General features: G+C 68.3%; 101 protein-coding genes, 1 other RNA gene and 1 pseudogene (2 of these 103 running past the window's edge). 66 read left to right on the forward strand and 37 right to left on the reverse strand.

Going from position 1 to position 112,545, the window contains the following annotated elements; translation table 11 throughout:
* The 9 genes and pseudogenes from VHAB30_RS16490 to VHAB30_RS16530 form a co-directional block, all read left to right on the forward strand.
* Positions 1-1,195: the 3' portion of a TolC family outer membrane protein gene (locus tag VHAB30_RS16490; protein ID WP_095950017.1), read on the forward strand. It extends 167 nt beyond the left edge of the window; only the last 1,195 of its 1,362 coding nucleotides appear in the window; the start codon falls outside the window, past its left edge; its stop codon occupies positions 1,193-1,195.
* A gap of 78 nt (positions 1,196-1,273) precedes the next feature.
* The gene (locus VHAB30_RS16495; RefSeq protein WP_159277772.1) at positions 1,274-1,930 is read left to right on the forward strand and encodes a winged helix-turn-helix domain-containing protein; all 657 of its coding nucleotides are present in this window, start codon (positions 1,274-1,276) and stop codon (positions 1,928-1,930) included.
* 216 nt (positions 1,931-2,146) lie between these two features.
* Complete coding sequence (locus VHAB30_RS16500; protein ID WP_159277774.1) at positions 2,147-4,858, forward strand: NAD(P)/FAD-dependent oxidoreductase; 2,712 nt, start codon at positions 2,147-2,149, stop codon at positions 4,856-4,858.
* Between the two features lie 9 nt (positions 4,859-4,867).
* A pseudogene (locus tag VHAB30_RS16505) lies at positions 4,868-5,032 on the forward strand (acyl-CoA dehydrogenase family protein); the annotation flags it as partial.
* Between the two features lie 244 nt (positions 5,033-5,276).
* Positions 5,277-6,260: a Bug family tripartite tricarboxylate transporter substrate binding protein gene (locus VHAB30_RS16510; RefSeq protein ID WP_235926696.1), complete on the forward strand. Its 984-nt coding sequence runs from the start codon at positions 5,277-5,279 to the stop codon at positions 6,258-6,260.
* 54 nt (positions 6,261-6,314) lie between these two features.
* Positions 6,315-8,675 (forward strand): arylsulfatase, encoded by a 2,361-nt coding sequence (locus tag VHAB30_RS16515; RefSeq protein WP_159277778.1) that lies wholly within the window; start codon positions 6,315-6,317, stop codon positions 8,673-8,675.
* Positions 8,672-10,003: a DUF1254 domain-containing protein gene (locus VHAB30_RS16520; RefSeq protein ID WP_235926698.1), complete on the forward strand. Its 1,332-nt coding sequence runs from the start codon at positions 8,672-8,674 to the stop codon at positions 10,001-10,003. The genes VHAB30_RS16515 and VHAB30_RS16520 overlap by 4 nt, the downstream gene beginning before the upstream one ends.
* A 43-nt stretch (positions 10,004-10,046) precedes the next feature.
* A complete protein-coding gene (locus tag VHAB30_RS16525; protein WP_159277780.1) occupies positions 10,047-11,042 on the forward strand; it encodes a Bug family tripartite tricarboxylate transporter substrate binding protein in 996 nt (331 codons plus the stop codon).
* Positions 11,043-11,063: 21 nt separating this feature from the next.
* Positions 11,064-12,110 carry an AraC family transcriptional regulator gene (locus VHAB30_RS16530; RefSeq protein ID WP_159277783.1) on the forward strand — a complete coding sequence of 349 codons (1,047 nt, stop codon included), beginning with the start codon at positions 11,064-11,066 and terminating at the stop codon, positions 12,108-12,110.
* A 13-nt stretch (positions 12,111-12,123) separates the two neighbouring features.
* Here the strand turns inward: VHAB30_RS16530 and VHAB30_RS16535 are convergent, their stop codons facing one another.
* Positions 12,124-12,852 carry a Crp/Fnr family transcriptional regulator gene (locus VHAB30_RS16535; protein ID WP_159277784.1) on the reverse strand — a complete coding sequence of 243 codons (729 nt, stop codon included), beginning with the start codon at positions 12,850-12,852 and terminating at the stop codon, positions 12,124-12,126.
* Positions 12,853-13,275: 423 nt separating this feature from the next.
* Here VHAB30_RS16535 and VHAB30_RS16540 point away from each other — a divergent pair, with 423 nt between their 5' ends.
* From VHAB30_RS16540 to VHAB30_RS16555, 4 genes are all read left to right on the forward strand, one after another.
* On the forward strand, positions 13,276-14,604 hold the full coding sequence (locus VHAB30_RS16540) for a porin (RefSeq protein ID WP_159277787.1): 1,329 nt from the start codon (positions 13,276-13,278) through the stop codon (positions 14,602-14,604).
* A 22-nt stretch (positions 14,605-14,626) separates the two neighbouring features.
* Positions 14,627-15,475 (forward strand): acid phosphatase, encoded by an 849-nt coding sequence (locus VHAB30_RS16545; RefSeq protein WP_159277789.1) that lies wholly within the window; start codon positions 14,627-14,629, stop codon positions 15,473-15,475.
* Between the two features lie 123 nt (positions 15,476-15,598).
* Positions 15,599-16,282, forward strand: coding sequence for a hypothetical protein (locus VHAB30_RS16550; RefSeq protein ID WP_159277791.1), 684 nt, complete (start codon positions 15,599-15,601; stop codon positions 16,280-16,282).
* Between the two features lie 85 nt (positions 16,283-16,367).
* Complete coding sequence (locus tag VHAB30_RS16555; protein ID WP_159277793.1) at positions 16,368-17,390, forward strand: Bug family tripartite tricarboxylate transporter substrate binding protein; 1,023 nt, start codon at positions 16,368-16,370, stop codon at positions 17,388-17,390.
* Between the two features lie 21 nt (positions 17,391-17,411).
* On the opposite strand, the gene VHAB30_RS16560 is transcribed toward VHAB30_RS16555, so the two are convergent.
* Positions 17,412-18,287, reverse strand: coding sequence for a LysR family transcriptional regulator (locus tag VHAB30_RS16560; protein WP_370869953.1), 876 nt, complete (start codon positions 18,285-18,287; stop codon positions 17,412-17,414).
* Positions 18,288-18,503: 216 nt separating this feature from the next.
* Between VHAB30_RS16560 and VHAB30_RS16565 the strand changes: the two genes are divergently transcribed.
* Both VHAB30_RS16565 and VHAB30_RS16570 read left to right on the forward strand, forming a co-directional pair.
* Positions 18,504-19,508, forward strand: a complete 1,005-nt coding sequence (locus VHAB30_RS16565; protein WP_159277797.1) for a Bug family tripartite tricarboxylate transporter substrate binding protein — start codon at positions 18,504-18,506, stop codon at positions 19,506-19,508.
* A gap of 21 nt (positions 19,509-19,529) precedes the next feature.
* Positions 19,530-21,071: an amidase gene (locus VHAB30_RS16570; protein WP_159277799.1), complete on the forward strand. Its 1,542-nt coding sequence runs from the start codon at positions 19,530-19,532 to the stop codon at positions 21,069-21,071.
* 13 nt (positions 21,072-21,084) lie between these two features.
* Here VHAB30_RS16570 and VHAB30_RS16575 read toward each other — a convergent pair whose 3' ends face one another.
* Complete coding sequence (locus tag VHAB30_RS16575; protein WP_159277801.1) at positions 21,085-22,431, reverse strand: aminotransferase-like domain-containing protein; 1,347 nt, start codon at positions 22,429-22,431, stop codon at positions 21,085-21,087.
* A 127-nt stretch (positions 22,432-22,558) separates the two neighbouring features.
* On the opposite strand from VHAB30_RS16575, the gene VHAB30_RS16580 reads away from it, so the two are divergent.
* The 3 genes from VHAB30_RS16580 to VHAB30_RS16590 all read left to right on the forward strand — a co-directional run bounded on the left by VHAB30_RS16580 (position 22,559) and on the right by VHAB30_RS16590 (position 24,996).
* Positions 22,559-23,191, forward strand: a complete 633-nt coding sequence (locus VHAB30_RS16580) for a LysE family translocator (RefSeq protein ID WP_159275095.1) — start codon at positions 22,559-22,561, stop codon at positions 23,189-23,191.
* Between the two features lie 31 nt (positions 23,192-23,222).
* On the forward strand, positions 23,223-24,071 hold the full coding sequence (locus VHAB30_RS16585) for a PhzF family phenazine biosynthesis protein (RefSeq protein ID WP_159277803.1): 849 nt from the start codon (positions 23,223-23,225) through the stop codon (positions 24,069-24,071).
* A gap of 292 nt (positions 24,072-24,363) precedes the next feature.
* A complete protein-coding gene (locus VHAB30_RS16590) occupies positions 24,364-24,996 on the forward strand; it encodes a TetR family transcriptional regulator C-terminal domain-containing protein (protein ID WP_062470962.1) in 633 nt (210 codons plus the stop codon).
* Between the two features lie 18 nt (positions 24,997-25,014).
* Here the strand turns inward: VHAB30_RS16590 and VHAB30_RS16595 are convergent, their stop codons facing one another.
* Positions 25,015-25,953, reverse strand: a complete 939-nt coding sequence (locus VHAB30_RS16595; RefSeq protein WP_159277806.1) for a LysR family transcriptional regulator — start codon at positions 25,951-25,953, stop codon at positions 25,015-25,017.
* A gap of 111 nt (positions 25,954-26,064) precedes the next feature.
* Between VHAB30_RS16595 and VHAB30_RS16600 the strand changes: the two genes are divergently transcribed.
* From VHAB30_RS16600 to VHAB30_RS16630, 7 genes are all read left to right on the forward strand, one after another.
* Entirely contained in the window at positions 26,065-27,282 is a 1,218-nt protein-coding gene (locus VHAB30_RS16600) for an MFS transporter (RefSeq protein ID WP_159277808.1), read from the forward strand.
* A gap of 178 nt (positions 27,283-27,460) precedes the next feature.
* Positions 27,461-28,729 carry an amidohydrolase family protein gene (locus VHAB30_RS16605; protein WP_159277810.1) on the forward strand — a complete coding sequence of 423 codons (1,269 nt, stop codon included), beginning with the start codon at positions 27,461-27,463 and terminating at the stop codon, positions 28,727-28,729.
* Positions 28,730-28,748: 19 nt separating this feature from the next.
* A complete protein-coding gene (locus tag VHAB30_RS16610; RefSeq protein ID WP_062468630.1) occupies positions 28,749-29,612 on the forward strand; it encodes a creatininase family protein in 864 nt (287 codons plus the stop codon).
* Between the two features lie 61 nt (positions 29,613-29,673).
* Positions 29,674-30,660 (forward strand): ABC transporter substrate-binding protein, encoded by a 987-nt coding sequence (locus VHAB30_RS16615; protein ID WP_095744428.1) that lies wholly within the window; start codon positions 29,674-29,676, stop codon positions 30,658-30,660.
* A 13-nt stretch (positions 30,661-30,673) separates the two neighbouring features.
* Complete coding sequence (locus VHAB30_RS16620) at positions 30,674-31,507, forward strand: ABC transporter ATP-binding protein (RefSeq protein WP_159277812.1); 834 nt, start codon at positions 30,674-30,676, stop codon at positions 31,505-31,507.
* Complete coding sequence (locus tag VHAB30_RS16625) at positions 31,504-32,322, forward strand: ABC transporter permease (RefSeq protein WP_159277814.1); 819 nt, start codon at positions 31,504-31,506, stop codon at positions 32,320-32,322. The genes VHAB30_RS16620 and VHAB30_RS16625 overlap by 4 nt, the downstream gene beginning before the upstream one ends.
* A gap of 8 nt (positions 32,323-32,330) precedes the next feature.
* Entirely contained in the window at positions 32,331-33,701 is a 1,371-nt protein-coding gene (locus VHAB30_RS16630) for an FAD-binding oxidoreductase (RefSeq protein ID WP_159277816.1), read from the forward strand.
* Positions 33,702-33,723: 22 nt separating this feature from the next.
* Here the strand turns inward: VHAB30_RS16630 and VHAB30_RS16635 are convergent, their stop codons facing one another.
* Complete coding sequence (locus tag VHAB30_RS16635) at positions 33,724-34,650, reverse strand: LysR family transcriptional regulator (RefSeq protein WP_159277819.1); 927 nt, start codon at positions 34,648-34,650, stop codon at positions 33,724-33,726.
* Between the two features lie 82 nt (positions 34,651-34,732).
* Between VHAB30_RS16635 and VHAB30_RS16640 the strand changes: the two genes are divergently transcribed.
* Together VHAB30_RS16640 and VHAB30_RS16645 are read left to right on the forward strand one after the other, a co-directional pair.
* Positions 34,733-36,052 (forward strand): arylsulfatase, encoded by a 1,320-nt coding sequence (locus VHAB30_RS16640; RefSeq protein WP_159277821.1) that lies wholly within the window; start codon positions 34,733-34,735, stop codon positions 36,050-36,052.
* A 58-nt stretch (positions 36,053-36,110) separates the two neighbouring features.
* Positions 36,111-37,085 (forward strand): tripartite tricarboxylate transporter substrate binding protein, encoded by a 975-nt coding sequence (locus VHAB30_RS16645; protein ID WP_159277823.1) that lies wholly within the window; start codon positions 36,111-36,113, stop codon positions 37,083-37,085.
* A gap of 114 nt (positions 37,086-37,199) precedes the next feature.
* Here the strand turns inward: VHAB30_RS16645 and ssrA are convergent.
* The 4 genes from ssrA to ompA form a co-directional block, all read right to left on the reverse strand.
* Positions 37,200-37,584, reverse strand: a transfer-messenger RNA (tmRNA) gene (gene ssrA, locus VHAB30_RS16650).
* A 12-nt stretch (positions 37,585-37,596) separates the two neighbouring features.
* Positions 37,597-38,271: an HAD family hydrolase gene (locus VHAB30_RS16655; protein ID WP_174250225.1), complete on the reverse strand. Its 675-nt coding sequence runs from the start codon at positions 38,269-38,271 to the stop codon at positions 37,597-37,599.
* Positions 38,271-38,999, reverse strand: coding sequence for a bifunctional 2-polyprenyl-6-hydroxyphenol methylase/3-demethylubiquinol 3-O-methyltransferase UbiG (ubiG, locus tag VHAB30_RS16660; protein ID WP_070064006.1), 729 nt, complete (start codon positions 38,997-38,999; stop codon positions 38,271-38,273). Before ubiG ends, VHAB30_RS16655 begins: the two co-directional genes overlap by 1 nt.
* Before the next feature lie 129 nt (positions 39,000-39,128).
* Positions 39,129-39,779: an outer membrane protein OmpA gene (gene ompA / locus VHAB30_RS16665; RefSeq protein WP_070064005.1), complete on the reverse strand. Its 651-nt coding sequence runs from the start codon at positions 39,777-39,779 to the stop codon at positions 39,129-39,131.
* 224 nt (positions 39,780-40,003) lie between these two features.
* Between ompA and gyrA the strand changes: the two genes are divergently transcribed.
* The 21 genes from gyrA (at position 40,004) to mnhG (ending at position 62,434) form a co-directional block, all read left to right on the forward strand.
* The gene (gene gyrA / locus VHAB30_RS16670; RefSeq protein WP_062468652.1) at positions 40,004-42,649 is read left to right on the forward strand and encodes a DNA gyrase subunit A; all 2,646 of its coding nucleotides are present in this window, start codon (positions 40,004-40,006) and stop codon (positions 42,647-42,649) included.
* Complete coding sequence (locus VHAB30_RS16675; protein ID WP_235926701.1) at positions 42,646-43,233, forward strand: DUF2059 domain-containing protein; 588 nt, start codon at positions 42,646-42,648, stop codon at positions 43,231-43,233. Before gyrA ends, VHAB30_RS16675 begins: the two co-directional genes overlap by 4 nt.
* 6 nt (positions 43,234-43,239) lie before the next feature.
* Entirely contained in the window at positions 43,240-44,370 is a 1,131-nt protein-coding gene (serC, locus tag VHAB30_RS16680; RefSeq protein WP_159277825.1) for a 3-phosphoserine/phosphohydroxythreonine transaminase, read from the forward strand.
* 24 nt (positions 44,371-44,394) lie between these two features.
* Positions 44,395-45,516, forward strand: coding sequence for a prephenate dehydratase (pheA, locus tag VHAB30_RS16685; protein WP_062468655.1), 1,122 nt, complete (start codon positions 44,395-44,397; stop codon positions 45,514-45,516).
* An 18-nt stretch (positions 45,517-45,534) separates the two neighbouring features.
* Complete coding sequence (locus VHAB30_RS16690) at positions 45,535-46,428, forward strand: prephenate dehydrogenase (RefSeq protein WP_159277827.1); 894 nt, start codon at positions 45,535-45,537, stop codon at positions 46,426-46,428.
* Between the two features lies 1 nt (position 46,429).
* Positions 46,430-48,448 carry a bifunctional 3-phosphoshikimate 1-carboxyvinyltransferase/cytidylate kinase gene (locus tag VHAB30_RS16695; protein ID WP_159277829.1) on the forward strand — a complete coding sequence of 673 codons (2,019 nt, stop codon included), beginning with the start codon at positions 46,430-46,432 and terminating at the stop codon, positions 48,446-48,448.
* Between the two features lie 232 nt (positions 48,449-48,680).
* Entirely contained in the window at positions 48,681-50,369 is a 1,689-nt protein-coding gene (gene rpsA, locus VHAB30_RS16700; RefSeq protein WP_062468664.1) for a 30S ribosomal protein S1, read from the forward strand.
* A gap of 80 nt (positions 50,370-50,449) precedes the next feature.
* Entirely contained in the window at positions 50,450-50,776 is a 327-nt protein-coding gene (locus tag VHAB30_RS16705) for an integration host factor subunit beta (RefSeq protein ID WP_056582668.1), read from the forward strand.
* A 46-nt stretch (positions 50,777-50,822) separates the two neighbouring features.
* Positions 50,823-51,158 (forward strand): LapA family protein, encoded by a 336-nt coding sequence (locus tag VHAB30_RS16710; protein ID WP_159277831.1) that lies wholly within the window; start codon positions 50,823-50,825, stop codon positions 51,156-51,158.
* Entirely contained in the window at positions 51,148-52,335 is a 1,188-nt protein-coding gene (gene lapB / locus VHAB30_RS16715) for a lipopolysaccharide assembly protein LapB (protein ID WP_159277833.1), read from the forward strand. Before VHAB30_RS16710 ends, lapB begins: the two co-directional genes overlap by 11 nt.
* Positions 52,336-52,472: 137 nt before the next feature.
* Positions 52,473-52,805, forward strand: coding sequence for a ComEA family DNA-binding protein (locus VHAB30_RS16720; RefSeq protein ID WP_159277835.1), 333 nt, complete (start codon positions 52,473-52,475; stop codon positions 52,803-52,805).
* A gap of 162 nt (positions 52,806-52,967) precedes the next feature.
* Complete coding sequence (locus VHAB30_RS16725; RefSeq protein ID WP_062468673.1) at positions 52,968-53,936, forward strand: TRAP transporter substrate-binding protein; 969 nt, start codon at positions 52,968-52,970, stop codon at positions 53,934-53,936.
* Between the two features lie 3 nt (positions 53,937-53,939).
* Complete coding sequence (locus tag VHAB30_RS16730; RefSeq protein WP_159277838.1) at positions 53,940-54,473, forward strand: TRAP transporter small permease; 534 nt, start codon at positions 53,940-53,942, stop codon at positions 54,471-54,473.
* A gap of 28 nt (positions 54,474-54,501) precedes the next feature.
* Positions 54,502-55,815, forward strand: coding sequence for a TRAP transporter large permease (locus VHAB30_RS16735; RefSeq protein WP_174250226.1), 1,314 nt, complete (start codon positions 54,502-54,504; stop codon positions 55,813-55,815).
* Between the two features lie 25 nt (positions 55,816-55,840).
* Positions 55,841-56,227: a fluoride efflux transporter CrcB gene (gene crcB / locus VHAB30_RS16740; RefSeq protein WP_070063999.1), complete on the forward strand. Its 387-nt coding sequence runs from the start codon at positions 55,841-55,843 to the stop codon at positions 56,225-56,227.
* 77 nt (positions 56,228-56,304) lie between these two features.
* Entirely contained in the window at positions 56,305-59,271 is a 2,967-nt protein-coding gene (locus VHAB30_RS16745; protein ID WP_159277839.1) for a monovalent cation/H+ antiporter subunit A, read from the forward strand.
* Entirely contained in the window at positions 59,271-59,621 is a 351-nt protein-coding gene (locus tag VHAB30_RS16750) for a Na+/H+ antiporter subunit C (RefSeq protein ID WP_056582686.1), read from the forward strand. Before VHAB30_RS16745 ends, VHAB30_RS16750 begins: the two co-directional genes overlap by 1 nt.
* Positions 59,618-61,324, forward strand: coding sequence for a monovalent cation/H+ antiporter subunit D (locus tag VHAB30_RS16755; RefSeq protein ID WP_159277842.1), 1,707 nt, complete (start codon positions 59,618-59,620; stop codon positions 61,322-61,324). The genes VHAB30_RS16750 and VHAB30_RS16755 overlap by 4 nt, the downstream gene beginning before the upstream one ends.
* Positions 61,321-61,812 carry a Na+/H+ antiporter subunit E gene (locus VHAB30_RS16760; RefSeq protein ID WP_062468688.1) on the forward strand — a complete coding sequence of 164 codons (492 nt, stop codon included), beginning with the start codon at positions 61,321-61,323 and terminating at the stop codon, positions 61,810-61,812. The genes VHAB30_RS16755 and VHAB30_RS16760 overlap by 4 nt, the downstream gene beginning before the upstream one ends.
* Positions 61,809-62,087, forward strand: a complete 279-nt coding sequence (locus VHAB30_RS16765; RefSeq protein WP_062468691.1) for a K+/H+ antiporter subunit F — start codon at positions 61,809-61,811, stop codon at positions 62,085-62,087. Before VHAB30_RS16760 ends, VHAB30_RS16765 begins: the two co-directional genes overlap by 4 nt.
* On the forward strand, positions 62,084-62,434 hold the full coding sequence (gene mnhG, locus VHAB30_RS16770; protein WP_062468694.1) for a monovalent cation/H(+) antiporter subunit G: 351 nt from the start codon (positions 62,084-62,086) through the stop codon (positions 62,432-62,434). The genes VHAB30_RS16765 and mnhG overlap by 4 nt, the downstream gene beginning before the upstream one ends.
* Positions 62,435-62,449: 15 nt before the next feature.
* Here mnhG and VHAB30_RS16775 read toward each other — a convergent pair whose 3' ends face one another.
* Positions 62,450-63,445 (reverse strand): ABC transporter substrate-binding protein, encoded by a 996-nt coding sequence (locus tag VHAB30_RS16775; RefSeq protein ID WP_167394993.1) that lies wholly within the window; start codon positions 63,443-63,445, stop codon positions 62,450-62,452.
* 120 nt (positions 63,446-63,565) lie between these two features.
* Between VHAB30_RS16775 and VHAB30_RS16780 the strand changes: the two genes are divergently transcribed.
* From VHAB30_RS16780 to VHAB30_RS16805, 6 genes are all read left to right on the forward strand, one after another.
* Entirely contained in the window at positions 63,566-64,255 is a 690-nt protein-coding gene (locus VHAB30_RS16780; protein ID WP_159277844.1) for a TetR family transcriptional regulator, read from the forward strand.
* Between the two features lie 80 nt (positions 64,256-64,335).
* Complete coding sequence (locus VHAB30_RS16785; RefSeq protein WP_159277846.1) at positions 64,336-65,148, forward strand: ABC transporter permease; 813 nt, start codon at positions 64,336-64,338, stop codon at positions 65,146-65,148.
* Positions 65,145-66,194 (forward strand): NAD-dependent epimerase/dehydratase family protein, encoded by a 1,050-nt coding sequence (locus tag VHAB30_RS16790; RefSeq protein WP_159277848.1) that lies wholly within the window; start codon positions 65,145-65,147, stop codon positions 66,192-66,194. Before VHAB30_RS16785 ends, VHAB30_RS16790 begins: the two co-directional genes overlap by 4 nt.
* Before the next feature lie 4 nt (positions 66,195-66,198).
* Entirely contained in the window at positions 66,199-67,035 is an 837-nt protein-coding gene (locus VHAB30_RS16795) for a GNAT family N-acetyltransferase (RefSeq protein WP_159277851.1), read from the forward strand.
* 12 nt (positions 67,036-67,047) lie between these two features.
* Entirely contained in the window at positions 67,048-68,115 is a 1,068-nt protein-coding gene (locus VHAB30_RS16800; RefSeq protein ID WP_159277853.1) for a dihydrodipicolinate synthase family protein, read from the forward strand.
* A complete protein-coding gene (locus VHAB30_RS16805; protein ID WP_159274623.1) occupies positions 68,112-68,903 on the forward strand; it encodes an ABC transporter ATP-binding protein in 792 nt (263 codons plus the stop codon). The genes VHAB30_RS16800 and VHAB30_RS16805 overlap by 4 nt, the downstream gene beginning before the upstream one ends.
* Positions 68,904-68,928: 25 nt before the next feature.
* Here VHAB30_RS16805 and VHAB30_RS16810 read toward each other — a convergent pair whose 3' ends face one another.
* From VHAB30_RS16810 to VHAB30_RS16840, 7 genes are all read right to left on the reverse strand, one after another.
* Entirely contained in the window at positions 68,929-69,951 is a 1,023-nt protein-coding gene (locus tag VHAB30_RS16810) for an XdhC family protein (RefSeq protein WP_159277855.1), read from the reverse strand.
* 16 nt (positions 69,952-69,967) lie between these two features.
* Entirely contained in the window at positions 69,968-70,630 is a 663-nt protein-coding gene (locus VHAB30_RS16815) for a CoxG family protein (protein WP_159277856.1), read from the reverse strand.
* Positions 70,631-70,664: 34 nt separating this feature from the next.
* The gene (locus VHAB30_RS16820; protein ID WP_159277857.1) at positions 70,665-71,879 is read right to left on the reverse strand and encodes a vWA domain-containing protein; all 1,215 of its coding nucleotides are present in this window, start codon (positions 71,877-71,879) and stop codon (positions 70,665-70,667) included.
* Positions 71,880-71,898: 19 nt separating this feature from the next.
* Positions 71,899-72,801: an AAA family ATPase gene (locus VHAB30_RS16825; protein WP_095744327.1), complete on the reverse strand. Its 903-nt coding sequence runs from the start codon at positions 72,799-72,801 to the stop codon at positions 71,899-71,901.
* 64 nt (positions 72,802-72,865) lie between these two features.
* Positions 72,866-73,657, reverse strand: coding sequence for an FAD binding domain-containing protein (locus VHAB30_RS16830; protein WP_159277858.1), 792 nt, complete (start codon positions 73,655-73,657; stop codon positions 72,866-72,868).
* A 34-nt stretch (positions 73,658-73,691) separates the two neighbouring features.
* Positions 73,692-76,076: a xanthine dehydrogenase family protein molybdopterin-binding subunit gene (locus VHAB30_RS16835; RefSeq protein WP_159277859.1), complete on the reverse strand. Its 2,385-nt coding sequence runs from the start codon at positions 76,074-76,076 to the stop codon at positions 73,692-73,694.
* 10 nt (positions 76,077-76,086) lie between these two features.
* A complete protein-coding gene (locus VHAB30_RS16840) occupies positions 76,087-76,593 on the reverse strand; it encodes a (2Fe-2S)-binding protein (RefSeq protein ID WP_159277860.1) in 507 nt (168 codons plus the stop codon).
* 187 nt (positions 76,594-76,780) lie between these two features.
* Here VHAB30_RS16840 and VHAB30_RS16845 point away from each other — a divergent pair, with 187 nt between their 5' ends.
* Positions 76,781-77,920 carry a helix-turn-helix domain-containing protein gene (locus tag VHAB30_RS16845; RefSeq protein WP_159278368.1) on the forward strand — a complete coding sequence of 380 codons (1,140 nt, stop codon included), beginning with the start codon at positions 76,781-76,783 and terminating at the stop codon, positions 77,918-77,920.
* Between the two features lie 10 nt (positions 77,921-77,930).
* Here VHAB30_RS16845 and VHAB30_RS16850 read toward each other — a convergent pair whose 3' ends face one another.
* The 9 genes from VHAB30_RS16850 to VHAB30_RS16890 all read right to left on the reverse strand — a co-directional run bounded on the left by VHAB30_RS16850 (position 77,931) and on the right by VHAB30_RS16890 (position 86,920).
* On the reverse strand, positions 77,931-78,308 hold the full coding sequence (locus VHAB30_RS16850; RefSeq protein WP_159277861.1) for a nuclear transport factor 2 family protein: 378 nt from the start codon (positions 78,306-78,308) through the stop codon (positions 77,931-77,933).
* Between the two features lie 91 nt (positions 78,309-78,399).
* Positions 78,400-79,893, reverse strand: a complete 1,494-nt coding sequence (locus VHAB30_RS16855) for a M81 family metallopeptidase (RefSeq protein WP_159277862.1) — start codon at positions 79,891-79,893, stop codon at positions 78,400-78,402.
* The gene (locus tag VHAB30_RS16860; protein WP_159277863.1) at positions 79,890-81,026 is read right to left on the reverse strand and encodes an ABC transporter substrate-binding protein; all 1,137 of its coding nucleotides are present in this window, start codon (positions 81,024-81,026) and stop codon (positions 79,890-79,892) included. Before VHAB30_RS16860 ends, VHAB30_RS16855 begins: the two co-directional genes overlap by 4 nt.
* Entirely contained in the window at positions 81,023-82,303 is a 1,281-nt protein-coding gene (locus VHAB30_RS16865; protein WP_159277864.1) for a Zn-dependent hydrolase, read from the reverse strand. Before VHAB30_RS16865 ends, VHAB30_RS16860 begins: the two co-directional genes overlap by 4 nt.
* 27 nt (positions 82,304-82,330) lie before the next feature.
* Positions 82,331-83,038, reverse strand: coding sequence for an ABC transporter ATP-binding protein (locus tag VHAB30_RS16870; RefSeq protein WP_159277865.1), 708 nt, complete (start codon positions 83,036-83,038; stop codon positions 82,331-82,333).
* Entirely contained in the window at positions 83,035-83,802 is a 768-nt protein-coding gene (locus VHAB30_RS16875) for an ABC transporter ATP-binding protein (RefSeq protein WP_139701858.1), read from the reverse strand. The genes VHAB30_RS16870 and VHAB30_RS16875 overlap by 4 nt, the downstream gene beginning before the upstream one ends.
* Entirely contained in the window at positions 83,799-84,758 is a 960-nt protein-coding gene (locus VHAB30_RS16880; RefSeq protein ID WP_159277866.1) for a branched-chain amino acid ABC transporter permease, read from the reverse strand. Before VHAB30_RS16880 ends, VHAB30_RS16875 begins: the two co-directional genes overlap by 4 nt.
* 7 nt (positions 84,759-84,765) lie before the next feature.
* Positions 84,766-85,626, reverse strand: a complete 861-nt coding sequence (locus tag VHAB30_RS16885; protein WP_099795893.1) for a branched-chain amino acid ABC transporter permease — start codon at positions 85,624-85,626, stop codon at positions 84,766-84,768.
* An 88-nt stretch (positions 85,627-85,714) separates the two neighbouring features.
* Entirely contained in the window at positions 85,715-86,920 is a 1,206-nt protein-coding gene (locus VHAB30_RS16890) for an ABC transporter substrate-binding protein (RefSeq protein ID WP_159274611.1), read from the reverse strand.
* A gap of 214 nt (positions 86,921-87,134) precedes the next feature.
* Here VHAB30_RS16890 and VHAB30_RS16895 point away from each other — a divergent pair, with 214 nt between their 5' ends.
* Positions 87,135-87,899: a FadR/GntR family transcriptional regulator gene (locus VHAB30_RS16895; protein ID WP_062468755.1), complete on the forward strand. Its 765-nt coding sequence runs from the start codon at positions 87,135-87,137 to the stop codon at positions 87,897-87,899.
* Between the two features lie 12 nt (positions 87,900-87,911).
* Here VHAB30_RS16895 and VHAB30_RS16900 read toward each other — a convergent pair whose 3' ends face one another.
* Positions 87,912-88,391: a GNAT family N-acetyltransferase gene (locus tag VHAB30_RS16900; protein ID WP_216850720.1), complete on the reverse strand. Its 480-nt coding sequence runs from the start codon at positions 88,389-88,391 to the stop codon at positions 87,912-87,914.
* Positions 88,391-89,374, reverse strand: coding sequence for a LysR family transcriptional regulator (locus VHAB30_RS16905; RefSeq protein ID WP_159277867.1), 984 nt, complete (start codon positions 89,372-89,374; stop codon positions 88,391-88,393). Before VHAB30_RS16905 ends, VHAB30_RS16900 begins: the two co-directional genes overlap by 1 nt.
* Positions 89,375-89,480: 106 nt before the next feature.
* Here VHAB30_RS16905 and VHAB30_RS16910 point away from each other — a divergent pair, with 106 nt between their 5' ends.
* Entirely contained in the window at positions 89,481-90,836 is a 1,356-nt protein-coding gene (locus VHAB30_RS16910; RefSeq protein WP_062468764.1) for an aspartate aminotransferase family protein, read from the forward strand.
* Positions 90,837-90,858: 22 nt separating this feature from the next.
* Entirely contained in the window at positions 90,859-92,376 is a 1,518-nt protein-coding gene (locus tag VHAB30_RS16915; protein WP_095744313.1) for a CoA-acylating methylmalonate-semialdehyde dehydrogenase, read from the forward strand.
* A gap of 15 nt (positions 92,377-92,391) precedes the next feature.
* On the opposite strand, the gene VHAB30_RS16920 is transcribed toward VHAB30_RS16915, so the two are convergent.
* Genes VHAB30_RS16920 through VHAB30_RS16940 form a run of 5 tightly spaced genes read right to left on the reverse strand, consistent with a single transcriptional unit; the run spans position 92,392 to position 97,809 of the window.
* The gene (locus VHAB30_RS16920) at positions 92,392-93,780 is read right to left on the reverse strand and encodes an FAD-dependent oxidoreductase (RefSeq protein WP_159277868.1); all 1,389 of its coding nucleotides are present in this window, start codon (positions 93,778-93,780) and stop codon (positions 92,392-92,394) included.
* Positions 93,781-93,789: 9 nt separating this feature from the next.
* A complete protein-coding gene (locus tag VHAB30_RS16925) occupies positions 93,790-94,362 on the reverse strand; it encodes a phosphonate degradation HD-domain oxygenase (RefSeq protein ID WP_062468773.1) in 573 nt (190 codons plus the stop codon).
* Between the two features lie 2 nt (positions 94,363-94,364).
* The gene (phnY, locus tag VHAB30_RS16930) at positions 94,365-95,813 is read right to left on the reverse strand and encodes a phosphonoacetaldehyde dehydrogenase (RefSeq protein ID WP_159277869.1); all 1,449 of its coding nucleotides are present in this window, start codon (positions 95,811-95,813) and stop codon (positions 94,365-94,367) included.
* Between the two features lie 21 nt (positions 95,814-95,834).
* Complete coding sequence (gene phnA / locus VHAB30_RS16935; protein ID WP_159277870.1) at positions 95,835-97,061, reverse strand: phosphonoacetate hydrolase; 1,227 nt, start codon at positions 97,059-97,061, stop codon at positions 95,835-95,837.
* Between the two features lies 1 nt (position 97,062).
* Positions 97,063-97,809: a phosphonate utilization associated transcriptional regulator gene (locus tag VHAB30_RS16940; protein WP_159277871.1), complete on the reverse strand. Its 747-nt coding sequence runs from the start codon at positions 97,807-97,809 to the stop codon at positions 97,063-97,065.
* Positions 97,810-97,969: 160 nt separating this feature from the next.
* Between VHAB30_RS16940 and VHAB30_RS16945 the strand changes: the two genes are divergently transcribed.
* The 5 genes from VHAB30_RS16945 (at position 97,970) to VHAB30_RS16965 (ending at position 104,650) form a co-directional block, all read left to right on the forward strand.
* Positions 97,970-99,007, forward strand: a complete 1,038-nt coding sequence (locus tag VHAB30_RS16945) for a putative 2-aminoethylphosphonate ABC transporter substrate-binding protein (RefSeq protein ID WP_159277872.1) — start codon at positions 97,970-97,972, stop codon at positions 99,005-99,007.
* Between the two features lie 77 nt (positions 99,008-99,084).
* Positions 99,085-100,227 carry a putative 2-aminoethylphosphonate ABC transporter ATP-binding protein gene (locus VHAB30_RS16950; protein WP_159277873.1) on the forward strand — a complete coding sequence of 381 codons (1,143 nt, stop codon included), beginning with the start codon at positions 99,085-99,087 and terminating at the stop codon, positions 100,225-100,227.
* The gene (locus VHAB30_RS16955) at positions 100,224-101,948 is read left to right on the forward strand and encodes a putative 2-aminoethylphosphonate ABC transporter permease subunit (protein ID WP_159274603.1); all 1,725 of its coding nucleotides are present in this window, start codon (positions 100,224-100,226) and stop codon (positions 101,946-101,948) included. Before VHAB30_RS16950 ends, VHAB30_RS16955 begins: the two co-directional genes overlap by 4 nt.
* 51 nt (positions 101,949-101,999) lie before the next feature.
* Entirely contained in the window at positions 102,000-103,130 is a 1,131-nt protein-coding gene (locus VHAB30_RS16960; protein WP_159277874.1) for a 2-aminoethylphosphonate--pyruvate transaminase, read from the forward strand.
* 77 nt (positions 103,131-103,207) lie between these two features.
* Positions 103,208-104,650, forward strand: coding sequence for an MFS transporter (locus VHAB30_RS16965; RefSeq protein WP_159277875.1), 1,443 nt, complete (start codon positions 103,208-103,210; stop codon positions 104,648-104,650).
* 6 nt (positions 104,651-104,656) lie between these two features.
* Here the strand turns inward: VHAB30_RS16965 and VHAB30_RS16970 are convergent, their stop codons facing one another.
* Complete coding sequence (locus VHAB30_RS16970) at positions 104,657-105,949, reverse strand: SUMF1/EgtB/PvdO family nonheme iron enzyme (RefSeq protein WP_070061824.1); 1,293 nt, start codon at positions 105,947-105,949, stop codon at positions 104,657-104,659.
* A 167-nt stretch (positions 105,950-106,116) separates the two neighbouring features.
* On the opposite strand from VHAB30_RS16970, the gene VHAB30_RS16975 reads away from it, so the two are divergent.
* From VHAB30_RS16975 to VHAB30_RS16985, 3 genes are all read left to right on the forward strand, one after another.
* Positions 106,117-106,656 carry a TRAP transporter small permease subunit gene (locus VHAB30_RS16975; protein ID WP_070061823.1) on the forward strand — a complete coding sequence of 180 codons (540 nt, stop codon included), beginning with the start codon at positions 106,117-106,119 and terminating at the stop codon, positions 106,654-106,656.
* 73 nt (positions 106,657-106,729) lie between these two features.
* The gene (locus VHAB30_RS16980; protein WP_070061822.1) at positions 106,730-108,268 is read left to right on the forward strand and encodes a TRAP transporter large permease; all 1,539 of its coding nucleotides are present in this window, start codon (positions 106,730-106,732) and stop codon (positions 108,266-108,268) included.
* Complete coding sequence (locus VHAB30_RS16985) at positions 108,265-108,786, forward strand: hypothetical protein (protein ID WP_159277876.1); 522 nt, start codon at positions 108,265-108,267, stop codon at positions 108,784-108,786. Before VHAB30_RS16980 ends, VHAB30_RS16985 begins: the two co-directional genes overlap by 4 nt.
* 74 nt (positions 108,787-108,860) lie before the next feature.
* Here VHAB30_RS16985 and VHAB30_RS16990 read toward each other — a convergent pair whose 3' ends face one another.
* The 3 genes from VHAB30_RS16990 to VHAB30_RS17000 all read right to left on the reverse strand — a co-directional run.
* Complete coding sequence (locus VHAB30_RS16990) at positions 108,861-109,940, reverse strand: TRAP transporter substrate-binding protein (RefSeq protein ID WP_062468808.1); 1,080 nt, start codon at positions 109,938-109,940, stop codon at positions 108,861-108,863.
* 130 nt (positions 109,941-110,070) lie between these two features.
* On the reverse strand, positions 110,071-111,915 hold the full coding sequence (gene dxs / locus VHAB30_RS16995; protein WP_159277877.1) for a 1-deoxy-D-xylulose-5-phosphate synthase: 1,845 nt from the start codon (positions 111,913-111,915) through the stop codon (positions 110,071-110,073).
* A gap of 22 nt (positions 111,916-111,937) precedes the next feature.
* Positions 111,938-112,545: the 3' portion of a polyprenyl synthetase family protein gene (locus VHAB30_RS17000; RefSeq protein ID WP_159277878.1), read on the reverse strand. Its footprint extends 307 nt past the window's final position; the window shows 608 of its 915 coding nt (coding positions 308-915); the start codon falls outside the window, past its right edge; it ends in the stop codon at positions 111,938-111,940.

Below are 112,545 nucleotides of genomic sequence, written 5' to 3' on the forward strand. Positions count from 1 at the left end.
CTCGGCCGGCGCCTCGCACACCCGGCAAGACCTCTCGACGGAAGGCAGCGCAACGACGCGCGGGTTCAACACCCAGAGCGTCGGCATCAACGCCACGCAGCCGCTGTACCGCCCCGCCAACTGGGCCGCCTACGAGCAGGGCCAGCGGCAGGCCGAGGTGGCGCAGATGGTGCTCACCATCGCCGAGCAGGACCTCATCGTGCGCGTGAGCCAGGCCTACTTCGACGTGCTCGCCAGCCAGGACAGCCTGGCCCTGGTGCGCGCGCAGAAGGTGGCCGTGGCCGAGCAGCTCGCATCGGCCAAGCGCAACTTCGAAGTCGGCACCACCACCATCACCGATGCGCGCGAAGCGCAGGCCCGCTACGACCTGGTGATCGCGCAGGAGATCGCCGCCGAGAACGACCTGCAGGTGAAGAAGATCGTGCTCGACCAGCTCGTCGGCAGCACCGGCAGCGTGCCCGTGCCGCTGGCGGCGCCCGTGGTGCTGCCTCCGCTCGCGCCCGCCGACATCGAGGTCTGGACCTCGCACGCGGATGCCGGGCACCCTGCGATCCAGCAGGCCCGCCTGGGCCTGGACGTGGCCGGGCTCGAGGTGCAGAAGGCGCAGGCCGGCCACCTGCCCACGCTCGATGCGACCCTGGGCTACAACGTCACGAACAACCCCCAGGGCACCAACACCACGCCGGGCCGCTCGCGGGTCAAGGCCCTCACCGTGGGCGTCTCCCTCAATCTGCCCTTGTTTGCCGGCTACGCGATCGAGAACCGCGTCAGGGAAACGCTGGCGCTCGAAGACCAGTCGCGCTCGCTGCTCGAGGCCACGCGCCGCGGCGTCGCGCAGGCCACCCGCGCCACCTACCTGGGGCTGGTGTCGGCCGCCGGCCAGGTGAAAGCGCTCGAAGCCGCCGAGGTCTCCAGCCAGATCGCGCTGGAGGCCAATCGCATGGGCTACCAGGTGGGCGTGCGCATCAACATCGACGTGCTCAACGCGCAGAGTCAGCTGTTCCAGACCAAGCGCGACCTGGCGGTGGCGCGCTATTCGGTGCTGCTCGGCAATCTCAAGCTGCGGCAGGCCAACGGCACGCTGGTGCCCGAGGACCTGAACGCCATCGATGCCGCGCTTGCAACCCACGGCCGCACCCCGGTCGACAGCGCGGCGCCCGTCTCCGTGTCCAGGAGAACGCCGGCTCGCCAATGACGAGGCATGCCATGGCACGTACCGACAGCACCAGCGACTGCTCGCGGCCATGACGGCGCTGAACATGCAGGTGACGCCATGCGACTGCTTCTGCTTCAGGATCGCGCGCGGGTCGACGACGGCCTGTTCACGCACTTGCGCAAGAACGGGTTCCTGATCGACAGCGTCGAGCGGCTCGGCGACATCGACGTGCTGGAGAACGAGTCCTACGACGTGCTGCTCGTCAGCTCGCAGTTGCCCGACGGATCGGGACTCGACTGGGTCCGGTTGTTGCGGGTGCAGCACATCACCACGCCGGTCCTGATGCTGATGGTGGGAGCGCCTGGCCCGGCCGCGCAGGCCGAGGTCCTCGACGCGGGCGCGGACGACTTCGTGGTGATGCCGTGCCGCCCCGAACTGGTGGCCGAGAGGGTGCGGGCACTGCGTTGCCGGGCCGCGGGCCTGGCGACGCCGCGCGTGCGGTGCGGCGACGTCGAGTTCGACCTGGGCAGCCGGACGACGGTCCGCTGCGGCATGCCTGTCGCGCTGACCGAGCGGGAATGGAACCTGGTGGAGGCGCTCGCGCTGCGCTTCGATCACACGGTCCCCAAGGCCCAGGTGGAATTGCTGGTGCAGGGGATTCACGGCGCCCCCACGAGCAACGCCCTGGAAGTGCACCTGTCCAACGTGCGGCGCAAGCTCGGGCGGCAGATCATCCGCACGATTCGCGGGGTCGGCTACCGCCTGAACACCTGAGCCCGTCGTCTTCAGACTCGTAAGCGTGCCGCACACAAGATAGCAACCTTAAGACGTGCGACTGGCCAGAATCGCACCACTCGCAGAGCCCCATCACTCACCGATGGCGCCACCACTGTCGCAGCGTCCCCCCGGGGCATGAATGGCGACACCTTCTCACGCAGGTACCACCGAACCATGTTCAAGCCCTCTCCCGCTCTCGTTTTCGCCAATTTCATGCAGCTGCCGACCATCGTGCCGAAAGCGGTGTGGCGCGCGCTGCGCGTGGTGAGCATCGCCTCGGCCCTGGCTCTCGCCGTCATGCTGGCGCTGCGGCCCGCCACCGCGATGCCCTTGTTCTGGGGCCTGATCGTGCCGTCGCTCCCCCTCGTGTTCATGCTGGCACCCGGGCTGTGGCGCAACGTCTGCCCGCTGGCCGCCATCAACCAGATCCCCCGCAGGCTCGGCATCACGCGCGCACTCACGAGCCGCCGCCTGTCGCAGGGCGCGGCATTTCCGATCGGCATCGGCCTGCTGATCTGCGCGGTCGTCGCGCGCAAGCTGCTGTTCAACGGCAACGGCATGGCCACCGCCGGCCTGCTGGCGGCAGCCATGGGGGCGGCGCTCATCGGCGGCCTGCTGTTCAAGGGCAAGAGCGGCTGGTGCAGCAGCATCTGCCCCCTGCTGCCGGTGCAGCGGCTGTACGGCCAGACGCCGTTCATCCGCATCGCCAACACGCACTGCGAACCGTGCGTGGGCTGCGCCAAGAACTGCTACGACCTCAACCCCGGCGCGGCCTACCTGGCCGACCAGTACGACCCGAACCCGGCCTACCGCAACTTCCGCAGCTTCTTCGCGGGCGTCTTTCCGGGCCTGATCCTCGGCTACTACCTCGTGCCTTCGCCCGCCGAGATCGGCCCGGTCTCCACGGTCATGCAGATGCTGGTCTACATGGCGGCCAGCCTGACGCTCTTCAACCTGATCGAATTGCTGGGCAGCAAGACGCGCAACCTGTCGCCGGTGCTCTTCGCGGCGGCCGCGTTCTCGCTGTACTACTGGTTCACCGCCCCGCTGGTCGTCAGCACCTTGAGCAGCCTGAGCGGCATGCCCATCGCCCCCGAAGTCGTCGCCACGCTGCGCGGCCTGACGATCATCGCGAGCCTGACGTGGATCGCGCGGTCGCTGCATGTCGAGCGCCTGTTCCTTCGCCGTGAACTGCGCAAGGGTGTCCGGGACGGTTCCCGGCTGGCACCGATCGTCATCGAGACGATGCGGCTGCACCGCGGCCCGAACGACGCCGCGCGCAAGGCGCCGGTTGCAACCCCGCCGGAGAACGAGGCCGCTGCGGCCGCGCCGGCGGATGCGTCCACGCAGCCTGCCGAACTCTGCATCGACCCCACCGGCATGAAGACCCCCATCCGCAAGGGCCAGACCCTGCTCGAGGCGCTCGAGGACTGCGGCGCCCCCATCAACGCCGGCTGTCGTTCCGGCGTGTGCGGCGCCGACCCGATCGCCGTCGTGGCGGGCGGCGAGCGGCTCGCCCCCATCGGCAGCGACGAGCGGGCGACGCTGGCCCGGCTCGGCTGCGCCGACGGCACGCGCCTGGCCTGCATGGCGCGCATCCGCAATGCCGGGCCCATCCGCATCGACCTGAAGCGGGAGGCGACCCCGGCGGCGCGCGAGACACGCAAGCCCGAAGTCGTGCCCTTCGATGCGTCGATCCGCCGCGTCGTGATCGTGGGCAACGGCGTGGCCGGCCTGACCGCGGCCGACCATGTGCGGCGCCGCCACCCCGACTGCGAGATCCATCTCATCGGCCGCGAGAACCACAACGCCTACAACCGGATGGCCATTGCCAAGCTGATCAGCATGCCGACGGGTGTCCAGGGCCTGCACCTGCTGCCCGAGCAGTGGTATGCCGAACACCGTGTCACCGCGTGGCTCAACACGCATGTGTCGGGCGTCGACACGCAGCGTCGCGAGCTCACGCTGGCGACTCGCGAGACGCTGGGCTACGACAGGCTCATCCTGTGCTCGGGCAGTTCGGCGTGGGTCCCGCCGCTCGACGGCTACGGCATCGAAGGCAGCTTTGTGCTGCGCGATGCCGACGACGCGATGGCGATCCGCGACTACATGCAGCGCTTCCACGGCACCTGCGCGGTCGTGCTGGGGGCCGGCTTGCTCGGCCTGGAAGCCGCGCAGGCGCTGGCGCAGCTCGGGGCGCAGGTCCAGGTGCTGTCGAACAGCGGCCAGATCCTCGACCGGCAGATCGACACCCCGGCCAGTGTCTTGCTGGAAGCGCACCTGGCAACCCAGGGCATCCATGTCATGACCGGTGCCGACGCCGCGCGGCTGGAGCCGGGCAGCGAGGGCCGCGTGGCGCGGCTCGTGCTGAAGGACGGACGCCAACTCCCCGCCGACGTGGTCGTGGTGTGCACCGGCGTGCGCGCCAACGTCGACATCGCGCAGTCCGCCGGCCTGGCGCTCGGCCGCGGCATCATCGTCGACGCACAGATGCGCACCAGCGCCGCCCATGTCTACGCCGCAGGCGATGTGGCCGAGTTCGAGGGCCACTCGATCCCCCTGTGGGCCGTGGCTGCCGAGCAGGGAGAAATTGCGGCCGTCAATGCGCTGGGCGGCAAGCGCGTCTATCGCGGCCATGTGCCCGTGACCGCGCTGAAGGTCTCGGGCATCGACGTCCGCTCCGCGGGCTCCGTGCACGCCGCGCGGCCCGGCGAATTCGAGTTGACGCAGTCCGAGCCTGCGCAAGGCATCTATCGCAAGCTGGTGGTCGCCGAGGGCCGGCTTGTCGGCGCGGTGCTGGTCGGATCGCCGGACGAGGCGGACGAGGTCATTCCGGCCGTGCGCGAGCACGCGCCGGTCTCCACGATGACCGCCTTGCTGGAGCGTGGGGACTGGCAGCAGCATTCGGTGGCATTGGCGGCCTAGCCCTACACGCAGCAGGGCAAGGTCCTGGATGAATGCCTGCAGCGGTTCGGCGGCTGCGGCTACATGGTCGAGTACCCGATCGCACGCATGTATGCCGACGCGCGCGTGCAGCGCATCTACGGCGGCACGAGCGAGATCATGAAGGACCTGATCGCGCGCAAGCTCGGCGCATGACAGTACCCCGTCGAGGGCGCGCGCGACCACGGAACGACAAGGCGCCCTCGCCGGTCGGCAGGCAGCCCGCCTCCGGCTGAGCCAGAGGGTATTCCCCGAGCCGGTGTCGGCGAATCTGTCGGCTGGTTGACGGAATCGATGGCCGCTGTTTCCTAGCATGGAGACGCAGTCCCTCCCCCATAGCCATGGGGGACGCGCCCAGGGGCGCGGGGACTGCGCGACCCATTCCCAAGGAGACATTTCCGTGAACAGGACATTGCTGCGGCCGGCACTCACCGCATTGGCCCTTCTCGCCCTCGCCGGCGCGGCCACGGCACAGGAAGGCGCCGCCTACCCGGGCAAGACGGTGACCATCGTCGTGCCCACGCCGCCCGCCGGCGGCACCGACCTCATCGCGCGGCTGTTCGCCGACGTGCTGGGCAAGGCCTTCAAGCAGAGCGTGATCGTCGACAACCGCGCCGGCGCCAACGGCATCCTGGGCGTCGACTTCGTCGCCAAGGGGCCGGCCGACGGCACGCGCGTGCTGTTCACCTACGCCGCCACGATGGTGATCAACCCGGCGCTCTACAAGAAGCTGCCCTACGAGCCGCTCAAGGACTTCGCGCCCGTCGCGCAGGTGGGCCGCGGCGGCAACCTGCTGCTGGTGCGCAAGGACCTGCCGCCGAACACGCTCAAGGACTTCGTCGCCTATGCCAAGGCCCACCCCGACAAGCTGAACTACTGCTCGTGGGGCAACGGCTCGGGCGGCCACCTCACGATGGAGAGCCTGAAGAAGCAGGCCGGCATCTCGCTGCTGCACGTGCCCTACAAGGGCAGCAGCCCCTGCGTGCAGGACCTCATGGGCGGCCAGGTGGACGCCGGCTTCGCCGACATCTCCTCCACCATCGAGGTGGTGAAGGCCGGCCGGGTCAAGGCCCTGGCCTACAGCGGCCCCGACCGCCTGCCGATGCTGCCCGACGTGCCCACGATGACGCAGGCCGGGTTCCCGTTCAAGAACTACACCTGGTACGGCTTCTTCGTGCCGGCCAAGACACCGCCCGCCGTCGTCAAGCGCCTGAACGAAGAGATCTACCGCGCCCTGCAGGACCCGGCTGTGACCCAGCGCCTGCGCGAACTCAACTTCACGGACCTGCCGCGCCCCACGCCGGAGCAGTTCAAGGAAGTCCTGCGCCAGGACCTGCAGGACTGGAGCGCCCTGGTCAAGTCCATCGGCGTCACGCTGGACTGACGCCCTATCCACCACGACGCCGGGGCCATGCCCCCGCGCGTCCCCGGAGACCCCATGACACAAGAAAAATCCAACCCCTCCGCCACCCTCGGCGGCTTCAACACCCTGCCCGGCCAGGGCAGCCACCTGCCCTTCGACGCACCGCCCAGCGCCAGCATCGCGGGGCGCAAGCTGTCGGAGTCCACGCACGCGCGGCGCAAGGCGGTGCCGCACCTGCGCGACGACGCACCGAACGTGCTGATCGTGATGCTCGACGACGCCGGCTTCGCGCACCCCGACACCTTCGGCGGCGAGATCCACACGCCCACGCTGACGCGGCTGGCCGGCAGCGGCATCACCTACAACGCCTTCCACAACTGCGGCGTGTGCTCGCCCACGCGCGCCTCGCTGCTGACGGGGCGCAACGCGCACCGCGTGGGCTACGGCCACATCTCCGAATACGCCACCGACTGGGACGGCTACGTGGGCGTCATCCCCAAGAGCGCCGGCACCCTGGCCGAGGTGCTCGGGGCCTGGGGCTACAACACGGCCGCGTTCGGCAAGTGGCACAACACGCCGGCCAACCTGACCACGCAGATGGGCCCCTTCGACCGCTGGCCCACCGGCCACGGCTTCAACCACTTCTACGGCTTCCTGGGCGGCGAGAGCTCGCAGTACGAGCCGCGCCTGGTCGAGAACACCACGCTCATCGAGCCGCCGCGCGACGAGGGCTACCACCTGAGCGAGGACATGGCCGACAAGGCCTGCGGCTGGCTGCGCCGCCACCGCGCCATCACGCCCGACAAGCCCTTCCTGATGTACTGGGCGCCCGGCGCGGTGCACGGCCCGCACCACGTCTTCAAGGAATGGACCGACAAGTACAAGGGCAAGTTCGACGACGGCTGGGACGCCTACCGCGAACGCGCCTTCGCGCGCCAGAAGAAGATGGGCTGGATCCCCGAGACCGCCGAGCTCACGCCAAGGCCCGAGACCCTCGCCAGCTGGGACAGCATTCCCGAGGCCGAGCGCCCGTTCCAGCGCCGGCTGATGGAGGTCTACGCCGGCTTCCTGGAGCACACCGATGCGCAGATCGGCAAGGTCGTCGACGAGCTGGAGCAGCTCGGGCTGCGCGACAACACGCTGGTGTTCTTCGTGTTCAGCGACAACGGCGGCAGCGCCGAAGGACAGAACGGCACGGTGGTCGAGCTGCTGGCGCAGAACCGCATCTCCACAAAAATCTCGCAGCACCTCGAGTTGCTGGAAGGCCTGGGCGGCCTCGACGCGCTGGGCGGACGCAAGACCGACAACATGTACCACGCGGGCTGGGCCTGGGCCGGCTCCACGCCGTTCCAGAGCACCAAGCTGATCGCCGCGCACTTCGGCGGCACGCGCACGCCGCTGGTCGTGTCGTGGCCGCGCGGCATCCAGCCCGACACCACGCCGCGCTCGCAGTTCCACCACGTCAACGACATCGCGCCCACGCTCTACGAGATCCTGGGCATCACGCCGCCGAGCGAGCTCAACGGCGTGCGGCAGGATTCGCTGGACGGCATCTCGATGGCCTACACCTTCGCCCATCCGCAGGCCGGGGGCCGCAAGGGCGTGCAGTACTTCGAGGTGGCGGGCAGCCGCATGGTGCACCACGACGGCTGGACCGCGGGCGTGTTCGGCCCGCGCATTCCCTGGGTCGCGGGCGCCGCGCCCGGGCTGGCCACCTGGGACCCGGACAACGACGTCTGGGAGCTGTATCACGTCGCGAAGGACTACGCGCAAGCGCACGACCTGGCGCAGGCGCAGCCGGCCAAGCTGGCGCAGATGAAGGAGATGTTCGCCGTGCAGGCGGGCATCAACCACGTCTATCCGCTGGGCGCGATCTACCACCTGACGCTGAAGCCGCAGCACCGCATCGCGCCCCGGCATACCTCGTGGCACTTCAGCGGCGACATCACGCGCATTCCGGAGAACTGCGCGCCCAACATCAAGACGCGCAGCCACACGGCCACCGTCGATGCCACGCTGGGCGAGCGCGCGAGCGGCGTGCTGTTCGCGCTGGGCGGCTTCAACGGCGGCATCTGCCTGTACCTGGACGACGGCCACCTGGCCTACGAATACAACATGCTCGGCATGTACCGCTTCAAGGCGCGCTCGCCCGCGCGCATCGCCGCCGGACGCCATGCGATCGACGTCGAGTTCACGATGAGCGACGGCACGGCGCCCCAGCGGCCCGCGCACGCCGTGCTGCGCGTCGATGGCGTGCAGGTGGCGACGTGCGACATCGGCGTCACCGTGACGGCCATCTTCTCGGCCTGCGAGACCTTCGACGTCGGCTGCGACCTGGGCTCGCCAGTGGCGGCGGAGTACTTCGACCGTGCGCCGTTCGGCTTCGACGGGCGCATCCACGACGTCTGGCTGCGCTATGCGGAGGCCCAGTCGTGAGCACGTTGATCACTGAAGCAGACGCCTACGCCATCGGCATCGAGGCCTACACCTATGCCTATCCGATGGTGGTGATGGAGCTGACGCGCCGCGTCGCCACCAACGTCGCGCAGCCGGACGGCGCGCGCGTGCGCGGGCCGATGAACCGCTTCGTGCACGTGCCCACCTACCCCGACGCCGGCTTCAAGGACGTGGTGCGTCCCAACGCCGACACGCTGTACTCCAACATCTGGTACGACGTCGGCGACGAGCCGCTGGTGCTGACGCTGCCGGACATGGGCGATCGCTACCACGTCATTCCGTTCTACGACCTGTGGACCGACGTGTTCGCCACGCTGGGCACGCGCACCAACGGCAACGGCGGCGGCCACTTCGCGCTCGTCGGCCCGCGCTGGCAAGGCACGCTGCCCGAGGGCGTGCGCGCCATCGTGAGCCCCACGGACGTGGGCTGGATCGTGGGGCGCATCCAGACCAACGGCGCGGCCGACTACGCCCACGTGCACACGCTGCAGGCCGGCTTCGAGGCCGTGCCGCTGTCGGCCTGGGGCAAGCCCCATGACCCACCCGCCGGCCACGTTGATGCAGCGCTGGACATGCGCCCACCCGTCGAACAGGTGGCCGCGCTCGGCGCCGGCGACTTCTTCGCGCTCTTCGCCGAACTGCTCCAGCGCAACCCGCCGCATGCCACCGACGGTGCGCTGCTGCTGCGCATGGAACGCATCGGCCTCGTTCCCGGCCGCCGCTTCTCACTGGCCGAAGCACCCGAGGCCGTGCAACGCGCCCTGACGCGTGCCGCGCCCGATGCCTACCGGCGCATGCTCGAGCGCGCACCGGCGATGCGCATGGTGCGCAACGGCTGGAGCCTCGGCAGCAATGTGGGCGTCTACGGCAACGACTACCTGGCGCGCGCCTTCGTCGCCTACGCCGGGCTGGGCGCCCTGCCGCGCGAAGAGGCGATGTACCCGCGCTCGGTCTGCGACAGCGAGGGCCAGCCGCTGTCGGGCACTGCGCGCTATGTGCTGCACTTCGACGCGCACGAGCTGCCGCCGGCCGATGCGTTCTGGTCGCTGACGCTGTACGGCCCCGACCAGTTCTTCGTCGACAACGCGCTCAACCGCTACGCCATCGGCGACCGCGACGCGCTCGCCTTCAACGCCGACGGTTCGCTGGACCTGTACATCCAGCACGCGTCGCCGGGCCCGGCCAAGGCCCCGAACTGGCTGCCCGCGCCCGCCGGCCCCTTCAGCATGAACCTGCGCCTGTACGTGCCGCAGGCGCCGGTGCTCGACGGGCGCTGGGCACCGCCTGCGCTGAAGCGCCTGCCCTGACCGAACCGACCGCATCGTCTCCCACCCGAAAGGCACTCACTTCATGACCCGTTCCCGCTTCCGCGCGCTGCGCGCGCCCGGCCTGTGCATCGTCGGGCTCCACCTGGCGGCCGGTGCCGCCCTGGCGCAGGCCGACTACCCGAGCAAGCCGATCCGCATCATCGTCCAGTACCAGGCCGGCGGCTCGGCCGACGCGCTCGCGCGGCTGGTGGGCGACGGGCTCTCCAAGCGGCTGAAGCAGCCCGTGCTGGTGGAGAACCGCAGCGGCGCAGGCGGCATCATCGGCACCGACTACGTGGCCAAGAGCGCGCCCGACGGCTACACCGTGCTGCTGTCGGTGCCGGGCCCGATCGCCGCGAACCTGGCGCTGTACAAGAAGCTGCCCTACGACCCGCGCACCGACCTGCGCCATGTGTCGGACATCGCGAGCACGCGCACGATCATGGTCGTCCACCCTTCCGTGCCGGCGCAGGATTTCAAAAGCCTCGTCGAGGCCGTGCGCAAGGCGCCCGGCAAGTACGCGATGGGCTCCTGGGGCCCCGGCGTGCAGCCGCACCAGATGCAGGTCTTCATGGACAAGACCTACGGCACCCAGACGCTGCACGCGGCCTACAAGGGCGAAAGCCCGATGGCGGTCGACCTGCTCAGCGGCGTGATCCAGATGACCGTGGGTTCCATCAGCACCTTCCAGCCCTACGTCGCGGCCGGCAAGCTGCGCGCCATCGCCGTGCCGGGCGCGCAACGCGCCAAGGCCGCCCCCACGGTGCCGACCTTCGCCGAGCAGGGCTACAAGGACGACATGTTCATGCTCATGGCGCCGACCTCGCTGCTGGTGCCCGCCAAGACGCCCGATGCCGTGGTCGAGAAGCTCAGCCGCGAAGTCGCCGCCGTGGTGAAGCAACCCGAGGTGCAGCGCCGCATCGAGGACATGGGCGCCGAGCCCATCGGCAACACGCCGGCCGAAGCCTCGGCGGCGTACAAGGCGTTCCTGCCCGTGTCGCTGAAGCTCACGCGGGCCACGGGCGTCACGCTGGACTGATTGCTCCGTTTCCCGAGAACCGTGCATCACCCGCCTCCCGATTTCGAACCCCGGGTGTACACCCCGCAGCGCATCGCCGCGATCGTCGCCACGCTGGCCTCGGACGGCATCCCCGCCGCACAGGCCCTGGCCGGCAGCGAGCTCGACGAGGCCGCGCTGCGCGATCCCGGCACGCGCGTGTCGTATGCGCAGACGGTCACCTTGCTGCGCAATGCGCTCGCGCTGGCACGCAACCCGACGGTGGCACTGCGTGCCGGCGCGCGCATGCACCTCACGGCCTACGGCATGTGGGGCTATGCGCTGCAGAGCAGCCCCACCTTCAGCGCGCTGATCGAGTTCGCCATCACCTACCGCCGCGCCATCGGGCCGCTGGCCGACATGCACCACGACCCCGTGCACGCGCCCGGCACCTGCAGCTTCGAGGTGCTGGTGTCGCCCGACCCGCGCGACCCGCTCTACCGCTTTGCGCTGGCCTTCACCTTCGCGGCCCACCTGACGCTGGCACGCGACCTGTACGGCGATGGCTTCGGCTTCACGGGCCTGCGCCTGGCCTGCCCCGCGCCCGAGCACGGCGCGGGCGTCTGGGAGGCGTGGTTCCAGTGCCCCGTGCAGTTCGGCCAGCCCGACAACGCACTGCAGTTCGACGAGGCCTGGTGCACGCGCGCGCCGCGCCTGCACGATCCGCTCACGCACGCCATGGCCAGCGAGAGCTGCCAGCAGTTCGTGGCCGGACTCGCGCATGCCGGGGGCATCGCCGCGGCGGTGCGGCGCAAGTTGGTGGAGCAGATGCCGTGGCGCTTTCCGAGCATCGAGTCGATGGCCCGCACGCTCGCGCTGGAGCCGCGCACGCTGCGGCGGCGGCTCGCCACGCACGGCACCACGTACCGGTCGATCCTCAACGAGGTGCGCCTGCGGCTGGCCATCGAGTACCTGCGCAAGACCCGCATGACCACCGAGGAGATCGCGGAGCGCCTGGGCTACAGCGAGGCCGCGAACTTCAGGCACGCCTTCGTGCGCTGGACCGGCACCAGCCCGCACGCCTACCGCCTGGCCTGCGCGCCGTGCTGAGTGAGGCCTCGGCTCAGTCTTCCGCGGCGATGCGGTGCAGTCGGGGCAGGTCGACCACGGTGACCAGGCGGTAGCCCTCGTTGCAGCCGAGCACGCCCTCGTCCTTGAACTGCGCCAGTTCCTTGCCGACGGTCTGGCGCGACACGCCCAGCATGTTCGCCAGGTCGGTCTGCGACACGCGCAGCTCGGTGTCGCACGGCGCGCCGCTCGCGTCCCCGTAGCGATACACCATGTTGAGCAGCGTGATCGCCGTGCGCCGGCGCACCGAGCCCAGCACCTGGTCCTGCAGGATCTCGGCGCTCATGCGATAGCGCCGCAGCATGGTCTGGGCGATGCTGCGCCACAGCATCGGCTCCGCATCGAGGATGCGCCGCATCGCGGCACCGGGGATGTGGATGATGTGCGAATCGGCGCGCGCATCGAAGGCGAAGATGGGCTGCATGTCGTCGATGAGATGCACCATGCGCGTGATCTGGCCGGCCCCGAGCACCGAGAGGATGTACTTGTCGCCGGCCGCGTTGGTGGCCGCGATCTCGATCGAGCCCGACACGATCACGAACACCTCCCGCTGGTGGTTGCCGCGACTCACGAGCGGCGTGCGGCGCCGGTAGTGCCTGGCGCGCGCGGCGTTCGCCAACTCGCGCAGCCGGTCTTTCGGCCAGTCGAGAAACACCGCGCACGTGCTCAGCCCGTGCTCGATCTCTTCCCTTGTGCTCTGCGATACGGGTTGCGGGTATTCCATGGGATGACTCAGCAAAAACTGTTGCCTGGTTGACGGATTCGAAGAGCAGCGATTCCTATCATAGGACTGGCCAATCAAAGAACAACGAGGAACTCCCTAAGTGAGACATGCACGTTCCCTGCCTGCACGCCTGCCGCTGTTTCGCAGCACCGCGGCGCGTTCGTTGATCCGGCTTCTTGCGTCGCCCATGCGACGCAACGCGCGAACGACGAGACCCCTGCGCGGCATGCGCGGCTTGCGCGACGCGATGCGAATGCCGTGATGCGCGGCCACACGCCCTGCGCGCGCGGCTAGAGGCCGCCCCCCTTTTTCCCGAAGTCCCCGAAGGGCATCCGCCCTTCGGAACACCCGAGCCCTGGAACGCAGCGATGCGCACCAGCGGACTCGTTCATCCCTGAAGAAGCAAGCAAAGCAAGACCTGCCATGAAACATCACTCCCTGGCCGCATTGGCTCTCCTCACCGCCGCCGGCACTGCATCGGCGCAATCGTCCGTCACGGTGTTCGGCATCGTCGACGTCGGCATCAGCCGCTACACGTCCAAGAGCACGTACCACAGCCCCAACCCCTTCGCGCTGCCACCGGCGAACGCCGCGGGCGGCAGTGCCAAGACGAGCCAGACCGCGCTGTCGAACTCGGGCTATGCGGGCAGCCGTGTCGGCTTTCGCGGCACGGAAGACCTGGGTGGCGGCCTGGCGGCGAGCTTCTGGCTGGAGTCGGGCATCACCAACGACGACGGCGCCAAGGGCATCAGCAACTTCAACCGCCGCTCGACGATGAGCCTGTCGGGCCCGTTCGGCGAACTGCGCCTGGGCCGCGACTACGCCGCGACCTTCTGGAACGACACCGTCTTCGATCCCTTCGGCACCAACGGCGTGGGCACCAACCTCATCGCCAACATCAACAGCCGCATCGCCGCCATCGCCGGCCCCGGCTCCGTGGTGGCCGCGACCGACAACTACATCCGCACCGGCAACTCGATCGGCTACTTCCTGCCGCCGAACCTGGGCGGCGTCTACGGCCAGCTGCAGTACACGCTGCACGAGAACACCCAGCGCAGCGACCAGCCCGGCACGCCATCGGCCAAGGGCCGCTACGTGGGCGGCCGCCTGGGCTATGCCAGCGGACCGCTCGACATGGCCATCGCCTACGGCCAGAGCACCGCCGCCGACAGCACCACGCTCAACGCGCTGGGCATCGCGACCGCCACGCAGGAGCGCAAGATCAACGCGCTGAACCTGGGCGCGTCGTACAACTTCGGCCCTGCCAAGCTGTTCGCCGAGGTCTCGCGCGTGCAGGACAAGAACGAGACCGGCACGCTGCAGAACCTGCCGGGCCTGGCGGTCCCGTTCATGAACACCGCCACGCGCAAGGACAAGTACAACGGCTACATGCTGGGCGTGACCGTGCCCGTGGGCCCGGGCCTCATCCGCGCGTCGTACGCCTCGGTGAAGTACAAGAACGGCGCACCGGCCGCGACCGACCTGAACAGCCTGCTGTGGGGCCTGAACGGCAACCGCGACACCACGGCCAACCAGATCTCGCTGGGCTACGTGCACAACCTGTCCAAGCGCACCGCGCTGTACGCCTCGGTGTCGCGCATCCGCATCAAGGACGGCTGGAACAACCCCGGCGTGATGGGCGCCATCACCGGCGGCTCGGCCGCCTACCTCACGGGCGGCACCGCGCAGGCTGCAGGCTGGGCGCCGCGCTCGTCGATGGGCTACGACTTCGGCATCCGCCACGCGTTCTGAGCGCATGCGAAAGGAGGTACCCATGGCTTTGAAACACCTGTCGCCGCTGCTCATCGCGGCCCTGCTCGCGGGCGGATGCGCCACGCCGCCCGCGCCGACCACCTCGCCGGCCGACGTCGGCGAAACACGCCCGGGGTCGGGCTATCTCAAGGGCTACCTGGCCTCGGCCGAGATGCCCGACAGCCTCGCGCTGCTGCCACCGCCGCCCGAGGCGAACTCGGCCGCGCTGGCGGCCGACGTCGCCGCGTTCCGCAGCCTCACCGCGCTGCAGGGTTCGCCGCGCGGCGCGCTCGCGGTGCGCGACGCCAACCTGCGCTTTCCGGAGGCGGCCTCCACCTTCTCCTGCGCGCTGGGCGTGCGCATCTCCGAGCAGCAGACGCCGCACCTGAACATGCTGCTGCGGCGCACGCTGGCCGATGCCGGCGGCGCCACCTACAAGGCCAAGGAGAAGTACCAGCGCACGCGGCCCTTCGTGGCACTGAAGGCCGCGAGCTGCACGCCGAAGGAAGAAGCGCACCTGGCCAAGGACGGCTCCTACCCCTCCGGGCACTCGGCGCTGGGCTGGGCCTGGGCGCTGGTGCTGACGGAGCTCGCGCCGGAGCGCGCGGACGCGCTGCTGCAGCGCGGCCGCGCCTTCGCGCAAAGCCGCGGCATCTGCGGCGTGCACTGGCGCAGCGACATCGAAGCGGGACGCCTGATCGGCGCGGCGACCGTGGGCCGGCTGCATGCCAACCCGGTGTTCACGGCGCAGGTGAGCGCGGCGAAGAACGAGATCGCGCAGGCACGCAGCCGCCCGGACAGCGCCCCGCCTGCGGCCGACTGCGCGGCCGAGGCGAATGCGATCGCGGGCTCCGCGGCGCTGACGCCCTGAGCGCGCGCCGCACCCCCTCGACCACCTCGCCCACGGCCAGCGTGTCTGCGGGTTGTCGAGGGGAACGCTGCGTGTGCGAAGCGGGTAGCCTCGCCAACTCCAACCACTCCAAGGAGACCTCGCATGCGCCATCGTTCCGTTCTGTCATGGGGTGCCGCGGCCTCGGCGGTCGCGCTCCTCGCTGCATGCGGCGTCATGTCTTCGGGCAAGGACGCCAACCCGATGAGCTTCTTCATCACGAGTGCCAATCCCGGCAAGGGCGGCGACCTCGGCGGCCTGGCCGGCGCCGACCGCCAGTGCCAGGCGCTGGCCGCGAGCGCCGGTGCGGGCGGCAAGACCTGGCGTGCCTACCTGAGCGCCGCCGAAGCGGGCGGCCAGCCGGCCGTCAACGCACGCGACCGCATCGGCACCGGGCCGTGGCGCAACGCCAAGGGCGTGGTCGTGGCCACCAGCGTGGCCGACCTGCACAGCGCGAACGCCAAGCTCGGCAAGGACACCTCGCTGACCGAAAAGGGCGAGGTGGTCTCGGGCTTCGGCGACCCGGTCAACCGGCACGACATCCTCACCGGCTCGCGCCCCGACGGCACGCTCGCACCGGCCGCCGCCGGCAAGGACACCACCTGCGGCAACTGGACGCGCAGCGTCGACGGCTCGGCCATCGTCGGCCACCACGACAAGAAGGGCACCAACCCCGACCCGGTCGCCAACGCCTCGTGGAACGCCTCGCACGGCACGCGGGGCTGCAGCGTCGACCAGCTCAAGCAAAGCGGCAGTGCCGGCCTGATGTACTGCTTCGCCGTGAACTGAGCCCGCAGGGCAGCGCCCCGGCCCGTGCGTCGATCCACGGGCGGGCGCGCTGCGATTTGCCACAGACGACCCATCGGAGGACTTCATGATCCAAGCCACCCAGCCCCTTCGTGCAGCGCCGCGGCGCCTGCTTCTTTGCCTGGGTGCCGCGGCACTCGGCCTGGGCGCCTTCGGGGCAAGCCCCGCGTGGGCACAGACGGCCTGGCCCAGCAAATCGATCACGCTGCTGATCGGCTTCCCGCCCGGCGGGCAGACCGACTTCGCCGGCCGCGTGTTGACGAACGGCATGCAGGGCGCGCTCGGCCAGCCCGTGGTCATCGACAACAAGGCCGGCGTGAACGGCAACATCGCGTCCGTCGAACTGATGAAGGCGCCACCGGACGGCCACAAGCTGCTGGTGGGCAACGGCTCGATGACGATCATGCCGCACGTGTACACCAAGCTCGGCATCGTCGATCCGCAAAAGATGACCCCCATCGGCATCATGCTGCAGTCGCCGCTGGTGCTGGTGGTGCCCGCCACGTCGCCGATCAAGACCTACGCGCAGTTCGCCGAAGAGGTGAAGTCGCGTGCCAAGAGCGGCAAGGGCATCGACTACGGAACGGGGGGCGCAGGCTCGCTGATCCACGTCACCATGGAACTGCTGCGCGAGCGCCTGGGCAACCCGGCGATGAACCATGTGCCCTACAAGGGCAGCAGCCCGGCGATGGTCGACCTGATGGCCGGTCGCCTCGACGCCATGTTCGACGCCACCTCCGTCGTCGCGCCGTTCGTGAAGTCGGGCCAGTTGCGGCCCCTGCTGGTGACCAGCGACAAGCGTTCGCCGATGCTGCCGAACGTGCCCACCGCCGCGGAAAGCGGCATCAAGGACTTCAGCATCATCTCCTTCATCGGCCTGTACGGGCCGCCCGGGTTGAGTCCCGAGATCGTGAAGAAGGCCAACAGCGCGATGAACGCGGCACTGAAGGAGCCGACCGTGGTCAAGAGCATCGTCGATCGCGGGGACGAGCCCGGTGGCGGCTCGCCCGAGCAGCTCGGCGCGATGACCCGCGACCAGTACAAGATGTGGGGCGCCGTCGTGAAGGCGAACAACATCACGGCCGACTGAGCTTCGGCCCCGCGCCGCGCATCAGGCGCTGAGCACTTCGCGCAGGTGCTCGACGAAAGCGCGCGCCGCATCGGGCAGGCGCCGACCGGCCATGCTCTGCACCTCGAAATGCCGCTCGTTCATCTCGCGGTCGCGCAAGGCACGCGCCACGATCGTGCCGTTCTCGAGCTGCTGGCGCAGCGCGAGTTCGCCGCAGAAGGTCACGGCCTGGCCGTGCGCCGCGTAGTGCACCAGCGGGTAGAGGTGGTCGCTGGTCAGTGCCGCCTCGAGCGGCAGGCGCTGGCGGGCGCAGCTGATGTTGAGCAGCTGGCGCAGCGTCGACGTGGGCGCCGGCAGCGCGAGCGGGTAGTGCACCACCTGCGCCAGCGACACCTGCCGCCGCTCGGCCAGCGGATGCGAAGGCGCCATGACGGCGCACACGGGCGAGGGGTGCCGGATCTCGACGTCCAGGCCGTGCTCCGAGCCCAGGCTCACCGTCACGCCGAGGTCGACCAGGCCTTCGCGCACGCGGCGCGCCACTTCGCGCTGCACGCACATGTCGAGCGAGAAGCGGATGCCGGGACAGCGCGCCTGGAACGCCGCCACCAGGGCCGGCAGGAACTCGTAGGCGAAGCCTTCGGTCGCGGCCACGCGCACCTCGCCCTTGCGCAGGCCGCGCAGCGCGAGGATGTCGTCGGTCACGCGCTCGATGTCGAGCCAGGCCCGACGCGCATGCGCCGCCAGCAGCTCGCCGGCTGAGTTGAGCGCCATGCCGCGGGCGCGGCGCTCGAACAGGAGGGTGTCGAGCTCGCGTTCGATGCGGCCGATCTGGCGGCTCACGGCCGACGGCGCCACGTTCAGCCGCACGGCCGCCTCGGTGACCGAGCCGACGCGCGCCACCTCCAGGAAGTAGCGCATCGACTCCTCCTGGAGCACGCGCTGGTTGATCGGGCGTTCGGTGCGCGCCCCGGTGCGAGCCCGGGCGGGAGACTTGGAAGTGGGAGATTTCATCGGCGTGGTCTGCGTTGCGCCAGCAGCAACGCAACCTTCCAATCATTGTGCTTGCTACACCGCAGAGCGTGCCCCAGCATTTCCCCTCCCCTCTTCTCTTCGCTCTACGGAAGGACCCTGTCAATGAACGCTCCCCGTTCGCAAGCGCCGCATCGGCGCTGGTGCTGTGCCGTCCTCGCTGGCCTGGCCGCATGCCTCGGCACGGCCCTGCCCGCGATAGCACAACCGGCCTACCCGACGCGCCCCGTCACGCTGGTGGTGCCGTACCCGCCCGGCGGCAGCGCGGACACGGTGGGGCGCCTGGTCGGCCAGCGCCTGTCGGAGGAACTGGGACAGCCGGTGCTCATCGACAACCGCCCCGGTGCCGGCACGGCGGTCGGCGCCGCGTTCGTGGCCAAGGCATCGCCCGACGGCTACACGCTGCTGCTCGGCTCGGGCTCGACCCTCACGATGAACCCGGCCATCCGCCCGAACCTGCCCTACGACGCCCTCGGCAGCTTCGAGCCGGTCGCGATCGTCGCGCGCATTCCGCTGATCCTGCTGGCCAACAAGAACGTGCCCATCGGCAACGTCAAGGAGTTCGCCAGCGCGATGCGCGCGGCCCCCGACAAGTACTCGTACGCGTCCTTCGGCACGGGCACGTCCTCGCACTTCACCGGCGAGATCATCCTGCAGGCGGTGGGCGCGAAGATCATGCACGTGCCCTACCGGGGCAGCGCACCGGCCATGACGGACCTGATCGGTGGCCAGGTGCCGTTCTCGGTGGACACCGTCACCGCCGCCATTCCGCAGCTCAAGGGCGGCAAGGTCAAGGCGATCGCCGTGACCACCCGGCAGCGCTCTTCGCAGTTGCCGCAGGTCCCGACCTTCGCCGAGGCCGGCTACCCCGAGGTCGATGCCGACACCTGGATCATGGTCGTGGCGCCGAAGGGCACTCCCGCGCCGGTGCGCGAGCGGCTGGAGAAGACACTCGCCAGGATCGTCGCCACGCCCCAGGCCCAGGCGGCCCTGCAGGCCCAGGGCGCGGAGCCGGCCTTCGCCGGCGCCGCCGCCTCGCTCGCGCAGATCGAACGCGAACTGCCGCTCATGCGCGCCGTCGCCCGACGCGCCAACATCCAGGCCGACTGAGTGCGGCACATTCCGAAAGCCATGACCCAAACTTCTTCCTCCTCCGATCTCGTCGAACTCTCCGCCGTCGAGCTGCGACGGCTGATCGGCACGCGCGCCCTTTCGCCGGTCGAGCTGCTCGAAGCCTGCATCGCGCGCATCGAACAGCTCAACCCCTTCGTCAACGCCGTGACCGCCACCTGCTACGAGCGCGCCCGCACCGAGGCTCGCGCCGCGGAGCGGGCCGTGAAGCGCGGCGAGCCGCTGGGCCTGTTGCACGGCCTGCCGCTGGGCGTGAAGGACCTCGAGCCGACGGCGGGCCTGCTGTCCACCATGGGTACGCCCGCCCTGCGCAACCACGTGCCGTCGAACGACATCGAGCTGGTGCGCCGCCTGCGCGCCGCCGGCGCGATCGTGGTGGGCAAGACCAACGTGCCCGAGATGGGCGCCGGCGCCAACAGCCGCAATCCGGTCTGGGGGGCCACGGGCAATCCCTTCGACCCCAACCTCAATGCCGGCGGCTCTTCGGGCGGTTCGGCCGCGGCGCTGGCGCTGGACATGCTGCCGGTGTGCACCGGCTCCGACACCGGCGGGTCGCTGCGCATCCCGGCCGCCAAGTGCGGCGTGGTGGGCCTGCGGCCGTCGCCGGGCATCGTGCCCAGCGTGCGCAAGAGCCTGGGCTGGTCGCCGATCTCGGTGGTCGGTCCGATGGGCCGCGATGTGGCCGACGCCTGCCTCCAGCTCGCGGCCACGGCGGGCCCGCATCCGGGCGATCCCTTGAGCTATCCCCTGGATGCGTCGGCCTTCGCGCGGCCGGCGCCGCTGGACCTGTCGCGCCTGCGCGTGGCCTGGACCCCCGACTTCGGCCTGTGCGATGTCGACCCGTCGATCCGCCGGACGATGCACGACCGCATGGCCGCCATGCGCGGGCTCTTTGCGGCCTGCGACGAGGTGCGCTTCGACCTGGGCGAGGTGCACCGTTGCTTCGACGTGCTGCGTGCGGAGGCCTTCGTCGCCGGCATGCGCGAAGCCTACGAACGCGCCCCCGAGAGCCTGGGCCCGAACCCGCGCAGCAACTACGAGATGGGCGCGCGCATGAGCCTGCCGGACGCGGCCTGGGCGCAGACGGAACAGACGCGCATCCTCCAGCGCTTTCAGAAGGTGTTCGAGAACTACGACCTGGTGCTCTCGCCCACGACACCGGTCTCGCCCTTTGCCTGGACGCAGTCGCATGCGCTGCAGATCGACGGTCGCCCGCAGGAGAACTACTACCGCTGGCTCGCACTGACCTACGTCGTGACGCTGACCACGCACCCTGCGATCAGCCTGCCGTGCGGCACCGACGAGCGCGGCATGCCCTTCGGCCTGCAGGTGGTGGGGCGCTTTCGCGGCGACCTCGCGCTGCTGTCGGCCGCGCAGGCGATGGAACAGGCCTTCGCACCGGACCCGCGGCTGCGCCGGCCACGGCCCGATCTCGCACGCCTTCGCAAGGCCGAGCCGGCCCTCGACTCGATCGTGACCGCGCCGCCCGACGACCGGCACGCCAGCGTGCCCACCGACGGCGCCCCGGTGCCGGTCGTCTGAGGTCCGCGCCGCGTCAGGCGCCTGGCTTCAGCAAGGTGGCCAGAAGTGCCAGGGCCCCGGTCAGCTCGTCGAAGCCGGGGCCGCCCAGGCAGATCCGCAGGCCACTCGCCTTGTCCTTCGGGTTCGCCATCAGGGTCTGCGGCGGGGTGAGCTTCACGCCGGCTTGCGCCGCCGCGGCCACGACGCCCTCCGCGGCATCGCGCCGCATCGGCAGCCAGACGTTGTAGGCATCGGGATGCCAGACCAGTTCGCGGGCACCGAGCAGCGAGACGGCCAGCCTGGAACGGCGCCGGGCCTCGTGGCGCAGATCGCGCTGGACCGAGGCGACCACGCCGGTGGCCAGCCATTCATCGACCACCGCGCAGGAGAACGCCGACGGCGCCATGGGCACATCCTGCAGAAGGTCCTGCGCGGGGCCGCACAGTTCGGGCGGCAGTGCCAGCACGCCGACCTGCAATCCCGGGCCGAGCGACTTGGAGAGCCCGTTCACATGCAGCGCGATGTCGGGCGCCAAGGTGGCCAGCTGGGGCAATCCGTCGGAGGCCGCCGCGTACACGCCGTCTTCGATGATCCAGGCGCCCGCGCGGCGGCACACCGCCACGATGGCCCGCCGTCGCTTCGCGCTCATCGTGGCCGTCGTCGGGTTGTGCAGCGTCGGGGTGAGGTAGACCGCCGTGCCACCGGCGGGCGCCGCGCCGTCGAGCGCCTGTGCGAGCGCCTGCGGCACCATCCCTTCCGCGTCCATCTCGACGCCCTGGATGCGATACCCCTTGCGCCGGGCCAGCGCGAGGGCGCCGGGGTAGGTGATCCGTTCGGTGAGCAGCACGCCTTGCCGTCCGCACACCAGATCGAAGGCCAGCGACAGCGCCTGGCGTGCGCTGCTGGTCAGGACCAGCTGCGACGGATCGACCACCAGGCCGATCGTTTCGAGCCAGCGGGCGAGAACGCGGCGATGTTCCAGGTGTCCGCCGGGTGGCGCGTACAGGTTGAAGTGATCCGCGTCGATCTTGCGCGCGATGCCCGTCAGCGTGCGCGCCAGCACGCGCGCACCGAGCGCGGCCGGCGGCGCATTCGACGACAGATCGATCTGCCGGTCGCCGTGCGCCTGGTGGATCGCCACGAAGGTTCCCCGGCCCTTGACGCTGCGCGTGAGGCCCCTGCGCTCCAGGATGGCATAGGCCTTCGTCACGGTGCCCAGGCCGATCTGCAGCGTCTTCGCCAGGTCCCGATGGGCAGGCAGACGATCGCCACCCGCGAGCCGCCCCTCGACGATGTCGTCGGCCAGGGCCAGCACCACCCGCTCGGTGGCATTCGTGCCGTTGCTTGCCAGACGGGGCGTCCAGGAGGATCGAAGGAGCACGTGCGCGGCCTCGCAAATAAAAGTGTCACGTGACACTTTTTGAATATTCCAATAGTGTAACTTTCACTCCTCGGCCTCCATCGCGCTGAAGGCCGCTGAAGACACCCCTTGGTTTTGGAGCACCCGCATGGCCGTCAGCCAGATCGCACTCGTCTACGGGACGTACCTCATCGCCACCGCCAGTCCGGGGCCGAGCAACATGGCCATCATGGGCACCGCGATGCGCGACGGCCGTCGCCCCGCGCTCGCGCTTGCGGCCGGCGTTGTCACGGGCTCGCTCTTCTGGGCGATCCTGGCAGCGACCGGTGTTTCCGCGGTCCTGACCGCGTATGCGCAGGCCCTTGTCGTGCTCAAGATCGCCGGCGGCCTCTACCTGCTGTATCTGGCTTTTCGCGCGGGCCGGTCCGCCATGCGACCTGGCGCCGACGCGGTGAAGAAGAACAGCGCGGAACGCGGCGCATTGCGCTACCGCACCCTCTACCGCCAGGGCGTGCTCATGCACATCGGCAACCCGAAGGCGATCATGTCGTGGATCGCGATCATCTCGCTCGGCGTGCGCCAGGACACACCCGCCGGTGGGTTGCCGGCGATCGTGGGCGGTTGCGTACTTCTCGGCATCATGGTGTTCGGCGGCTACGCCATCGTCTTTTCGACCGCCTCGATGATTGCGCTGTATGCGAGGCTGCGACGCTGGATCGAAGGCGTGCTCTCGGCGGTGTTCGCGGCCGCGGGGCTGAAGCTGCTGGCCTCGCAGAACTGAATTCAATGAACCCCAGCGAAAGACCGAACGCATGAGCATCACCGTCCACATGGTCGACGTCTTCGGCGCCGGCCCGCTCTCGGGCAATCCGCTGGCGGTCGTCACCGGCGCCGACGCGCTCGCCACGCACGACATGCAGCAGCTGACGCGCTGGTTCAACCTCTCGGAAACCGCGTTTGTCTTCGCACCCACGCACCCGGAGGCGGACTACCGCGTGAGGATCTTCACCTTGGATCGGGAGATGCCTTTTGCAGGGCACCCCACGCTTGGCAGCTGCCACGCCTGGCTGTCGGGCCAAGGCGCGCCCAGGCAGCAAGCCACGGTGATCACGCAGGAGTGCGGCGCTGGGCTGGTCCAGATCCGGCGCGACCAGGGACGGCTTGCGTTCGCCGCGCCGCCGCTGATCCGCTCGGGCGCGCCGACCCCGGCCGAACTCGAGGACGCGCGGCGGCTGCTGGGCATCGAAGCCGACGACATCGAGGACGCGGCCTGGATCGACAACGGCCCCGGCTGGCTGGGGATCCGGCTGGCGTCGGCAGACAAGGTGCTGTCTCTGGAGCCGGCCCGACGCTGGCCCACCCGCATCGACGTCGGCGTGGTCGGCCCTCATGCCGAGGGCGGCGATGCAGCCTTCGAAGTGCGCGCCTTCTTCACCGACCATCTGGGCGCCATCGTCGAAGACCCCGTCACGGGAAGCCTCAATGCCTCGCTCGCGCAGTGGCTCTTCGCCACGGGCGTGGCACAAGACGACTACGTCGCCGCGCAGGGCACACGCCTGGGCCGGCAGGGCCGCATCCACCTGACCCGCGACGACGCCGGCCAGGTCTGGGTCGGCGGCGACACGCGCACGCACGTCAAGGGCGAACTGGACGGCCTCTGATCCGTTCACGCAAGGCCTGCACAGACTTCACTCTGACTTCACCTGCGTTGCGCACACTACGTTTCGACAGCGGTTCGGCGCTGGTAGAGGCAAGGGGAAGAAAAAAAGTAGCTCAGGGAAACGCCTCGATGCCGACCGCTGTCACCTTTCATCGCCCATCGAGAAAGGCGCAGGCGCACTCATCGCAAGAAAGGGCCACGGGCCAAGGATTACCATCGGCCGGGCGCAAGCCGCGCCTCCCACGCCCATGACCGTCGCCACCGCCCCTGTGCCTCCCGCCCTCGCCCAAGAAATGCCCGCACCCGACGGCCCGCTGTCGCGCGCGAGGCCGGGGCGCGAACGCATCATGGCGGCCATCCGCACGGCGGCGGTGACCGAGTTCAGCCTGCACGGGCTGAAGGGCACCTCCACCCAGGCCATCGCCGCGCGCGCCGGCCTCACCAAGCCCCAGCTGCACTACTACATCGCCGGCAAGGAAGAGCTCTACGAAGAGCTGCTGATGCAGGTGCTGCATGCCTGGAAGGTGGTGTTCTCGTTCGAGGACGCCAGCGACCCGGCCACGGTGCTGGGCGACTACATCCGCAAGAAGCTCGACCATGCGTTCGACAACCCGGAGATCTCGCGCATCTTCACGCGCGAGGTGCTCGACGGCGGACGCAACCTCGACCGCTACTGGCCCAACGCGCAGGCGTGGACGCAGAAGAAGGTCGACATCATCAACGGCTGGATCGCGCGCGGGCAGATGCGCCCGCTCGATGCGCGCCTGCTGCTGATGCACATCTGGGCCATGACCCAGAGCTACGCCGACTACGCGATCCAGACGCGCGTGATGCTCGGCCTGCCGCCCGAGGCGCCGATCGACCGCGAACCGATCGCGCGCGAACTGGTGGCGTTCGTCCTGGGCGGCTGCGGCATCAAGGCCTGAGTTCCGCGCCGGCCTCGCTCAGCCCACGCGCGCCTCCCAGACCTGGCCCGTCGGGTCGGCCAGCGCAAGCCGCATCATCTCGATGAAGCGGCGCAGGCGCGCCGGCTGGAAGCGCGCGTGCGGGTAGGTCAGGTAGACCGGCAACGGCGCCACATGCCATTGCGGCACGAGCTGCACCAGCCGTCCGGCGGCGATGTCCTCGTTCAGCAGCCAGGCCGAGCCCAGGCAGGCGCCCAGTCCCATGCGCGCCGCGCTTTGCAGCGCATAGAGGCTGTCGGTGCTCATGCGTGGACGGATCGGCACGCGCGCGATCTCGCCGGTCGGCCGGTGCGTGAGCAGCACCTCGTTGCGATAGAAGGTGCGCAGCGCGAGCCACGGCAGCTCGGCCAGTTCCGCCGCGTGCGCGGGCGGTGAGCGCCCCTCCAGCAGCGAGGGCGCGGCGACCACCACGCGCGGAACCTCCGAGACCTTGACCGCCACGGCCATCGCGTCGGTCATCTCGCCGACCTGGATCGCGCAGTCGACGCCTTCGGCGATGAAGTCGGGCCGGCGGTCGTTCAGCAGCCATTCGACGGACACGCGCGGATAGGCGCGCAGGTACTCGGCCAGCGGACCGACCAGCAACAGCTGGCCCAGCGCATGCGGCGCCACCACCCGCAGCGTGCCCTCGGGCTCGTCGCCCACGCCGCGCAGGTCGGCCTCGAAGGCGTGCCAGTCGGCAATCAGCTCCCGGGCCCGCTCGTAGCAGCGCTCGCCATCCTCCGTGAGCTTCATGGCGTGCGTGGAGCGACGCAGCAGCCGCACGCCCAGCGAGCGCTCCAGCGCCTGCAGGCGACGGCTCACGGTGGGCTGGGTCGCGCCCATCCGGAGCGCGGCGGCCGACAGGCTGCCGGCCTCGACGATGTGAAGAAAGGTCTGCATCAGCTCGATGCGGTCGACAGCAGGGGACGTGGACATGGCCTCATTCATACGTTTGGCGTATGGGCATTGTGCGATCCACGGGACTACCAAGCCAAGACCCCAACGGGCACATTCCAACCCTTGCTTCGATAATCGAGGGTTAACACCATGCCTTCCATTCAAACTACGCATGCACCGGCTGCCGCGCCGGGGCACGGCCTGCCGGCCTCGCTGATCCTGCTGCTGGCCGCCGGCGCGGGCCTGTCGGTGGCCTCGCTCTACTACGCTCAGCCGATGCTCGGGGTGCTGGGCGCCGACATCGGCGCCTCCACCCGCGCGGTGGGCTTCATTCCCACGCTCACGCAACTGGGCTATGCGCTGGGCATCCTGCTGCTGGCGCCGCTGGGCGACCGCTTCGACCGGCGCCGCATCGTGCTGATCAAGGCAGGGGCGCTGTGCGCCGCACTGCTCGTGGCTGGCGCGGCACCGTCGATCGGCGTGCTGCTCGCGGCCAGCCTCGCGATCGGACTGGCGGCCACGATGGCGCAGGACCTCGTGCCCGCCGCCGCCACGCTGGCGCCCGACGCCACGCGCGGCAAGACGGTCGGCACGGTGATGACGGGGTTGCTGCTGGGCATCCTGCTGTCGCGCGTGGTGAGCGGCTTCGTGGCCGAGCACTTCGGCTGGCGCGCCATGTTCATCGCGGCCGCGGCCAGCATCGCGCTCATCGGCGCCGCGGCCTGGCGCGGGCTGCCGCGCTTTCGGCCGACCACGCACCTGGCCTACGGCGCCCTGCTCGGCTCGCTGGGCACGCTGTGGTCGCGCCACGGCACGCTGCGCCGCGCGGCGCTGGCCCAGGCGCTGCTGGCCGTGGGATTCAGCGCCTTCTGGTCGACGCTGGCCGTGATGCTGCACGGCGCGCCGTTCCACCTGGGCAGCGCGGCGGCAGGCGCCTTCGGCCTGGCCGGCGCGGCGGGCGCGCTGGCGGCGCCGCTGGCCGGGCGGCTGGCCGACCGGCGCGGACCGGAGCTCGTGACGCGCCTGGGCGCGGGGCTGGCGCTGGTGTCGTTCGCGGCCATGGGGCTGGCACCGCTGATGACGCCGCATGCGCAGCTGTGGCTGCTGGCGCTGGCCGCGGTCGGCTTCGACCTGGGCATGCAGGCGGCGCTGATCGCCCACCAGACGATCGTCTACGGCATCGAGCCCGGTGCGCGCAGCCGGCTCAACGCCGTGCTGTTCACCAGCATGTTCATCGGCATGGCGACCGGCTCGGCGCTGGGCGCGCTGGTGCTCGCCGCGTGGGGCTGGGCCGGCGTGACGGCGCTGGCGACCGCCACGGCCGCCGCCGCGCTGGCGGTGCGGCTCTGGCCGCGCCAGGCAACGTAGTCGCATCAGCCGCGGGCTGACGCCCGCCTCCCCAGTCCGGTGCACCCGGACTGGCACGTCGCTTGCATAACCTGACCAGTTGCTCTGATTGATTGGTCAAATTCATGCACGTCCGCGTTGCCTGCTGTCTGTTGATGGAAACCAGCGCCCCCGCAGGCCCGGCGGGAGCGCGTTTCGCATGAACGCGCCCGCGCTGCTGGACAACGCACGGCTGCCGCGCTGGCTGCTGCCCGCCGACTGGCCGCAGCGCCACGGAGTGCCCGAACTCGCACGCATCGGCATCGAAGCCGGCCGCGTCCGCTCGGTGCAGCCCGCGAGGGACATCACGCCGGGCGCCGGCTGGGACCTTGCCGGCACGCTCGCCCTCCCCGCCTTCGTCGACGCGCACACGCACCTGGACAAGGCATTCACGCTGGCGCGCATGCAAAAGGTGCAGCCCGGCCTGCTCGGCGCAATCGACGCGATGCTGGCCGACCGCGTGCACTGGACGCCCGCCGACGTGCGCGAGCGCGCATCGCGCGGCCTGCAGTGGGCCTGGGCATGCGGCACCGCCCACGTGCGCACGCACGTCGACTGGTGGGAGCCCGACGCGCTGCCCACGGCCTGGCCCGTCATGGCCGAGCTGGCGCAGGAATGGGCCGGCCGGGTGCGGCTGGAGCAGGTCGCCCTCATCAAGTTGCCCCTGTTCGAAGACGCGTCGCAGGCGCTGCGCCTGGCGCGGCAGGTGAAGGCCACCGGAGCGCACGCGCTGCTCGGCGGCTTCGTGCACTCCACCAACTGGAGCGAGAACGCGCTGCGCAACCTGCTGTTGGCGGCGCAGGCCTGCGAGCTCGACATCGACCTGCACGTGGACGAGGAACTCGACGCCTCGGCCGTGGGCCTGCAGACCACCGCGCGCCTCCTGCGCGAGATCGGCTACGAAGGCCGCGTGGTCTGCGGCCACCTCTGCGCGCTGGCGGCCCAGCCCGAGGCGCAGGCCTTCGCCACGCTGGACGCCGTGGCGCGCGCACCGATCACCGTGGTGTCGCTGCCCGCCACCAACCTGCTGCTGCAGGACGCCGTCACCGGGCGCACGCCGCGCCAGCGCGGCATCACGCTGGTCAAGGAAGCGCATGCGCGCGGCATTCCATTGCTGTTCGCCAGCGACAACGTGCAGGACCCGTTCTGCCGCCTCGGCAGCTTCGACCCCGTCGAGGCGCTGGGCACGGCCGCGCTGGTGGCACAGCTCGACGAACCCTTCGACACCTGGTCGCAGGCGCTGTGCCGCAGCGACTGGCTGGAACGCGCGCCCGCCACGACGACGCCCACGCTGGTCGGCGCGAAAGCCGACCTGGTGCTGTTCACGCAGGCCGACCGCCACGGCTGGCCCTCGCGCAGCGCCACCCGCGTGGTGCTGCGCGACGGCCACGTGACGCACGGCGACGCATCGCCTTTCTTCCCTGAATAAAGAACAAGCAAGGACTCCCATGCTCCACGGCTACATCCCGCCCCACCGCTTCCTGCCCTACCTGAGCTGGACCGAAATCGCCGCGCTGCCCGACCGCGAGAACACCGTCATCGTGCTGCCGTGCGGCGCGATCGAGCAGCACGGCCCGCACCTGCCGTGCTCGGTCGACAGCGTGATCGCCTCGGGCGTGATGGGCAAGGCGCTGGAGAAGCTGCCGGCCGAGGTGCGCGCCTTTGCCCTGCCGCCGATCACCTACGGCAAGTCGGAAGAGCACCTGCACTTTCCCGGCACGGTGACGCTCACGGGCACCACGCTGCTGTCGACCGTGATCGAGATCGGCGAATCGGTGTACCGCTCGGGCTTTCGCAAGCTGCTGTTCGCCAACGGCCACGGCGGCCAGCCGCAGGTGCTGGAGATGGCGGCGCGCGAACTGCGCCTGCGCCATGGCGACTTCGTGATCGTGCCGCACGGCGTGTCGCGCCTGCCCAGCGCGGCGAGCCGGCAGGTGAGCGAGCAGGAAAAGAAGCTCGCGATGCACGCGGGCCATTCCGAGACCGCGCTGATGCTCGCGCTGGCGCCCGACACCGTGCACATGGAACGCGCGGTGGCCAACTTTCCGCCGCCCTTCCCGATCAAGCTGCTGTCGGCCGACGGCCGCCCCGCCTGCGCCTGGACCGCGCGCGACTTCGGCCCCAGCGGCGTGATCGGCGACCCGACCAGCGCCACGCGCGAACAGGGCCTCGAAATCCTGGACACGCTCTCGGACAGCTGGGCCCAGGCGCTGACCGAGCTTCATGCGCTGCGCTGGGTCGTGCGCGAGGAAGCCACCTGGGAGCGCGGCCACCAGCAGGGCTTCATCCAGCAGTCGTTCGTGCCGGCCTGAGGCGCGCGCCTTGCAACGGCTTCGTTCTTCTTTTTCATCCCGCCTTCGAGAGGTCCCCACCATGCGTTCCTTCGCTCTTTCCCTGGCCGGCGCCGCCGCGCTCTCGCTCCTCACGGCCGTTGCACCCGCACAGGCCCAGGACAAGTTCACCTACATGACCAACTGGTATGCGCAGGCCGAGCACGGCGGCTTCTACCAGGCGGTGGCGCAGGGCATCTACAAGAAGCACGGCCTGGACGTGACGATCCGCATGGGTGGCCCGCAGGTCAACATCACGCAGATGATGGCCGCGGGCCAGGCCGACTGCATCATGGGATCGAGCGACATCCAGATGATGCAGGTGCGCGAAGGCGGCGTGCCCGTGGTCAACGTGGCGGCCTTCTTCCAGAAGGACCCGCAGGTGCTGATCGCGCACGACGACGTCAAGAAGTTCGAGGACCTCAAGGGCAAGACGCTCCTGATCGGCGCGCAGGCCAACCGCGGCTACTGGCCCTGGCTCAAGGCCCGCTTCGGCCTGAAGGACGAACAGACGCGCCCCTACACCTTCAACATCCAGCCCTTCGTGGCCGACCCGAACACCGCGCAGCAGGGCTACCTGACCTCCGAGCCCTACGCCATCCAGAAGGCCGGCGTGAAGAGCACGGTGCTGATGTTCAGCGACCACGGCTACCCCTCCTACGCGGTCACCGTGTCGTGCATGGACAAGACGGTGAAGGAGCGCAGCAAGCAGGTCGCCGCCTTCGTGAAGGCCTCGGCCGAAGGCTGGAAGAGCTACCTGGCCGACCCGGCACCGGCCAACGCGCTGATCAAGAAGGACAACCCCAACATGACCGACGACCAGCTGGCCTACAGCGTGGCCAAGCTGAAAGAGATGGGCATGGTCACGGGCGGCGACGCGGCCAAGCTCGGCATCGGCGTGATCACCGATGCGCGCGCCAAGGCGAGCTACGACTTCCTGGTGGCTTCCAAGCTGCTCGACCCTGCCAAGGTGGACCTCGCAAAAACCTACACGACCGAGTTCGTGAAGGACGCCAAGGTCTTGCCCTGAATCTCGCCGCGCCATGAACCGCATCGAACCCCACACCCTCGCGCCGCCGGTGGCGCCCGCCGTGCCCGCCGTCGAGATCCTCTCGGCCGAGAAGACCTACCCCAACGGCCCGCAGGCGCTGCTGCCGGTGGACCTGTCGATCGCCGAAGGCGAGTTCGTCACGTTGCTGGGCCCCTCGGGCTGCGGCAAGAGCACGCTGCTGAAGATGGTGGCGGGCATGCTCGAACCCAGCGACGGGCGCCTGCTGGTGTGGCGCAAGCCCGTGGCGCAGTTGCACGACTGCCCGCACAAGATGTCGTTCGTGTTCCAGTCGCCCACGCTGATGCCCTGGGCCAGCGTGCAGACCAATGTGCGGCTGCCGCTGGACCTGGCCGGCGTGCCCCGCAAGGAGGCCGATGCGCGGGTGACGGAATCGCTCGCGCTCGTGGGGCTGGAGAAGTTCGCCAATGCGCTGCCGCGTGCGCTGTCGGGCGGCATGCAGATGCGCGTGTCGATCGCGCGCGGCCTGGTCACGCAGCCCGACCTGCTGCTGATGGACGAGCCCTTCGGCGCGCTCGACGAGATCACGCGCCACAAGCTCGACGCCGACCTGCTCGAGCTGTGGCGCAAGAAGAAGCTCACGGTGATCTTCGTGACGCATTCGATCCACGAGGCGGTGTTCCTCTCGAGCCGCGTGGTGATGATGGCCGCGCGGCCGGGTCGCGTGGTCGAGCAGTTCCAGATCGACGAGCCCTACCCACGCCAGGCCGACTTCATGGTCACGCCCGGGTTCGCGCGCCACGCGAAGCAGTTGCAGGACAGCCTGCTGCGCGCCAGCACCACAGAAGAAGAGGAGACCGCGCCATGAAGGCAGCGACGAAACCCGCGGCGCCCCTGCTGAGCCAGCCACGCGTGCAGCGCGTGCTCTATCCGGTGCTCATCGGCGTGGTGCTGATCGCGCTGTGGCAGTGGATGGTGGTGGCGATGGAACTGCCGCCCTACCTCGTGCCCTCGCCCTGGCTGATGGTGCAGACGCTGGTGACCGACTGGGCACCGCTGGGCAGCGCGCTCCTGGTCACGCTGAAGATCACGGTGCTGTCGTTCGCGCTGGCCACGGTGGCGGGCGTGCTGATCTCGTTCCTGTTCGTGCAGAGCAAGCGCATCGAGACCGCGCTCTTTCCGTACGCGGTGCTGCTGCAGGTGACGCCCATCGTGGCCGTGGCGCCGCTGATCATCATCTGGGTGAAGAACCCGGTCGCGGCCATGACGGTGTGCGCGGCGCTGGTGGCGCTGTTTCCCATCATCAGCAACACCACGCTGGGCCTGCGCAGCATCGACCCCGACCTGCAGAGCTACTTCAAGCTGAACCGCGCCACGCGCTGGCAGCAGCTGGTGCGCCTGCGCATTCCGAGCGCGCTGCCGTACTTCTTCGGAGGCCTTCGCATCTCCAGCGGCCTGGCGCTGATCGGCGCGGTGGTGGCGGAGTTCGTGGCCGGCACCGGCGGCTCGGGCGCGGGGCTGGCCTACCAGATCCTGCAGGCGGGCTTCCAGCTGAACATTCCGCGCATGTTCGCGGCCCTGCTGCTCATTTCCCTCACCGGCGTCGCGCTCTTCGTGCTGATGGCCTGGCTCACCAAGGTGGCGCTGGGCTCGTGGCACGCGAGCGAACTTTCCCAGGATTGAAATCGACCATGAATGCTCCCGCTTCCGCCATTGAACAACTGCTGCTCGAACTCCCCGACCTCGACTGGATCACCGACGAAGGCCGCGTCACGCGCCTCTCGCAGGACTTCTCCTGGTTCAGCCCGGTGCTCACGCGCCAGCTGAAGGACAAGCGCGCCGACGTGGTGGTGCGCCCGCGCACCGAAGAAGACATCCGCGCGGTGGTCGGCGCCTGCGCGCGCCGCGGCGTGCCCATCACCATCCGTGGCAGCGGCACCGGCAACTACGGCCAGACCACGCCGCTCGCCGGCGGCGTGGTGCTCGACATGACGGCCTACAACGCCTGCCTGTGGGTGCAGCCCGGCGTGGCGCGCGCGCAGGCCGGCATCCGCCTGGGCGAACTCGAGAAGCAGACGAAGCCCACCGGCCAGGAGATGCGCTGCGTGCCCTCGACCTACCGCAGCGCGACGCTGGGCGGCCTGTTCGGTGGCGGCTTCGGCGGCGTGGGCTCGATCAACTACGGGCCGCTGGGCGCGCCCGGCAATGTGCTGGGCATTCGCGCGATGACCATCGAGGCCGAGCCACAGGTGGTCGAGCTGCGCGGCGCCGAAGCGATGCGCATGCACCACCTGTGGGGCACCAACGGCCTCGTGCTGGAGCTGGAGATCGCACTGGCACCCGCGCATCCGTGGCTCGAGACGCTGGTGACCTTCGACGACTTCGAGAACGCGCTGAACTTCGCGGACAAGCTCGCGCATGCGCCGGGCATCGTGAAGCGCGGCGTCACCTTCTTCGCGGCGCCCATCGCCGACCACCTCGCGCAGCTGGCGACGCACCTGCCGAAGGGCTGCCACACCGTGCTGTCGCTGGTGGCCGAGCAAAGCGAGCCGGCCATGATGCTGCTGGTGCAGGCGCACGGCGGCACCGTGAGCTACCGCAAGACGGCCGCCGAAGTACAGAAGAGCAACCGCACGCTGATGGAGTTCACCTGGAACCACACGACGCTGCACGCGCTGAAGATCGACCCGACGCTGACCTACCTGCAAAGCGGGTTCATCCCCGGCCGGCATGTCGAGCAGGTCATCGAGATGGAGAAGCTGCTGGGCGGCGAGGTCATGATGCACGTCGAGTTCCTGCGCAACGCGGCGGGGCTCCTCACCTGCAGCGGGCTACAACTCGTGCGCTTCAGTACCGAGGATCGCCTGAACGAGATCATCGACATCCACCGCGCGCACCAGGTGCACATCAACAACCCGCACGTGAACATCGTGGAAGACGGCAAGGCCGGCGGGCCGCTGCCGCCGGAAGTCATCGAGGTGAAGCAGCGCTTCGATCCGATGGGCTTGCTGAACCCAGGCAAGCTGCGCGACTGGCCGGTGAAGGCGGCGACCGCGAACTGAAGACGACCTCAGCGAGCGCCCGTCAGCCCTTGCGCGCCGCGCTGCTTCGCTGCGTCGGCGCCAGTGCCTTGAGCGCCTGCACGAACTCCTCGAGGAGTGGGGAGCGATAAGTATTCGGACGTGAGAAAAGCGAGATGCGCCTCGGAATCGACAGCGCGTCGAAGGGAATCACCTTGACGCCACGCGCCTGGGGCAGCGCGAGCACGGAGACCGGGACGATGCCCATCAGATCGGTCGCTGCAAGCACCGGCAGCGACCAGGACGCATTGAAGTGCACCTCGATCGCGCCTTGCGGCGGCGTCGCGTCCGCAGAGCGAAACACCTCGTCCAGCTTCGCGCGTGCAGCCGAGTGAACGGATGGCAGCACCCAGGAAAACTTCGACAGATCGCCCATCGTGAGGCGGCGACGCGCGAAGACCGGATGCCCCACGCGCGCCACGGCGACGAGCGCATCGGTCAGGAGGTCCTCATGCACCAGGCCGTGCGGCATGGACTCATAGGTCGGAATCACGGCGACATCGAGCAGGCCCTGGCGCGTCCAGTCGATCAACTCGTCCGAAGACGCCACTTCCAGGCGCACGTGCATGCCCGGGCGACGGGGCTGCAGCGCCGCAAGCGCCGGTGAGAGCACGGCATCCAGAACCGCCAGCGTCGCGCCCACACGGATGAGCCCGGCGCGTCCTGCGCGGACGTCGCCCGCATGACGAAGCGCCTCGTCGTGCTCGGACTTCATGCGTTGCGCACGTTCGCGGAACGCGACGCCGAACGGCGTGAGCGTCATGCCATGGCCCGAGCGCTCGAAGAGACCGAGCCCCATCTCGTCCTCCAGCCGGCGGATCGCCTTGGACAGCGCCGCGGCCGTCACCGTCAGGCTGGTTGCTGCACGGGCCAGCTGCCCATGGCGCGCCACTTCCAGGAAGTAGTCGAGGTCGCGTGCCGAGAAGGACATGAATAAAAGTTAACGAAGATTTCCCAATTGGAAACACCCGAATCCTAGCCGTTCCTAGACTGCAGTCGCAATGAGTCCCTCCATGAACCCACCCAACATCGTTCTCATCCTTGCCGACAACCTCGGCTGGGGCGAGCTCGGCTGCTACGGCGGCGGGGCGCTGCGGGGCGCGCCCACGCCACGCATCGACGCGCTCGCCAGCCAAGGCCTTCTGCTGCAGAACTTCAATGTCGAGAGCGATTGCGTGCCGACGCGCTCCGCGCTGATGAGCGGGCGGCACCCGATCCGCACGGGCTGCCTGCAATCGGTGCCGCCCGGCCTGCCTCAGGGCCTGGCACGCCGCGAGATGACGCTGGCGCAGTTGCTCTCGGCACAGGGTTATGCGACTGCGCACTACGGCAAATGGCACCTGGGCGATGTGGAAGGCCGCTTCCCGAGCGACCGGGGATTCGACGAGTGGTACGGCATTCCGCGCACCACGGACGAGAGCCAGTTCACGGCCAGTGTCGGCTACGACCCGAGCGTGGCGGACATCCCGTACATCATGCAGGGCCGTGCCGGTGCGCCCTCGGAGAACGTAGAGGAATACAACCTGGATTCGCGCCGGCGCATCGACGAGACGCTGACGAACCGGTCCTTGGAATTCATCCAGCGCAACCACGCGGCACAGAAGCCGTTCTTCCTTTACCTGCCGCTCACGCACCTGCATTTCCCCACCCTGCCTCACCGCGATTTCGCGGGCCGCACCGGCCATGGCGATTTCGCCGATTCCATGGTCGAGATGGACCACCGCGTAGGCCAGGTCATCGACGAGATCGAGCGCCTCGGCATGTCGGAAGACACCCTCTTCATCTTCGCGAGCGACAACGGCCCCGAGTTCCGCGCTCCGTACCGCGGCACGGCCGGCCCCTGGCGCGGCACCTATCACACGGCCATGGAAGGCAGCCTGCGCGTGCCGTGCATCGTGCGCTGGCCGGGCAAGATCGCCGCGGGTCGGGTGAGCAACGAGATCGTGCACGTCACCGACCTCTTCTCCACGCTGGCACGCGCGGGCGGCGCCCGCATTCCCGAGGACAGGCCGATCGATGGCATCGATCAGATGCCCTTCTTCCTCGGCGAACAGAAGTCCTTGCGCGAGGGCTTTCTCTTCCACATCAAGAACGAACTGCGCGCAGTGAAGTGGCGCGACTGGAAGCTGCATTTCTACTGGGAGCCCGAGGTGAACGAAGGCAAGGGCAAGCTCGAATCGCCCTATCTCTTCAACATCACGCGCGACCCCAAGGAGGAGTCGGATGTGCTGGTCTACAACACGTGGGTCCTGGGGCCGATCCAGCGGATGGTCCGCGCCTTTCATCAGAGTGCGGCAGCACATCCTCACACGGCGCCGGGCGCGCCGGACTGAGGCCGCGGAATCCCTGACGCGCTCGCGCATCTCCCCACCGTCCCAGAAGGCTCACTCCATGTCCAAGCATCCAGGCGGCCGCCGAGGCCTCTTTCTGATCTTCTGCGCACTCACGGCGCTGGCGTCTTCTGCGGCGCTCGCGCAAGAGAAGTACCCCTCTCGAGCGATCACCTGGGTCGTCGGCTACCCACCGGGGGGCAGCGTCGATGTCGTCACGCGCCTTGTCGCCCGCAAGCTGGAAGCGACGCTCGGCCAGCCCATCGTGGTCGACAACAAGCCCGGCGCCACGGGCTCGCTCGCGCTGCGGTATGTGGCAACCCAGCCGGCCGACGGCTACACCCTGGTGACGGTTCCCGGCCCGGTGCTCACGAGCATCCCGATGCCGCAAATCGGCAAGGAGATGAGCGCCATCGCCATGCTCGCCAAAGGCTCCACCGTCCTCGTGGGACCGGCACGGCCCGATGCGCCCAAGGACCTCAAGGCCCTGCTCGCCGACGCATCCGCCCACCCGGACAAGTACAGCTACGGCTCCTCCGGCAACGGCACCGGCCAGCACCTGACCGGAGAACTCATCCAGGCACTGACGGGCGTGACGATGACGCACGTGCCCTACAAGGGCGGCAACCAGGCGGTGACCGACGTGATCGGTGGACAGCTCCCCCTGGCGGTACTGGGCATCACGCCCGTGCTCCCGCACATCAAGTCCGGCAAGCTCAAGGCGTACGGGGTTTCCACGGCGATCCGTTCTGCCTCCTTGCCCGAGGTGCCGACACTCAGGGAAGCCGGCATCGCCAACTTCGAGGCCAGTCAGTGGTTCGTTCTCGCTGCGCGCACGGGCCTCCCGGCAGACCGAAGCGATCGCCTCAACGAAGCGGTGGCACAAGCCCTGAAGGACCCGGAGGTCATGAAGGGCTTCGAGAACGTCGGGATGTTTCCCGAAGCCAGCAGCGCGAAGCAGACCGCCGACTACATCTACACCGACATGCGGCGCTGGGCAGACCTCGTGAAGAAGAACAAGATCGCGATCGACTAGCTAGTGTGTGGAGTGAACCCCATCGACGGGACCGCGGGGGTCGTCCGAACGAAGCCGCCTGGCCAATGAAAAAGGGCGTTCACTGAATTTCAGTGAACGCCCTAGGTCGTTGTGTGGTGGAGCTGGGGGGATTTGAACCCCCGTCCGCAAGCCTTCATCGCGCAGTTCTACATGTGTAGTGATCTGATTTAAGTCTCGCTTCCGGAGTCGCGCAGTCACACGCTAAACCGGACGCCAGCACCCTATTTTCTCGCCCCGACCCAAGGTACCCGGATCGGAGCCAGCCCATGTAATTATCCTTGCAGCCGGGAGGTCAGGATTGCTCCAGACCCCCTTGCCCAGCCCATCGGCCAACTGTTGCAAGGCTCACTGGCAATTAAGCAGCGAGTGCGAAACGTTCGTCGTTTGCAGTTAGTTTGTTTGAATCTGTTTTACGAGCGCATTCAGCTCGACATGCCCCGCTGCGACTCCGAACCCACGTCGAAACCAGTGCAGCCCCAAGCGACTCATTTTAGGCGCTATTGAGTAACTTCAAGAGCTCCAGGGGCGAAGAGATTGAGGCATCGGCTTTCCACAGCGCCGCATCGGCCTGCGAACCCATGTAGCCGTAGGTGGCCGCCACGGTTCCCATGCCCGCGGCGCGGCCCGCGATGATGTCGCGCTCGTCGTCCCCCACGTAGATGCAGGCCTCGGGCACCACGCCGAGACGGCGCGCCGCCTCGTGCAGCGGTTCGGGGTGCGGCTTGGCGAACGGCGTGGTGTCGCCGCTCACGATCGCGCCCGCGCTCGCGAAGAGCGGCATCGCGGCGGTCAGCGGTTCGGTGAAGCGGGCCGACTTGTTGGTGACCACGCCCCAGCGCAGGCCGCGCTCGCGGATCGCCTCGATCAGCGGCGCCACACCGTCGAACACCAGGGTGTTGAGCAGCATGCGGCGTTCGTAGCCGACGTAGAACTCCTCGCGCAGCGCATCGAACTCCGGCGCATCGGGCGTGATGCCGAAGGCAATGCCGAGCATGCCGCGTGCGCCGGCGCCGGCCATCGGGCGGTAGCGCTCCAGCGGGTAAGGCGCCAGGCCGCGGTCGGTGCGCATCTTGTCGGCCGCCGCGCCCAGGTCGGGCGCGCTGTCGATCAGCGTGCCGTCGAGGTCGAACAGGATGGCCTGTGTGGTCGTGCTCCCGATCTTCATCATCCCTGCGCCTCCGGCAGCGCCGGCTTCTGGGTCGCGAACAGGTAGTTGACGCTGGTGTCGGCGCTGAGCCAGTAGCGGCGGGTCAGCGGGTTGTATTCCATGCCTCGGGTGTGGCGCAGGTCCAGGCTGGCAGCGCGGCAGTAGCCGGCCAGTTCGCTGGGACGGATCAGCTTGGGGTACTCGTGCGTGCCGCGCGGCAGCATACCCAGGACGTACTCGGCGCCCACGATCGCCAGCATGAAGGACTTCAGGTTGCGGTTGATGGTCGAGAAGAACACCCAGCCGCCCGGCTTCACCAGGGTGGCGCAGGCCTGGATCACCGATGCCGGATCGGGCACGTGCTCCAGCATTTCCATGCAGGTGACCACGTCGAAGCTGCCGGGCTGCTCGGCAGCCAGCGCCTCGGCACTGATTTCGCGGTACTTGACGCCGCGCGTCCCTGCTTCGAGGGCGTGCAGTTGAGCGACCTTGAGCGCCTTGGTCGCGAGGTCGACGCCCAGCACGTCGGCGCCCTTGCGCGCCATCGAATCGGCCAGGATGCCGCCGCCGCAGCCGATATCGACGACACGTTGCCCCGAAATAGGCGCAATACCGTCAATCCATTCCAGCCGCAATGGATTGATTTCGTGCAGCGGGCGGAATTCGCTCTCCAAATCCCACCACCGGTGTGCGAGTTCCGAAAACTTGGCCAGTTCGGCCGGGTCTGCATTCACGTTTTCTGTCATGGGGCAATTATGAAGCGAGCAAAGCCCGGCTCGAACGCAATGGGCTTGCCTCAGGCACGGCCGCAAATACGGCAGGCATAAAAAAACCCCGCCGAGGCGGGGTTTTCATTCGTCGATGGAATCGATCGATCAGTTGGCGCGGGTGCCAACCACTTCGATTTCCACGCGACGGTTCTTGGCGCGGCCTTCCTTGGTGCGGTTGTCAGCCACAGGCTGCTTCTCGCCCTTGCCTTCGGTGTAGACGCGGTTGCGTTCGATGCCCTTCGAGACCAGGAAGGCCTTGACGGCTTCGGCGCGACGCACCGACAGACGCTGGTTGTAGGCGTCGGTACCGATGGAGTCGGTGTGACCCACAGCGATGATGACTTCAAGGTTCACGCCACGGATCTTCTCGACCAGGTCGGTCAGCTTGGCGCGACCTTCGGGCTTCAGCACCGACTTGTCGAAGTCGAAGAAGGCGTCAGCAGCGAAGGTGACCTTCGAAGCAGCGACTTGAGCCGGGGGAGCCACGGGAGCCACGCCAGGAGCGGTGGGCACAGCAGCCGGAGCAGCCGGAACCAGGGCGCCGTCGCAACCGGCGGCAGCCGTTGCGGGCGTCCAGTTGGCATCGCGCCAGCACAGTTCGTTCGTGCCGTTCTTCCAGACCAGTTCGCCGGTGCCGTTTTGCCAGTTGTCGATCGTAGGACCGCCGTTCGCAGCGGTGACACGGGTCTGCGCGCCGGCGGCAGTGGCGAGCGCAGCGACTGCAAACATCATCGCCACTTTATTCAGTTTCTTCATGGTTCTCCTCTTGGGGAAAAAGCCGCAGCCGCGCTGCGAATCAAGGACGCTTTAAGTGACCACCACCCAAAACGTTGAGACGATTGTGCCATAGGGTCTTTGGCAAACAGGCCGCTGGACGCCCCTGAAGCGTAGGACGGAGGCGGAATAGAGCCCTTGTGTTGCGGCGGTGCGACACCCCTCACAGCGTAAAATTTCGCCTTCCTGCCGCCAGCCTCTTGCTCATGACCTCCTTCGCCAAAGAAACCCTGCCCATCAGTCTCGAAGAGGAAATGCGCAGCAGCTACCTCGATTACGCCATGAGCGTGATCGTCGGCCGGGCGCTTCCCGACGCCCGCGACGGCCTCAAGCCGGTGCACCGGCGCGTGCTGTACGCGATGCACGAGCTCAACAACGACTGGAACCGGCCGTACAAGAAGTCGGCCCGTATCGTCGGCGACGTGATCGGTAAGTACCACCCGCACGGCGACCAGTCGGTCTACGACACCATCGTCCGGCTGGCCCAGGACTTCTCGATGCGCCACATGCTGGTCGACGGCCAGGGCAACTTCGGGTCGGTCGACGGCGACAACGCCGCCGCAATGCGTTATACGGAAATCCGGCTGGCCAAAATTGCGCACGAAATGCTGGCCGATATCGACAAGGAAACTGTCGACTTTCAGGACAATTACGACGGCTCCGAAAAAGAACCGAAAGTTTTGCCCAGCCAGCTGCCGAATTTGCTGGTCAATGGCTCCGGCGGTATTGCGGTCGGCATGGCCACCAATATCCCGCCGCACAACCTGAATGAAGTGGTGGATGCCTGTCTGTATCTGCTGCGCAATCCGCAGGCGAGCATCGACGAGCTGATGGAAATCGTGCCGGCGCCCGACTTCCCCACCGCCGGCATCATCTACGGCATCAACGGCGTGAAGGACGGCTACCGCACCGGCCGCGGCAAGGTCGTGATGCGCGCCAAGTGCCACTTCGAGGACATCGACCGCGGCCAGCGCCAGGCGATCATCGTTGACGAGCTGCCCTACCAGGTCAACAAGAAGACGCTGCAGGAGCGCATGGCCGAGCTGGTGCACGAGAAGAAGATCGAGGGCATCAGCCACATCCAGGACGAATCCGACAAGTCGGGCATGCGCCTGGTGATCGAGCTCAAGCGCGGCGAAGTGCCCGAGGTGGTGCTCAACAACCTCTACAAGCAGACGCAGCTGCAGGACACCTTCGGCATCAACATGGTGGCGCTGGTCGACGGCCAGCCCAAGCTGTGCAACCTGAAGGACCTGATCGAGGTCTTCCTGCAGCACCGCCGCGAAGTGGTCACGCGCCGCACCGTCTTCACGCTGCGCAAGGCCCGCGAACGCGGCCACGTGCTCGAAGGCCTGGCGGTGGCACTGGCCAACATCGACGAGTTCATCCGCATCATCCGCGAATCGCCCACCCCGCCGGTCGCCAAGGCCGAGCTCATGACCCGCAGCTGGGACAGCAAGCTGGTGCGCGAAATGCTCACGCGTTCGCGCGCCGACGGCGGCGTGATCAACGCCGACGACTACCGCCCCGAGGGCCTCGAGCGCGAATACGGCATGGGCGGCGACGGCCTGTACCGCCTGTCGGAAACGCAAGCGCAGGAAATCCTGCAGATGCGCCTGCAGCGCCTGACCGGCCTGGAGCAGGACAAGATCGTTGCCGAGTACAAGGACGTCATGGCCGAGATCGACGACCTGCTCGACATCCTGGCCAAGCCCGAGCGCGTCTCGATCATCATTGGCGACGAACTCGGCGAGATCAAGCAGGAGTTCGGCCAGTCGAAGATCGGCGCGCGCCGCAGCCTGGTCGAGCACAGTGCCTACGACCTCTCGACCGAAGACCTGATCACGCCGACCGACATGGTCGTCACGCTCTCGCACAGCGGCTACATCAAGAGCCAGCCGCTGGGCGAGTACCGCGCGCAAAAGCGCGGCGGGCGCGGCAAGCAGGCCACGTCCACCAAGGACGACGACTGGATCGACCAGCTCTTCATCGCCAACACGCACGACTACATCCTGTGCTTCTCCAACCGCGGCCGGCTGTACTGGCTCAAGGTGTGGGAAGTGCCGGCGGGTTCGCGCGGCTCGCGCGGACGCCCCATCGTCAACATGTTCCCTCTGCAGGAAGGCGAGAAGATCAACGTCGCCCTCGCCCTCACCGGCGAGAAGCGCAACTTCCCGGCCGACCAGTACGTGTTCATGGCGACCTCGATGGGCACGGTCAAGAAGACGGCGCTCGACGAATTCAGCAACCCGCGCAAGGGCGGCATCATTGCCGTGAACCTCGATGAAGGCGACTACCTCATCGGCGCGGCACTCACCGACGGCAAGCACGACGTGATGCTCTTCAGCGACAACGGCAAGGCCGTGCGCTTCGACGAGGAAGACGTCCGCCCGCTGGGCCGCAACGCCCGCGGCGTGCGCGGCATGTCGCTGGAGCCCGGCCAGGGCGTGATCGCCATGCTGGTGGCCGAGGACGAGCAGCAAAGCGTGCTCACCGCCACCGAAAATGGTTACGGAAAACGCACAAGCATTACCGAATACACGCGTCATGGCCGCGGAACCAAAGGCATGATCGCGATTCAACAGAGTGAGCGCAACGGCAAGGTCGTTGCCGCCACGCTCGTTCATGCGGACGATGAGATCATGCTCATCACCGACAAGGGTGTGCTCGTGCGCACCCGTGTGGCCGAGATTCGCGAACTGGGTCGGGCGACGCAAGGCGTCACGCTGATCGGGCTCGACGAAGGCGCCAAACTCAGCGGGCTTCAACGCATCGTCGAAAACGACGCGAACGGCGAAGGTGAGCCGGACGCAGACGACACTTCCACATCTTCAACGGAGAATCCTCAGTGAAAAAACAACTCAAGCTCGCACTCCTGACCGCTGCCCTCGCCGGCTCGTCCATGGCCGCCATGGCCCAGGACAAGGCCACGCTGATCAAGCAGTTCATCGAGATCCAGCGCCCCGGCATCGAGTCGCTGGCACGCGGCCTGATCGAGCAGTCGAGCGCCCCCATCGCGCAAGCCGGTTCGCAGTACCTGCAGACCCAGGTGCCCGAAGCCAAGCGCGAATCCGCCGCCAAGGCCGCCGACGCCGAGCTGAAGAAGTACTTCGACGACGCCTACCCGCTGGTGCGCGACAAGGCCGTGCAGATCGCCCCTGGCGCCCTCACGCCCATCCTCGAGCAGAACTTCAGCGAAGACGAACTCAAGCAGCTGCTGGCCTGGATCAACTCGCCCCTGAGCAAGAAGTACCAGGAACTGAACCCGAAGATGCAGACCGCTCTGACGGAAAAGCTGGTGACCGAAACCCGCGCCACCATCGAACCCAAGATGCGCGCACTCGACACCAACGTCGCCAAGGCCCTCGGTGCTCCGACCGACGGCGCAGCAGCTCCCGCCAAGGCACCCGCTGCCAAGGCTCCCGCCAAGAAGTAAAGCAACGTGACCCAGCAGCAGACGCCGGCCGGCAAGCGCCCCTACAACTTTTCGGCCGGTCCGGCTGCCATGCCGGAGGCGGTGCTGCAACGCGCCGCTTCCGAGATGCTCGATTGGCAGGGCAGTGGCATGAGCGTGATGGAGATGAGCCATCGCGGCAAGGAATTCGGTGCCATCTGCACCCAGGCCGAAGCCGACATCCGCACGCTGCTGGCCATCCCCTCGCACTTTCACATCCTGTTCATGCAGGGTGGCGGCCTCGGCGAGAACGCCATCGTGCCGCTGAACCTGTCGCGCGGCGGCGTTGCCGACTTCGTCGTCACCGGCAGCTGGAGCGCCAAGTCGCACAAGGAAGCGCAGCGCTACTGCACCGCCCGCGTGGCGGCCAGCAACGCCGACAACCAGCACACAAAGCTGCCCGACCCCGCGAGCTGGCAGCTGTCCGGCGATGCCTCGTATGTGCACGTGTGCAGCAACGAGACCATCAACGGCATCGAGTTCCAGCAACTGCCCGACCTGGCCGCGCTCGGCAGCAAGGCGCCGCTGGTCATCGATTTTTCTTCCCACGTCGCCTCGCGCAGCGTCGACTGGAGCCGCGTCGGCCTGGCCTTCGGCGGTGCCCAGAAGAACCTCGGCCCCGCCGGCCTGACCATCGTGGTCGTGCGCGACGACCTGCTGGGCCACGCGCTCGAGATCTGCCCGAGCGCGTTCAACTACAAGACCGTGGCCGACAACCACTCCATGTACAACACCCCGCCGACCTGGGGCATCTACATGGCGGGGCTCACGTTCCAGTGGCTGCTGCAGCAGACCGAGGGCGCGCTCACCGGCGTTGCCGCCATGGAGCAGCGCAATGTCGAGAAGGCGAAGCTGCTGTACGACTTCATCGACGGCTCCGACTTCTACGCCAACCGCATCGACGCCAACTGCCGTTCGCGCATGAACGTGCCGTTCTTCCTGGCCGACGAGGGGCGCAACGAGGCCTTCCTGGCCGGCGCGCGCGAAGCTGGGCTGCTGCAGCTCAAGGGCCACAAGTCGGTCGGCGGCATGCGCGCGAGCATCTACAACGCCATGCCGTTGGCAGGGGTGCAGGCCTTGGTGGCCTACATGAGAGAATTCGAGCGATCGCATGCGTAGGCGCATGCCCTGTTGCTCGCACCGATGACCGCCTCTGCCCCCACACCACCCACCACCCCCGACAATTCCGAAAGCTTGGCCGGTCTGCGCGTGCAGATCGACTCCCTCGACCAACGGCTGCTGAGCCTGCTCAATGAGCGCGCCCATGTGGCCGAGTTGGTCGGCGAGGTCAAGAAGCGCGAAGGCACGCCCTTCTTCCGCCCCGACCGCGTCGCCGCGGTCATCGACAAGATGCAGAAAAGCAATGGCGGTCCGCTCAAGGACCTCCATGTCGCGGCCATCTGGCGCGAGATCATGTCGGCCTGCCTGGCACTCGAATCGCCCCAACGCGTGGCCGTGCTCGGCCCCGAGGGCACCTTCTGCGAACAGGCCGCCATCGAGTACTTCGGCGGCGCCGCCGACCTGATCTACTGCGCCAGCTTCGACGAGGTGTTCCACGCCACCGCCGCGGGCAGCGCCCAGTACGGCGTGGTCGGCGTCGAAAACTCGACCGAAGGCGTGGTCACGCGCTCGCTCGACCTGTTCCTGCACTCGCCCACCCATGTCGTCGGCGAAGTCAGCCTGCTGGTGCGCCACCACCTGATGCGCAGCAGCAACTCGCTCGAAGGCGTCGAGGCCGTGCTGGCCCATCCGCAGGCGCTGGCGCAGTGCCAGACCTGGCTGTCCAAGCACCTGCCCAACGCCGAGCGGCGCGCCGTGTCGAGCAACGCCGAAGGCGCACGCCTCGCGGCCACCAATCCGGCCTGGGCCGCGCTGGCCGGCGAACGCGCCGCCACCCGCTTCGGCCTGCACATCGTGGCGCACGCCATCCAGGACGATTCGTACAACCGCACCCGCTTCTCGGTGATCTGCCTGCCGCAGACGCTGGCCATGCCGCCGGCTTCGGGCAAGGACTGCACGAGCCTGATCGTCTCGGTGCCCAACCGCCCCGGCGCGGTGCACGACCTGCTGGTGCCGCTGAAGGCCAACAACGTCTCGATGACGCGCTTCGAGTCGCGCCCCGCGCGCACCGGCCAGTGGGAGTACTACTTCTACATCGACCTCGACGGCCACCCCTCGCAGCCCAACGTGGCGGCGGCGCTGGCCGAACTGCGCGGCCTCTGCGCCTTCTACAAGGTGCTCGGCGCCTACCCGATCAAAGCCTGAGCCGAACGGACCGACGCGATGTTCGAGCAACTGGGATTGATCGGCTGCGGCCTCATGGGCGGCTCCTTTGCGCTCGCGCTCAAGCGCGCGAAGCTGGTGAAACGCGTGGTGGGCTACAGCAAGTCGCCCTCCACCACCGAGCGGGCGCGCCAGCTCGGCGTGATCGACGTGGCGGCGCCCTCGGCGCTGCTGGCGGTGTCGGGTGCCGACATCGTGCTGCTGGCCGTGCCGGTGGCCGCCTCGGAAGCCACCTTCAAGGCCATCCGCCACGGCATCTCGGCCGACACGCTGGTGATGGACGTGGGCTCGACCAAGGGCGACGTGATCGAGGCCGCGCGCAACGGCCTGCAAAAGCAGTTCGCCAGCTTCGTGCCGGCGCATCCGATCGCCGGCAAGGAAGTCTCCGGCATCGAGCATGCCGAAGCCTCGCTCTTCACCGGCCGCCAGGTCGTGCTGACCCCCGTCAAGACCACGCTGCGCTCCAACGTGCAGCGCGCCTCGCAGGTGTGGAGCGGCATCGGCGCCAACGTCGTCACCATGACGCACGAAGAGCACGACGCCGCCTTCGCCGCCGTGAGCCACCTGCCGCACCTGCTGGCCTTTGCCTACACCAACGCCCTCATCGGCCAGCCGCAGGGCGACCGCTTCCTGAGCCTCGCGGGACCGGGCTTTCGCGACTTCTCGCGCATCGCCGCCAGCGACCCCGTCATGTGGCGCGACGTGCTGCTCGCCAACCGCGAACAGGTGCTGCAGCAGTCGCAGGCCTTCCGCAAGGCGCTGGAAGACCTCGAAGCACTGATGACCGCCGGCGACCTGCAGGGCCTGGAGCAATCCATCGCCGCCGCCAGCAAGGCGCGCGCCGCCTGGCGGCCGAATTCGAGCACCGACGCTCTGGCCCAGCAGGACAGCTGACATGTTCTCGACCGCCTTCCTCGACCTCCCGCCCCTCGCGGGCGCCGCCGGCACGGTCCGGCTGCCGGGCTCCAAGAGCATCTCCAACCGCGTGCTGCTGCTGGCTGCGTTGGCCAGCGGCACCACCACGATCCACGACCTGCTCGATTCCGACGACACGCGCGTGATGCTCGACGCGCTGCGCGCGCTGGGCTGCGGCATCGAGCCGGCCGGCAGTTCGCTGCGCATCACGGGCCTCGGCGGCCAGTTGCCGCCGTCGCTGGGCGCAACGCTGCTGCCGCTGTTCCTGGGCAACGCCGGCACCGCCATGCGTCCGCTGACGGCGGCGCTGTCGCTGCTCGGTGGCGAGTTCGAACTCAGTGGCGTGCCGCGCATGCACGAGCGCCCGATCGGCGACCTGGTCGACGCCCTCACGCAGCTCGGCTGCCGCATCGACTACCTCGGCAACCCCGGCTACCCGCCGCTGCGCATCCACCCCGTGTCGCACGACGAACTGGCGCTTGGCGCGCCGATCCGCGTGCGCGGCGACGTGTCGAGCCAGTTCCTGACCGCCCTGCTGCTGGCGCTGCCGCTCGCGGCGGCCCACGACATCGTGATCGAGGTCGTCGGCGAACTGATTTCCAAGCCCTACATCGAGATCACGCTGAACCTGCTGGCGCGCTTCGGCATCACGGTGCAACGCGACGGCTGGGAGCGCTTCACCATCCCCGCCGGCAGCCGCTACAGCTCGCCGGGCGAAATCCACGTCGAGGCGGACGCCTCGTCTGCTAGCTATTTCATAGCGCTCGGCGCTATTGCGACGGGCGTTTCGGGGCAGAACGGCATCCGTATCGAAGGTGTCGGCGCGGCCTCGATCCAGGGCGACATCCGCTTCATCGACGCCGCCCAACAGATGGGCGCGCGGGTCGACAGCGGCCCGAACTGGCTCGAAATCCGCCGCGGCGCCTGGCCCCTGAAGGCCATCGACCTCGACGCGAACCACATCCCCGACGCCGCCATGACGCTGGCCGTCATGGCGTTGTACGCCGACGGCCCCACCACGCTGCGCAACATCGCGAGCTGGCGCGTGAAGGAAACTGACCGCATCGACGCCATGGCGAACGAGCTGCAAAAGCTCGGCGCCACGGTCGAGGCCGGCCCCGATTTCATCCGCGTCCACCCCCTGCCCGCCGCCGGCTGGCGGCCCGCCAGCATTCGCACCTACGACGACCACCGGGTCGCCATGTGCTTCTCGCTCGCGGCCTTCAACCCGGCCGGCGTGCCGGTGCGCATCCTCGAGCCGCACTGCGTCGCCAAGACCTTCCCCGACTACTTCGAGACCCTCTTCTCGGTGGCCGAGGCCGCCGAAGTGCCCGTGATCTGCATCGACGGCCCGACCGCCTCGGGCAAGGGCACGCTGGCCGCCGAGGTGGGGCGCCTGCTGGGCTACCACTACCTCGATTCGGGGTCGCTGTACCGCGTGACCGGGCTTGCCGCGCGCCGCGCCGGCCTGGAGGCCAACGCTGCGAACGAAGCGCAGATCGCCGCCCTCGCCGCCGCCCTGCCCCTGCAGTTCACCGAGGGCAAGGTGCTGCTGGCCGGCGAAGACGTGAGCGACGACATCCGCACCGAAGCCGCCGGCATGGACGCCTCCCGCGTCTCCGCGCTGCCGGCCGTGCGCGAGGCGCTGCAAGACCTGCAACATCGCTTTCGCCGCCTGCCCGGCCTGGTGGCCGACGGGCGCGACATGGGCACCGTGATCTTCCCCGACGCGGCCCTCAAGGTGTTCCTCACGGCGGGTGCCGCCCAGCGCGCCGAACGGCGGCATAAGCAGTTGATTTCAAAGGGTATTTCGACTACACTCGACAGTCTTCGCTCCGACTTGGAAGCACGTGACGCCCGGGACTCTTCCCGTAGCGTCGCCCCTCTGAAGCCGGCGCAGGACGCTCGCCACCTCGACAACTCCCAGCTGTCCATCGAACACTCGATCGACACGGTGTTGAACTGGTGGCAGCAGGTTCAACCGTTCAAGTCCGCTTGAGCGAATTGAAGTGCAGCCTTTCAAGTCCGCTTGAAAGGCTTGCGTCTCCCGGGTGTTCCGGGAGGCGCCTACCGCTCCAGCAGGCTCCTTCCGCGCGACAGCGCACCGGCCTGCTGGTTGTTCAACCAACCGGGCTCACGCCCACAACCTAACCGCCGTCTACAGACCCACAGCAGCCGCACGCAATTTCGCAAGAGCGCCTGCCAACCCTGCCTGACGGAAGGAACCATAAATGTCTGAATCTTTTGCCGACCTATTCGAAGAGTCCCTGAAGCGTTCCGAAATGCGCAGCGGCGAGGTCATCACCGCCGAAGTCGTGCGTGTCGAACACAACCACGTCGTCGTCAACGCCGGTCTGAAGTCCGAAGCGTATGTGCCGATCGAAGAGTTCAAGAACGACAAGGGCGAACTCGAAGTCCAGGCCGGCGATTTCGTTTCCGTTGCCATCGGCAGCGTTGAAAACGGCTACGGCGACACCATCCTCTCGCGCGACACCGCCAAGCGTCTGGCTTCGTGGCTCGCCCTCGAGAAGGCCCTGGAATCGGGCGACTTCGTCACCGGCACCACCAGCGGCAAGGTCAAGGGCGGCCTGACCGTCCTGGTCAACGGCATCCGCGCGTTCCTGCCGGGTTCGCTGATCGACACGCGTCCGATCAAGGACCTGACCCCGTACGAGAACAAGACCCTCGAATTCAAGGTCATCAAGCTCGATCGCAAGCGCAACAACGTCGTGCTGTCGCGCCGTGCCGTGGTCGAAGCCAGCATGGGCGAAGAACGCGCCAAGCTGATGGAAACCCTGAAGGAAGGCGCTGTTGTCCGTGGCGTGGTCAAGAACATCACCGAATACGGTGCGTTCGTGGACCTCGGCGGCATCGACGGCCTGCTGCACATCACCGACATGGCATGGCGCCGTGTTCGCCACCCGAGCGAAGTCGTTCAGGCCGGCCAGGAAATCACCGCCAAGATCCTCAAGTTCGACACCGAGAAGAACCGTGTCTCGCTGGGTCTCAAGCAAATGGGTGACGACCCGTGGATGGGCGTTTCGCGCCGCTACCCGCAATCGACCCGCCTGTTCGGCAAGGTCACGAACATTGCCGACTACGGCGCGTTCGTCGAACTCGAACCCGGCATCGAAGGCCTGGTGCACGTCTCCGAAATGGACTGGACCAACAAGAACATCGCTCCGAACAAGATCGTCTCGCTGGGCGACGAAGTCGAAGTCATGGTCCTGGAAATCGACGAAGACAAGCGCCGCATCAGCCTGGGCATGAAGCAGTGCAAGGCCAACCCGTGGCAAGAGTTCGCTCAGAACACGAAGCGTGGCGACCGCGTCAAGGGCCCGATCAAGTCGATCACCGACTTCGGCGTGTTCGTGGGTCTGGCTGCCGGCATCGACGGCCTGGTGCACCTCTCGGACCTCTCGTGGAACGAAACCGGCGAAACCGCCGTTCGCAACTACAAAAAGGGCCAGGAAGTCGAAGCGATCGTGCTGGCTGTCGACGTCGACCGCGAACGCATCTCGCTGGGCATCAAGCAGCTCGACAGCGATCCGTTCACCACGTTCACCACCGTGAACGACAAGGGCCAGATCGTGACCGGCAAGGTCAAGACCGTGGACGCCCGCGGCGCTGAAATCGACCTCGGCGAAGACATCATCGGCTACCTGCGTGCTTCGGAAATCTCGCGCGACCGCGTCGAAGATGCCCGCAACGTGCTCAAGGAAGGCGACGAAGTCACGGCCATCGTGGTGAATGTGGATCGCAAGACCCGCAACATCCAGCTGTCGATCAAGCAGAAGGACATGGTCGACGAACAAGGCGCCATGGCCAGCCTGAGCCAGCAGTCGGCACGCGAAAACGCGGGCACGACCAGCCTGGGCGCCCTGCTGCGCGCCAAGCTCGACAACAGCGACAACAAGTAAGCTGAGTCCGAAGACAGAGGCAGGCCCCCGGGGCCGCTCTGTCTTTTTTTTCGTCCACGTTTTTCGTTTATGTTTGGCCTATGACCCGCTCAGACCTCGTCGAAGAACTCGCAGCCCGTTTCGCGCAGCTCACGCACCGCGATGCCGAATACGCCGTCAAGACCATCCTGGACGCCATGAGCGACGCGCTGGTGCGTGGCCACCGCATCGAGATCCGTGGCTTCGGCAGCTTCTCGGTCAACCGCCGTCCGCCGCGCATCGGCCGCAACCCGCGTTCGGGCGAGAGCGTGCAGATTCCCGAGAAGCGCGTGCCGCACTTCAAGCCGGGCAAGGCGCTGCGCGAAGCCGTCGACGCGAAGACCGCCGAGCTCGATGCAGGCAAGGAAGCCGCAGGCCGCAAGGCCTGATGCAAATGAATGCAAACGTAGAATGCTCCCGGCAACGGGAACAGCTATGAAGTACCTCCTGTGGCTGCTCAAGGCAGCCATTTTTTTTACGCTCTTCGCCTTCGCGCTGAACAACCAGCACGACGCGACCGTCTACTTCTTCTTCGGAACCCACTGGCGCGCGCCACTGGTGCTCGTCGTGCTCGCGGCCTTTGCCGGCGGGCTCGTGGTCGGCGCGCTGGGCATGCTGCCCGGCTGGTGGAAACACCGCGCCGCCGCGGCCCAGGTGCCTGCGGTTTCCGACGCCCCTTCGCCCGCACCGCTGGCCACTGCGACCGCCTCCGCGGCAACGCCGTCCATCTCCGCCACCGACCTTCCCGCCGTACGTCAACATGGACTTTGATCCCAGCTGGCTGCTGATCGGCCTGCCCGTCGCCTTCGTGCTGGGCTGGCTCGCATCGCGCTTCGACATCCGCCAGCTCAAGCTCGAGAACCGGCAGGCGCCCAAGGCCTACTTTCGCGGCCTGAACTTCCTGCTCAACGAGCAGCAGGACCAGGCCATCGACGCCTTCATCGAGGCCGTGCAGAACGACCCCGACACGCAAGAGCTGCACTTCGCGCTCGGCAACCTGTTCCGCCGCCGCGGCGAGTACCAGCGCGCGGTGCGCGTGCACGAGCACCTGCTGGGCCGCGGCGACCTGAGCCGTGCCGACCGCGAGCGCGCGCAGCACGCGCTGGCGCAAGACTTCCTGCGCGCTGGCCTGCTCGACCGCGCCGAGGCGGCGCTGCAGAAGCTCGAAGGCACGCGCTACGAGAACGAGGCCCGCCTCGCGCTGCTGGCGATCTACGAGCGCTCGCGCGAATGGGCGCAGGCCGCCGATGTGGCGCAGAAGCTCGACGAGTCCGACCAGGCCAGCTACAGCACGCGCCGCGCCCACCACCTGTGCGAGCAGGCCAACGAACACGTCGCGGCCGGCGACCTGCAGGGCGCCAGCGACCTGCTCACGCAGGCCCGCGCCCTGGCGCCGCAGGCACCGCGCCCGGCCATCGACACCGCCACCTTGCAACTGCGCAACGGCGAAGCCGCCGCGGCCTTCGACACGCTCGAAGGGCTCAGCGACACGGCGCCGCTGGCGCTGCCGCTGTATGCCGCGTCGCTGCAGAAGGCCGCCGTGGCCGCGCAGCGCGAAGGCGAGGCGCTGGCGCTGCTGCAGCGGCGCTATGCCGAGTCGCCATCGATCGACGTGCTCGAGGCGCTGATCGCGCTCGGCGGCACGCCGGCCCGCACGGCATCGGACACGCCCGCCGAAGAAGCACCCGCCCCCACGCCGCGCGACAGCTACATCGCCCACCTCGCGCACCAGCCCTCGCTCGTCGCGGCCTCGCGCTGGCTGGCCGGCGAGCGCTTCGAGCACGAGCAGTTCCACCCGCAGGTGCAACGCGCGCTCGACCAGGCGACCCGTCCGCTCATGCGCTACCGCTGTGCGGCCTGCGGCTTCGAGGCGCACCAGTACTTCTGGCACTGCCCTGGCTGCCAGGCCTGGGACAGCTACCCGCCGCGGCGCGTGGAAGAACTCTGACCACGGTTCGGAACAATCGTCACACGGGGCCCTGGGCCCCGTTTTCACGTCAACTGGTGCGTTCGCCCTCTCGTTGAGCCGAAGCCGATATTCCTGTCGGCATAGCCATACCAACGATTGAAGAGGGAGTTTTCACCATGTTCAAGAAAGTCATCGCCACGCTCGCCATGTGCTTCGCGGCCGTCTCGTTTGCCGCCGTCGACGCCAACAAGGGCAGCGCCGCCGACCTCGACGGCCTCAAGGGCGTCGGCCCGTCGCTGTCCAAGCGCATCCTCGACGCGCGCAAGGAAGGCGAGTTCAAGGACTGGCCCGACCTCATGCAGCGCGTGAAGGGCGTGAAGGAAAAGAGCGCGGCCAAGCTGTCGGCCGAGGGCCTGACGGTCAACGGCCAGAGCTTCAACGGCGCGGCGGCCCCGGCCAAGGCAAGCAAGGCCGGCAAGGTGGCCGAGGCGAAACCCGCCAAGCAGTGACGCCAACCTGAACCGAAGAAACCGCCCTCGAGGCGGTTTCTTCATGCCCGCGCCGGGTGCCGCATCGACACCACATGGCAGGGAAATGCCTCAGCGAATGGCCCGGAATTTGCACGTATGCTTTTCTTTCATTCAGCTTTGACTACATTCCGGAGCGCGTCCATGAATCACAAGTTCGGCATTGCCCTGGCGGGCCTCACCCTTGGCGCCGCCGCCTTCGCGCAAACCAAGTGGGACCTGCCCACCGCCTACCCCGCGACCAACTACCACACCGAGAACATCACGCAGTTCGCCAAGGACGTGGACGCGGCCACCGGCGGCAAGCTGAAGATCACGGTGCATGCCAACGCGTCGCTGTTCAAGGCGCCCGAGATCAAGCGCGCCGTGCAAAGCGGCCAGGCCCAGGCCGGCGAGATCCTGCTGGCCAACTACGCCAACGAGAACCCGATCTACGCGCTGGACGGCGTGCCCTTCCTGGCCACCACGTACCCCGAGGCCCGCAAACTCTACGACGCCTCCAAGCCCGCGATGGACAAGCTGCTCGCAGCCCAAGGCATCAAGGTGCTGTTCGTGGTGCCATGGGCGCCGCAGGGCATCTACACCAAGAAGGAGATCGGCTCGGTGGCCGACCTGCGCGGCATCAAGTGGCGCGCCTACAGCCCGGCCACCGCCAAGATCGCCGAGCTCATCGGCGCGCAGCCCGTGCAGATCCAGCAGGCCGAACTGAGCGCCGCCATGGCCACCGGCGTGATCGAGAGCTACATGAGCTCGGGCTCCACCGGCTACGACACCAAGACCTTCGAGCACATCAAGAACTTCTACGACACGCAGGCCTGGATTCCGAAGAACGCGATCCTCGTGAACGCCAAGGCCTTCGATGCACTCGACGCCGCCGGCAAGGCCGCCGTCACCAAGGCCGCAGCCGATGCCGAAGCACGCGGCTGGAAGGTCGCGCAGGAAAAGAACGACGAATACAAGCGCCTGCTGGCCGAGCGCGGCATGAAGATCCACAAGCCGTCGCCCAAGCTGGACACCGACATGCGCCAGGTCGGCGGCATCATGCAGGCCGACTGGCTCAAGGCGGCCGGTGCGGACGGTGCCGCCATCGTCGACGCCTACAAGAAGAAGTAAGCCGTGAGGCGCTTCCTCGACCGCCTGTACAACGGTGCCGGCGCGCTGGGCGCGTTCTGCGTGTTCCTGATCTTCGTGCTGATGATCGTGGCCGGCGTGGGCCGGCAGATGAACTGGCACGTGAGCGGGCTCAACGACGCGGTGGCCTGGCTGTGCGCGGCAGCGGCCTTCTTCGCGATGGCGCACGCCTTTCGCCACGGCGACTTCGTGCGGGTCACGTTGCTGCTCGACGCCGTGCCGCGGAAGGTGCGCCGCGTGCTCGACGTGGCCTGCCTGCTGGTCGCCGCCGTGTCGGTCGCCTACCTGACCTACTGGGCCACCAGCTTCACGTACGAGAGCTACGAGTTCAAGGAAATGGCCACGGGCCTGCTCGTGATCCCGATCTGGATTCCGCAGTCGAGCTTCGTGATCGGCTGCTGGCTGCTCTTGATCGCCATGGTCGACGAACTCGTCGGCGTGGTGCGCGGCGAGAAGCCCAGCTACCAGCGCGCCGTCGAGGAGCGCCACGCGGCGGGCGACTTCTCTTCCGACGTCTGACCGACAACGACAACAACAAAAGACACCGATGCTCGAAACCCTCCTGATGGGCGCGCTGCTGCTCGGCATCATGCTGTTGCTGCTCGCCGGCGGCGTCTGGATCGCCATGACCCTGGCCATCGTCGGCTGGGTTGGCCAGGCCTTCTTCACCAACACCCTGCCCGGCAAGAACCTGTTCTCGGCCTTCTGGGAAAGCAACGCGAGCTGGGAGCTGGCGGCGCTGCCCCTGTTCATCTGGATGGGCGAGATCCTGTTCCGCACCAAGCTCAGCGAGGAGATGTTCGAAGGCCTGCGGCCGTGGCTCAACCGCGTGCCCGGCCGGCTGATGCACACCACCATCCTCGGCTGCGGCGTGTTCGGCTCGGTCTCGGGCTCGTCGGCCGCCACCTGCGCCACCATCGCCAAGGTGGCGCTGCCCGAGCTCAAGCGCCGCGGCTACAACGAGAAGCTGGCCATCGGCTCGCTGGCCACGGCCGGCACGCTGGGCATCCTGATCCCGCCCTCAATCACCATGGTGGTGTACGCGGTGGCGGCCGACGCTTCCATCATCCGCATCTTCCTGGCCGGCTTCCTGCCGGGCTTCCTGCTGATGCTGCTGTTCTCGGGCTACATCGGCTGGTGGAGCCTGCGCCACCCCGACCAGGTGCCGCCGGCCGATCCGCCGACCACCTTCATGGAGAAGATCCGGCTGTCGGGCAACCTCATCCCGTGCGCGCTGCTGATCGTGTTCATCGTCTGGGTGCTGGTGGCCGGCTGGGCCACGGCCACCGAGTGCGCGGCCTTCGGCGTGCTGGGCTCGCTGGCCATCGCGGCCTACGGCAAGAGCCTGACCTGGCAGAACTTCAAGGACGGGATCATGGGCGCCACGCGCACCAGCTGCATGATCATGTTCATCCTGGCCGGGGCTGCGTTCCTGACCAAGACCATGGCCTTCACCGGCATCCCGCGCGAGCTGGCCGAATGGGTCGACAGCATGCACCTGTCGCCCTATGCGCTCATCGGCGCACTGGTGGTGGTGTACCTCGTGCTGGGCACGGCGCTGGACGGCATCTCGATGATCGTGCTGACCAGCGCGGTGGTGCTGCCGATGATCCAGAAGGCGGGCTTCGACCTGGTCTGGTTCGGCATCTTCGTGGTGCTGCTGGTCGAGATCGCCGAGGTCACGCCGCCGGTGGGCTTCAACCTGTTCGTGCTGCAGAACATGACGGGCAAGGACAGCAACGTGATCGCCAAGGCGGCGATTCCGTTCTTCTTCTGCCTCGTGCTGTGCATCGCGCTGATCACGCTGTTCCCGGGTATCGTCACGATCCTGCCCGACCTGGTGATGGGCAAGGAGAAATGACAGTGCGACGACGACAAGGGAACGGATGCCTCCTCTATTGCCGGTTCTAGCGATCTGCGTGGGCGCCTCGTGCGGCGCCCTCGCCCGCTGGGGCCTGGGCCTGTGGCTCAACACCGGCGGCCCCGTGCCCTATGGCACGCTGGCCGCCAACCTCGTCGGCGGCTACCTCGTCGGCGTGGCCGTGGCCGTCTTCCAGGCGCTGCCGCAGCTCGACCCGGTGTGGCGGCTGCTGCTCATCACCGGCTTTCTCGGCGGGCTCACGACCTTCTCGAGCTTCTCGGCCGAAGTGGTCGCGCTGCTGCTCGGCGGACGACCCTTGCTGGCGCTGGGCACCGGCCTGCTGCACCTGTGCGGCTCGCTGGTGCTGACCTGGCTGGGCATCCGCAGCGTGCAGCTCGTGCTGGCTGCGTGACAGCGACAAAACTGCCCGTGCTCCTGCGGTTATAGACAGGGGCTTCCCAGAGGGTCGGTCGATAGAATCGACCCCCGATGCCCCTCGCCCTTCTCGTCGCACTCCCCTTTCTTGCCAGCGTGCTGGCCGCGTTGATGCCGTCCAACGCGCGCAACCGGGAGTCGACCCTCGCAGGGCTCGTCGCATTGGGCTGCGCGATCCAGGTCGCCTGGCTCTTTCCGCAGATCGCGCACGGCAACGTGCTGCGCCAGGAGATCGAGTGGCTGCCGGCCCTCGGCCTGAACCTCGTGTTCCGCCTCGACGGCTTCGCATGGCTGTTCTGCATGCTGGTGCTGGGCATCGGCGCACTGGTGGTGCTCTATGCGCGCTACTACATGTCGGCCTCTGACCCGGTGCCGCGCTTCTTCTCGTTCTTCCTCGCGTTCATGGGCGCGATGATGGGCGTGGTGCTCTCGGGCAACCTGATCCAGATGGTGCTGTTCTGGGAGCTCACCAGCCTGTTCTCGTTCCTGCTCATCGGCTACTGGCACCACCGGCGCGACGCGCGGCGCGGCGCGCGCATGGCGCTCACCGTCACCGGCGCGGGCGGGCTGTGCCTCTTGGCCGGCGTGCTCGTGCTGGGCCGCATCGTCGGCAGCTACGAGCTCGACATCGTGCTGGCCTCGGGCGACATCATCCGCGCGCACGCGCTGTACCCGGTGGCGCTGGTGCTGATCCTGCTCGGCGCGTTCACCAAGAGCGCGCAGTTCCCGTTCCACTTCTGGCTGCCGCGCGCCATGGCCGCGCCCACGCCGGTGTCGGCCTACCTGCACTCGGCCACCATGGTGAAGCTGGGCGTGTTCCTGATGGCGCGCCTGTGGCCCGTGCTCTCGGGCACCGAGCAATGGTTCTGGATGGTGGGCGGCGCGGGTGCCATCACGCTGCTGCTGGGTGGCTTCGCGGCCATGTTCCAGCGCGACCTGAAGGCGCTGCTGGCCTACTCGACCATCTCGCACCTGGGCCTCATCACGCTGCTGCTGGGCTTGAACAGCCCGCTGGCGGCCGTTGCGGCGGTGTTCCATGTCATGAACCACGCGACCTTCAAGGCGTCGCTGTTCATGGCGGCCGGCATCATCGACCACGAGACCGGCACGCGCGACATCCGCAAGCTCAGCGGCCTGATGCGGCTCATGCCCATCACGGGCACGCTGGCCATCATCGCCAGCGCCTCGATGGCCGGCGTGCCGCTGCTCAACGGCTTTCTCTCGAAGGAGATGTTCTTCGCCGAGACCGTCTTCATCCAGGCCACGCCCTGGATCGACCTCAGCCTGCCAATCGTCGCCACCCTCGCGGGCATCTTCAGCGTGGCGTACTCGGCGCGCTTCGTGTTCGACGTGTTCTTCGGCCCGCCCTGCGGCCCCGACGTGCCCAAGCCGCCGCACGAGCCGCCGCACTGGATGCGCGTGCCGGTCGAGCTGCTGGTGCTGGTGTGCCTGGTGGTGGGCGTGGCGCCGGCCTGGTCGGTCGGCCCGATGCTCGCGGCCGCGGCCACGCCGGTGGTCGGCGGCACGCTGCCCGTCTACAGCCTGGCCGTGTGGCATGGTTTCAACCTGCCGCTGATGATGAGCTTCGTCGCACTGGCAGGCGGCGCCGTGCTCTACCTGCTGCTGCGCCGCCCGCTGGGCAGTGGCCGCCTGGAGCACACGCCGCTGCTGCACCGCTTCGACGGGCAGCTCATCTTCGAACACCTGATCGCGCTGCTGAGCGAAGCCGGCCGGCGCAGCCGCCGCCTCTTCGGCACGCGCCGCCTGCAGTGGCAGCTGCTGTGGCTGGTGGTGGTGGCCGTGGCGGGCGCCGCGGCCTCGCTGTGGACCACGCCGGCCGAGCGCGGGACGCGCGAGCTGCTGCCGTTCTCGCCGATGTTCGCGATGACCTGGCTCATCGGCTGCACCTGCGCCGTGGCCGCCGCGTGGCAGGCCAAGTTCCACCGGCTCGCGGCGCTGATGCTGGCCGCGGGCGCCGGGCTGGTCTCGTGCGTCACCTACATCTGGTTCTCGGCGCCCGACCTCGCGCTCACGCAGCTGGTGGTCGAAGCCGTGACCACGGTGCTCATCCTGCTGGGCCTGCGCTGGCTGCCGATGCGCAGCAAGGACGTGGTGCAGCCCGCGCGCATGCGGCTGCGCCCCTGGGGCCGGCGCGGGCGCGACCTGCTGGTGTCCACCATCGCCGGCTGCGGCATGGCGGCACTGGCCTGGGCGATGATGACGCGCACCTTCCCGCAGAGCATCTCGCCCTTCTTCCTCGAGCGCGCGCTCACCGAAGGCGGCGGCACCAACGTGGTCAACGTGATGCTGGTCGACTTCCGCGGCTTCGACACCTTCGGCGAGATCACGGTGCTGGGCATCGTGGCGCTCACCGTGTATGCGCTGCTGCGGCGCTTCCGCCCGGCCATCGAATCGATGGCGCTGCCCATTCAGCAGCGGCTGCAGGTCGACGACGGCAGCAGCGACCTGCTGAACCCGCGCCGCGCCACCGACTCCGCCATCGGCTACCTGATGGTGCCGGCCGTGCTGGTGCGCCTCGTGCTGCCGGTGGCCGTGCTGGTGTCGGTGTACTTCTTCATGCGCGGCCACAACGCGCCCGGCGGCGGCTTCGTCGCGGGGCTGGTGATGTCGGTCGCGCTGGTGCTGCAGTTCATCGTCTCGGGCACCGAGTGGGTCGAAGAACACCTGCGCATCTACCCGCGCCGCTGGATCGCCATCGGCCTGCTGTTCGCGCTGGCCACGGGCGGCGGCGCGATCGTGTTCGGCTACCCGTTCTTGACCACGCACACCGCGCACGTGCACGTGCCGCTGCTGGGCGACATGCACGTGCCCAGTGCCCTCTTCTTCGACATCGGCGTGTTCGCGCTGGTGCTCGGCGCCACCATGCTGATCCTGACCGCGCTGGCCCACCAGTCCATCCGAAGCCACCGCTGGGCCGACGAACAAGAAGAGAAAGAAGCGCAGGCTCGCGCCGCCGCCGAAGCCGAAGAAGCGGCCGCCGCCACCGGAGGGGCCCGCTGATGGAAATCGTGCTGGCCATCGCCATCGGCGTGCTCACGGGGTCGGGCGTGTACCTGCTGCTGCGCCCGCGCACCTTCCAGGTCATCATGGGCCTGACGCTCATCTCGTACGCGGTCAACCTGTTCATCTTCAGCATGGGTCGGCTCAAGGTCGACAGCGAGCCGGTGCTGGTCGAAGGCTTCAAGGCCACGCTGGCCAACACGGCCGACCCGATGCCGCAGGCGCTGGTGCTCACGGCGATCGTGATCGGCTTTGCGATGACCGCCCTGTTCCTCGTCGTGATGCTCGCCTCGCGCGGCCTGTCGGGCACCGACCACGTGGACGGTGAAGAGCGGGAGGCCGTGGAATGAACGACGTGCTTCACCTGCTCGACCGCTTCCTCGAGTTCAGCATGCCGCACCTGGTGGCGGTGCCCATCCTCGTGCCCATGCTCACGGCGGCGCTGATGCTGCTGATGAACGAGAACCACCGGCGCACCAAGTCCTTCCTCAGCGTGGTCTCGGGCCTGGTCGGCCTGCTGGCCGCGCTGGCGCTGCTGCGCTGGGTGAACGCGGCCGACACCGGCGGCGGCCCGGGCTCCATCGGCGTGTACCTGCCGGGCAACTGGCGCGCGCCCTTCGGCATCACGCTGGTGGCCGACCGGCTCTCGACCATGATGGTCGCGCTCACGGGCGTGGTGGCCTTCGCCGCCTCGATCTATTCCACTTCGCGCTGGGACCGCGCGGGCGTGCACTTTCATCCGCTGCTGCAGCTGCAGCTCATGGGCCTGAACGGCGCCTTCCTCACGGGCGACCTGTTCAACCTGTTCGTGTTCTTCGAGGTGATGCTGGCCGCCTCGTACGGCCTGCTGCTGCACGGCTCGGGCCGGCTGCGCGTGCGCGCCGGGCTGCACTACATCGCGATCAACCTCGCGGCCTCGTCGCTGTTCCTGATCGGCGCGGCCATCCTGTACGGCGTGACCGGCACGCTCAACATGGCCGACCTGGGCGCGCGCATCGCCGAGCTGGCGCCGGGCGACCGCGGCCTGGTGCACGCGGCTGCAGCCATCCTGGCCACCGCGTTCTTCGCCAAGGCGGGCGCGTGGCCGCTCAACTTCTGGCTGGTGCCGGCCTACAGCGCGGCCGTGTCGCCGGTGGGCGCGGTGTTTGCGCTCCTGACCAAGCTCGGCGTGTACACCGTGCTGCGCCTGTGGACCGTGCTGTTCGCGCCCGACACCGGCGCCTCGGCCGCCTTCGGGCAGGCTGCGCTGGTGGGCGTGGGGCTGGCGACGCTGTTCGTGGGCGCCATCGGCATCGTCGGCACGCAGCGGCTGTCGAACCTCGCGGGCTTCAGCGTGCTGGTGTCGGCGGGCACGCTGCTGGCCGCCGTGGGGCTGGGCGACCCCGCCGTGTGGGCGGGCGCGCTGTACTACATGCTGAGCTCGACGCTCGCGGTGGCGGCCTTCTTCCTGCTGATCGACATGATCGAGCGCTGGCGCAACGCGGGCATGAGCGTCGCGCCGCACGAAGCGGCGGGCAACGCGCCCTTCCTGGCCGAAGACCTGCGCGCGCTCGACGACGTGAACCTCGACGACGATGCCCAGGCGCTCTACGGCCGCGCCATCCCGGCGGGCGTGGCCTTCCTGGGCCTGAGCTTCATGCTGTGCACGCTGCTGCTGGCGGGCCTGCCGCCGCTGTCGGGCTTTGTCGGCAAGTTCGCGATGCTCTCGGGCCTGCTCGACGGCAGGGCCGTCACCACCGCCGGCTGGACCTTCCTCGGCCTGCTGATCGTTGCGGGCTTTCTCTCGCTGATCGCGCTGAGCCGCACCGGCATCCGCCACTTCTGGACCCAGCACCACCCCACCATGCCCTCGCTGCCCGCGCTCGAGGTGCTGCCGGTGGCCGCCCTGCTCGCAGCCTGCGTCGCGCTGACGGTCTGGGCCGAGCCCGTGATGCAGCACGCGCAAGCCACCGCGGGCGGCCTGCGCACGCCCACCGCGTACCGCGAGGCCGTGCTCGGCGCGAAGCAGAAGCCCAACCCGGTGCCCGCGAAGAAAGAGGAGGCCAAGCCATGAAGCGCTTGATGCCTTCCCCGCCGCTGTCGTTCGCGCTGTTCGTCATCTGGCTGCTGCTCAACCAGTCGCTCGAGGCGGCCACGCTGCTGTCGGCCGCGCTGCTCGCCATTGCCGTGCCGCTGATCACCAAGGGCCTGCGCCCCGCCACCGTGCGCATGCGCCGGCCCGGCGTGGCGCTGCGGCTGTCGTTCCTCGTCACCTTCGACATGCTGAAGTCGGCGTACGACGTGGCGCGGCTGCTGCTCACGCGCCGCACCGCCGACATCTCGGCGCGCTTCGTGCAGATTCCGCTGGACATGCGCGACCCCAACGGCCTCGCCGTGCTCGCGATGATCATGTGCCTCACGCCCGGCACGGCCTGGGGCGAGGTGTCGTTCGACCGCACCACGCTGCTGATCCACGTGTTCGACCTCGAGGACGAGGCGGCCTTCATCGCCCTGATCAAGACCCGCTACGAACGTCCGCTGATGGAGATTTTCGAATCATGACGCCTGTTCTCTTCTGGGCCCTGAAGGCCGCGCTCTTCCTGCTGGCCGTGGCGATGCTGTGCGCGCTCTTTCGCCTGCTGGCCGGCCCGTCCGCGCAGGACCGCGTGATGGCGCTCGACTGCCTCTACATCAACGGCATGCTGATGATGCTGGTGCTGGGCATCAACTACGCGAGCAGCGTGTACTTCGAGGCGGCGATGCTGGTGGCGCTGTTCGGCTTCGTGGGATCGACCTCGATCGCCAAGTTCTTGCTGCGCGGGGAGGTCATCGAATGAGCGCCACCGCACTTCCCCTGTGGGCGGAGATCATCACCGCCGTGTTCGCGGTGCTCGGCGCGGCCTTCGCGGCCATCGGCTCCTTCGGCCTGGTGCGCATGCCCACCTTCTTCCGCCGCATCCATGCGCCCACGCTGGGCGCCACGGTGGGCGCCTGGTGCCTGACGGTGGCCACCATCGCCTACTTCTCGGTGCAGGGCTTCAGCCTGTTCCTGCACGCGGTGCTGATCGTGCTGTTCATCGTGCTGACGGCGCCGATCACCACCATCTTCCTGATGCGTGCCGCCCTCTTCCGTGAACGGCAGAAGGGCAACACGAAGGTGCCGCCCTCCTCCGAGTCGCGCTGAAGCGGCTTCTTCCAATCAGTTGGGCGCCATGCGCACGCCCTTGTCGAGGAACTCGTTGGTGAAGAGCGTCGCGGGGTCGTAGGCCTTGTCGATGCCGATCAGCGAAGACACGAGCTCGTAGTCGGCCTTCACGCGCGCACCGTCGAAGGCGCCGAGCGCCACCTTGGTGGTGGTGTCGTCGCGCATCAACTGCTTGATGCGATTCCACTGGTCGCGCTGGTTGTCGGGCGTGAGGCCGCTCACGCTGGCCTGCAGCGCCTGCAGGCAGGGCTCGAAGCTCTTCACGCAGGCGTCGTAGGCACGCTGCGTCACGGCGACGAACTTCTTCACCTGGCCCGGGTTCTTCGCGAGGTAGGGGCCGTTCACGATCAGCGAGTTGCCGTACACGTTCACGCCCGCATCGCGCCACGGCTGAAAGCCCAAGTCGGCGCCGAACTCGCGCGCCTTCAGGTCGTGCTCGTTGTAGAAGTCGCTGATGATGTCGACCGACTTGCTCTTCAGCGCCGCCACCTTGGCCTGCGGGCTCACGTTGACGAAGGTCACGCTGGCCGGGTCGAGCCCCACCTTCTTGGCGAAGGCCGGCCACATGAGGCGCGCGGCGTCGCCGGGCGGGTTGCCGATCTTGCGGCCCGCGAAGTCCTTGGGCCCGTTGATGCCCGACGACTTGAGCCAGTAGAAGCCCTGCGGGCTGTTGGCGTAGATGACCATCACGGCCTTCACGTCGGCGCCCTTGCCCTTGGCCTGGATCGTGGTGGGCAGGTCGGAAATGCCCAGGTCGCTGCCGCCGGTGCCCACGCGCTGCGCCGACACGGCCGAGCCCTTGCCGGCCTCGATGTTCAGGTCGATGCCCGCCTCGGTGTACCAGCCCTTGGCCTTCGCGAAATAGATCGGCGCATGATCGGCCGTGGGTGTCCAGTTGAGCATCAGGCTCATGGCATCGGCCGCGAACGCGGCAGGGGCCGAGGCCATGAGCAAGGCGGTGGCGCCGGCGGCCGACAACAGCTTTTTCATGCGGAACACTCCAAAAGAAGGTAAAAACAGGTCCTGAAATTCATATTACCAACTGTTTGGTTGACAGGCAATCCAGATCATCCAGACTGCGTTGCCCCTGCCGGGAGAATCAAGAACACCATGACCGCTACCAAGCCCGCGAGCCCCGCCACCCCCGCCCGCACCGCCGTCGCCACGAAACGCGAGCGCGATCCCGTCGCCGCCAAGCAGGCCCTCATCGCCGCCGCAGTGGCCGAGTTCGCCACCAAGGGCTTCGCGGGCGCGCGCGTCGACGAGATCGCCGCCAACGCCGGCGTCAACAAGCAGCTCGTGTACCACTACTTCGACAGCAAGCAGGGGCTGTACCTGGTCGCGCTCGAATCGGTCTACGCCGAGATCCGCGAGAAGGAACAGAAGCTCACGCTCGACGCACTCGAGCCGCTCGAAGCCATGAAGCAGCTGGTGGCCTTCTCGTTCGACTACCTGGCCGAGCACCCCGAGTTCATCGCGCTGCTGGCCGACGAGAACCGCAACCACGGCGCGCACCTGCGCGAGTCGGAGCGGCTGCAGAAGATGCACTCACCCTTCATCGAGATGCTGGAGGCCACGCTCGAGCGCGGCGTGGCGGCCGGCGTGTTCCGGCCCGACTTCGATGCGATCAATCTCTACATCTCGATCGCCGGCATCTCGTATTTCTTCTTCTCCAACAACCACACGCTGTCGGCCATCTTCGGCAAGCCGCTCGATGCGCGCGGCGCGCTGCTGCAGCGGCGCCGGCACGTGATCGAGTTCGCGCTCAACGCCTTGCGGCCCGACAAGGCCGCCGCATGAAAATTATCAACTAGTTGGTTGACTCGGGTCGTGGCGACTCCTATGATTCGCCGCATTGCTTCCTAGACCCAGGAATTGAGATGACGGCACCTGATGGCGCTCTGGCGCCCCCCGCTCCTGCGCCCTTGTCGGGCGAGCGCCCCGAATGGCAGCGCTGGGCCCTCGTGGTCGCGGTGCATCTGGCGGGCATCGCGCTGTGGGAGCTCGCGGTGCGGATCTTCGCGATCCAGCCCTTCATCCTGCCGGCGCCCTCGAAGGTGCTGGCCACCCTGGCCAATCCGAACTACAGCTGGCTCAAGAACACCGGCGTCACCGCGCTCGAAGTGTTCGGCGGCTACGCGCTGGGCCTGGTGCTCGGCATTCTTTGCGCGCTGCTCTTCATCACCAGCAAGCGGCTGATGCTGCTGGTGTTCCCGCTGCTGGTCACGCTCAACATGATTCCGAAAGTGGCGATGGGGCCGCTGGTGATCGTGTGGTTCAGCTACGGCATCGGGCCGAACATCCTCATCACGTTCAGCCTGTGCTTCTTCCCCATCTTGCTGACCACCATCCGCGGCCTGAACGAGACCGAGCCCGAGCTGCTCGACCTCGTGCACGCGCTCAAGGGCTCGCGCTGGCAGCTGTTCCGCTACATCCAGCTGCCGGGTTCGCTGCCGTACGTGTTCTCGGGCATGAAGGTCGCCACCATCCTCGCCGTGGCGGGCGCGGTGGTGGGCGAGTTCATCGCCTCGGAACGCGGCCTGGGCTATCTGATGATCCAGGTCCAGGCCTCGCTGGACACGCCCGCGGTCTTCATGGCCGTGCTGCTCATCACGGGCCTGGGCGTGCTGCTCTATCTGCTGGTGCTTCTGCTGGAGCGCCTCTTCATCACCCAGGACGCAAGAATCCAATGACCTCCACGCCTGTCCTCGACGACCTGCCCTTTCCCGAGCGCTTCGAGAGCGAAGCCGCGCTTGAAGACTACCTGGCCACGCCCTCGCGCGACCTCGTGCGCGACATGGCCCGCCTCGATGGCGACCTGATGATCCTCGGCGTGGGCGGCAAGATGGGCCCCACGCTGGCCCGCCTTGCGAAGAACGCCATGCCCGGGCGTCGCGTGATCGCCGTCGCTCGCTTCAGCGAGGCCGGCGTGCGCGAGGCTCTCGAAGCGCACGGCATCGAGACCATCGCCTGCGACCTGCTCGACCGCGCCGCCATCGCCGCGCTGCCGCCGTGCGCCAACGTGGTCTTCATGGCCGGGCGCAAGTTCGGCGCCGACGCCGACAACCCGCTGACCTGGGCCATGAACGCGCACGTGCCGGCGCTGGTGGCCGAGCACTTCCACGCCTCGCGCATCGTCGCCTTCTCGACCGCCTGCGTGTACCCCTTCGTGCCCGTGACCAGCCAGGGCGCGAGCGAGAGCGACGCGCCCAACCCGCCCGGCGAATACGCCAACTCGTGCGTGGGCCGCGAGCGCATGTTCGAGTACTTCTCGCAGCGCCACGGCACACCGGGCCGCCTGTTCCGCCTGAGCTACGCCATCGACCTGCGCTACGGCGTGCTGGCCGACGTGGCGCTCAAGGTGTGGCGCGGCGAGCCGGTCGACGTGACCATGGGCCACGTCAACGTGATCTGGCAGGGCGACGCGAACGCGCAGGCGCTGCGCTGCCTCGCGGCGGCCACGGTGCCGACCTCGCCGCTGAACGTGAGCGGGCCCGAGACCACGTCGATCCGCTGGCTCGCGGAAGAGTTCGCGCGCCAGTTCGACAAGCCCGTGACGATCAGCGGGCAAGAGGCCCCGACCGCGTGGCTGATGAACACCGGCGAAGCCGAGCGCCTGTTCGGCTACCCGCGCGTGCCGCTGGCGCAGCAGATCCGTTGGGTGGCTGACTGGATCTCGCGCGAGCAGCGTCAGTACGGCAAACCGACCAAATTCGAATCGCGCGACGGTAAGTACTGAGCCCATGACCATGCCCGCCGTCGAAGCCCTGTCGTCGATCACGCCCGGCATCGCCCCGATGCTCGACGCGCTGGTTGCCGCGAGCGGCTGGAACCAGACCGCGCACGACTGGCGGCTGTTCGAGCGGCTCGGCACGGTGCATGGCGTGCGTGACGGCGAAGGCCTACTCATCGCCAGCGGCGCGGTGCTGCCGATGGACGGCGTGGCCTGGATCAGCATGATCCTCGTGATGCCCGCCGCGCGCGGACAAGGCCTGGGCCGCGCGGTGTTCGCGCGCTGCCTTGAGCAAGCGAAGGCCGCCGGCCTCGTCGCCATGCTCGACGCCACGCCGCAGGGCGAGCCGCTCTATGCGAGCTTCGGCTTCACGCCGCTGTGGCGGCTCACGCGCTGGCAGCGCGAGGCCGCGCCCGCCACTGCATCGCTCGCCACCGACAAGCCGGCCCTCGACAACCTGGCGGCACTCGACGCGCAGGCGCTGGGCTTCGCGCGCCCCACCGTGCTCGCTGACCTGCTCGGCCGCGAGGACAGCCGCTGCGTGCGCAACGGCCTGGGCTTCGGCCTCGTGCGCGCGGGCCGCACCGCGCACCACATCGGGCCGCTGCTGTCGTCCGACGAAGCCGTCGCCGCCGCGCTGCTGACGCAGGCCGCACGCGGCCTCGACGGCCGCATCTACATCGACGTGCCCGACGACCGCAAGGCCATGACCGCCGCATTGCGCGCTGCCGGCTTCACACCGCAGCGCAGCTTCGCACGCATGGCGCTGGCCACGCGCGAGGGCGCGCAGCCGCCCACCGGACACCCCGCCTTCATCCACGCCATCGCCGGCCCCGAGTTCGCCTGAGGACCTTCGCCCATGCCATTGAACCGCTCCGACCTTCCCGCCGACGTGCTTGCGCTGCTGTCGCAAGGCACCGCCATCCCGGCGCATCCGCTCGCACTCGACGCGCATCGCCAGCTCGACCGCCAGCGCCAGCGCGCGCTCACGCGCTACTACGTCGATGCCGGCGTGGGCGGCCTCGCGGTGGGCGTGCACACCACGCAGTTCGCGATCCGCGAGCGCGGCCTGTACGCCACCGTGCTCGAAGCCGCGATGCAGGACCGCCTGGCCTGGAACGACCGCCCGATGGCGATGATCGCCGGCCTGTGCGGCCCGACCGCGCAGGCGCAGGCCGAGGCGCGCACCGCCGTCTCGCTGGGCTACCACGCGGGGCTGCTGAGCCTGGCGGCGCTGGCCGGCGCGTCGGAAGACGCGCTCATCGCCCACTGCGAGGCGGTGGCGCAGGAGATTCCGCTGATCGGCTTCTACCTGCAGACCGTGGTCGGCGGCCCGGTCCTGTCGAGCGACTTCTGGCGCCGCTTCGCGCTCATTCCCAACGCGCTCGCCATCAAGGTCGCGCCCTTCAACCGCTACCGCAGCATCGACGTGGTGCGCGGGCTGGTCGATGCGCGCGCCGAGGAGCGCGTGTTCCTCTACACCGGCAACGACGACCACATCGTGCTCGACCTGGCGCTGCCCTTTGCCGCGATGCGCGACGGCGCGCCCGTGCAGGTGCGCTTTCGCGGCGGCCTGCTGGGCCACTGGTCGGTGTGGACGTCGAGCGCGGTGCACCAGCTGCAGCAGATCAAGGCCGAGCTGGCCGCCAGCGGCGGCGCGTTGAGCCCCGCCCTGCTCGCGCTCGACTCGCGCGTGACCGACTGCAACGCCGCCTTCTTCGACGTGGCGAACAACTTCCACGGCTGCATCGCGGGCTGCCACGAGGTGTTGCGGCGCCAGGGCCTGCTCGAAGGCATCTGGTGCCTCGATCCCGAAGAAGGCCTGGGCCAGGGCCAATCGGCGGAGATCGACCGCGTCTACCGCCAGCACGGCGACCTGGCCGACGACGCCTTCGTGCGCGACAACCTGGCACGGTGGCTGGCATGAGCGCCGTACTCGCGCCCGCGCAGGAGGCGCCGCTGATCCGCATGCGGCAGCTGCGCAAGGTCTACCGCAAGCGCAACGAAGAATTCCTCGCCGTCTCCGACGTCACGATGGACGTGCATGCGGGCGACATGATCTCGCTGGTCGGCCCCTCGGGCTGCGGCAAGTCGACGCTGCTGAAGATTCTGTCGGGCCTGCACGGCCACGACGGCGGCACGCTCGAAATCGGCGGCCCTGGCGGCACGGGCTTCAACCCGGGCCGCGACGTCGGCATGGTGTTCCAGCAGCCGCTGCTGCTGAAGTGGCGCACGATTCTCGAGAACGTGCTGCTGCCCGCCGACATCCTCGGGCTGGACCGCAAGGCCGCCAAAGCGCGCGCGCACGAGCTGCTCGACATGGTCGGCCTCACGGGCTTCGCCGACAAGCTGCCCTACGAACTCTCGGGCGGCATGCAGCAGCGCGCGGCCATCGCACGCGCGCTCATCCACGACCCGAAGCTGGTGCTCATGGACGAGCCCTTCGGCGCGCTCGATGCGCTCACGCGCGAAAAAATGAACCTGGAGATGCTGCGCATCTGGGAGCGCAGCCGCAAGACCTTCATCGTGGTCACACACAGCATCCAGGAGGCGGTGTTCCTGGGCTCGCACTGCGCGGTGCTCACGGCGGGGCCAGCGCGCATGGCCGACTTCTTTCGCATCGAACTGCCCGAGCCGCGCAAGCTGCATGTGAAGACCAGCCCCGAGTTCGGCGAGTACGTGCGCCGCATCTACGACCTGCTGGGCGTGGACTGAGCCTCGCGCAGCAGGCCGGTTCAACTCAGCTGGGTTGCAGCTGCTGGATTTCCTTGGCGCGCGCTACCTCCACTTCGCGCGGCAAGGTCACCGCGTTCTTCACCGCCAGAATTTCCGCCATCACGCTCACCGCGATTTCGGGCGGCGTCTTGCTGCCGATGAAGATGCCGATGGGCCCGCGCAGGCGCGCGAGCGACTCGGCCGTCTGGTCGAAGTGTTCGATCATGCGGTCGCGCCGCGCGTCGGCGTTGCGGCGCGAGCCGATGGCGCCCACGTAGAAGGCCTCGCTCTGCAATGCCTCGAGCAGCGCGAGGTCGTCGAGCTTGGGGTCGTGCGTGAGCGCGACCACGCAGCTGCGGCGATCGGGCCGGAAGGCCAGCACCGCGTCGTCGGGCATCTCGGTGGTGATCGTCACGCCGGACAGCGTCCACGCGGTGCGGTACTCGGCGCGCGGGTCGCACAGCGTCACGGCGAAGCCGCTGAACTTGGCCATGGTCGCGAGGTATTCGGCGAGCTGGCCGGCGCCGATCAGCAGCATGCGGTACTCGGGGCCGAAGGTGTTGGTGAGCTCGGTGTCGTTCACCGTGAGCTCGTCGGGCGCGGTCGCCTCGGCCAACCGCACCGCGCCGGTGGCCAGCGTCACCGTGCGGCGCATGAGCTTGCCGCGTTCGAGTTCGGCGACCAGCGTGTCGAGCGCGTCGGCGTCGGGCGCGTATTCGAGCAGCAGCTCGAGCGTGCCGCCGCAGGGCAGCCCGAAGCGGTGCGCCTCGTCGGCCGTGATGCCGTACTTGACGAGCGCGGGCGGCGCGCCCAGCGGTACGTCTTCGCCCTTGCCGTGGGCGTGGCTGTAGCGCGCGATGAGGTCGTCCTCGATGCAGCCGCCCGAGACCGAGCCGACCACGGCGCCGTCCTCGGCCAGCGCCATGATCGAGCCCACGGGCCGCGGCGACGAGCCCCAGGTGCGCACCACGGTGGTCAGCAGCGCGCGCTTGCCGGCACGCCGCCAGTCGCGCAGCGTGCGCAGCACCATGACGTCGAGGTTTTCCATGGCAGGACCTTGTGCGTCAGGCGGCGTCGCCCGGGGTGGATGCGTCCTTGGCGTCCTCGCCGTCCTTCTTGCCGAAGCCCATCTTCTTCATGAGGCCCGACATCACGCCGGCCTTCTCGGCGGGCGCTTCGGCCGCCGCTTCTGCGGGCGGTGCGGGCGGCGGGCCGTAGCGGCTTTGCATCTCGGCCTCGAAGCGCTTGAAGAAATCGTCGGCGGTGGACTTGGCCGCGCCGTCGATCAGGCGCTGGCCGAGCTGGGCGATCTTGCCGCCGACCTGGGCCTGCACGGTGTAGTCGAGTTCGCAGCCGGCGGGTGCCGCCGCCACGGGGGCGGCTTCGGCAGCAGGTGCGCCCTCTGCGGTGGGTGCGCTGTCGGCCACGGCCACCGGCTTGAGCGACACGCTCGACGAGCCCTTCGCAAACCCCGCCACACCGCCCTGCCCCTCGAAAGTGAGCTTGTAGCCGTCGGGCGCGACGATGTCCGACAGCATCACCTTGCCGCTGAACTTGGCCGACACCGGGCCGATCTTCACGGCCAGCGCCACGCTGTAGGTGTTGTCGCCCGTGAGCTCGAACTTGTCGCAGCCGGGGATGCACTTCTTGAGCGTCTCGGGGTCGTTGAGCGCGTCCCAGGCCTGTTGTTGGGTGACGCCGAGGCGGCGGTTTCCGAGCATTTCCATGGTGGGTTTCCTTTGTTCCTTCCTGAGTCCGGTCCTAGCGACTGGCGCGCATCAGCGCGGCCAGGCTGGCGGCCAGCTGTTCGAGTGCATTCAGATTGTGGACCGCCAGCATCGCGTCCGCATGGCGGTGCAGCACGGCGGCCCCACGCGCCAGAGGGGCGTAGCCCTCGAAGCGCAGCAGCGGGTTGAGCCACAGCAGCCGACGCGAATGGCGCTTCAGCCACTGCAGTTCGGTCTCGAGCTGCGCGGGCTCGCCCGTGTCGAGGCCGTCGCTGATTACCAGCACCAGCGTGCGGCGGCCGATGAGCCGGCGCGCGTGCGACTGGCGCAGCTCGGCCAGCGAGCCGCCCAGCCGCGTGCCGCCCGCGAAGTCGTCGATGGCCAGGCTCGCGGCCCCCAGCATGGCGTCGGTGTCGGCCAGCCGGAAAGCCGGCGTGAGGTCAGTCAGCCGCGTGCCGAAGGCGAACACGTCGCGCCGGCCGGCGCGCCGCGTGGCGGCATGCAGAAAGGCCAGCAGCAGGCGCGCGTAGCGCTCCATCGAGCCCGACACGTCGACCAGCACCAGGAGCGGCAGAGGCTGCTCGCGCCGCGCCAGCCGGGGCAGGCGCAGGATCTCGCCGCCGGTGCGGGCCGCCTCGTGCAGCACGCCGGGCCAGTGCATGCGCGCGTGCGCGCGGCCGGCATCGCCCGCCGGGCGCAGTCGGCGCGCGGGCAGTTCGGGCACCGGCAAGCGGATGTCGCGCGCCAGCCGCTCGACCAGCCGGTACTCGGCCGCGCCCAGCGCGTTGAAGTCGGCATGCTGCAGCCGCTGGCGGTCGCTGGCCGTCATGGCGGCGTCGAACTTGATTTCCTCGTCGGGCTTCGTCGGCGCCGCGGGCTTCACGGTGTCGCGCGGCGGACTCAGCGCCTCCCGCACGCGCGGGCGGCGCTTGGAAGGTTCGGCCTTGCCTTCGGCGCTGGGCAGCATCTGGGCGAGCAGCTTGTTGGCCAGCTCGGGGTCGCGGAACCACGCATCGAAGAGTTCACGGAACACCAGCCGGTCCTGCTCGCGGCTGACCATCACGGCTTCCATGGCGGCGCCCAGGTCGAGCTTGTCTTCCACCCCGACCAACGTGGCCGCCTCGGTGGCGAGCGCGATGCGCATGGCGTCGGTGCGCACGCCGGCGCGGCGCAGTGCGCGGCCGAAGGCGGCGATGTTGCCCGCCAGCTTGCCGCTGCGCACGTCGCCGAGTTGCTGGATGCCGGCCATGTAGATGCCTCGGCCGCGCTCAGCTCGCGAGCGGTTCCTCGGGCCTCAGCAGGTCGGAGGCCAGCTCGTGCGTCAGCGCCGCCACGTCGTCGCGCTGCTTGAACAGGATGCCGGCGGTGTCGACGACCACCTCGGGGTCGAGTTCGACAGTGTCGAGCGCGATGAGCGCCCGCGCCCACTCCACGCTTTCGGCGATGCCGGGCGCGCGCTGGAAGGCATTGACGAACGGTGCCGAGCGCAGCCGCGCGACAAAGGCCGCCACCTGCGCCGACAGCGCCTCGCCGGCCTGCGGCACCTGCGCGCGCACGATGGCGAGCTCGCGCTCGCGCTCGGGGTAATCGAGCCAGTGGTAGAGGCAGCGCCGCTTCACGGCGTCGTTGAGCTCGCGCGTGCGGTTGCTGGTGAGCAAGGTGACCGGCGGCACCACGGCGCGCACGGTGCCCAGCTCGGGAATGCTGACCTGGTACTCGCCCAGGTACTCGAGCAGGAAGGCTTCGAAGGGCTCGTCGGCGCGGTCGACCTCGTCGATCAGCAGCACCGAGCCGGGGGCCGGCGTCTGCAGTGCCTGCAGCAGCGGGCGGCGGATCAGGTAATGCGGCTGGTAGACCTCGGCCTCCACGTCGCGTGCCGCCCCGGTGGCCTCGGCCGCGCGCATGTGCAGCAGCTGCGCGGCGTAGTTCCATTCATAGAGCGCCTCGCGCTGCTCCATGCCGTCGTAGCACTGCAGGCGCAGCAACTCGCGGTTCAGGGCCGTCGACAGCGCCTTGGCCAGCTCGGTCTTGCCGACGCCGGGCTCGCCTTCGAGCAGCAGCGGGCGCTGCAGCTTGAGCGCGAGGAACACCGCGGTGGCCAGGCGGCGGTCGGCAAAGTAGCCGGCCTGCCGCAAGCCGTCGGAAAGGGCGTCGATGGTCGGGAAGATCATGGGCAAGCGTAGCGGAAGACGCGAGGCTGTCGCGCCTTCCGGTGATCGGCGGCGCTGGGCTGCTTCAGCCGAGTGCTTTGGTCACGGCGCGCTGCGTCAGCACGCTGATCAGGTTCGCGCGGTAGGCGGCCGAGGCGTGCAGGTCGCTGTTCAGGTCGCTCGCGTCGATCTTCACGGCCGCGGCGGACGCGGCGGTGAAGCTCTTGTTGAGCGCATCTTCGAGCCCGGCATGGCGGAACACGCCGTTGCCCGCGCCGGTGACGGCCACGCGCACGCCGCTGTCGTACTGCGCCAGGAAGATGCCGACCAGCGGGAAGTTGGAGGCCTTCTGGCGCAGCTTCTCGTACACCGCACGCTTCGGAATCGGGAAGCGGATGGCGACGATCAGCTCGTCTTCTTCAAGTGCCGTGGTGAACAGGCCCTGGAAGAAGTCGTCGGCCGCAATTTCGCGCTTCGAGGTGACGATGGTCGCGCCCGAGGCCAGCACCGCGCTCGGGTAGCACGCCGCCGGGTCGTTGTTGGCCACCGAGCCACCGACCGTGCCCATCGCGCGCACCTGCCGGTCGCCGATGCGCGACGCGAGGTCGGCCAGCGCCGGGTACGCGGCCTTCACGTCGGCATTGTTCGCCACGTCGAGGTGGCGCGACATGGCGCCGACGGTGATCGCGCCGCCATCCTTCTTGATGCCGGTGAGTTCCTTGATGCCGCTGAGGTCGACGAGCTGTTCGGGCGCCGACAGCCGCAGCTTCATCGAGGCCAGCAGGGTCTGTCCGCCGGCCAGTGGCTTGCCGCCCGCGGCAATCAGCCGGGCCGCGTCCGCCACGCTGGCGGGCCGTTCGAGTGTGAAGGCATACATGGGGTGATTCCTTCTCTGTTATTTCTTGTGTCGTTCAGGGCTTGGCGGCGGCCTGCATCGCTTCCCAGACGCGGCTGGACGAAGCGGGCATGTCGAAATCCTTGACGCCCAGCGGCGCCAGCGCGTCGAGCACGGCGTTGATGACGGCCGGCGGCGACCCGATGGCGCCCGCCTCGCCGCAGCCCTTGGTGCCCAGCGGGTTGTGGGTGCAGGGGGTGCAGACGGTGTCGAGCTTGAACTGCGGGAAGTCGCCGGCGCGCGGCATGGCGTAGTCCATGAAGCTGCCGGTGAGCAACTGGCCCGTTTCGTTGTCGTACACGCAGTTCTCGAGCAGCGCCTGGCCGATGCCCTGCACCAGCCCGCCGTGCACCTGGCCCTCGACGATCATCGGGTTGATGATGGTGCCGAAGTCGTCCACCGCGGTGAAGCGGTCGACCTTGACTTCGCCGGTCTCTTTGTCGATCTCGACCTCGCAGATGTAGGTGCCGCCCGGGAAGGTGAAGTTGGTCGGGTCGTAGAAGGCGGTTTCGTTCAGACCCGGCTCGAGCTTGTCGAGCGGGTAGTTGTGCGGCACGTAGGCCGTGAGCGCCACCTGGCCGAACGGGATCTTCTTGTCAGTGCCCTTGACCGTGAACTCGCCGTTGGCGAACTCGATGTCGGCGTCGCTCGCCTCCATCAGGTGCGCGGCGATCTTCTTGGCCTTGGTCTCGATCTTGTCGAGCGCCTTCATGATGGCCGCGCCGCCCACCGAGATGGAGCGCGAGCCGTAGGTGCCCATGCCGAAGGGCACGCGGCCGGTGTCGCCGTGCACCACGTCGACGTTCTCGACCGGAATGCCCAGGCGCGCGGCCACGACCTGCGCGAAGGTGGTTTCATGGCCCTGGCCGTGGCTGTGCGAGCCGGTGAACACCGTCACGCTGCCGGTCGGGTGCACGCGGATCTCGCCGCACTCGAACAGGCCCGCGCGCGCACCGAGCGCCCCCGCGATGTTCGACGGTGCGATGCCGCAGGCCTCGATGTAGCTCGAATAGCCCATGCCGCGCAGCTTGCCCTTGGCCTCGGTCGCCGCCTTGCGCGCGGCATAATCGTCGACCTCGGCCAGCACCCGCGCCTTGTCCATGCAGGCATGGAAGTCGCCGGTGTCGTACTGCAGCGCCACGGGCGTCTGGTACGGGAAGCTGGTGATGAAGTTGCGCTTGCGGATCTCGTCCTGGCCCAGGTTCATTTCCCAGGCGCAGCGCGACACCAGGCGCTCCAGCAGGTAGGTGGCTTCGGGCCGCCCGGCCCCGCGGTACGCATCGACCGGCGAGGTGTTGGTGAACCAGGCATCGACCTCGACGTAGATCTGCGGCGTCGTGTACTGGCCCGCCAGCAGCGTGGCGTACAGGATGGTCGGCACCGCGGTCGAGAAGGTCGACAGGTAGGCGCCCAGGTTGGCGTCGGTGTGCACGCGCATGGCCAGGAACTTGCCGTCCTTGTCCATCGCCATTTCGGCGTGGCTCACATGGTCGCGGCCGTGCGCGTCGGACAGGAAGCACTCCGAGCGTTCCGCCGTCCACTTGATGTTGCGGTTGAGCTGCTTGGCGGCCCAGGTCAGGCACACGTCTTCGGCGTAAAGGAAGATCTTGGAGCCGAAGCCGCCGCCCACGTCGGGCGCAATCACGCGCACCTTGTGCTCGGGCAGGCCCAGCACGAAGGCTGTCATCAGGAGGCGCTCGACGTGCGGGTTCTGGTTCGACACGTAGAGCGTGTAGTCGTCGGTGCCGCGGGCGTAGCTGCCTATGGCCACGCGCGGCTCGATCGGGTTGGGCACGAGCCGGTTGTTGACCAGGTCGAGCTGGGTGACGTGCGCGGCGGTGGCAAACACCGCATCGACCGCCGCCTTGTCGCCCAGCGCCCACTTGTAGCACTGGTTGTCGGGCGCCTCGTCGTGCAGGGTGACGCCGCTGGCCTTCTTGGCGGCGTCGGCCACGCTCACCAGCGCGGGCAGCACGTCGTAGTCGACCACCACGGCCTCGGCCGCGTTCTTGGCCTGCTCGACCGTCTCGGCCACCACCATGGCGACGTGGTCGCCCACGTAGCGCACCTTATTGATCGCCAGGATCGGGTGCATCGGCTCCTTCATCGGGGTGCCGTCGGGGTTGTTGATGAGCCAGCCGCAGGGCAGCCCGCCCATCTTTCCTTCGATGTCCTTGCCGCTGAAGATGCCGACCACACCGGGCATCTTCGAGGCCTCGGCGATGTCGATCGACTTGATGACGGCGTGCGCGTGCGGCGAGCGCACGAAGACCGCATGGCTCTGGTTGGCCAGCGTGATGTCGTCGGTGTAGTTGCCCGCGCCGGTCAGGAAGCGGTAGTCTTCCTTGCGCCGCAATGCCTCGCCGATGTGCGGCAGGTTGGAGAAGTCGGAAGCGCCCATGTCGCTCTCCTCAGGCCGTGACCGTGGTTTGCTGGGTCGGCACCGGATTGCCCGATGCCATGGCCTCGCCGCCCATCTTCACGGCCTTGACGATGTTCTGGTAGCCCGTGCACCGGCACAGGTTGCCCTCCAGCAGCTCGCGGATCTCCGATTCGCTCGATTTGGGGTGGTGGGTGCACAGGTCGATGGCGCTCATGACCATGCCCGGGGTGCAGAAACCGCACTGCAGGCCGTGGCATTCCTTGAAGGCCGCCTGCATGGGGTGCATGGTGCCGTCGGCGGCGGCCACGCCCTCGATGGTGGTGACGTCGGCGCCGGCCGCCTGCGCGACCAGGATGTTGCACGACTTGACCGCGCGACCGTTCAGGTGGACCGTGCAGGCGCCGCACTGGGCGGTGTCGCAGCCGACGTGGGTGCCGGTGAGGTGGAGGTGCTCGCGGATCGCGTGCACAAGGAAGGTGTTGGCTGGGGCGTCGACCGTGACCGGCCGGCCGTTGACCTTGAAAGCGACCTGCATGTGGCTGTCTCCGTGAAAGGTGATGGCTGGTTCAGCGAGGCATCTTGGATGCCGCCCTTTCGCACTATCCTAGGCAAAAACCCTTGACACTTGCACAGAGCGCGGGAAATTCTCAAAATGAAACAGCTTGCCAACCGGCCGGCCCGCAAAAGCAGCCCTCCCCGCGCGAAGAAGAACTTTCACGATGATGTCCGCTTCCGCCGTCCCCCCTCCTGCTGAGCGCTCGCTGGCCATTGCGCAGGCGCGCCGCGAGCTGATCGACGGCGACGGCCCCCGCCCGCGCGGCAGCGTGCGGGTCGACCCAGGCATCACGCGCTCCTGGCAGCGCTGCCTGGAGGCCGGCCGCCGGCCCCAGCAGCGCGTGAGCTTCGAGCCCGTGAGCCGCACCGCCAGCCGCGAGGTCACGGAATGCAACCGGGCCCTGGTCACGGCGGCGCGTCCGGTGATCGAACGGCTCTCGCGCGCCATCGCCGACACCCGCTATTTCGCCATCCTGACCGACGCCCGCGGCATCGTGGTCGACGTGGGTACCTTGCCCGACGGCACCGACCCCGCCGCCCGCTATGCGCGCGACATCGGGCGCATCGGCGTCGACCTGTCGGAAAGCGCCATCGGCACCAGCGCCATCGGCACGGCGCTGGCCGAGCAGGAATCGGTGTGGCTGCACCGGGGTGAACACTTCTTTGACGACACCAGCGTGTACAGCTGCGCCGGCGCCCCGCTCTTCGGCCCCCGGGGCGACTGCATCGGCATGCTCGACCTCACGGGCGTGCAGGTGGTCGAGCGGCCCGAGCTGCGCCACCTGGCCACCCTGTCGGCGCGCAGCATCGAGAACCTGCTGGTGCAGCGCGAGCCCTGCGAGCTGCTGCTGCGCCTGCTCTGGCCCGGCTGCCCGAGCAGCGAGACCACCGAAGGCCTGCTGTGCATCGACGCCGCGGGCCATGTCACCGGCGCCAACGCGGCGGCGCGGCAGATGCTGCACCAGCCGCTGGTCTGCCATGCCGGCGGCCTGCATTTCAACGACCTGTTCGCGCTGCCGCTGCACATGATGTTCGACGCCGCCCGGCGCGGCGACGCCACGCTCGAGGTGCCGCTGTGGTCGGGCCTGCGGGTGCAGGTGCGGGCCCAGCGCGGCGGCAGCGAGCATGGCGGCGTGCCCGGCGCTGCAACCGACGGCCGCCCCCGCCTGCGCGACGTGGAAACCGCCCTGATCCGCAAGGCGGTGACCGACGCGCGCGGCAACGTGGCCGAGGCGGCGCGCACGCTGGGCATCAGCCGCGCCACGGTCTACCGCAAGCTCTGGCGCGGCCGGCCGGCGGGCGACTGACCCCACCCTTTCAGGCGCCCACGGGCACCTTGTCGAGGAAGCCCGTCACCACGTGCAGCTTGCCCGCGTCGACCTGCGCGAAGTCGGTGCCCTGGATCAGGTCGTCGGCACCGCTCGGGCCCAGGGTCCACGAGAAGCGCAGGTTGTCGCCGTGCGCCTCGGCCTTGCCCAGCAGGTGGAAGCGAAAGCCCGGATAGCGCTGGTGCACCGCGCCGACCAGCGCGCTGATCTGCTCGCGGCCGCTGGCCTGCGCCATCGGGTCGACATAGCGGGCGTCGGCGGTCCAGCCGGCGTCGATGAGCGCGGCGCGGCGCGCGGCGTCGGTCTCGTTCCAGACGGCGATGTAGCCCGTGGCGATGGCATGGGCGTCGTGGGCGGCGGTGTTCATGGCGACTGTTCCTTTCGAGGGTTCGACCCGCAACAGCGCGGGGTGAAGGAATGGTCGCGGGGCACGCGCCGCGCGTCGATGACGTGGCAGGTTATGCCGGCACGTCCATCGCCGCGTTCGCATCGAGCGGAAACACCGGCCGGCGCACCTGGCTGAACGGGAACAGGCTGTAGTCGGAGCTGGTCACGCCGGGGCTGTCGCACTCCACCAGCGCCGCCGACAGCGGCTCGAACACCGGCCGACAGTACATGCGCGACTTCAGCAGCAGGAAGCGCTCGGTGCGCGGGTCGAGCCCGGCGCATTCGAACACGCCGATGTCCCACGGCTCCTGCGTGCGCTCGGTGACGACGATGCGCGCCGCGCCGATGTCGAACAGCACGGTGCGCCCCATGCTGCTGCGCTGGCCGGTGTAGGTGGGGCCGGTGATCACGTACTCGCCGTCGCTGACCGTTCGCACGACGCCCGTCAATTGCACGGGCGTCTTCGCGAGGCCGATGCCTTCCAGCGACACCTTGTTGCCCAGCGCCACCGTCACTTCGGCGCCCTCGCCCGCCGCGACCAGCGCGGCCACCGCCTCGGGGTCGCACAGCGGCCCGACGCCGATGCCGTCCAGGCCCTGCGCCAGCGCCTCCTGCAGCACGTCCATGGTGTCGCAGCTGCCGCCCGACATGCAGTTGTCGCCGTGGTCGAGCAGCAGCACCGGGCGCGTCGCGCCGCCGGCGATGAGCTTCGCGCGCGCGACCGAGTCGGCCAGCGGCTCGCTGCGGTAGATGAAGGCTTCGCGCTCGGCCCACATCTGCGCCGCGATGCGGTCGGCCGTGGCCTGTGCGCGCGCGGGCGATTGCGCATCGACCACGATCACGCTCATGCACGGCGCCGTGATGTCCGACAGCGAGAAACCCGCCAGGATCGACACCGCCAGCGACTCGGATTCCTCCGCCGCGCGCGCCGCCTCGATGGCCCGCTGCATCGCGCCGGTGAACGAGGCGCTGCGCAGCGTGTGCGCCATGAGCGGCAGCTGGCGCCAGCGCATGTGCGGCTGGCTGCGCCCGGCCAGCAGGTCGAACAGCAGGCGGCCGGCGTGTTCGCCGGTCTCGTACATGTCGACGTGTGGGTAGGTCTTGAAGCCGACGATGACGTCGGCGTTCTCCACCATCGCGGGCGTCACGTTGGCATGCAGGTCCAGCGCCACGCCGATCGGCACGCCGGGCGCGGCAGCGCGCAGGCGCACCAGCAGGTCGCCTTCGCCGTCGGTGCTGTTCTGCGCCACCATCGCGCCGTGCAGGTCGAGCAGGATGGCGTCGCAGCCCGGCGCCGCATCGACGATGCATTGCGTGAGCGTGGTGTAGGCCTGCGCATCGACCGGCCCGCTCGGGTTGGCCGAGGCCGACACCGGCGTGACGAGCTGCGCGCCGGCCGCTTCGGCCAGGTCGATGAAGGCCGACATCGCGGTGCGCATGCCCTTGTTGTCGGTGTAGGCCTGTTCGCCGAAGGTCGGGCCGTCGGGCCCGAAGGCCGCGAGCGGCGTGGGCACGGGCGAGAAGGTGTTGGTCTCGTGGTTGAGACGTGCGATCAGGACTTTCATTGGGCAAACTTTCCGGCGCTGCCCAGCATGGTGATGTCGCCAAAGCTGGAGCCGTTGCGGTTGTCGGGACGGAACGCGACCGTGAAGCCATTGAGGTTCATGGGCGGCGAGTTCTCGATGCTGCGGCGCAGCGATTCGGTGGTGATCGGCCCCTTCACGCGCTGCAGCGATTCCGCGAAGGCCTTGGCCGTGATGTAGCCCTCCAGCCCCAGGTAGGAGCCTTCGCCTTCGCTGCCCGCGGCCTTCCTCGCGCGCTGGTATTCGTCGACGATGGGAAAGCGTGTCTTCCAGAACGGCGGCACCACCTGCGACAGCACGATGCCGCGGCTCTTGTCGCCGAGTTCCTTGTACAGAAGGAACGAGCTCGCCACCGAGTTCGTGTAGATCTGCGGATGGATGGGCGCGGCCACCAGCGAGCGGATGATGTTGATCGCCGGCGTGCCGGCCGCGATGACGTACACCGCCTGCGCCCCGCTCGCAATCACCTGCTGCGCGATGGCGGGATGCTCCTTTTCCTTCGGATCGAAACGCAGCGACAGCAGGGCCGGCCGCTTGTTCTTCTCGAGCGCGGCCACTGCGTCCTTCTCGATGCCCTTGCCGTAGGCGTCATCGCTGGAGACGATGGCGATGCGCGTCAGGCCCACGGTCGTCAGGTGGTTCATCACACGCGAGACCTCGTCGGCATACGACTCCCGCACGTGGAAGATCGGCACCTTCGGCCCGCGCAGCACCGCCGCGCCGGTCAGCCCGCCGAAGATGAAGCTGTCGTACTTCGCCGCCACCGGCACCATGGCCGCGCCGATGCCCGTGCCCATGGTTCCAAACAGGCAGACGACGCGGTCCGTTCCGAGCAGCTTCTCGGCATTGGCCGCGGCCTTCTCGGGCATGTAGGCGTCGTCGTAGGTGATCATCTTGACGGGCCGGCCACCGACGCCGCCCGCCTTGTTCAACTGGTCGAGGAACAGCGTCTGGCCTTCCATGAACGCGAGGCTGTTCGGCGTGAACGGGCCCGTGAGCACCGCGGACTGGCCGACCAGGATCGGCTCTCCAGCCGCCAGGGCCGCCGTCGACGCCGCGACCAGGCCCATCGCCAGCACGCAGTGAAGGCCGATGCGGCGAAGCACCGCCTTCACGTGGCCACTCCCGCGCTCTGCAGCATCGCCTGCAGCAGCACGTTGCAGCCGGCTTCGAGATGGTCGGGCTGTGCGTCTTCGATCTCGTTGTGGCTGATGCCGTCCAGGCAGGGCACGAAGATCATCGCCGCGGGGCACACGCGCGCGAGGTACACGGCGTCGTGGCCGGCGCCGCTGATCACGTTCATCCACGTCATGCCCTGGTCCTGCGCGGCCTCGCGCACGGCCGACACCAGCGCGGGCGTGAACGGCTGCGGCGGGAAGTACACGACCTGCTCGGCTGTCGCCTCGACCTTGCCCTTGGTAGCGATGCGCTGCACGGCTTCCTTCAGCGCCGCGTCCATGGCCGACAGCACCACGTCGTCGGCCGCACGCAAGTCGACGCTGAGCTTCACGCGGCCCGGGATCACGTTGCGTGAGTTCGGGTAGTTGTCGATCCAGCCGACCGTGCCGCGCCCGTGCGGCGCGTGCGCGAGCGCGATGCGGTTCACCTCGACCACCAGTTCGGCGGCGGCCAGCAGCGCGTCCTTGCGCAGCTCCATCGGCGTGGGGCCGGCATGGGCTTCCATGCCCTGCACCACCACGTCGTACCAGCGCTGGCCCAGCGCGCCCTCGACCACGCCGATGACGCGCTCGTTGGCTTCGAGCACCGGGCCCTGTTCGATGTGCGCCTCGAAGTAGGCGCCGACCGGCGACGCCGCCGCCGAGGCGGGCACGGCGCCCGCGTAGCCGATGGCCGACAGCGCCTCGGCCACGCTCACGCCCTCGGTGTCGCGCTGCGCGAGCGCGTGCTCGAGCGTGAAGGCGCCGGCGAACACGCCCGAGCCCATCATCACGGGCACGAAGCGCGAGCCTTCCTCGTTGGTCCATACCGCCACTTCGAGCGGTGCTTCTGTTTCGATGCCCGCATCGTTCAGCGCGCGCACCACCTCCAGCCCCGCGAGCACGCCGTAGTTGCCGTCGAACTTGCCGCCCGTGGGCTGCGTGTCGATGTGGCTGCCGGTGGTGATAGGTGGCAGCGCGTTGTTGCGGCCCGCGCGGCGCGCGAAGATGTTGCCGATGGCGTCCACGCGCACCTCGCAGCCCGCTTCGCGCGCCCAGCGCGTGAAGAGGTCGCGGCCCTGGCGATCGAGGTCGGTGAGCGCGATGCGGCACACGCCGCCCTTCTCGGTGGCGCCGAGCTGCGCGAGCTGCATCAGCGAGTCCCAGAGGCGCTGGCCGTTCACGCGCAGGGCGCGCACATCCGTTGCAGTGGAAAGTTCGTTCGTTGTGTTCATGGTTTTTGCGACGAATGAATGGCGGGTTCAGGCAAGGCCAACACCCAGATAGCGGTCTTTCACGTCGTGGTCGGCCACGAAGGCGGCGTTGCCGGCCTCGTGCACGATCACGCCCTGCTCCACGATGTAGTGGCGGTCGGCCAGCTGCACGCAGACCTCGAGGTTCTGCTCGACCAGCAGGATGGCCACGCCCGCGGCCTTGATGGTCTTGAGCTGCGCGACGATCTCTTCCACGATCACCGGCGCCAGGCCTTCGACGGGCTCGTCCAGGATCAGCAGGCGCGGATGGTTCATGAGCGCGCGGCCGATGGCCAGCATCTGCTGCTCGCCGCCCGACAGCTGCCCGCCGCCGTTGCGCCGGCGCTCCTTCAGGCGCGGAAAGATGCGGTAGATGTCGGCCAGCTGCCAGGGCGAATCGCGCCGCAGGCCGAGCAGCAGGTTCTCTTCCACCGTGAGCAGCTTGAAGATGCCGCGGTGCTCGGGCACCAGGCACACGCCGCGCGTGGCGATGCGGTGCGGCGGCTGGCCCGCGATGTCCGCGCCCTGGAAGCGCACGCGCCCTTTCGTAGGCGTGACGGCGCCGGCAATGCTCTTGAGCGTGGTCGACTTGCCCGCGCCGTTGCGCCCCAGCAGCGTGACCAGTTCGGCCTCGCCCACCGTGAGCGACACGCCCTGCAGCACATGGCTCTTGCCGTAGTGCGCGTGCAGGCCTTCGACTTCGAGGATGTTGCTCATGCCTTGCCTCCGGTGATCATGTTGCCCAGGTACGCGGTGCGCACGCGTGCGTCGGACCGGATGTCGCCCGGCAGCCCCTCGGCCAGCACGCGGCCCAGCTGCATGACGGTCACGGTGTCGGAGATGTCCATCACGATGTTCATGTTGTGCTCGATCAGCACCACGGTGTGCGCGTCGCGCAGGCCACGGATGAGATGCTTCATGTCGTCGAGGTCGTCGATGCCCATGCCCGAGGTCGGCTCGTCCAGGAAGATGGCCTTGGGCTTCGCGGCCAGCGCCATGCCCACTTCGAGGCGGCGCTGCTGCCCGTGCGAGAGCACGCTGGCGGGCGTGTCGGCCAGTCGCTCGAGGCCGACGCGCGCGAGCACCTCGGCCACCGTGTCGGCGCAGGCGCGCTCGCCGATGGGTGCACGCCAGCAGTTCATGGCCTGGCGCGGCGCAACGCCCTGCGCCGCCACGCGCAGGTTCTCGCGCACCGACAGGCTGGGGAACAGGCTCGTGACCTGGAACGAGCGCGCCATGCCGCGCTGCACGCGCTGGTGGTCGGGCTCGCGCGTCACGTCGTGGCCGTCGAACAGGATGCGCCCGCCGGTGGTGGTGCCGGTGCCCGTGAGCATGTGGAACAGCGTGGTCTTGCCCGCGCCGTTGGGCCCGATCACCGAGTGCACGGTGTTGCGCCTGATCTTCAGGTCGACGCCGCCGAGCGCGGCGAACTTGCCGTAGTGCTTGGTGACGCCGATGGCTTCGATGAGGATGTCGCTCATGCCTGTTCTCCTTGCACGGCCGGCGCCTTGGCTGCGGCCGCCGTCTTGCGGAACACCCGTCGCCAGGCGCTTTCACCCAGGCCCCAGAGCCCACGTTGCATGCCGATGCTCACGCCGATCAGCAGCAGGCCCAGCAACAGCAGCCAGCGCGGCCACAGCGTGGAGAGCCAGTCGGCCAGCAACACGTAGAAGGCCGAGCCCAGCACCGAGGCAAACAGGTTGCCGGTGCCGCCGATCACGGTGATGACCAGGATCATCTCGCTCGTGTGGTACTCGGCGTTCGACAGCGGCGCGATGCCGGTCATCATGGCGTGCAGGCCGCCGGCCAGGCCCGTGACGGCGCCCGAGATCACGAAGGCCAGCAGCTTGAAGCGTTTCAGGTCGTAGCCCACGGCGGCGGCGCGGTCCTCGTTGTCGCGGATGGCGAGCAGCGTGCGGCCGAAGACCGAGTCGGTCACCTTGAGCAGCAGCGCGAACGCGGCCAGGAAGATCACCGCCACGAAGGCGTAGTACTTCCACGGCGTGTCCATGAAGGCCGGGCGCGGCACGTCGAGCAGGCCGTTGTCGCCGCCCGTGAGCCCCGAGGCCGTGTAGGCGATGAAATAGAACATCTGCGCAAAGGCCAGCGTGAGCATCACGAAGTAGGTGCCGCGCTGGCGGATGGCGACCCAGCCGACCACCGCTGCGCCCAGTGCGCCCATGCCGATGGCGGCGAGCAAGGCGAGCGGCATCGGCAGTTGCAGCCGCGTGAGCAGGATCGCGATGGTGTAGCTGCCCAGCCCGAAGAAGATGCCCTGGCCGAACGAGAGCAGCCCCGTGTAGCCCAGCAGCAGGTTGCAGCCCAGGGCCGCGAGCGCGTAGATGAGCACTTCGCTCGCGAGCGAACCCGAGCGCATGCACAGCGGCAGCGCGAGCGCGACGATCAGCGCCAGAAGGAAGGTGTATTTCTTTGGCATGGCACGTTCATCCTCTGCGGCCGAGCAGGCCATGCGGGCGCAACAGCAGCACGGCGCCCATCGCGATGTAGATCATCAGGCTCGCCCCCGGCGGCCAGATGGTGCTCATGAGGCTTTGCACGATGCCGATCAGCACGCCGCCGACCAGCGCCCCGCTGAAGCTGCCGAGCCCGCCGATCACCACGACCACGAAGGCCACGCCCAGCGCCTCGACACCCATGAAGGGCTCGGCCCCGCGGATGGGCGCAGCCAGCACGCCGGCCAGCGCCGCCGTGGCCGCGCCGAGCGCGAACACCAGGCTGAACACGCGAAACACGTTGATGCCCAGCAGCGAGACCATCTCGGTCGATTCGCTGCCCGCGCGCACCGCACTGCCCAGGCGCGTGCCTTCGAGCACCCACCACAGCAACACCGCGAGCACGGCGGTGAAGCCGATCACGAAGAGCCGGTACTTCGGGTAGATGAAGCTGCCCCACATCACCACGCCCTGCAGCAGGTCGGGCGTGGGCACGCTGTTGCCCAGCGGGCCCCAGAACACGATGACGATCTCCTGCACCGCGAGTGCCAGGCCCACGGTCACGAGGATGTGGAACTCGTGCGGCTTGGCGTACACGCGGCGCAGCAGCAGCTTCTCGGCCAGCCAGCCGAGCGCGCCGACGAACAGCGGCACCAGCACGAGTGCGGCCCAGAAGTTGAGCCCCCACTGCATGGCCTGGAAGCACAGGTAGGCGCCCAGCAGGTAGAAAGCGCCGTGCGCGAAGTTCACGAAGCGCAGCAGGCCGAACACGATGGACAAGCCAACGGCCAGCAGGAAATACAGCATGCCGATGCCGATTCCGTTGATGGTCTGGAGCAGGTAGACGGACATAGGTGTCGTGGGGGTGGCAAACGTGCAGGCGGCACGCGCCCTGCCCGCGCCCAAAAACGGCGCGGGCGCGGCGCGAAGCCGGGCGGCGTCAGGCCAGCTTGCAGCCGGTCTTGTCGACGGGCAGGAACGACTTGCCCGAGCTCACCACGTCCACGTAGTCGGCCGGGTTGGCCATCTTCGACTTCGCCTTGCCCTTGAGCAGGTAGTAGTCCTTGATCACCTGGTGGTCGGCCTTGCGGATTTCTTCCACGCCCGTGAGGCCGTCGAACTTCATGCCTTCGAGCGCCGCGATGACGGCCTTCTGGTCGACCGTACCGGCCTTGACGATGCCGTCGATGAGGATCTTGGTGCAGATGTACGAACCGGCCAGGCTGTAGTTGGGCACGATCTTCAGCTTGTCGGCGGTGCGCTTCACGAGGTCCTTGTTGAGCGGCGTGTCGACCGTGTGCCAGTACTGCGCACCGAAGTAGACGCCGTCGCACAGGTCGGCGCCCAGCTCGTCGAACTGCTCCAGGCCCGAGGCCCAGGCCATGAGAATCGTCATGTTCTTGTGCATGCCGAAGCTCACCGCCTGGCGCAGCGCCGCCGACGACTGCGCGCCGAAGTTCAGGAGCAGCAGCACGTCGGGCTTGGCGGCCATGGCGTTGGTGAGGTAGCCGCTGAACTCCTTGTCGTTGAGCGAGTGGTAGCTGTTGCCCACGTGCTCGATGCCCTTCTCCTGGAAGATGGTCTTGGCCGCGCTCAAGAGGCCGTCGCCGAACACGTACTGCGGCGTGATCGTGTACCAGCGCTTGGCCTTGGGCATCGACGCGATCAGCGGGCGCACCGTCTGCTCGATCGCACCGAAGGTGGGCACCGACCAGCGGAAGGTGGCGGGGTTGCAGTCCTTGCCCGTGATCTCGTCTGCGCCTGCGGTGGTGATGAACAGGCCCCCGGCCTTCTCGGCCTCCTTGCCCATGGCCAGCGCTTCCGACGACAGGATGCCGCCCGCGAAGAATTTCGCGCCCTGCTGCTGCGAGGCCTCCTGCACCTTGCGCACGGCGGTGGCCGGCTTGCCTTCGGTGTCGAGCAGCGTGTACGCCAGCGGACGGTTCAGCACCTTGCCGTACTGCTCGATCGCCAGCTTGGTGCCCAGGTCGGCGAACTTGCCGTTGGCCGCGAAGGCACCCGACATGGGCACCGGCGCACCGAATCGGATCACGTCGGTGGCCTGGGCGATGGCCGAGCGGCTCATCAGGAGCGAGGCCGGGGCGGCCGACAGGGCGGCGAGCTGAAGGAGTTGTCTGCGTTGCATGGGGTTCTCCGGTCGTGGTGTGGGAAGTGGGGAAGAAAACACAGTGCCTGCGATCGCCGGCAATTTAAGCGGATAAATAGGATTAATATGTTGGTAAAAACCCGTTAGCAAGCCCCGTGCCCAAACCCAACCCGACCCTGCCGATGACGCCGTTAAGATCGCGCGCTGTTGCGCATCCCGCGCATCTCCCGATGTGCATGGATGGAGCGTTTTGATGAGAGTGGGGCACAACCCTCCGAAGCGGCAAAAGCTCTCGGACGTCATCGTCGAAGACGTCAAGCGATGGATCGTTGCCGAGCGCAAGCAGCCCGGCGACCGGCTACCGAACGAGAAGGAACTGATCGAGCTCTTCGGCTATTCGAAGAGCACGGTGCGCGAGGCGCTGAAGGCGCTCGAGGTGCGCGGGCTGATCTCGATCCGCACCGGCCCCGGCGGCGGCGCGTACCTGCAGCAGGTGTCGGTCGACCATGCGTCGGAGCCGCTGCGCAACTTCCTGCACTTTCACCACCTGGACGGCCACCATATCTACCAGCTGCGCAAGGCGCTGGAGCCCGAACTGGCCGTGAGCGTGGTCGGGCGGCTGACGCCCGAGCAGTTCGCGCGGCTCGAAGACAACGTGCGCCTGTGCACCGTCGAGCCGACCAACGAGGACGAACTGCGCACCCAGCGCGAGGCCGAGCTGGCCTTTCACACGATGCTGGCCGAGGCCTGCCCCAACCCGGTGCTGTCCTTCATGTGCCGCTTTCTCAACGACCTGCTGCGCGACCTCGTCGTCTACAAGAAGGCGCTGGACCACCACCACTTCGGCGAGACCAACGTGGACTACCACACGCAGCTGCTGGCGGCCTACCGCAAGGAAGATGCGGACGAGGTGCGGCGGTTGATGGTGGAGCACATGGTGGATGCGGAGCACCATATGCACGAGATGGAAGCGCACATTGGCGCGAAGCACTTGTTGCTGCCCAGCGGACAGCGATAGCACCACAAAGGTCTAGAAGACCTTGCGGAACCGCTCGGCCCTGCCGAAGCGCACGGCGACAGTGCCGTTCGCCTCGAATCCGCATCGAAAGTAGAACGACCCGGCGTGTGGATTGCCGGTGACGTGGAGTGCCGACGCACCCTGGCGCCGGGAAAGCTCGACACAGTGCGCGACCAATGCCTTGCCGATGCCGCGACGCCATGCCTCGGGCTCGACGAACAATCCATCGAGTTCGGCGCTGCCGTCATCGTTGGGCAGCACGACAGCGAATCCCGCCGTCACGCCATGGATCTCTGCCACGAACACCCGGCCATCGACGATCTGGGCCAGAGGCAGTTCAATGGCGTCCGGGTCGGACTGAATTGCCTCGCGATCGCCGGGGTTCGCGAGCGATGCGCGCCGCTGCAAGTCTTCGAGTGCCCGGTGTTCCGACGCAAGTGCAGGGCGAATACGCAGTGGTGTTTCGGTCATCTGGGGTGGTTTCAGTGCCATCAGATCTGCTTCGCACCGCCATGCGCCTGCTCCAGGCACGCCTGAAACGCCAGCACCGCCCGCGAAGGCTTCGGCGACCGCCGCAGCAGGCTCACGAACCGGCACGCATAGTTGAAGCGTGCCGGCAGCACCGCCTTCATCAGCCCGCGCTGCTCGAACACCTGCGCGTAGTGGTCGGGCAGAAAGCCCAGGAAGCGCCCCGACAGGATCAAGGTCGCGATCGCCTCCTGGTCGAACCCCGTCGCCTTGCGCGACAGCCTTGCCCGGTGGCTCAGCTCCATGTTCGGCGAGTGATACCCCAGCCCCGCGAAATGATGCTCGCCCAGCTTCGACCAGGTGAGCTTGCCGTGCGGGCTGTCGAACAGCGGATGCCCCTGGCCGCAGTACAGCAGCATGGTCTCGTCGAACAGGTCGGCGTAGACGAGGCTCTTCGAGCTGCGGTGCGCCGGGATGATGCCGATCTGGAAGTTGCCCTCCAGCACGCCCTGCTCGATGGCGTTGATCGAGCCCACGTGCACCGCCAGGTTCACCTCGGGCGCGATCTCGGTGAAGCGGGCAATGGCCTCGCCGATGCGCGCCTTCGGGTTGGTCGCGGTCTTGTCGAACAGCGCCACGTCGAGCTGCCCGCCCATGCGGTTGTGGATGTCGTCGATGCTGCCGCGAAAGGCGTCGACCGAGGCCAGCAGCCGCAGCGTCTCGTCGTACACGCGCTGGCCCTCGGCCGTGAGCGCAAAGCCGGCCCGGCCGCGCCGGCACAGCACCAGGCCCAGGCGGGTTTCCAGGTCTTTCACGTGGCGGCTCACGGTGGAGGTGCCGATGTTCAGCTCCAGCTCGGCCGCCGCCATGCCGCCGCAGTCGACCACGCTCTTGAACACCTTGAGCAGGCGCAGGTCCATGTCGCTGAGCTGCCCCAGCACGGCGCGGTTGCGGGTGCCCTGGGCAGCGGTTTCGTCGGCGGGCGAGGCCTTGGCCTTTACTTGCATGGATCGTCAAGTGAACATTGATATTGCGCCATTCTCCACACTGAAGGCGTTGCGAACAATCGGCGCATCCCTTCACCCCCGGAGCCCGCCTTGCGCGGGATGCGCCATGACCCTCGCCACACCCGCCATCGAACCCACGCCCACCGCGCGCACCGACGCCGCCTGGCTCGAGGCGCACTGGATGCCCTACACCGGCAACCGCAACTTCAAGGCCGATCCGCGGATCATCGTGGAGGCCAAGGGCGCCTACTTCACCGACAACGACGGCCGCAAGATCTTCGACGGCCTGTCGGGCCTGTGGTGCTCGGGCCTGGGCCACGGCCGCCCCGAGATCACCGAGGCGGTGAGCCGCCAGATCGCCAAGCTCGACTACTCGCCCGCCTTCCAGTTCGGCCACCCGCTCTCGTTCGAGCTGGCCAACAAAATCAAGGAACTGACGCCCGCCGGCCTGGACTACGTGTTCTTCACCGGCTCGGGCTCCGAAGCCGCCGACACCTCGCTGAAGATGGCGCGCGCCTACTGGCGCACCAAGGGCCAGGCCGGCAAAACGCGCCTCATCGGCCGCGAGAAGGGCTACCACGGCGTGAACTACGGCGGCATCTCGGTGGGCGGCATCGCGGCCAACCGCAAGCTGTTCGGCCAGGGCGTCGAGGCCGACCACCTGCCGCACACGCAGCTGGCCAGCAATGCCTTCTCGCGCGGCATGCCCGAAAGCGGCGCCGAGCTGGCCGACCGCCTGCTCGACCTGATCGCGCTGCACGACGCCTCGACCATCGCGGCCGTGATCGTCGAGCCCTTCGCGGGTTCGGCCGGCGTGGTGATTCCGCCCAAGGGCTACCTGAAGCGCCTGCGCGACATCTGCACGGCCCACAACATCCTGCTGATCTTCGACGAAGTGATCACCGGGTTCGGCCGCTGCGGCGCGCTCACGGGCGCCGATGCCTTCGGCGTCACGCCCGACATCATGAACATCGCCAAGCAGGTCACCAACGGCGCGCAGCCGCTGGGCGCCGTGGTGGCCAGCAAGGACATCTACGACACCTTCATGGCCGCCGGCGGCCCCGAGTACATGCTCGAGTTCCCGCACGGCTACACCTACGGCGCACACCCCGTGGCCTGCGCCGCCGGCATCGCCGCGCTCGACGTGCTCCAGAAGGAAGACATGATCGGCCGCGTGCAGACGCTGGCCCCGCACTTCGAGAACGCCGTGCACAGCCTGAAGGGCAGCAAGCACGTCGCCGACATCCGCAACTACGGCCTGGCCGCCGGCATCACTATCGCCGCGCTGCCGGGCGAGCCCGCGCGCCGCCCCTACGAGATCGCGATGAACTGCTGGAAGAAGGGCTTCTACGTGCGCTACGGCGGCGACACGATCCAGCTCGCCCCCCCGTTCATCGCCGAGAAGGCCGAGATCGACCGCATGGTCAATGCGCTCGCCGACGCCCTGGCCGAAACCAACTGATCCCCTTTCGAGACCTGAAGACATGCAACACGACAAGAACGTCACCGCCACCATCGGCCACTTCATCGACGGCAAGCACGTCGGCGGCGGCAGCCGCGTGCAGCCGGTGTTCGACCCCGCCACCGGCCTGTCGGCCAAGAGCGTCGCGCTCGCCGACAAGCTCACGGTCGAGCAGGCCATCGCCTCGGCGCAGGCCGCCTTCCCGGCCTGGCGCAACACGCCGCCGCTCAAGCGCGCCCGCGTGATGAGCCGCCTGAAGACGCTGCTCGAGGAAAACGCCGACACCATCGCCGCGCTCATCACCGCCGAGCACGGCAAGGTGCTGGCCGACGCGCACGGCGAGCTGCAGCGCGGCATCGAGAACGTCGAGTACGCCAGCTACGTGCCCGAGCTGCTCAAGGGCGAGCACAGCAAGAACGTGGGTCCGTCGATCGACTCGTGGAGCGAGTTCCAGGCCATGGGCGTGGCGGCCGGCATCACGCCGTTCAACTTCCCCGTCATGGTGCCGCTGTGGATGTGGCCGATGGCCGTGGCCTGCGGCAACACCTTCGTGCTGAAGCCCTCGGAGCGCACGCCCTCCTCCACGCTGTTCATGGCCGAACTCGCGCTGCAGGCCGGCCTGCCGCCGGGCGTGCTGAACGTGGTCAACGGCGACAAGGAAGCGGTCGACACGCTGCTGACCGACCGCCGCGTGAAGGCCGTGAGCTTCGTGGGCTCCACGCCCATCGCCGAATACATCTACACCACGGGCACGGCCCACGGCAAGCGCGTGCAGGCGCTGGGCGGCGCCAAGAACCACGCGGTCGTGATGCCCGATGCCGACATCGGCAACGCCGTGAGCGCGCTCATGGGCGCGGCCTACGGCTCCTGCGGCGAGCGCTGCATGGCGATCCCGCTGGTGGTGGCCGTGGGCGACGCCACGGCCGACGCGGTGGTCGAGGGCCTGAAGGTCGAAATCGCCAAGATGAAGGTCGGCCCCGGCACCGACAACGGCAACGACATGGGCCCGCTGGTCACCCAGCCGCACTTCGAGAAGGTCAAGGCCTTCGTCGACGCGGGCGTGGCCGCCGGCGCCAAGCTGGTGGTCGACGGCCGCGGCATCCAGGTCGAAGGCCACGAAGGCGGCTACTACCTGGGCGCCTGCCTGTTCGACCACGTGAAGCCCGGCATGACGATCTACCAGGAAGAAATCTTCGGCCCGGTGCTCGGCGTGGTGCGCGTGAAGACGCTGCAGGAAGCCATGGACCTGATCGACGCGCACGAGTACGGCAACGGCACCTGCATCTTCACGCGCGACGGCGAGGCCGCACGCTGGTTCAGCGACAACATCCAGGTCGGCATGGTCGGCATCAACGTGCCGCTGCCGGTGCCCGTGGCCTACCACTCGTTCGGCGGCTGGAAGCGCTCGCTGTTCGGCGACCTGCACGCCTACGGCCCCGACGCCGTGCGCTTCTACACCAAGCGCAAGACCGTCACGCAGCGTTGGCCTTCGGCCGGCGTGCGTGAAGGGACGATGTTCTCGTTCCCCTCGAACCGTTGATGCGGTCTCCGCAGGTCAGGCTTTATCAGCCTTGCCTGCGGCGTTCGCCAGCTTGCTGAGCATGCGGTCCACCAGCCACGGCTGGCGGTCCTCATCCTCAGCGCGTTCCTTGCGGCGGATCGCGTTGCGCACGACGATCGAGCCCACATAGCGCATCGGCTCCGGCGGAAAATAGCCCAGCGGCCCGCCCGTGATCGGGCTGCGCGTCCATGCGTTGTCCTGGTCGAGCACCAGCGACGACAGGATCTGCCCGCCCATGTAGGTCGGCCCCACCCCGTTGCCCGAGTAGCCGAAGCCGTAGTAGATGTGCGGCGCCCCATCGAGCTTGCCGAAGAACGGAAAGCCCGTCACCGAGCGGTCGGACGGCCCGTTCCAGCTCGCGGTGATCGGCGTGTCGCGCAATGCCGGGAAGAAGGAATGCAGGGCCCGCGTGAGCTCGCCCTCATAAGGCGAGCGCTCGTCGAACACCTTGGCCATGCGGCCGCCCCAGGCGAAGGTGTTGCCGCCCTTGCCCAGCATGATGCGGCCGTCGACCGTGCTGCGGTAGTAGTAGACGAAGGTGCGCGAGTCGAGCACCGACACACCGTCGGTCAGCCCGATCTGCTGCAGGAGCTCGGGGCAGCGCTCGGTGATGATCATGTCGCTCGAGACGATGGCGATGGTCCGCTCGAACTGCGGGAAGCGGCTGGCCATCCACGCGTTCATCGCCAGCACCAGTTTCTTCGCGCGCACGCACCCGGTCGGCGTGCGCACCAGCACGGGCTGGTCGGTGCTGAAGTCGAGCATCGGCGTGCGCTCGTGGATGCGGATGCCCATGGCCAGCGCCACGCGACGCAGCCCACGCACCAGCTTGCCCGGGTGCACGGTGGCGGCGATCGGCGAGTACACGCCGGCCAGGTTGCGCGCCGAGCCCGAGCGCCGCGCCACCTCGTCAGGCGGCAGCGCGTGGTACGAGTGGATGCCGCGCGCCTCCAGCGCCTGCATCATCGGATCGAGCGTGCCGATCTGCGCCTGCGAGGTCGCGGTGTAGAGCGTGCCGTCGCGCCGCAGCTCGGCGTCGATGCCGTGCGCCGCGCAGAAGTCGGCGATGTGCCCCACCGCCGCTTCCGACGCCTTCACGAGACGCACCGCCTCGTCTTCGCCGAACAGCCGCCGCAGGGTCAGGAACTTGGCCGACCAGGTGAGCAGGCAACCGCCGTTGCGCCCGCTCGCACCGGCGCCGCACAGGTCGCTTTCGAGAATGACGATGTCGAGCGCGGGCGCCTGCAGCTTGGCCTGGATGGCCGTCCACAGGCCGGTGAAGCCGCCGCCGACGATGCAGACGTCGGCGCTGGTTTCACCTTGCAGCGCCGGTGCCAGATCGCCGTCGTTGAAGAGCGCTTGTTCGATCCAGAAGGGGCGCATCCGTGTGCCTTAAGCGGTGGTGAGGGCTTGCCGGTGTTCGGCGGAACTGATCTCGAGGTGGCGCACGAAGTGCGCGAGGCCAGGCATGTCGGCATCGGCCAGCTTGGCCGTGTCGTCCCACTGCCGCAGGCGCACTGCGTCCATTGCATACGGCAGCGTCTCGAAGGCGTTGGCCTGCGCCTCGTCGAAGACGCCGCCCTGCAGTTGCAGGCTGCGCTTCGAGTCGGGCGACAGCGCCTCCAGGTAGCCGGGCACGCGCGCGCACAGGAATCGCTTGGCGTCCACATGCAGCCGGATCGGCTCCAGCGTGGCCGGACCGAACAGCGCGCGCAGGAACGGCAGGCAGCGGTACTGGTGCAGGTCGTCCAGCCCCTGCTGCGTCGGCGTGCCACCGAAGTCGTGCAGCAGGTGGCCCAGGTCGTGCAGCAGGGCGGCGGCGATCAGCGCACTGTCCGCGCCCTCCTGCTCGGCCAGGTGCGCGGACTGCAGCGCGTGCTCCAGCTGCGTGACCGGCTCGCCGTCGTACTGCGCATGGCCCTTGGTCTCGAAGAGGCCGACGATGTCGGGGATGCTGAGGCTCATGGTTACCAGGGCAGCGAGTAGGTCTTGGTGTTGGTGAAGCTCTTCATCGCTTCGAGCACGCCTTCCTTGTAGCCCAGGCCCGAGTCCTTGATGCCGCCGAAGGGCGTGAGCTCCAGCCGGTAGCCCGGCACTTCGCGCACATTGACGCTGCCCACGTTCAGCTCGCGGATGAAGCGCGTGATGTAGTCCAGCCGGTTCGTGCAGATCGAGGACGACAGGCCGTAGGCCGTGCCGTTGGAGATGCGGATCGCCTCGTCGATGTTCTTGAAGCGGATGACCGGCGACACGGGGCCGAAGGTCTCGTGCTTGGCGACGGTCATCTCGGGGTCGACGTGGTCGAGCACGGTGGGCGAGTACAGCGCACCGCGGCGTTCGTTGCCGTACAGGAGCTTGGCGCCGGCGGCGATGGCTTCGTTGACGACAGCTTCGAATTGCTTGGCCGCCGCTTCGTCGATCACGGTGCCCATGTCGATGTCGGGGTCCATCGGGTCGCCGTACTTCAGCGCCTTGGTCTTCTGCACCAGCAGCTCGACGAAGCGATCGGCCACGGCTTCGTGCACCAGCATGCGCTTCACGGCCGTGCAGCGCTGCCCCGAGTTCTTGTAAGACCCGTTCGCAGCCAGCGTCGCCGCTTCTTCAATGTCCGCGTCTTCCATCACGATGATCGGGTCATTGCCACCCAGCTCCAGAATCTGGCGCTTGTAGGTGGCCTTGCCCGCGATGTACTTGCCGATGGGCACGCCGCCCGTGAAGGTGACGAGGTCGACGTCGGCATTGGTCAGCAACTCGTCGGCGATCTCCTTGGGGTCACCCGTGAGCACCGACAGCATCTGCGGCGGCAGGCCCGCCTCGTACAGGATGTCGGCCAGCAGGAAGGCCGTGAGCGGCGTCTTCTCGCTGGGCTTCAAGACGATGCGGTTGTTGGTCGCAATGGCCGGCGCCACCTTGTGGATCACCTGGTTCAGCGGATGGTTGAACGGCGTGATGGCGGTGATGGCGCCCAAGAGCGGCTCGCGCATCGTGTAGACCTTGCGGCTCTTGCCGTGGTGCGTGAGGTCGCAGGAGAACACCTGGCCGTCGTCCACCAGCGCCTGGTTGGCGGCGAACAGCAGCACGTCGGAGGCGCGGCCCACTTCGTACAGCGAGTCCTTGCGCGACAGGCCCGACTCGAGCGTGATGGTGCGCGACATCTCGTCCAGGCGGGAGGCGATGATCTCGCCGGCGCGCATGAGGATCTTGTAGCGCTCATAGCGCGTGAGCGTGGGCTTGTAGTCGCGGGCGATGCGCAGGGCATTGCGCACGTCGTCCAGCGTGGCCTTGGGCACGGTGGCGATCACCTCGCCGGTGTAGGGGTAGGTGACCTCGATGGTGCGGTCGCGGTGGACTTTCTCGCCGGCGATGCGCAGCGCTTCGCGGTGGACGGTGCCTGGCTTCAGGATGGCTTGGCTCATGGGTGCTTGCTCCGTGTGGCTTCAGCGTGCGTGGTTCAGGGCGAGGTCGAGCGCATCGAAGTTGCGCAGCCGGCGGCCGGCGGCGATGCCTTCGACCTGACGGTTGCAGATCAGCGGCACCTTCTGCTCCGACACCCCGCCGTGCGAGCGCAGCGGCACTTCGAGCGCCGACAGGTCGTGGCGGCTGGCGGCGGTGCCGATGACGGTGCTCTGCTCGCTCACCACCACGATGTCACCGATGCGGTCCGGCGGCAGCTCGAAGCGCTTGGCGGCTTCGGCGCGCGAGAGCACGAGCTCCATGCCCGGAATGCCCTTGATGCGTTCGATCCAGCCCGGCACGCTGGCTTCGTCGGGTGCGTACACCGTGGCGAAGGAACCGAGCGCGCCGTGGTGCACCACGTACGGGTCGGTGATCGGCAGGATCACGCGGGCCTTTTCGGCACCGTACCAGCCGTCGAGCACGTCCTGCAGGTAGATGACGTTGGGCGAACCGTCCGCGCCGTGCTTGTCGTTCATGCCGTGGTCGGCGGTGAGCACGATGGTGGCGCCGAGCGCATCGAGCTGCGCGAGGTAGCCGTCCATCATTTGGTAGAAGGCATTCGCTGCGGGGCTGCCTGGCGCGGCCTTGTGCTGCACGTAGTCGGTGGTCGACAGGTACATCAGGTCAGGACGCTGCGATTCCATCAGCTTCACGCCGGCGGCAAACACGAACTCCGAGAGTTCGGCGCTGTAGACCGAAGGCACCGGCATGCCGACCATGTCGAGCACGTTGTCGATGCCGTTTTCTTCCATCGTCACCTGGTCCGACTTCTCGGACGAGAAGCAGATGCCCTTCATCTTGTGGCCCAGCAGCTTGCGCAGCTTGTCCTTGGCCGTGACCACCGCGAGCTTGGCGCCCGCGTCGGCAAACGCGGCCAGCACGGTGCCGGCGCGCAGGTACTTGGGGTCGTTCATCATCACTTCCTGGCCCAGCTCGCGGTCGAAGAAGTAGTTGCCGCAGATGCCGTGCACCGCGGGCGGTGCGCCGGTCACGATCGACAGGTTGTTCGGGTTGGTGAACGAGGGCACGACGCAATCGGCGAGCAGGTCGGCCCCGTCCTTGCGCATGCGGGCGATGTAGGGCGCCACGCCGGCCGCAATGGCCGCGTCGAGGTACGCCGGCTCGCAGCCGTCCACGCACACGACCACGATCGGACGCGCCATCCAGCGATAGCTCCTGGCATTGACTTCAAGTGTCTCCGGTGTCATTTCAGACTTCCTTTTGGGGTGGGTGGTTCGGGGTAGCGGTGGTGTTGCTGGAGATGGCCGCATCGGCGTCGATGCGGCCGAAGGCCTTGTGCATGCGTGCGCGGCTGCCGGCCACGTGTTCGCGCAGTGCGCGCCCTGCCGTGTCGGGGTTGCCGCTGGCAATGGCGTCGACGATGTGGCTGTGCTCGTCGGCCGAGACCCGCAGGCCGCCGCCGCTGTCGAGCGCGCGCATTCTGAAAAGGTGCAGCTCCTTGACGAGCCGCTTGTAGGTCTCGGTGAGCTTCTTGCTGCCGGCGGTGTCGAGCAGGATCTCGTGGAACTGCAGGTTGAGCTGCGCGTACTGCTCCACGTCCTGCGCCTGGGCCGCCGAGCGCATGGCGTCGACCATGGCGCGCAGGCGCTCCACCGCGTCGGGCTGGATGGCCAGGGCCACGCGCCGGCCAATGATTTCTTCCAGCGCCTCGCGCAGCTCGTAGATCTCGTCGGCTTCCTCGAACGCGATCTCGCGCACGAAGACACCGCGGTTCTTCTCGTTGCGCACGAGGCCCGCTTCTTCCAGTGCGCGCAACGCCTCGCGGATCGGGCCGCGGCTGGTGTTGAAGCGCTGCGAGAGCTCGCTCTCGTTGATGCGGCTGCCCACGGGGAGCTCGCCCGTCATGATCAAACGCTCGATTTCTTCCTGCATCAGCATCGGCAGCGAGCTGGACTGGAGGAACGCGAGGGCGGCGGAGTGATTGCTGGTGACCATGGGGCGTATTTTCCCGAATGATCGTCAACTGTCAACAATTTTTTATTGACAGTCATCAATCAGCAACCTACATTGCAAACACCGGATGGCGTTGCCCACCCTCGCGCCGGCGCCAGCCCTCACCCTTCTTCAGTGACAGCCAGCCTTTCAGGAGAAACAGATGACGATGAAACAAAGCACGCGCCGTCTCACGGCCGCCCTGTGTGTTGCGGCCCTCGGCCTCATGTCCGGCAGTGCGTGGGCGCAAAAGACGCCGCTCCTGGTCTACACGGCGCTCGAGACCGACGCCATGAAGCTCTACAAGGACGCGTTCGAGAAGGCCAACCCCGACATCGAGGTGAAGTGGGTGCGCGACTCCACCGGCATCGTCACCGCCAAGCTGCTGGCCGAAAAAGCCAACCCGCAGGCCGACGTGGTGGCCGGCCTGGCCGCCAGCAGCCTGGCGCTGCTGCAGCAGGAAGGCATGCTGCTTCCTTATGAGCCCAAGGGCTTCAAGGAGCTGAACCCCGCGTACTCCGACGCCGCCCGCCCGCCCGCCTGGGTCGGCATGGACGTGTGGGCCGCGACCATCTGCTTCAACACGGTCGAGGCCAAGAAGCTCGGCCTGCCCAAGCCCGAGAGCTGGAAGGACCTGACCAAACCCGTCTACAAGGGCACGATCTCGATGCCGCACCCCGCCTCCAGCGGCACGGGCTACCTCGACGTGTCGTACTGGCTGCAGAACATGGGCGACGCCGAAGGCTGGAAGTACATGGACGCGCTGCACCAGAACATCGCGCAGTACGTGCACTCGGGCTCCAAGCCCTGCAAGCAGGCGGGCGCGGGCGAGTTCCCCATCGGCATCTCGTTCGAGTTCCGCGCGCACCAGGTGAAGAAGTCGGGCGCGCCGGTCGACCTGATCTTTCCGAAGGAAGGCCTGGGCTGGGACATCGAGGCCACCAGCCTCATGAAGACCAGCACGAAGCTGGCGCAAGGCAAGCGTTTTGCAGACTGGATGGCGAGCAAGGAAGCCAACCAGATCAGCGCGCGCTGGTGGGCCGTGGTCGCCTACCCCGGCGTGGTCTCCAAGCTGGAAGGCATTCCGGACAACTACGAGAAGCTGCTGGCCAAGAACGACCTGAACTGGGCCGCCAAGAACCGCGAACGCATCCTGGCCGAGTGGAGCAAGCGCTACGAAGGCAAGGCCGAACCCAAATAAGCCCGACGGCATCCCCCGGTTTTCAATTCAAGGGTGCCGCCGCAGCTGGTGACGCCCTCCAACGACGAGTGCGAAAAATGGACATGACCGACACCCGCTTCATCGCCAGCCAGTTGACTCCCACTTCGGCCCCGCCCGCGGCCCTCGAGATCGTCGGCGTTCGCAAGGACTTCGAGTCCTTCAGCGCGCTGCGCGACGTGCACCTGCGCGTGAACCCGGGCGAGATGCTGTGCTTTCTCGGCCCCTCGGGCTGCGGCAAGACCACGCTGCTGCGCATCATCGCGGGCCTGGAGACGCAGACCGCCGGGCAGATCCTGCAGAACGGCAAGGACGTCTCGTGGCTCTCGCCGGACAAGCGCGACTACGGCATCGTGTTTCAGTCGTACGCGCTCTTTCCCAACCTGTCGATCGCCGAGAACGTGGGCTACGGCCTCGTCAACAGCCGTGCGAAGCGGGGCGAGATCAAGGCCCGCGTCGACGAGCTGCTGAAGCTGGTCGGCCTGCCGACCTCGGGCGCCAAGTACCCGAGCCAGCTCTCGGGCGGCCAGCAACAGCGCGTGGCGCTGGCCCGCGCGCTGGCCACGCGGCCCGGCCTGCTGCTGCTGGACGAGCCACTGTCGGCGCTCGACGCGCTGGAGCGCATCCGCCTGCGCGGCGAGATCCGCCGGCTGCAGAAGCAGGTCGGCATCACGACCATCATGGTCACGCACGACCAGGAAGAAGCGCTGTCGATGGCCGACCGCATCGTGGTGATGAACCACGGCGTGATCGAGCAGGTCGGCACGCCGATGGAAATCTACGAGCAGCCGGCCACGCCCTTCGTGGCCGACTTCGTGGGCAAGGTCAACGTGCTGCGCGCGATGGCGCTGGGCAACCAGCGCTTCCAGGTCGGCGACATGGAGCTGCAGTGCGACGCCTGCGACGGCGCCTTCGAGCCCGGCGACGCGGTCAACCTGTACCTGCGGCCCGAAGACCGCGCGGTGGAACACCTGCGCGACGACACGCCCAACCGCCTGCAGGCCAAGGTCACGAAGGTCGAGTTCCTGGGCGGCCTGTGCATTGCCGAAGTCACAGCCGACGCGCTGCACGGCCAGACGCTGGGCCTGCACTTCTCGCTGAACCAGCTGCACGACCTGGACATCCGCGAAGGCAACACGATCGACATCGCCCTGCGCGCCAACCGCATCCGCGCCTTTGCCGCGCGCACCGCCAAGCCATGAACACGCTGGCACATCCCCGGCCTGTGCTCGCTGCGCGCCCCGCCCTGCGCTGGAGCCGCGACGAGACCATCGCGCGCGCCATCCTGTTCGTGGTGATGGCGATGCTGTTCGTGTTCCTCATCGCGCCGCTTTTGACCATCCTGGCCCACGCGGTGCAGGACAAGAACGGCCGCTTCGTCGGCCTGGCCCACTTCATCACCTACTTCCAGACGCCGAGCCTGCTGCGCGCGGCCTGGAACTCGGTGTGGGTGTCGGCCGCGGTGGTGATGATCTCGGTGCCCACGGCCTTCGTGTTCGCCTACGCGCTCACGCGCAGCCGCATGCCGGCGCCGCTGAAGGCGGTGTTCCGCCTCATCGCGCTCATTCCGCTGCTCGCGCCCTCGCTGCTGTCGGCCATCTCCTTCGTGCAGTGGTTCGGCAACCAGGGCGCACTCAAGTTCCTGCTGGGCGGCGCCTCGATCTACGGCGCGCCCGGGATCATCCTGGCCGAGGTCTACAACACCTTCCCGCACGCGCTGATGATCCTGGTCACCGCGCTGTCGCTGGCCGACGGCCGACTGTACGAGGCGGCCACTGCCCTGCGCACGCGGCCCCTGCGCCAGTTCATGACGATCACCCTGCCCTCGTGCAAGTACGGCCTGATCAGCGCGGCCACCGTGGTCTTCACCTACGTGGTGAGCGACTTCGGTGCGCCCAAGGTCATCGGCGGCAACTTCAACGTGCTGTCGGTCGACGTGTTCAAGCAGGTGGTGGGCCAGCACAACTTCTCCATCGGCGCGGTGGTGGGCATGCTGCTGCTCGTTCCGTCGATCATTTCCTTCGTGATCGACTACGTGGTGCGACGCAAGCTGAAGGCGCAGCTCACGGCGCGCTCGGTGCCCTACACACCCAAGCCACGCAAGGTGGCCGATGCGCTGCTCACGCTGTTCTGCACCGTGGTCTGCAGCCTGCTGCTGGCCACCATCGGCATGGCGATCTACACCTCGGCGATCTCGCTGTGGCCCTACGACCTGTCGTTCACGCTCAAGCACTACCACTTCGTGCTGGTGGAAAGCGACATGGCCGCCGCCTATGGCAACAGCCTGCTCGTGGCCATGGTCACCGCGGTGGCCGGCTCGCTCATCGTGTTCGTGGGCGCCTACCTGATCGAGAAGACACGCAACCTGGGCCTCATGCGCAAGGGCATGCACCTGATGGCGGTGCTGTCGATGGCGGTGCCGGGCCTGGTGCTGGGCCTGGGCTACGTGATGTTCTTCAACCATCCATCCAACCCGCTGAACTTTCTCTACCAGACGATGGCGATCCTGGTCATCTCGATGGTGGTGCACTACTACACCTCGAGCCACCTCACAGCGGTGACGGCGCTCAAGCAGATCGACAACGAGTTCGAAGCCGTGTCGGCATCGCTCAAGGTGCCGTTCTTCAAGACCTTCCTGCGCGTGACGGTGCCGGTGTGCCTGCCGGCCATCCTGGACATCGGGCGCTACTTCTTCGTGGTGTCGATGGCCAGCCTGTCGTGCGCCATCTTCCTGTACACGCCGGAGACCATCCTCGCGTCGGTCGCGATCATGCACCTGGACGACGCCGGCGACATCGGCCCGGCCGCCGCGCTGGCCAGCCTGATCGTCGTCACCTCGACGCTGGTGTGCATCGCCTACGCGCTTCTCACACGCGTGCTGCTCGCACGCACGCAAGCCTGGCGCAACCTCGGCCGCGGCTGAACGAACCCCTCACCTCTCGCCCCTCATTCCCTTTCCCTGCCTGGAGACACCATGAGTCAAGCCGCCCACCCCATCCTGCTCACGCCCGGCCCCCTGACCACCTCGGACCGCACCCGCCAAGCGATGCTGCGCGACTGGGGCTCATGGGACGCCGACTTCAACCAGATCACGGCGCGCATCCGCAAGGAAGTGCTCAACATCGTGCACGGCACGGGCACGCACGAATGCGTTCCGTTGCAAGGCAGCGGCACCTTCTCGGTCGAAGCGGCCATCGGCACGATCGTGCCGCGCAACGGCCATGTGCTGGTGCCGAGCAACGGCGCCTACTGCCAGCGCCTGGCCAAGATCTGCAAGGTGCTCGGCCGCAAGCTCACCACCATCGACTACACCGAAGAGAAACAGGTCTCGCCCGCCGACGTCGACCGCGCCCTCGCGGCCGACCCGTCCATCACGCACGTCGCGGTGGTGCACTGCGAAACCGGCGCGGGCGTGCTCAACCCGCTGCACGAGATCGCGCTGGTGGTCGCCAAGCACGGGCGCGGCCTGATCATCGATGCGATGAGCTCCTTCGGCGCGCTGGAGATCGATGCGCGCAAGACGCCCTTCGACGCCGTGGTCGCCGCCTCGGGCAAGTGCCTCGAAGGCGTGCCGGGCATGGGCTTCGTCGTCATCAAGCGCAGCACGCTCGAAAAGTGCGAAGGCAACTGCCACTCGCTGAGCATGGACCTGTACGACCAGTGGGTCTACATGGAGAAGACCACGCAGTGGCGCTTCACGCCGCCCACGCACGTGGTGGCCGCGCTCGACACCGCCATCGCGCAGTACATCGAGGAAGGCGGCCTGCCCGCGCGCGGCGGGCGCTACACGCGCAACTGCAAGGCGCTGGTCGACGGCCTCGCCACGCTGGGCTTCCGGCCCTTTCTCGACCCGGCCATCCAGGCGCCGATCATCGTCACCTTCCATGCGCCGGACGATGCCAACTACAACTTCAAGACCTTCTACCAGGAGGTGAAGAAGCGCGGCTACATCCTCTACCCCGGCAAACTGACGCAAGTCGAGACCTTCCGCGTGGGCTGCATGGGGCACTTCGGCGACGCGGGCATCCCGGGCGCGGTGGCGGCCATTGCCGACACGCTGAAAGCCATGGGCATCCGGCAGGTGAGCGCGGCCGTCGCGGCCTGAAGCACCTGTGAGCAGACCGGCGCATTGCAGCGCCGGTCCTACAACGCGGGGGTGATGCGCTTCGCATAATGCCCCGCATGACGGTTCTGCGCAGCGACATCCCTGCCCGCCTGGACCGCCTGCCGTGGTCGCGCTGGCACTGGCGCGTGGTGATCGCGCTGGGCGTGGCCTGGATCCTCGACGGCCTCGAGGTCACGCTGGTGGGCTCCATCGGCGCGGTGCTGGAGCGGCCCGACACGCTCGGGCTCACGGCGGCAGAAATCGGCTGGTCGGGTTCGATCTACATCGCGGGCGCGGTGATCGGCGCGCTGGTCTTCGGCCGGCTCACCGACCGGCTCGGGCGCAAGAAGCTCTTCCTGCTCACGCTCGTGGTCTACACGATCGGCACGCTGGCCACGGCCTTCTCGCCCAACTTCGCCTTCTTTGCGCTGTGCCGCTTCGTCACCGGGCTGGGCATCGGCGGCGAATACGCGGCCATCAACTCGGCCATCGACGAACTCATTCCGGCGCGCGTGCGCGGGCGCGTCAACCTCGCGATCAACGGCAGCTTCTGGATCGGTGCGGCGCTCGGCGCGGCGCTGAGCCTCGTGCTGCTCGATGCGCGCGTGATCGGCCCCGTGTGGGGCTGGCGCGCGGGCTTCGCGCTGGGCGCGGTGCTGGCGGTGGCCATCCTGCTGGTGCGCCGCCACGTGCCCGAGAGCCCGCGCTGGCTCATCGCGCACGGACGCGCGGATGAGGCCGAGCGCATCGTCGCGGGCATCGAGCGCGAAGTCGAAGTGCAGCACGGCCCGCTGCCCGCCGCGCAAGGCCACGTCATGTACACCGCCGCGCGCCAGAACAGCTCGTCGATGCGCGAGGTGGCGCGCGTGCTGCTGCGGCGCTACCCAGCGCGCAGCGTGGTGGCGACGGCGCTGATGGTGTCGCAAGCCTTTTTCTACAACGCGATCTTCTTCACCTACGCGCTGGTGCTCACGCGCTTCTACGGCGTGGCCGAAGGCCGCGTGGCGCTGTACATCTTTCCGTTCGCGCTGGGCAACGTGCTCGGGCCGCTGCTGCTGGGTCCGCTGTTCGACAGCGTGGGCCGACGCAAGATGATCGCGCTGACCTATGTGCTGGCCGGCGTGGGCCTGGCGCTCACAGGCTGGGCCTTCATGCAGGGCTGGCTCGACGCGCGCAGCCAGGCGCTGTGCTGGTCGGCGGTGTTCTTTCTTGCGTCGGCGGCGGCCAGCTCGGCCTACCTGACGGTGAGCGAGGTGTTCCCGCTGGAGATGCGCGCCATGGCCATCGCGATCTTCTATGCCATCGGCATGGGCGCGGGCGGCTTCGCGGCGCCGGTGCTGTTCGGGATGCTGATCGAGACCGGCAGCCGCGGTGCGGTGATGGTGGGCTATCTGATCGGCGCCGTGCTGGTCATCGTCGCGGGACTGCTGGCGTTGCGCTACGCGGCCGATGCGGAACGCAAGCCGCTGGAGGAAGTGGCGCCGCCGCTGTCGTCGGAAGCCGGCGGCGAGCGGCCCTGAAGACGGCTACAGCGCGCAGGTGCGGAAACCGAAGAAACCGTCGTCGCTATCAGGCAACGCAAAGCCACGGCGACGCGGCGAACGCAGGCGCGCGCGGGTCGCAAACGAGGCGCCGCGCAGCACACGCGCACGGCCGAACGCGGCCACCGGATCGAACTCGCCACCGGCGCTCCAGGGATCGGCCCGGAAGCCTGGCCAGGGCTGCAGCGTGCCTGCCGTCCACTCGTGCACGTCGGCCCAGCGGAAGCCCCGCCGCGCGGCCGTGTGGGCGGCGATTTCCCATTCGACCTCGGTCGCGATGCGCCGGCCGGCCCAGCGCGCCCAGGCGTCGGCCTCCCACCAGCTCAGGTGCACGGCGCTGTGGTGCCCGGCCGCGCGCACGGTGACGCCGAAGCGCTGCTGCAGCACCGAGCCGCCGGTGCCGTTGCGCGACACGCCGATCTGCTCCACATGGCGCGGCCCGCGCCGGCCTTCGGTCTGCGCGGCGAGCCAGCGCCAGCCGTCGCTGTGCCACAGTTCCTCGCGGTCGTAGCCGCCGTCGTCGACGAACTCGATGTACTGGTCCCAGGTGACGGGCTGGGCGTCGATCTCGAACTCGGGCACGTCGACGCGGTGCGCCGCGCCCTCCTGCGCAAACAGGAAGCCGCTGTGCTCGGGCAGGCCGAGCTCCCAGCGTGTGGCCGGCAGCAGCAGCGGCTCGCGCGTGACGGCGGTGGGCGGCTGCTCGATGTTCAGCGGCAGGCCCAGCGTCTGCGCCAGCACCACGAGCTGTTCGCCGCGCAGGTCTTCATGGAAGAGCGCAAGCCGGTAGAAGTACAGGCCGGCATCGGTCTCGGCGGCGTTCTCGAGCAGCTCGAGCGTGCTTTCGAGGGTTTCGAGCAGGTAGGCCTTGGTCTGGCCCAGGCCCGGCAGGTCAGGCGACCAGCAGCGATCGGCCGCGCCCTGGGCGGGGTTCCACCAGTCGTCGGCGTCGGGGTCGATGGCGGCCAGCCGCGTGGGCCGCACGGGGCAGTCGATGCCGAAGGCGCGCTGGGTGTTGCGCCCGATCCACCATTCGGCGAACCAGCCGATGTGGCCCGCCAGCCAGACCGGCGGCACCACGCCCGGCTGCGGCGGCACGCGCATGGCTTCGCCCAGCGCCTGTTCGAACAGGGACAGCAGGTGCAGCGTGTGGTTGCGCGCGTCGATGAGGGCCAGCGAGAGCAGGTCGCGGCCGGCGCGGCGCATGTCGGGCGAGTCGATCGACAGGGGCGGGCTCGCCGCACCGAAGGGCGTCGAAGGCGGCGGGCTCGAAGACATGGGCCATTATGGCGACCGCCCGACAGGCCCTCTGGCGACGCGGATTCCGGGTAAACCCGAGTTTGTGTCAAGGCAATACTAAGGTTCACCGAGATACCATTGCGGGCTTTGCGCGCAGCCCCCACCAGGGGCCGGCGCTTCACCTTGGGCTTCGCGGGAGACACCCCTTGTCTGTATTCCTCAAATTCGCGGCCGTCATGGACTGGGTCAGCGAAAAACTCGGCAAATTTGCCGGCTATGCGGTCCTGGCCGCGTCGCTCATCTCGGCCGCCAACGCCTTCGTCCGGTACGGCTTCGACTTCAGCAACAACGCCTTCCTCGAGATCCAGTGGTATCTGTTCGCCGCCACCGTGATGCTCGGTGCGCCGGTGGTGCTTCGCTTCAACGAGCATGTGCGCGTGGACATCATCTACGGCAAGCTCAAGGGCCACGGACCGGTGTATGTCGACCTGTTCGGCCTGACCTTCTTCCTGCTGCCGGTGATGGGCCTGCTGACCTACCTCACCTGGCCGTTCTTCTGGAACACCTGGGTGTCGGGCGAGATGTCGGGCAACATCGGCGGGCTGATCCGCTGGCCCGCCGCGCTGCTGATGCCCGTGGGTTTCTGCACGATGTTCCTGCAAGGTGTCGCCGAGATCATCAAGCGCATCGCCTACCTGCGCGGACTGATCGAGATGAACACGCACTACGAGAAGCCGGTGCAGTGATGGCGTTCGTCGCGCTTCGCCAGACCGCCCCGACACCGCCCGCACCGCCCGCACCGCAGGACAAGTAGACATCATGCACATGGAAAATTTCGCCCCGATCATGTTCGCGGGGCTCGTGGTGATCATGCTGATCGGGTTTCCGGTCGCGTTTTCGCTCTCGGCCCTCGGCCTGATCTGCGGCTTCTTCGCCATCGAGATGGGCTGGTTCCCGGCCGGCTTCATGGCCAACCTGCCGCTCAACGTGTTCGGCATCTTGTCGAACGAGACGCTGCTGGCCATTCCGTTCTTCACGCTCATGGGAGCGGTGTTAGAGAAGTGCGGGCTCGCCGAGGACATGCTCGACTCGATGGGCCAGCTCTTCGGCCCGATCCGCGGCGGCCTGGGCTACTCGGTGATCATCGTGGGCTTCATCCTCGGCGCCATCACCGGCACGGTGGCCGGCCAGGTGATCGCGATGGCGATGATCTCGCTGCCGGTCATGATGCGCTACGGCTACAACATGCGTTACTCGACCGGCGTGCTCGCCGCCTCGGGAACCATCACGCAGCTGGTGCCGCCCTCGCTGGTGCTGATCGTCATGGCCGACCAGCTCGGCACCGACGTCGGCCAGATGTACAAGGGCGCCTGGGGCCCGTCGATCCTGCAGGTGGTGATCTTCGCGATCTACACCTTCCTGGTCTCGCGCATCCGCCCGCACTACGTGCCCGGCCTGCCCGCCACGGCGCGCACGCTGCACGGCTGGGCGCTGTGGGGCAAGTGCCTGCGCGGCATCATCCCCTCGGCCATCCTGATCTTCGCGGTGCTCGGCTCGATGGGCGGCCTGCCCTTCATGGACAAGGCCATCGCCACGCCGACCGAGGCCGGCGCCATGGGCGCGGTGGGCGCGCTGGTGCTGGCGCTCATTCACCGGCGCCTGAACTGGGCGCTGATGAAGGACGCGATGGAAGGCACCATGCGCCTGACGGCGATGGTGGTGTTCATCCTGATCGGCTCGCGCGTGTTCTCGCTGGTGTTCCAGGGCGTGGACGGCGCCAAGTGGATCGAGCACATGCTCTCGGGCCTGCCGGGCGGCCAGATCGGCTTCCTGATCGCGGTCAACATCTTCGTGTTCTTCCTGGCGTTCTTCCTCGACTTCTTCGAGATCGCCTTCATCATCCTGCCGCTGCTGGGCCCCGTGGCCCACAAGCTGGGCATCGACATGGTGTGGTTCGGCGTGCTGCTGTGCGTGAACATGCAGACCTCGTTCATGCACCCGCCCTTCGGCTTCGCGCTGTTCTACTTGCGGGGCATCGCCGACACCCTGTTCAAGAACGGGGCGTTGCCCAAGAAGGTGGAGTCGCGCGACATCTACCTGGGCGCCGTGCCCTGGGTCGTGATGCAGCTGCTGCTGGTGGCCATCGTGATCTTCTTCCCGCAGACGGTGACCGTGTTCCTCGAGAAGGAAAAGGTCGTCGACATCGAGAAGGTCAACCTCGACATGCCGGTCGACCCGAACGCGCCGCCCGCCACCGACAACGGCGTGAACATGGAAGACCCGTTCGGCAACCAGAAGACGCCCGAGGAAACGCCGGCGCCGGCGGCCCCGGCGGCGGGCGAAGCCTCCAAACCGTGAGCGACGCCCGCCCCGGCGACGCCCCGAACGACCACCCCGCGACGACAGAAGGCGGCCCGCTCGAAAGCGCCGCCTTCCCGCCGCTGCTGCGCACGCTGGCAGTGGTGCTGGTGGTCGATCTCTTCGCCTTCGCGCTGTGGAGCCTGCCGTCGCTGCGCACCACCAGCTGGTCGGCCACCAGCCTGTTCGTCTTCGGCGTGGCGGGCCTGTGCGTGATCTGGGTCGGCTACTGGATCGTCTACAGCCGCACCCGCCTCGAAGGCGACGTGCTGACGCAGACCTGGCTGTGGAACAAGCGCGTGAGCGCGCAGGACGTGGCACAGCTCAAGCTGGTGCACATCCGCATGCTCGAGCGCGTGATCGCGCCGCGCCTGCTGGTGCGTCGGCGCTTCGGCGGCATCACCTGGTTCCATGCCTACGATCCGCAGGTGCTGATCGCGTTCGGCGAACAGGTGGCGATGCGCACGCTGCCCTCCGCGCCACCGCCCTCCCCCGCACCCGACCCCGCGTCCAAATGAAAAAAGCCCCGCCGAAACCGGCGGGGCTTTTTTTCTTGTGAGGTGCGAAGCGCCGGGTTGCGGCGCCGCGTGCCTTACAGCTTCTGCTGTTGCATGAAGCGGTCGAAGGTGCCTTCGGTGTAGCGGAACCAGGCGTTCTGGTCGGCCAGGAACTTGGACCAGTCGCTGTAGATCTTCTTCCACTCGGGGTTGCTGTTGTTCAGGTCCGAGTAGATCTGCTGGGCCGACTTGAAGGCGGCGTTCATCACGTCCTGCGAGAACGGACGCAGCTTGGTGCCCGAGCCCACGAGCTGCTTGAGCGCGATCGGGTTCTTGGCGTCGTACTTGGCCGTCATCGTGATGTTGGCGTGCGCGGCAGCCGCTTCGACCACGGCCTTGAAATCGGCCGACAGGCTTTCCCATGCCTTGGTGTTGATGTAGAAGTCGAGCTCGGGGCCGCCTTCCCACCAGCCGGGGTAGTAGTAGAACGGGGCGATCTTGTTGAAGCCCAGCTTCTGGTCGTCGTACGGGCCGACCCACTCCAGGCCGTCGAGCGTGCCCTTTTCGAGCGCGGGGTACAGGTCGGCACCGGGGATCGATTGCGGGATCACGCCGAAGGGCTCGAGCACCTTGCCGGCGAACGGGTTGGTGCGGAACTTCAGGCCCTTCAGGTCGGCGACCGACTTGATTTCCTTGCGGAACCAGCCGCCCATCTGCGCGCCCGTGTTGCCGCCCGGCAGGTTGATGATGTTGTACTTGGCGTAGAAGGCGCGCATCAGCTTCAGGCCGTTGCCTTCGTACATCCAGGCGTTCTGCTGGCGGGTGTTCATGCCGAAAGGCACGGCGCAACCCAGGCAGAAGGTCGGGTCCTTGCCGTAGAAGTAGTAAGGCGCCGTGTGCGCCATTTCGACCGCGCCGCTCTGGATGCCGTCGACCACGCCGAAGGCGGGCATCAGCTCGCCGCCTGCATGCACGGAGATCTGGAACTTGCCGCCCGTCATGTCGCTCACGCTCTTCGAGAACACCTCGGCGGTGCCGAAGATGGTGTCCAGCGACTTGGGAAAGCTCGATGCGAGACGCCAGCGAACGGTGGCTTGCGCGTGAACCGCGGGCGCGATGCCGGCAGCCAGAACGCCCGCGATGCCGGCGTTTTTGATGAGGGAACGACGATCCATTGAATTCACTCCGAGTGCTTTGGAAAAAACAAAACGCGGCTTGTGACCGCGTCAGGGACTTTTGTGAGTCCTTTTGATTGTAAAAACGCGCTTACAGGTGGCCGGCGGGGGTTTACCCTGCGACCTCTTGTCAAACGAAGCGTTTCTTGATCGCGGCAGCGATGCCGTCGGCATCGAGGCCGATCGATGCGAGCAGCTTGGCCGGATCGCCGTGCTCGATGAAGCGGTCGGGCAGGCCCAGTTGCAGCACCGGCTTCTGGACGCCCGCGGCCTGCAGGGCCTCGACCACCGCACTGCCCGCGCCGCCCATGATGGCGCCCTCTTCAAGCGTGACGAGCGCGTCGTGCGTGCCCGCCACCTGCAGCAGCAACTCGACGTCGAGCGGCTTGGCCCAGCGCATGTTGACCACGGTGGCGTCGAGCGACTCGGCCGCCGTGAGCGCCGGGTACAGCAAGGTGCCGAAGGCGAGGATGGCGATGCGTTGGCCTTCGCGGCGGACCTCGCCCTTGCCGAAGGGCAGCGCGTCGAGCGTGAGGTGCGGCGTGGTGCCGGCGCCCGCGCCGCGCGGGTAGCGCACGGCCACCGGGTGGTTCTGCTCGTAGGCGCTCGTCAAGAGCTGGCGGCACTCGCGCTCGTCGGCCGGGCAGGCGATGCTCATGTTGGGAATGCAGCGCAGGAACGGGATGTCGTAGGCGCCCGCGTGCGTCGCGCCGTCGGCGCCCACGAGGCCCGCGCGGTCGAGCGCGAACACCACGGGCAGGTTCTGGATCGCCACGTCGTGGATCAGTTGGTCGTAGGCGCGCTGCAGGAAGGTCGAGTAGATCGCCACCACGGGCTTCAGGCCCTCGCAGGCCAGGCCGGCCGCGAAGGTGACGGCGTGCTGCTCGGCGATGCCGACGTCGTAGTAGCGGTCGGGGAAGCGCTTTTCGAACTCCACGAGCCCCGAGCCTTCACGCATCGCGGGCGTGATGCCCACGAGGCGGCCGTCGTGCGCGGCCGTGTCGCACAGCCACTGGCCGAAGACCTGCGTGAAGGTCTGCTTGGCCGCCGTGGTCGACTTGACCAGGCCCACCTGCGGATCGAACTTGCCCGGGCCGTGGTAGGCCACCGGGTCGGCCTCGGCGAGCTTGTAGCCCTGCCCCTTCTTCGTGACCACGTGCAGGAACTGCGGGCCGTCCAGGTGCTTGAGGTTCTCGAGCGTGGGCACCAGCGAGTCGATGTCGTGGCCGTCGATGGGGCCGACGTAGTTGAAGCCGAACTGCTCGAACAGCGTGGCCGGCACGACCATGCCCTTGGCATGCTGCTCCAGGCGCTTGGCCAGCTCGAACAGCGGCGGCGCATTGCGCAGCACGCTCTTGCCGACGCTCTTGGCGGCGGCGTAGAAATTGCCGCTCATGAGCTGCGCGAGGTAGCGGTTGAGCGCGCCCACCGGCGGGCTGATCGACATGTCGTTGTCGTTCAGGATGACCAGCAGCTTGCAGTCGCACACGCCCGCGTTGTTGAGCGCCTCGAAGGCCATGCCGGCCGTGAGCGCGCCGTCGCCGATGATGGCCACGGCATGGCGCTTCTCGCCCTTCTGCTTGGCCGCCATGGCCATGCCGAGCGCGGCCGAAATGCTGGTCGACGAGTGGGCGGTGCCGAAGGTGTCGTACTCGCTCTCGGTGCGCTGCGGAAAGCCCGAGATGCCGCCGAGCTGACGCAGCGTGGGCATGCGCTCGCGCCGGCCCGTGAGGATCTTGTGCGGGTAGGTCTGGTGGCCCACGTCCCACACCAGCCGGTCGTGCGGCGTGTTGAACACATGGTGCAGCGCCACCGTCAGCTCGACCGTGCCGAGGTTGGAGCTCAGGTGGCCGCCGGTGCGCGAGACGTTGTCGAGCACGCAGGCGCGCACCTCGTCGGACAGCTGCTTGAGCTGGGCCCGGTCGTACTGGCGGATCGGCGAAGGGTCGTGGAGAGTGGGAAGCAGCGGAGCCATGGAGGTGGGTTCTTTGTTCTTCTCAGCGGTCGCGGTCGACCACCATGTGGGCCAGGGCGCGCAGTGCCGACGTGTCGGCCAGGCCGCTCTTGTTCAGTGCGGCGATGGCATCGGCGAGCAGCTGGCTCGCCTGCGCGCGCGCGCCGTCCAGGCCGAGCAGCGACACGTAGGTGGGCTTGTCGGCCGCGGCGTCCTTGCCGGCGGTCTTGCCCAAGGTTTGCGAGTCGGCGGTGACGTCGAGGATGTCGTCGACCACCTGGAACGCCAGGCCGATGGCGGCGCCGTAGTCGCGCAGCGCCGCCAGCGCGGCCGGCGACACGGAGCCACAGGCGGCGCCCATCTCGACGCTGCCCTGCAGCAGCGCGCCGGTCTTCAGGCGGTGCATTTCGCGCAGCTGGGTTTCGTTCAGTGCGATGCCGACGCTGGCCAGGTCGATGGCCTGGCCGCCGGCCATGCCCTGGCTGCCGGCCGCGCGCGCCAGCAGGCGGCACAGCAGGGCCTGCATGGCCGCGGGCACCTCGTCGCCTTCGGGCGCGAGCAGCTCGAAGGCCAGCGCCTGCAGCGCGTCGCCCGCGAGCAGCGCGTCGGCTTCGCCGAACTTCACGTGCACGGTGGGCTTGCCGCGGCGCA

The organism is Variovorax boronicumulans (genome assembly GCF_009811375.1).
Lineage (GTDB): Bacteria > Pseudomonadota > Gammaproteobacteria > Burkholderiales > Burkholderiaceae_C > Variovorax > Variovorax boronicumulans.

Excerpts from the sequence above, each read along its gene's own strand:
- VHAB30_RS16495 (WP_159277772.1), top strand. The coding sequence starts at position 1,274 with ATGCGACTGCTTCTGCTTCAGGATCGCGCGCGGGTCGACGACGGCCTG.
- VHAB30_RS16500 (WP_159277774.1), top strand. The coding sequence starts at position 2,147 with ATGCAGCTGCCGACCATCGTGCCGAAAGCGGTGTGGCGCGCGCTGCGC.
- VHAB30_RS16515 (WP_159277778.1), top strand. The coding sequence starts at position 6,315 with ATGACACAAGAAAAATCCAACCCCTCCGCCACCCTCGGCGGCTTCAAC.
- VHAB30_RS16525 (WP_159277780.1), top strand. The coding sequence starts at position 10,047 with ATGACCCGTTCCCGCTTCCGCGCGCTGCGCGCGCCCGGCCTGTGCATC.
- VHAB30_RS16535 (WP_159277784.1), bottom strand. The coding sequence starts at position 12,852 with ATGGAATACCCGCAACCCGTATCGCAGAGCACAAGGGAAGAGATCGAG.
- VHAB30_RS16540 (WP_159277787.1), top strand. The coding sequence starts at position 13,276 with ATGAAACATCACTCCCTGGCCGCATTGGCTCTCCTCACCGCCGCCGGC.
- VHAB30_RS16545 (WP_159277789.1), top strand. The coding sequence starts at position 14,627 with ATGGCTTTGAAACACCTGTCGCCGCTGCTCATCGCGGCCCTGCTCGCG.
- VHAB30_RS16550 (WP_159277791.1), top strand. The coding sequence starts at position 15,599 with ATGCGCCATCGTTCCGTTCTGTCATGGGGTGCCGCGGCCTCGGCGGTC.
- VHAB30_RS16555 (WP_159277793.1), top strand. The coding sequence starts at position 16,368 with ATGATCCAAGCCACCCAGCCCCTTCGTGCAGCGCCGCGGCGCCTGCTT.
- VHAB30_RS16560 (WP_370869953.1), bottom strand. The coding sequence starts at position 18,287 with ATGCGCTACTTCCTGGAGGTGGCGCGCGTCGGCTCGGTCACCGAGGCG.
- VHAB30_RS16565 (WP_159277797.1), top strand. The coding sequence starts at position 18,504 with ATGAACGCTCCCCGTTCGCAAGCGCCGCATCGGCGCTGGTGCTGTGCC.
- VHAB30_RS16570 (WP_159277799.1), top strand. The coding sequence starts at position 19,530 with ATGACCCAAACTTCTTCCTCCTCCGATCTCGTCGAACTCTCCGCCGTC.
- VHAB30_RS16580 (WP_159275095.1), top strand. The coding sequence starts at position 22,559 with ATGGCCGTCAGCCAGATCGCACTCGTCTACGGGACGTACCTCATCGCC.
- VHAB30_RS16585 (WP_159277803.1), top strand. The coding sequence starts at position 23,223 with ATGAGCATCACCGTCCACATGGTCGACGTCTTCGGCGCCGGCCCGCTC.
- VHAB30_RS16590 (WP_062470962.1), top strand. The coding sequence starts at position 24,364 with ATGCCCGCACCCGACGGCCCGCTGTCGCGCGCGAGGCCGGGGCGCGAA.
- VHAB30_RS16595 (WP_159277806.1), bottom strand. The coding sequence starts at position 25,953 with ATGTCCACGTCCCCTGCTGTCGACCGCATCGAGCTGATGCAGACCTTT.
- VHAB30_RS16600 (WP_159277808.1), top strand. The coding sequence starts at position 26,065 with ATGCCTTCCATTCAAACTACGCATGCACCGGCTGCCGCGCCGGGGCAC.
- VHAB30_RS16605 (WP_159277810.1), top strand. The coding sequence starts at position 27,461 with ATGAACGCGCCCGCGCTGCTGGACAACGCACGGCTGCCGCGCTGGCTG.
- VHAB30_RS16610 (WP_062468630.1), top strand. The coding sequence starts at position 28,749 with ATGCTCCACGGCTACATCCCGCCCCACCGCTTCCTGCCCTACCTGAGC.
- VHAB30_RS16615 (WP_095744428.1), top strand. The coding sequence starts at position 29,674 with ATGCGTTCCTTCGCTCTTTCCCTGGCCGGCGCCGCCGCGCTCTCGCTC.
- VHAB30_RS16620 (WP_159277812.1), top strand. The coding sequence starts at position 30,674 with ATGAACCGCATCGAACCCCACACCCTCGCGCCGCCGGTGGCGCCCGCC.
- VHAB30_RS16625 (WP_159277814.1), top strand. The coding sequence starts at position 31,504 with ATGAAGGCAGCGACGAAACCCGCGGCGCCCCTGCTGAGCCAGCCACGC.
- VHAB30_RS16630 (WP_159277816.1), top strand. The coding sequence starts at position 32,331 with ATGAATGCTCCCGCTTCCGCCATTGAACAACTGCTGCTCGAACTCCCC.
- VHAB30_RS16635 (WP_159277819.1), bottom strand. The coding sequence starts at position 34,650 with ATGTCCTTCTCGGCACGCGACCTCGACTACTTCCTGGAAGTGGCGCGC.
- VHAB30_RS16640 (WP_159277821.1), top strand. The coding sequence starts at position 34,733 with ATGAACCCACCCAACATCGTTCTCATCCTTGCCGACAACCTCGGCTGG.
- VHAB30_RS16645 (WP_159277823.1), top strand. The coding sequence starts at position 36,111 with ATGTCCAAGCATCCAGGCGGCCGCCGAGGCCTCTTTCTGATCTTCTGC.
- VHAB30_RS16655 (WP_174250225.1), bottom strand. The coding sequence starts at position 38,271 with ATGAAGATCGGGAGCACGACCACACAGGCCATCCTGTTCGACCTCGAC.
- ubiG (WP_070064006.1), bottom strand. The coding sequence starts at position 38,999 with ATGACAGAAAACGTGAATGCAGACCCGGCCGAACTGGCCAAGTTTTCG.
- ompA (WP_070064005.1), bottom strand. The coding sequence starts at position 39,779 with ATGAAGAAACTGAATAAAGTGGCGATGATGTTTGCAGTCGCTGCGCTC.
- gyrA (WP_062468652.1), top strand. The coding sequence starts at position 40,004 with ATGACCTCCTTCGCCAAAGAAACCCTGCCCATCAGTCTCGAAGAGGAA.
- pheA (WP_062468655.1), top strand. The coding sequence starts at position 44,395 with ATGACCGCCTCTGCCCCCACACCACCCACCACCCCCGACAATTCCGAA.
- VHAB30_RS16690 (WP_159277827.1), top strand. The coding sequence starts at position 45,535 with ATGTTCGAGCAACTGGGATTGATCGGCTGCGGCCTCATGGGCGGCTCC.
- VHAB30_RS16695 (WP_159277829.1), top strand. The coding sequence starts at position 46,430 with ATGTTCTCGACCGCCTTCCTCGACCTCCCGCCCCTCGCGGGCGCCGCC.
- rpsA (WP_062468664.1), top strand. The coding sequence starts at position 48,681 with ATGTCTGAATCTTTTGCCGACCTATTCGAAGAGTCCCTGAAGCGTTCC.
- VHAB30_RS16705 (WP_056582668.1), top strand. The coding sequence starts at position 50,450 with ATGACCCGCTCAGACCTCGTCGAAGAACTCGCAGCCCGTTTCGCGCAG.
- VHAB30_RS16710 (WP_159277831.1), top strand. The coding sequence starts at position 50,823 with ATGAAGTACCTCCTGTGGCTGCTCAAGGCAGCCATTTTTTTTACGCTC.
- lapB (WP_159277833.1), top strand. The coding sequence starts at position 51,148 with ATGGACTTTGATCCCAGCTGGCTGCTGATCGGCCTGCCCGTCGCCTTC.
- VHAB30_RS16720 (WP_159277835.1), top strand. The coding sequence starts at position 52,473 with ATGTTCAAGAAAGTCATCGCCACGCTCGCCATGTGCTTCGCGGCCGTC.
- VHAB30_RS16725 (WP_062468673.1), top strand. The coding sequence starts at position 52,968 with ATGAATCACAAGTTCGGCATTGCCCTGGCGGGCCTCACCCTTGGCGCC.
- VHAB30_RS16735 (WP_174250226.1), top strand. The coding sequence starts at position 54,502 with ATGCTCGAAACCCTCCTGATGGGCGCGCTGCTGCTCGGCATCATGCTG.
- crcB (WP_070063999.1), top strand. The coding sequence starts at position 55,841 with ATGCCTCCTCTATTGCCGGTTCTAGCGATCTGCGTGGGCGCCTCGTGC.
- VHAB30_RS16745 (WP_159277839.1), top strand. The coding sequence starts at position 56,305 with ATGCCCCTCGCCCTTCTCGTCGCACTCCCCTTTCTTGCCAGCGTGCTG.
- VHAB30_RS16750 (WP_056582686.1), top strand. The coding sequence starts at position 59,271 with ATGGAAATCGTGCTGGCCATCGCCATCGGCGTGCTCACGGGGTCGGGC.
- VHAB30_RS16755 (WP_159277842.1), top strand. The coding sequence starts at position 59,618 with ATGAACGACGTGCTTCACCTGCTCGACCGCTTCCTCGAGTTCAGCATG.
- VHAB30_RS16760 (WP_062468688.1), top strand. The coding sequence starts at position 61,321 with ATGAAGCGCTTGATGCCTTCCCCGCCGCTGTCGTTCGCGCTGTTCGTC.
- VHAB30_RS16765 (WP_062468691.1), top strand. The coding sequence starts at position 61,809 with ATGACGCCTGTTCTCTTCTGGGCCCTGAAGGCCGCGCTCTTCCTGCTG.
- mnhG (WP_062468694.1), top strand. The coding sequence starts at position 62,084 with ATGAGCGCCACCGCACTTCCCCTGTGGGCGGAGATCATCACCGCCGTG.
- VHAB30_RS16775 (WP_167394993.1), bottom strand. The coding sequence starts at position 63,445 with ATGAAAAAGCTGTTGTCGGCCGCCGGCGCCACCGCCTTGCTCATGGCC.
- VHAB30_RS16780 (WP_159277844.1), top strand. The coding sequence starts at position 63,566 with ATGACCGCTACCAAGCCCGCGAGCCCCGCCACCCCCGCCCGCACCGCC.
- VHAB30_RS16785 (WP_159277846.1), top strand. The coding sequence starts at position 64,336 with ATGACGGCACCTGATGGCGCTCTGGCGCCCCCCGCTCCTGCGCCCTTG.
- VHAB30_RS16790 (WP_159277848.1), top strand. The coding sequence starts at position 65,145 with ATGACCTCCACGCCTGTCCTCGACGACCTGCCCTTTCCCGAGCGCTTC.
- VHAB30_RS16795 (WP_159277851.1), top strand. The coding sequence starts at position 66,199 with ATGACCATGCCCGCCGTCGAAGCCCTGTCGTCGATCACGCCCGGCATC.
- VHAB30_RS16800 (WP_159277853.1), top strand. The coding sequence starts at position 67,048 with ATGCCATTGAACCGCTCCGACCTTCCCGCCGACGTGCTTGCGCTGCTG.
- VHAB30_RS16805 (WP_159274623.1), top strand. The coding sequence starts at position 68,112 with ATGAGCGCCGTACTCGCGCCCGCGCAGGAGGCGCCGCTGATCCGCATG.
- VHAB30_RS16810 (WP_159277855.1), bottom strand. The coding sequence starts at position 69,951 with ATGGAAAACCTCGACGTCATGGTGCTGCGCACGCTGCGCGACTGGCGG.
- VHAB30_RS16815 (WP_159277856.1), bottom strand. The coding sequence starts at position 70,630 with ATGGAAATGCTCGGAAACCGCCGCCTCGGCGTCACCCAACAACAGGCC.
- VHAB30_RS16820 (WP_159277857.1), bottom strand. The coding sequence starts at position 71,879 with ATGGCCGGCATCCAGCAACTCGGCGACGTGCGCAGCGGCAAGCTGGCG.
- VHAB30_RS16825 (WP_095744327.1), bottom strand. The coding sequence starts at position 72,801 with ATGATCTTCCCGACCATCGACGCCCTTTCCGACGGCTTGCGGCAGGCC.
- VHAB30_RS16830 (WP_159277858.1), bottom strand. The coding sequence starts at position 73,657 with ATGTATGCCTTCACACTCGAACGGCCCGCCAGCGTGGCGGACGCGGCC.
- VHAB30_RS16835 (WP_159277859.1), bottom strand. The coding sequence starts at position 76,076 with ATGGGCGCTTCCGACTTCTCCAACCTGCCGCACATCGGCGAGGCATTG.
- VHAB30_RS16840 (WP_159277860.1), bottom strand. The coding sequence starts at position 76,593 with ATGCAGGTCGCTTTCAAGGTCAACGGCCGGCCGGTCACGGTCGACGCC.
- VHAB30_RS16845 (WP_159278368.1), top strand. The coding sequence starts at position 76,781 with ATGTCCGCTTCCGCCGTCCCCCCTCCTGCTGAGCGCTCGCTGGCCATT.
- VHAB30_RS16850 (WP_159277861.1), bottom strand. The coding sequence starts at position 78,308 with ATGAACACCGCCGCCCACGACGCCCATGCCATCGCCACGGGCTACATC.
- VHAB30_RS16855 (WP_159277862.1), bottom strand. The coding sequence starts at position 79,893 with ATGAAAGTCCTGATCGCACGTCTCAACCACGAGACCAACACCTTCTCG.
- VHAB30_RS16865 (WP_159277864.1), bottom strand. The coding sequence starts at position 82,303 with ATGAACACAACGAACGAACTTTCCACTGCAACGGATGTGCGCGCCCTG.
- VHAB30_RS16870 (WP_159277865.1), bottom strand. The coding sequence starts at position 83,038 with ATGAGCAACATCCTCGAAGTCGAAGGCCTGCACGCGCACTACGGCAAG.
- VHAB30_RS16875 (WP_139701858.1), bottom strand. The coding sequence starts at position 83,802 with ATGAGCGACATCCTCATCGAAGCCATCGGCGTCACCAAGCACTACGGC.
- VHAB30_RS16880 (WP_159277866.1), bottom strand. The coding sequence starts at position 84,758 with ATGCCAAAGAAATACACCTTCCTTCTGGCGCTGATCGTCGCGCTCGCG.
- VHAB30_RS16885 (WP_099795893.1), bottom strand. The coding sequence starts at position 85,626 with ATGTCCGTCTACCTGCTCCAGACCATCAACGGAATCGGCATCGGCATG.
- VHAB30_RS16890 (WP_159274611.1), bottom strand. The coding sequence starts at position 86,920 with ATGCAACGCAGACAACTCCTTCAGCTCGCCGCCCTGTCGGCCGCCCCG.
- VHAB30_RS16895 (WP_062468755.1), top strand. The coding sequence starts at position 87,135 with ATGAGAGTGGGGCACAACCCTCCGAAGCGGCAAAAGCTCTCGGACGTC.
- VHAB30_RS16900 (WP_216850720.1), bottom strand. The coding sequence starts at position 88,391 with ATGGCACTGAAACCACCCCAGATGACCGAAACACCACTGCGTATTCGC.
- VHAB30_RS16905 (WP_159277867.1), bottom strand. The coding sequence starts at position 89,374 with ATGCAAGTAAAGGCCAAGGCCTCGCCCGCCGACGAAACCGCTGCCCAG.
- VHAB30_RS16910 (WP_062468764.1), top strand. The coding sequence starts at position 89,481 with ATGACCCTCGCCACACCCGCCATCGAACCCACGCCCACCGCGCGCACC.
- VHAB30_RS16915 (WP_095744313.1), top strand. The coding sequence starts at position 90,859 with ATGCAACACGACAAGAACGTCACCGCCACCATCGGCCACTTCATCGAC.
- VHAB30_RS16920 (WP_159277868.1), bottom strand. The coding sequence starts at position 93,780 with ATGCGCCCCTTCTGGATCGAACAAGCGCTCTTCAACGACGGCGATCTG.
- VHAB30_RS16925 (WP_062468773.1), bottom strand. The coding sequence starts at position 94,362 with ATGAGCCTCAGCATCCCCGACATCGTCGGCCTCTTCGAGACCAAGGGC.
- phnY (WP_159277869.1), bottom strand. The coding sequence starts at position 95,813 with ATGAGCCAAGCCATCCTGAAGCCAGGCACCGTCCACCGCGAAGCGCTG.
- phnA (WP_159277870.1), bottom strand. The coding sequence starts at position 97,061 with ATGACACCGGAGACACTTGAAGTCAATGCCAGGAGCTATCGCTGGATG.
- VHAB30_RS16940 (WP_159277871.1), bottom strand. The coding sequence starts at position 97,809 with ATGGTCACCAGCAATCACTCCGCCGCCCTCGCGTTCCTCCAGTCCAGC.
- VHAB30_RS16945 (WP_159277872.1), top strand. The coding sequence starts at position 97,970 with ATGACGATGAAACAAAGCACGCGCCGTCTCACGGCCGCCCTGTGTGTT.
- VHAB30_RS16950 (WP_159277873.1), top strand. The coding sequence starts at position 99,085 with ATGGACATGACCGACACCCGCTTCATCGCCAGCCAGTTGACTCCCACT.
- VHAB30_RS16955 (WP_159274603.1), top strand. The coding sequence starts at position 100,224 with ATGAACACGCTGGCACATCCCCGGCCTGTGCTCGCTGCGCGCCCCGCC.
- VHAB30_RS16960 (WP_159277874.1), top strand. The coding sequence starts at position 102,000 with ATGAGTCAAGCCGCCCACCCCATCCTGCTCACGCCCGGCCCCCTGACC.
- VHAB30_RS16965 (WP_159277875.1), top strand. The coding sequence starts at position 103,208 with ATGACGGTTCTGCGCAGCGACATCCCTGCCCGCCTGGACCGCCTGCCG.
- VHAB30_RS16970 (WP_070061824.1), bottom strand. The coding sequence starts at position 105,949 with ATGTCTTCGAGCCCGCCGCCTTCGACGCCCTTCGGTGCGGCGAGCCCG.
- VHAB30_RS16980 (WP_070061822.1), top strand. The coding sequence starts at position 106,730 with ATGCACATGGAAAATTTCGCCCCGATCATGTTCGCGGGGCTCGTGGTG.
- VHAB30_RS16990 (WP_062468808.1), bottom strand. The coding sequence starts at position 109,940 with ATGGATCGTCGTTCCCTCATCAAAAACGCCGGCATCGCGGGCGTTCTG.
- dxs (WP_159277877.1), bottom strand. The coding sequence starts at position 111,915 with ATGGCTCCGCTGCTTCCCACTCTCCACGACCCTTCGCCGATCCGCCAG.